Origin of the sequence: Pseudomonas sp. PvP027 (assembly GCF_017833005.1) — a bacterium.
Classification (GTDB): domain Bacteria; phylum Pseudomonadota; class Gammaproteobacteria; order Pseudomonadales; family Pseudomonadaceae; genus Aquipseudomonas; species Aquipseudomonas congelans.
In genome coordinates, this window is sequence record NZ_JAFIBK010000001.1 from 4,211,347 (window position 1) to 4,326,689 (window position 115,343).

93 protein-coding genes, 2 tRNA genes, 1 other RNA gene and 5 pseudogenes (1 of these 101 running past the window's edge) are annotated in these 115,343 nt (G+C 56.1%); 59 read left to right on the plus strand and 42 right to left on the minus strand.

Annotation, left to right across the window (positions count from 1 at the left end):
- Positions 1-98: 98 nt before the first annotated feature.
- Both JOE33_RS18190 and JOE33_RS18195 read left to right on the plus strand, forming a co-directional pair.
- On the plus strand, positions 99-407 hold the full coding sequence (locus JOE33_RS18190) for a DUF6482 family protein (RefSeq protein ID WP_010434484.1): 309 nt from the start codon (positions 99-101) through the stop codon (positions 405-407).
- Positions 408-560: 153 nt separating this feature from the next.
- A complete protein-coding gene (locus JOE33_RS18195) occupies positions 561-1,178 on the plus strand; it encodes an FKBP-type peptidyl-prolyl cis-trans isomerase (protein WP_010434487.1) in 618 nt (205 codons plus the stop codon).
- Between the two features lie 79 nt (positions 1,179-1,257).
- Here the strand turns inward: JOE33_RS18195 and JOE33_RS18200 are convergent, their stop codons facing one another.
- Together JOE33_RS18200 and JOE33_RS18205 are read right to left on the minus strand one after the other, a co-directional pair.
- The gene (locus JOE33_RS18200; protein ID WP_002555214.1) at positions 1,258-1,500 is read right to left on the minus strand and encodes a hypothetical protein; all 243 of its coding nucleotides are present in this window, start codon (positions 1,498-1,500) and stop codon (positions 1,258-1,260) included.
- Between the two features lie 345 nt (positions 1,501-1,845).
- A complete protein-coding gene (locus tag JOE33_RS18205; RefSeq protein ID WP_003396266.1) occupies positions 1,846-3,429 on the minus strand; it encodes a peptide chain release factor 3 in 1,584 nt (527 codons plus the stop codon).
- 344 nt (positions 3,430-3,773) lie between these two features.
- Between JOE33_RS18205 and JOE33_RS18210 the strand changes: the two genes are divergently transcribed.
- The 8 genes from JOE33_RS18210 to JOE33_RS18245 all read left to right on the plus strand — a co-directional run bounded on the left by JOE33_RS18210 (position 3,774) and on the right by JOE33_RS18245 (position 14,157).
- The gene (locus JOE33_RS18210) at positions 3,774-4,487 is read left to right on the plus strand and encodes an ABC transporter permease (protein ID WP_003340453.1); all 714 of its coding nucleotides are present in this window, start codon (positions 3,774-3,776) and stop codon (positions 4,485-4,487) included.
- Between the two features lie 14 nt (positions 4,488-4,501).
- Positions 4,502-5,395 (plus strand): glycine betaine ABC transporter substrate-binding protein, encoded by an 894-nt coding sequence (locus JOE33_RS18215; protein ID WP_010436765.1) that lies wholly within the window; start codon positions 4,502-4,504, stop codon positions 5,393-5,395.
- 13 nt (positions 5,396-5,408) lie between these two features.
- Entirely contained in the window at positions 5,409-6,062 is a 654-nt protein-coding gene (locus tag JOE33_RS18220) for an ABC transporter permease (RefSeq protein WP_010436767.1), read from the plus strand.
- Positions 6,059-7,225 (plus strand): ABC transporter ATP-binding protein, encoded by a 1,167-nt coding sequence (locus tag JOE33_RS18225; RefSeq protein ID WP_010436770.1) that lies wholly within the window; start codon positions 6,059-6,061, stop codon positions 7,223-7,225. Before JOE33_RS18220 ends, JOE33_RS18225 begins: the two co-directional genes overlap by 4 nt.
- A gap of 588 nt (positions 7,226-7,813) precedes the next feature.
- A complete protein-coding gene (locus tag JOE33_RS18230) occupies positions 7,814-8,977 on the plus strand; it encodes a type III PLP-dependent enzyme (protein WP_003368674.1) in 1,164 nt (387 codons plus the stop codon).
- Between the two features lie 276 nt (positions 8,978-9,253).
- Entirely contained in the window at positions 9,254-10,453 is a 1,200-nt protein-coding gene (locus JOE33_RS18235; protein WP_025991104.1) for an alpha-xenorhabdolysin family binary toxin subunit A, read from the plus strand.
- Between the two features lie 35 nt (positions 10,454-10,488).
- Positions 10,489-11,502, plus strand: a complete 1,014-nt coding sequence (locus JOE33_RS18240) for an alpha-xenorhabdolysin family binary toxin subunit B (RefSeq protein ID WP_187624919.1) — start codon at positions 10,489-10,491, stop codon at positions 11,500-11,502.
- 132 nt (positions 11,503-11,634) lie between these two features.
- Complete coding sequence (locus JOE33_RS18245; protein WP_054992787.1) at positions 11,635-14,157, plus strand: sulfite reductase flavoprotein subunit alpha; 2,523 nt, start codon at positions 11,635-11,637, stop codon at positions 14,155-14,157.
- A gap of 107 nt (positions 14,158-14,264) precedes the next feature.
- Here JOE33_RS18245 and JOE33_RS18250 read toward each other — a convergent pair whose 3' ends face one another.
- The 11 genes from JOE33_RS18250 to JOE33_RS18300 all read right to left on the minus strand — a co-directional run bounded on the left by JOE33_RS18250 (position 14,265) and on the right by JOE33_RS18300 (position 29,463).
- Positions 14,265-15,239 (minus strand): peptide ABC transporter ATP-binding protein, encoded by a 975-nt coding sequence (locus tag JOE33_RS18250; protein WP_003313770.1) that lies wholly within the window; start codon positions 15,237-15,239, stop codon positions 14,265-14,267.
- Positions 15,239-16,207: an ABC transporter ATP-binding protein gene (locus tag JOE33_RS18255; RefSeq protein ID WP_010436785.1), complete on the minus strand. Its 969-nt coding sequence runs from the start codon at positions 16,205-16,207 to the stop codon at positions 15,239-15,241. Before JOE33_RS18255 ends, JOE33_RS18250 begins: the two co-directional genes overlap by 1 nt.
- A gap of 10 nt (positions 16,208-16,217) precedes the next feature.
- On the minus strand, positions 16,218-17,129 hold the full coding sequence (locus JOE33_RS18260; RefSeq protein WP_054992778.1) for an ABC transporter permease subunit: 912 nt from the start codon (positions 17,127-17,129) through the stop codon (positions 16,218-16,220).
- Between the two features lie 10 nt (positions 17,130-17,139).
- Entirely contained in the window at positions 17,140-18,150 is a 1,011-nt protein-coding gene (locus JOE33_RS18265) for an ABC transporter permease subunit (protein WP_010436787.1), read from the minus strand.
- A 74-nt stretch (positions 18,151-18,224) separates the two neighbouring features.
- Positions 18,225-19,820, minus strand: a complete 1,596-nt coding sequence (locus JOE33_RS18270) for an ABC transporter substrate-binding protein (protein WP_032615089.1) — start codon at positions 19,818-19,820, stop codon at positions 18,225-18,227.
- 82 nt (positions 19,821-19,902) lie between these two features.
- Complete coding sequence (locus JOE33_RS18275; RefSeq protein ID WP_010436789.1) at positions 19,903-21,318, minus strand: OprD family porin; 1,416 nt, start codon at positions 21,316-21,318, stop codon at positions 19,903-19,905.
- A 155-nt stretch (positions 21,319-21,473) separates the two neighbouring features.
- Positions 21,474-23,066, minus strand: a complete 1,593-nt coding sequence (locus tag JOE33_RS18280; RefSeq protein ID WP_054992776.1) for an ABC transporter substrate-binding protein — start codon at positions 23,064-23,066, stop codon at positions 21,474-21,476.
- 320 nt (positions 23,067-23,386) lie between these two features.
- The gene (locus tag JOE33_RS18285; protein WP_187624920.1) at positions 23,387-25,015 is read right to left on the minus strand and encodes an ABC transporter substrate-binding protein; all 1,629 of its coding nucleotides are present in this window, start codon (positions 25,013-25,015) and stop codon (positions 23,387-23,389) included.
- 257 nt (positions 25,016-25,272) lie between these two features.
- Complete coding sequence (locus JOE33_RS18290; RefSeq protein ID WP_096139227.1) at positions 25,273-26,880, minus strand: ABC transporter substrate-binding protein; 1,608 nt, start codon at positions 26,878-26,880, stop codon at positions 25,273-25,275.
- Between the two features lie 96 nt (positions 26,881-26,976).
- Positions 26,977-28,539: an HET-C-related protein gene (locus JOE33_RS18295; RefSeq protein ID WP_187624921.1), complete on the minus strand. Its 1,563-nt coding sequence runs from the start codon at positions 28,537-28,539 to the stop codon at positions 26,977-26,979.
- 210 nt (positions 28,540-28,749) lie between these two features.
- Entirely contained in the window at positions 28,750-29,463 is a 714-nt protein-coding gene (locus JOE33_RS18300; protein ID WP_032615094.1) for an SIMPL domain-containing protein, read from the minus strand.
- A gap of 192 nt (positions 29,464-29,655) precedes the next feature.
- Here JOE33_RS18300 and JOE33_RS18305 point away from each other — a divergent pair, with 192 nt between their 5' ends.
- The 9 genes and pseudogenes from JOE33_RS18305 to JOE33_RS18345 all read left to right on the plus strand — a co-directional run bounded on the left by JOE33_RS18305 (position 29,656) and on the right by JOE33_RS18345 (position 39,446).
- Complete coding sequence (locus JOE33_RS18305; RefSeq protein ID WP_003419018.1) at positions 29,656-30,915, plus strand: ATP-binding protein; 1,260 nt, start codon at positions 29,656-29,658, stop codon at positions 30,913-30,915.
- A complete protein-coding gene (locus JOE33_RS18310) occupies positions 30,912-31,475 on the plus strand; it encodes a response regulator transcription factor (RefSeq protein WP_003395104.1) in 564 nt (187 codons plus the stop codon). The genes JOE33_RS18305 and JOE33_RS18310 overlap by 4 nt, the downstream gene beginning before the upstream one ends.
- An 89-nt stretch (positions 31,476-31,564) precedes the next feature.
- Entirely contained in the window at positions 31,565-33,283 is a 1,719-nt protein-coding gene (locus JOE33_RS18315; protein WP_187624922.1) for an ABC transporter ATP-binding protein/permease, read from the plus strand.
- A 112-nt stretch (positions 33,284-33,395) separates the two neighbouring features.
- The gene (locus JOE33_RS18320; protein ID WP_003313750.1) at positions 33,396-34,145 is read left to right on the plus strand and encodes a FadR/GntR family transcriptional regulator; all 750 of its coding nucleotides are present in this window, start codon (positions 33,396-33,398) and stop codon (positions 34,143-34,145) included.
- Between the two features lie 411 nt (positions 34,146-34,556).
- Positions 34,557-35,468, plus strand: a complete 912-nt coding sequence (gene kdgD / locus JOE33_RS18325; RefSeq protein WP_004411794.1) for a 5-dehydro-4-deoxyglucarate dehydratase — start codon at positions 34,557-34,559, stop codon at positions 35,466-35,468.
- Positions 35,469-35,633: 165 nt separating this feature from the next.
- Positions 35,634-37,014: pseudogene (locus tag JOE33_RS18330) on the plus strand (MFS transporter).
- 10 nt (positions 37,015-37,024) lie between these two features.
- Complete coding sequence (gene garD / locus JOE33_RS18335; RefSeq protein WP_187624923.1) at positions 37,025-38,578, plus strand: galactarate dehydratase; 1,554 nt, start codon at positions 37,025-37,027, stop codon at positions 38,576-38,578.
- A 243-nt stretch (positions 38,579-38,821) separates the two neighbouring features.
- Positions 38,822-39,061 (plus strand): PLDc N-terminal domain-containing protein, encoded by a 240-nt coding sequence (locus JOE33_RS18340; RefSeq protein ID WP_054992772.1) that lies wholly within the window; start codon positions 38,822-38,824, stop codon positions 39,059-39,061.
- 190 nt (positions 39,062-39,251) lie between these two features.
- Complete coding sequence (locus JOE33_RS18345) at positions 39,252-39,446, plus strand: hypothetical protein (RefSeq protein ID WP_122589260.1); 195 nt, start codon at positions 39,252-39,254, stop codon at positions 39,444-39,446.
- 252 nt (positions 39,447-39,698) lie between these two features.
- Here JOE33_RS18345 and JOE33_RS18350 read toward each other — a convergent pair whose 3' ends face one another.
- From JOE33_RS18350 to JOE33_RS18360, 3 genes are all read right to left on the minus strand, one after another.
- The gene (locus tag JOE33_RS18350) at positions 39,699-39,899 is read right to left on the minus strand and encodes a hypothetical protein (protein ID WP_003313743.1); all 201 of its coding nucleotides are present in this window, start codon (positions 39,897-39,899) and stop codon (positions 39,699-39,701) included.
- A 217-nt stretch (positions 39,900-40,116) separates the two neighbouring features.
- The gene (locus JOE33_RS18355; protein ID WP_122579479.1) at positions 40,117-40,902 is read right to left on the minus strand and encodes a sulfite exporter TauE/SafE family protein; all 786 of its coding nucleotides are present in this window, start codon (positions 40,900-40,902) and stop codon (positions 40,117-40,119) included.
- Between the two features lie 90 nt (positions 40,903-40,992).
- A complete protein-coding gene (locus JOE33_RS18360) occupies positions 40,993-42,816 on the minus strand; it encodes an EAL domain-containing protein (RefSeq protein WP_187624924.1) in 1,824 nt (607 codons plus the stop codon).
- A 363-nt stretch (positions 42,817-43,179) separates the two neighbouring features.
- Between JOE33_RS18360 and JOE33_RS18365 the strand changes: the two genes are divergently transcribed.
- On the plus strand, positions 43,180-43,635 hold the full coding sequence (locus JOE33_RS18365) for a GNAT family N-acetyltransferase (protein ID WP_122589257.1): 456 nt from the start codon (positions 43,180-43,182) through the stop codon (positions 43,633-43,635).
- Positions 43,636-43,648: 13 nt separating this feature from the next.
- Here JOE33_RS18365 and JOE33_RS18370 read toward each other — a convergent pair whose 3' ends face one another.
- From JOE33_RS18370 to JOE33_RS18385, 4 genes and pseudogenes are all read right to left on the minus strand, one after another.
- Positions 43,649-44,158, minus strand: a complete 510-nt coding sequence (locus JOE33_RS18370; protein WP_010436832.1) for a GAF domain-containing protein — start codon at positions 44,156-44,158, stop codon at positions 43,649-43,651.
- A gap of 410 nt (positions 44,159-44,568) precedes the next feature.
- Positions 44,569-46,194, minus strand: a complete 1,626-nt coding sequence (locus tag JOE33_RS18375) for a methyl-accepting chemotaxis protein (protein WP_187624925.1) — start codon at positions 46,192-46,194, stop codon at positions 44,569-44,571.
- Between the two features lie 226 nt (positions 46,195-46,420).
- The gene (locus JOE33_RS18380; protein WP_240009345.1) at positions 46,421-47,380 is read right to left on the minus strand and encodes a proline iminopeptidase-family hydrolase; all 960 of its coding nucleotides are present in this window, start codon (positions 47,378-47,380) and stop codon (positions 46,421-46,423) included.
- Between the two features lie 95 nt (positions 47,381-47,475).
- A pseudogene (locus tag JOE33_RS18385) lies at positions 47,476-47,559 on the minus strand (LuxR family transcriptional regulator); the annotation flags it as partial.
- Positions 47,560-47,567: 8 nt separating this feature from the next.
- Here JOE33_RS18385 and JOE33_RS18390 point away from each other — a divergent pair.
- The 3 genes and pseudogenes from JOE33_RS18390 to JOE33_RS26010 all read left to right on the plus strand — a co-directional run.
- Positions 47,568-47,692 (plus strand): annotated as a pseudogene (locus tag JOE33_RS18390) (ABC transporter substrate-binding protein); the annotation flags it as partial.
- Between the two features lie 165 nt (positions 47,693-47,857).
- The gene (gene nhaA / locus JOE33_RS18395) at positions 47,858-49,036 is read left to right on the plus strand and encodes a Na+/H+ antiporter NhaA (protein ID WP_187624926.1); all 1,179 of its coding nucleotides are present in this window, start codon (positions 47,858-47,860) and stop codon (positions 49,034-49,036) included.
- Between the two features lie 594 nt (positions 49,037-49,630).
- Complete coding sequence (locus JOE33_RS26010; protein ID WP_032615107.1) at positions 49,631-50,935, plus strand: PAS domain-containing protein; 1,305 nt, start codon at positions 49,631-49,633, stop codon at positions 50,933-50,935.
- 75 nt (positions 50,936-51,010) lie between these two features.
- Here the strand turns inward: JOE33_RS26010 and katG are convergent, their stop codons facing one another.
- Positions 51,011-53,281 carry a catalase/peroxidase HPI gene (gene katG, locus JOE33_RS18405; RefSeq protein ID WP_187624927.1) on the minus strand — a complete coding sequence of 757 codons (2,271 nt, stop codon included), beginning with the start codon at positions 53,279-53,281 and terminating at the stop codon, positions 51,011-51,013.
- A gap of 389 nt (positions 53,282-53,670) precedes the next feature.
- On the opposite strand from katG, the gene JOE33_RS18410 reads away from it, so the two are divergent.
- Entirely contained in the window at positions 53,671-54,102 is a 432-nt protein-coding gene (locus tag JOE33_RS18410) for a GNAT family N-acetyltransferase (protein WP_010427696.1), read from the plus strand.
- 15 nt (positions 54,103-54,117) lie between these two features.
- Here JOE33_RS18410 and JOE33_RS18415 read toward each other — a convergent pair whose 3' ends face one another.
- Both JOE33_RS18415 and JOE33_RS18420 read right to left on the minus strand, forming a co-directional pair.
- Positions 54,118-55,203: a GGDEF domain-containing protein gene (locus JOE33_RS18415; protein ID WP_187624928.1), complete on the minus strand. Its 1,086-nt coding sequence runs from the start codon at positions 55,201-55,203 to the stop codon at positions 54,118-54,120.
- Positions 55,204-55,383: 180 nt separating this feature from the next.
- Positions 55,384-55,848, minus strand: a complete 465-nt coding sequence (locus tag JOE33_RS18420) for a GNAT family N-acetyltransferase (protein WP_187624929.1) — start codon at positions 55,846-55,848, stop codon at positions 55,384-55,386.
- Between the two features lie 553 nt (positions 55,849-56,401).
- Here JOE33_RS18420 and JOE33_RS18425 point away from each other — a divergent pair.
- Genes JOE33_RS18425 through JOE33_RS18440 form a run of 4 tightly spaced genes read left to right on the plus strand, consistent with a single transcriptional unit; the run spans position 56,402 to position 59,265 of the window.
- Positions 56,402-56,728 carry a hypothetical protein gene (locus tag JOE33_RS18425; RefSeq protein WP_187624930.1) on the plus strand — a complete coding sequence of 109 codons (327 nt, stop codon included), beginning with the start codon at positions 56,402-56,404 and terminating at the stop codon, positions 56,726-56,728.
- Positions 56,718-57,443 carry a hypothetical protein gene (locus tag JOE33_RS18430; RefSeq protein WP_187624931.1) on the plus strand — a complete coding sequence of 242 codons (726 nt, stop codon included), beginning with the start codon at positions 56,718-56,720 and terminating at the stop codon, positions 57,441-57,443. Before JOE33_RS18425 ends, JOE33_RS18430 begins: the two co-directional genes overlap by 11 nt.
- Entirely contained in the window at positions 57,440-58,564 is a 1,125-nt protein-coding gene (locus tag JOE33_RS18435; protein ID WP_209924106.1) for a hypothetical protein, read from the plus strand. Before JOE33_RS18430 ends, JOE33_RS18435 begins: the two co-directional genes overlap by 4 nt.
- Positions 58,564-59,265 carry a hypothetical protein gene (locus JOE33_RS18440; protein WP_096130956.1) on the plus strand — a complete coding sequence of 234 codons (702 nt, stop codon included), beginning with the start codon at positions 58,564-58,566 and terminating at the stop codon, positions 59,263-59,265. The genes JOE33_RS18435 and JOE33_RS18440 overlap by 1 nt, the downstream gene beginning before the upstream one ends.
- Positions 59,266-59,522: 257 nt before the next feature.
- Here JOE33_RS18440 and JOE33_RS18445 read toward each other — a convergent pair whose 3' ends face one another.
- A complete protein-coding gene (locus tag JOE33_RS18445; RefSeq protein ID WP_187624933.1) occupies positions 59,523-60,206 on the minus strand; it encodes a hypothetical protein in 684 nt (227 codons plus the stop codon).
- 183 nt (positions 60,207-60,389) lie between these two features.
- On the opposite strand from JOE33_RS18445, the gene JOE33_RS18450 reads away from it, so the two are divergent.
- Positions 60,390-60,539, plus strand: coding sequence for a hypothetical protein (locus JOE33_RS18450; protein WP_239987268.1), 150 nt, complete (start codon positions 60,390-60,392; stop codon positions 60,537-60,539).
- Positions 60,540-60,593: 54 nt separating this feature from the next.
- Here JOE33_RS18450 and JOE33_RS25865 read toward each other — a convergent pair whose 3' ends face one another.
- Positions 60,594-60,764, minus strand: coding sequence for a hypothetical protein (locus JOE33_RS25865; protein ID WP_239987269.1), 171 nt, complete (start codon positions 60,762-60,764; stop codon positions 60,594-60,596).
- Positions 60,765-61,416: 652 nt separating this feature from the next.
- Here JOE33_RS25865 and JOE33_RS18460 point away from each other — a divergent pair.
- Positions 61,417-61,596 (plus strand): annotated as a pseudogene (locus JOE33_RS18460) (chemotaxis protein); the annotation flags it as partial.
- Positions 61,596-62,785: pseudogene (locus JOE33_RS26065) on the plus strand (SGNH/GDSL hydrolase family protein). The pseudogenes JOE33_RS18460 and JOE33_RS26065, both read left to right, overlap by 1 nt.
- A 91-nt stretch (positions 62,786-62,876) precedes the next feature.
- Here JOE33_RS26065 and JOE33_RS25880 read toward each other — a convergent pair.
- Positions 62,877-63,380 (minus strand): DUF4145 domain-containing protein, encoded by a 504-nt coding sequence (locus tag JOE33_RS25880; protein WP_141250297.1) that lies wholly within the window; start codon positions 63,378-63,380, stop codon positions 62,877-62,879.
- A 1,292-nt stretch (positions 63,381-64,672) separates the two neighbouring features.
- Between JOE33_RS25880 and JOE33_RS18475 the strand changes: the two genes are divergently transcribed.
- Positions 64,673-65,041 (plus strand): HNH endonuclease signature motif containing protein, encoded by a 369-nt coding sequence (locus JOE33_RS18475; protein WP_209924151.1) that lies wholly within the window; start codon positions 64,673-64,675, stop codon positions 65,039-65,041.
- An 87-nt stretch (positions 65,042-65,128) separates the two neighbouring features.
- On the opposite strand, the gene vsr is transcribed toward JOE33_RS18475, so the two are convergent.
- The 5 genes from vsr to JOE33_RS18500 are packed head-to-tail and all read right to left on the minus strand — an operon-like array spanning position 65,129 to position 76,440.
- Positions 65,129-65,551: a DNA mismatch endonuclease Vsr gene (vsr, locus tag JOE33_RS18480; protein ID WP_209924107.1), complete on the minus strand. Its 423-nt coding sequence runs from the start codon at positions 65,549-65,551 to the stop codon at positions 65,129-65,131.
- A gap of 24 nt (positions 65,552-65,575) precedes the next feature.
- Entirely contained in the window at positions 65,576-71,053 is a 5,478-nt protein-coding gene (locus tag JOE33_RS18485) for an ATP-binding protein (protein WP_209924108.1), read from the minus strand.
- Positions 71,046-72,590 carry a hypothetical protein gene (locus JOE33_RS18490; protein WP_209924109.1) on the minus strand — a complete coding sequence of 515 codons (1,545 nt, stop codon included), beginning with the start codon at positions 72,588-72,590 and terminating at the stop codon, positions 71,046-71,048. The genes JOE33_RS18485 and JOE33_RS18490 overlap by 8 nt, the downstream gene beginning before the upstream one ends.
- Positions 72,587-74,734: a hypothetical protein gene (locus tag JOE33_RS18495; protein WP_209924110.1), complete on the minus strand. Its 2,148-nt coding sequence runs from the start codon at positions 74,732-74,734 to the stop codon at positions 72,587-72,589. Before JOE33_RS18495 ends, JOE33_RS18490 begins: the two co-directional genes overlap by 4 nt.
- A gap of 20 nt (positions 74,735-74,754) precedes the next feature.
- Positions 74,755-76,440 (minus strand): DNA cytosine methyltransferase, encoded by a 1,686-nt coding sequence (locus JOE33_RS18500; protein ID WP_209924111.1) that lies wholly within the window; start codon positions 76,438-76,440, stop codon positions 74,755-74,757.
- 707 nt (positions 76,441-77,147) lie between these two features.
- On the opposite strand from JOE33_RS18500, the gene JOE33_RS18505 reads away from it, so the two are divergent.
- Complete coding sequence (locus JOE33_RS18505) at positions 77,148-77,804, plus strand: inovirus Gp2 family protein (RefSeq protein ID WP_209924112.1); 657 nt, start codon at positions 77,148-77,150, stop codon at positions 77,802-77,804.
- A gap of 101 nt (positions 77,805-77,905) precedes the next feature.
- Here JOE33_RS18505 and JOE33_RS18510 read toward each other — a convergent pair whose 3' ends face one another.
- Positions 77,906-78,955 (minus strand): hypothetical protein, encoded by a 1,050-nt coding sequence (locus JOE33_RS18510; RefSeq protein WP_209924113.1) that lies wholly within the window; start codon positions 78,953-78,955, stop codon positions 77,906-77,908.
- Between the two features lie 175 nt (positions 78,956-79,130).
- On the opposite strand from JOE33_RS18510, the gene JOE33_RS18515 reads away from it, so the two are divergent.
- Positions 79,131-79,478 (plus strand): helix-turn-helix transcriptional regulator, encoded by a 348-nt coding sequence (locus JOE33_RS18515; RefSeq protein ID WP_209924114.1) that lies wholly within the window; start codon positions 79,131-79,133, stop codon positions 79,476-79,478.
- Between the two features lie 392 nt (positions 79,479-79,870).
- Here JOE33_RS18515 and JOE33_RS18520 read toward each other — a convergent pair whose 3' ends face one another.
- Both JOE33_RS18520 and JOE33_RS18525 read right to left on the minus strand, forming a co-directional pair.
- Complete coding sequence (locus tag JOE33_RS18520) at positions 79,871-80,839, minus strand: DUF932 domain-containing protein (protein WP_209924115.1); 969 nt, start codon at positions 80,837-80,839, stop codon at positions 79,871-79,873.
- A gap of 78 nt (positions 80,840-80,917) precedes the next feature.
- The gene (locus tag JOE33_RS18525; RefSeq protein WP_209924116.1) at positions 80,918-81,145 is read right to left on the minus strand and encodes a hypothetical protein; all 228 of its coding nucleotides are present in this window, start codon (positions 81,143-81,145) and stop codon (positions 80,918-80,920) included.
- 896 nt (positions 81,146-82,041) lie between these two features.
- Here JOE33_RS18525 and JOE33_RS18530 point away from each other — a divergent pair.
- Together JOE33_RS18530 and JOE33_RS18535 are read left to right on the plus strand one after the other, a co-directional pair.
- Complete coding sequence (locus tag JOE33_RS18530; protein ID WP_209924117.1) at positions 82,042-82,278, plus strand: AlpA family transcriptional regulator; 237 nt, start codon at positions 82,042-82,044, stop codon at positions 82,276-82,278.
- 24 nt (positions 82,279-82,302) lie between these two features.
- On the plus strand, positions 82,303-83,778 hold the full coding sequence (locus JOE33_RS18535; protein WP_209924118.1) for a YfjI family protein: 1,476 nt from the start codon (positions 82,303-82,305) through the stop codon (positions 83,776-83,778).
- Between the two features lie 56 nt (positions 83,779-83,834).
- On the opposite strand, the gene JOE33_RS18540 is transcribed toward JOE33_RS18535, so the two are convergent.
- The 5 genes from JOE33_RS18540 to smpB all read right to left on the minus strand — a co-directional run bounded on the left by JOE33_RS18540 (position 83,835) and on the right by smpB (position 87,687).
- A complete protein-coding gene (locus JOE33_RS18540; protein ID WP_209924119.1) occupies positions 83,835-84,530 on the minus strand; it encodes a hypothetical protein in 696 nt (231 codons plus the stop codon).
- Between the two features lie 161 nt (positions 84,531-84,691).
- Entirely contained in the window at positions 84,692-85,927 is a 1,236-nt protein-coding gene (locus JOE33_RS18545) for an integrase domain-containing protein (RefSeq protein WP_209924120.1), read from the minus strand.
- 182 nt (positions 85,928-86,109) lie between these two features.
- Positions 86,110-86,501, minus strand: a transfer-messenger RNA (tmRNA) gene (gene ssrA / locus JOE33_RS18550).
- 110 nt (positions 86,502-86,611) lie between these two features.
- On the minus strand, positions 86,612-86,896 hold the full coding sequence (locus tag JOE33_RS18555) for a hypothetical protein (RefSeq protein WP_122694810.1): 285 nt from the start codon (positions 86,894-86,896) through the stop codon (positions 86,612-86,614).
- Positions 86,897-87,204: 308 nt separating this feature from the next.
- The gene (gene smpB / locus JOE33_RS18560) at positions 87,205-87,687 is read right to left on the minus strand and encodes an SsrA-binding protein SmpB (protein WP_096244138.1); all 483 of its coding nucleotides are present in this window, start codon (positions 87,685-87,687) and stop codon (positions 87,205-87,207) included.
- Between the two features lie 113 nt (positions 87,688-87,800).
- On the opposite strand from smpB, the gene JOE33_RS18565 reads away from it, so the two are divergent.
- From JOE33_RS18565 to JOE33_RS18575, 3 genes are read left to right on the plus strand one after another with little or no spacing between them, the layout of a single operon-like run.
- Positions 87,801-89,204: a sodium-dependent transporter gene (locus JOE33_RS18565; RefSeq protein ID WP_187624966.1), complete on the plus strand. Its 1,404-nt coding sequence runs from the start codon at positions 87,801-87,803 to the stop codon at positions 89,202-89,204.
- Between the two features lie 7 nt (positions 89,205-89,211).
- A complete protein-coding gene (locus JOE33_RS18570) occupies positions 89,212-89,646 on the plus strand; it encodes a type II toxin-antitoxin system RatA family toxin (protein WP_003400153.1) in 435 nt (144 codons plus the stop codon).
- Entirely contained in the window at positions 89,639-89,953 is a 315-nt protein-coding gene (locus JOE33_RS18575) for an RnfH family protein (RefSeq protein WP_187624935.1), read from the plus strand. The genes JOE33_RS18570 and JOE33_RS18575 overlap by 8 nt, the downstream gene beginning before the upstream one ends.
- A 73-nt stretch (positions 89,954-90,026) precedes the next feature.
- On the opposite strand, the gene JOE33_RS18580 is transcribed toward JOE33_RS18575, so the two are convergent.
- On the minus strand, positions 90,027-90,548 hold the full coding sequence (locus JOE33_RS18580) for an outer membrane protein assembly factor BamE (RefSeq protein WP_010427727.1): 522 nt from the start codon (positions 90,546-90,548) through the stop codon (positions 90,027-90,029).
- Between the two features lie 98 nt (positions 90,549-90,646).
- Between JOE33_RS18580 and fur the strand changes: the two genes are divergently transcribed.
- Positions 90,647-91,054 (plus strand): ferric iron uptake transcriptional regulator, encoded by a 408-nt coding sequence (fur, locus tag JOE33_RS18585; protein WP_003313643.1) that lies wholly within the window; start codon positions 90,647-90,649, stop codon positions 91,052-91,054.
- Positions 91,055-91,098: 44 nt separating this feature from the next.
- Here the strand turns inward: fur and recN are convergent, their stop codons facing one another.
- Positions 91,099-92,772: a DNA repair protein RecN gene (gene recN / locus JOE33_RS18590; protein ID WP_003431547.1), complete on the minus strand. Its 1,674-nt coding sequence runs from the start codon at positions 92,770-92,772 to the stop codon at positions 91,099-91,101.
- Between the two features lie 270 nt (positions 92,773-93,042).
- Between recN and grpE the strand changes: the two genes are divergently transcribed.
- From grpE to greA, 7 genes are all read left to right on the plus strand, one after another.
- A complete protein-coding gene (gene grpE, locus JOE33_RS18595) occupies positions 93,043-93,606 on the plus strand; it encodes a nucleotide exchange factor GrpE (protein WP_003313642.1) in 564 nt (187 codons plus the stop codon).
- A gap of 111 nt (positions 93,607-93,717) precedes the next feature.
- Positions 93,718-95,634, plus strand: coding sequence for a molecular chaperone DnaK (gene dnaK / locus JOE33_RS18600; RefSeq protein ID WP_096139208.1), 1,917 nt, complete (start codon positions 93,718-93,720; stop codon positions 95,632-95,634).
- Positions 95,635-95,961: 327 nt separating this feature from the next.
- Positions 95,962-97,104, plus strand: a complete 1,143-nt coding sequence (gene dnaJ / locus JOE33_RS18605; RefSeq protein ID WP_003395180.1) for a molecular chaperone DnaJ — start codon at positions 95,962-95,964, stop codon at positions 97,102-97,104.
- Between the two features lie 21 nt (positions 97,105-97,125).
- On the plus strand, positions 97,126-97,929 hold the full coding sequence (gene dapB, locus JOE33_RS18610; protein WP_010427735.1) for a 4-hydroxy-tetrahydrodipicolinate reductase: 804 nt from the start codon (positions 97,126-97,128) through the stop codon (positions 97,927-97,929).
- 215 nt (positions 97,930-98,144) lie between these two features.
- Positions 98,145-99,281, plus strand: coding sequence for a glutamine-hydrolyzing carbamoyl-phosphate synthase small subunit (carA, locus tag JOE33_RS18615; protein ID WP_010427736.1), 1,137 nt, complete (start codon positions 98,145-98,147; stop codon positions 99,279-99,281).
- 136 nt (positions 99,282-99,417) lie between these two features.
- Positions 99,418-102,639, plus strand: coding sequence for a carbamoyl-phosphate synthase large subunit (gene carB, locus JOE33_RS18620; protein ID WP_187624936.1), 3,222 nt, complete (start codon positions 99,418-99,420; stop codon positions 102,637-102,639).
- Positions 102,636-103,112 (plus strand): transcription elongation factor GreA, encoded by a 477-nt coding sequence (gene greA, locus JOE33_RS18625; protein ID WP_010427740.1) that lies wholly within the window; start codon positions 102,636-102,638, stop codon positions 103,110-103,112. Before carB ends, greA begins: the two co-directional genes overlap by 4 nt.
- Before the next feature lie 79 nt (positions 103,113-103,191).
- On the opposite strand, the gene JOE33_RS18630 is transcribed toward greA, so the two are convergent.
- A complete protein-coding gene (locus JOE33_RS18630) occupies positions 103,192-103,503 on the minus strand; it encodes a YhbY family RNA-binding protein (RefSeq protein WP_003340569.1) in 312 nt (103 codons plus the stop codon).
- 103 nt (positions 103,504-103,606) lie between these two features.
- Between JOE33_RS18630 and rlmE the strand changes: the two genes are divergently transcribed.
- The 12 genes from rlmE to rbfA all read left to right on the plus strand — a co-directional run.
- Positions 103,607-104,257: a 23S rRNA (uridine(2552)-2'-O)-methyltransferase RlmE gene (rlmE, locus tag JOE33_RS18635; RefSeq protein ID WP_003313635.1), complete on the plus strand. Its 651-nt coding sequence runs from the start codon at positions 103,607-103,609 to the stop codon at positions 104,255-104,257.
- Between the two features lie 193 nt (positions 104,258-104,450).
- Positions 104,451-106,355, plus strand: a complete 1,905-nt coding sequence (gene ftsH / locus JOE33_RS18640; protein ID WP_003313633.1) for an ATP-dependent zinc metalloprotease FtsH — start codon at positions 104,451-104,453, stop codon at positions 106,353-106,355.
- A gap of 8 nt (positions 106,356-106,363) precedes the next feature.
- The gene (gene folP, locus JOE33_RS18645; protein WP_010427747.1) at positions 106,364-107,215 is read left to right on the plus strand and encodes a dihydropteroate synthase; all 852 of its coding nucleotides are present in this window, start codon (positions 106,364-106,366) and stop codon (positions 107,213-107,215) included.
- Positions 107,216-107,231: 16 nt separating this feature from the next.
- Complete coding sequence (glmM, locus tag JOE33_RS18650) at positions 107,232-108,575, plus strand: phosphoglucosamine mutase (protein ID WP_024683451.1); 1,344 nt, start codon at positions 107,232-107,234, stop codon at positions 108,573-108,575.
- Positions 108,576-108,641: 66 nt separating this feature from the next.
- Complete coding sequence (gene tpiA, locus JOE33_RS18655; protein WP_187624937.1) at positions 108,642-109,397, plus strand: triose-phosphate isomerase; 756 nt, start codon at positions 108,642-108,644, stop codon at positions 109,395-109,397.
- Positions 109,398-109,401: 4 nt separating this feature from the next.
- Complete coding sequence (secG, locus tag JOE33_RS18660; RefSeq protein WP_003313628.1) at positions 109,402-109,782, plus strand: preprotein translocase subunit SecG; 381 nt, start codon at positions 109,402-109,404, stop codon at positions 109,780-109,782.
- A 46-nt stretch (positions 109,783-109,828) separates the two neighbouring features.
- Positions 109,829-109,914, plus strand: a tRNA-Leu gene (locus JOE33_RS18665).
- Positions 109,915-110,009: 95 nt separating this feature from the next.
- A tRNA-Met gene (locus tag JOE33_RS18670) sits at positions 110,010-110,086 on the plus strand.
- 130 nt (positions 110,087-110,216) lie between these two features.
- Positions 110,217-110,675, plus strand: a complete 459-nt coding sequence (gene rimP, locus JOE33_RS18675) for a ribosome maturation factor RimP (RefSeq protein WP_002555126.1) — start codon at positions 110,217-110,219, stop codon at positions 110,673-110,675.
- A gap of 59 nt (positions 110,676-110,734) precedes the next feature.
- Positions 110,735-112,216 carry a transcription termination factor NusA gene (gene nusA / locus JOE33_RS18680; protein WP_003340582.1) on the plus strand — a complete coding sequence of 494 codons (1,482 nt, stop codon included), beginning with the start codon at positions 110,735-110,737 and terminating at the stop codon, positions 112,214-112,216.
- Between the two features lie 27 nt (positions 112,217-112,243).
- Positions 112,244-114,769, plus strand: a complete 2,526-nt coding sequence (infB, locus tag JOE33_RS18685; RefSeq protein WP_010427755.1) for a translation initiation factor IF-2 — start codon at positions 112,244-112,246, stop codon at positions 114,767-114,769.
- Positions 114,770-114,928: 159 nt separating this feature from the next.
- On the plus strand, positions 114,929-115,343 hold the 5' portion of the coding sequence (gene rbfA, locus JOE33_RS18690) for a 30S ribosome-binding factor RbfA (RefSeq protein ID WP_010427757.1). 2 nt of this gene lie beyond the right edge of the window; the window shows 415 of its 417 coding nt (coding positions 1-415); it begins with the start codon at positions 114,929-114,931; only part of the stop codon is in view: it crosses the right edge, with 1 base visible at position 115,343.

Sequence of the window (115,343 nt, forward strand, 5' to 3'; positions counted from 1 at the left end):
GACGAGAGGGGCGGGTGTTATCGTTTCTGGCATGTCGGCGCGGTGTGTTGTAAAACGTCCGTTCCGATGCATCAGGCGTTTGCGCAGGAGGTTCGATCATGAATTATCAGGAATTTACCGACCACGCCCAGGCCGGTCGGGTCGACGAGTTGAACCTGATCTCCATCGAAGGCGGCATCTATCTGCTGGATGTGCGCATGAATGGCACTTCGGTGATGCTCAAGGACCAGGCGGGCAAGACCCTGCACCTTCGCTCTGTAGAGCATGCCCGGGAGTTGCTCAAGGACATACCTGTGGTGCCTTTTTACCTGGTCCATTGCGTGGTCCATGACGAGTTGTGCGGCATGCCGGTCAATGACCGCTCCGAGATGCGCCTGCCGATCTCGTTTCAGTCTTCATGGTCCTGATCGCCAGTCGCGGATTGCTGCTGCGGTAGGGGCTGTAGCGGCAATTGTGCTAGGCTGCTCGGCCTTTTGGTTCGGGGCGCATCAGCGTATAGCGTGATTGCCGTTCAGGTTTTGCGCGATTACCGACTGCGTGCCCCTCTACGGAGCAGTGTCATGTCCGAAGTCAATCTGTCCACCGACGAAACCCGCGTCAGCTACGGCATTGGTCGTCAGTTGGGCGATCAGTTGCGCGACAACCCGCCACCGGGTGTCGATCTGGAAGCCATCGTGGCAGGCCTGCGCGATGCGTTTGGCGGTCAGCCAAGCCGTGTCGGTCAGGAAGAAATGTCCGCCAGCTTCAAGGTCATCCGCGAAATCATGCAGGCTGAAGCAGCCGCCAAGGCTGAGCAGGCTGCGGGCGCTGGCAAGGCCTACCTGGCTGAAAACGCCAAGCGCGAAGGCGTGACCACACTGGCTTCGGGTCTGCAATTCGAAGTCGTGACCGCTGGCACTGGCCCTAAGCCAGGCCGTGAAGATCAGGTACGCGTTCACTACCACGGTACGTTGATCGACGGTAACGTCTTCGACAGCTCCTACGACCGTGGCGAGCCTGCCGAATTTCCGGTCAGCGGCGTGATTGCCGGCTGGACCGAGGCGCTGCAACTGATGAACGCCGGCAGCAAATGGCGTCTGCACGTGCCGAGCGAGCTGGCTTACGGCGCTCAGGGCGTAGGCAGCATCGCACCGCACAGCGTGCTGGTGTTTGATGTCGAACTGCTGGACGTTCTGTAAGCGACCCGGTCGATACAGACGGTCGCTGAGCGAATCTCGCCGGTTCGTTCAGCGACGCAGTTGTGCTGATGCTTCATGCTCAGTGCAACTCACCCATAGGGCGCAACGCCCGCGCGTAGCAGAACAGAAACAGGTTTCTCACCAGTTCCTTGAGCACCAATGGCTCGCTGGAGCTCAAGCTGCACACATCCAGATCGCCCTGATCGCGTAACTCCTCCAGCGCTTCCTCTTCCAGTACGGCACACACTTCCCCCGTCTCGCGATGGAGAATTCTCAGGTAAGGGTGGGGTCTGTCCAGCCATGCATCGATCAAATAGGTCATGTCTCATCTCCTGTGCAGGTCAGATGAGAATAATTCTTATCGGGATAATAGCAAGGCTCTATTGAGATTAATTCTCATTTTGCGCTGAGTGGTTGATCCAGATCAGTGAATGCCAGCCGGGAGTGGACGTAGAGCGTACTTTTGGACACGCCTGTCGTTCCTCACACTCCAGCGTGGGAAAGCCGCTCGTGATACTCCGCAAGTTCGGGGCAGGACGCAGAGCGTCCAGAACGGCATGCCGACGCGGAGCATCGGCACGATAGCTCTGTAACTATCGTTCCTTACGCTCCAGCGTGGGAATGCCTTTCGTGACGCTCTGCGTCATTCAGCTACGCCATCGGCCTGTCAGTGATGCTCGCGGGTGGCGCGGAATTTCACGTCGGGCCAGCGTTCTTCCATCAGCGCCAGGTTCACGCGGGTAGGGGCGAGGTAGGTCAGGTGACCGCCGCCGTCCACGGCCAGGTTTTCCACCGCCTTGTTCTCAAACTCTTCGAGCTTCTTCTTGTCGTCGCAGTCGATCCAGCGGGCTGACCACACAGTGATCGGCTCGTAGGCGCATTCGACCTTGTATTCTTCCTTGAGGCGGCTGGCGACCACATCGAACTGCAGCACACCGACGGCGCCGAGGATGATGTCGTTGCTGCGCTGCGGGAAGAACACCTGCGTGGCGCCTTCTTCGGCCAGCTGTTGCAGGCCCTGACGCAGTTGCTTGGATTTGAGCGGGTCCTTCAGGCGTACGCGACGGAACAGCTCAGGGGCAAAGTGCGGAATACCGGTGAAGCCCAGCGCTTCGCCTTCGGTGAAGGTATCGCCGATCTGGATGGTGCCGTGGTTGTGCAAGCCGATGATGTCGCCGGCGTAGGCTTCTTCCAGTTGCTCGCGCTCCGACGAGAAGAACGTCAGCGCGTCGCCGATCCGCACGTCCTTGCCCAGACGCACATGGCGCATTTTCATGCCCTTGTCGTAACGGCCCGAGCAGATACGCATGAAGGCGATACGGTCGCGATGCTTGGGGTCCATGTTCGCCTGGATCTTGAACACGAAACCGCTGAATTTCTCTTCCGCCGGCTCGACCGTGCGCTCGTTGGCCACGCGTGCCAGCGGCTTGGGTGCCCAGTTCACTACGGCATCGAGTACATGATCGACGCCGAAGTTGCCCAGCGCGGTGCCGAAGAACACCGGAGTCAGCTGACCGTCGATGAACTCCTGCTGGTTGAATTCGTGGCAGGCACCCTGCACCAGCTCCAGCTGCTCGACGAAGCGCTCGTATTCATCACCCAGGTGGGCGCGGGCTTCATCCGAATCGAGCTTTTCGATGATTTTGGTTTCGGTGCGCTCGTGGCCGTGGCCTGCGGTGTAGACAATGATGTAGTCGTCGGCCAGGTGATAGACGCCCTTGAAGTCCCGGTAGCAACCGATCGGCCAGGTGATCGGTGCCGCCTTGATCTTGAGCACCGCTTCGATTTCATCGAGCAGCTCGATCGGGTCGCGGATATCGCGGTCGAGCTTGTTGATGAAGCTGACGATAGGCGTGTCGCGCAGACGGCAGACATCCATCAGCGCGATGGTGCGTGGCTCGACGCCTTTACCGCCGTCGAGGACCATCAAGGCCGAGTCGACCGCCGTCAGGGTGCGGTAGGTGTCTTCGGAGAAGTCTTCGTGGCCCGGGGTGTCGAGCAGGTTGATCATGTGGTCGCGATACGGAAACTGCATCACGGACGTGGTAATGGAGATACCACGCTGTTTCTCCATTTCCATCCAGTCGGAGGTGGCATGGCGGTCGGATTTACGCGACTTGACCGTACCGGCGACGGAAATGGCCTTGCCCATCAGCAGGAGTTTTTCCGTGATGGTGGTTTTACCCGCATCCGGGTGGGAAATAATGGCGAAAGTGCGGCGTTTCGCGACTTCGGCGGCCTGTTGGGTCATGGGAAATCGCCTGGGATGGGATTGAAAAAGGGCGCAGATTATAGCTCAACTCTCGGCAATAACCGAACCGTTCAGACAATAAACGATGGCCAGATAATGTCTCGTGTGGGAACCTTTCAGGTCGTGGAGACGTCCACTCCCCCGTCAAGGCTCGCAACGAAGCCAACGCAAGGGGCTGATTCATCAGCATGTTGGTTTGACGAAGCTGCGCTTATGGCTTGTGTTTTCGCCGAGGTTAAACCCTTACCGGCGACCCACCCGCTGCTCTTCGCGAACGTTATTGCCGGCGTCCCCCCTGGACGTCCAGGTCAACGCGTTCGCCGACTGAAATAAGGAGTCCGCCTGTGGCAAATCGCTATGGCAAGGGGCTATTGGGAGGTGCGGTTGCGATCGCACTCCTGGCCCTGCTGATCCACTGGATCGGCGTTAGTACTATCAAGCAATACCAGGATGACCTGCTGTTTTATCTTCAGGCCCATCTGATTCTGGTTGTGGTTTCAATGTTGGCGGCCCTGGTGGTCGGCATCCCTGCGGGCATTGCCCTCAGCCGACCGAGTATGGTTGGACGCGCCGAACGCTTCATGCAGATATTCAATATTGGCAACACCGTTCCTCCTCTCGCCGTTCTGGCCATTGCCCTCGGGATTCTCGGGATCGGCAGCGGCCCGGCGATCTTCGCGCTGTTTCTCGCCTCGCTGTTGCCGATCGTGCGTAACACCTACGAAGGCCTGAAAAACGTTCAGGGTTCACTCAAGGAAGCTGCCGTCGGTATTGGCATGACTCCGCGCCAAGTACTGTGGCGTGTCGAGTTGCCCAACGCTGTACCGATCATTATCGGTGGCGTGCGGGTCGCGCTGGCGATCAATGTCGGGACCGCGCCGCTGGCGTTTCTCATTGGTGCCAACAGCCTTGGCAGCCTGATTTTTCCGGGCATTGCGTTGAACAACCAGCCGCAACTGGTGCTGGGTGCGGCGTGTACCGCTCTGCTGGCGCTGCTGCTCGATGGTCTGGTGATACTGGCCAGTCGTCTTTGGCTGGAACGCGGACTGGCTCGCTGAGCGAAGGAATTCTCATGAAGAAAATATGCTTGTTTTTAGGCTTTGCCTTGTTGTTTCCGGCATTGGCCCAGGCTGCGGAAAAGCCGCTGTTACGTGTCGGCGCACGGGTGTTCACTGAACAGACCATCCTTGCCGAACTGACTGCGCAATACCTGCGGACCAAGAACTACGACGTGCAAATCACTGGCGGTCTGGGCAGCAACCTGGCGCGCAGCGCACAGGAAACCGGTCAGTTGGATCTGCTGTGGGAATACACCGGCGTGTCGCTGGTGGCCTATAACCACATCGACGAAAAACTCGACAGCGCCCAGACCTATGCGCGGGTCAAGGAAGTCGATGCAAAGAAAGGCCTGGTCTGGCTTTCGCCGTCGAAATTCAACAATACCTATGCGTTGGCGCTGCCGCAGAAAGTGGCTGACAAGTACCCGCAGGTCAACACCATGACCGATCTGGCCAAAGTCTTCAAAGACGAAGCCAACGAGGGGCATCTGGTCGCGCTGGACACCGAGTTTGCCAACCGTTCCGACGGTCTGATCGGCATGGTCAAGCATTACGACATGAATCTGGGGCGTGAAAACACTCGCCAGATGGATTCGGGGTTGGTGTACACCGCGCTGCAGAACGGTCAGGTTTTCGCAGGGCTTGTTTACACCACCGACGGTCGTCTCAATGCTTTCAAACTGAAAGTGCTGGAAGACGACAAGCATTACTTCCCGGACTACACCGCGGCGCCGGTGATCCGTCAGGAATATCTGGATAAGCATCCGGACATCGAAACGCTGCTCAAGCCGCTGGCTGACCTGCTGGACAACCAGACCATGATCGACCTCAACGCTCGCGTCGACGTCGGCCATGAAAGCCCATCCACGGTTGCTGCAGATTTTCTGCGCCAGCACCCATTGAATTAAGGAAGGAGACGATATGAGTTTCTTGAGCGCCTTCTCCCATCTGGACTGGGCACAGGTCCTGCACCTGACCTGGCAGCACATCACGCTGGTTGGCATCGCCGTGACCCTGGCTATCGTGGTCGGTGTGCCGCTGGGCGTATTGATGACGCGTTTCCCGGCATTGGCTGGTCCGCTGCAAGCCAGCGCCACCGTGCTGCTGACCGTACCGTCGATTGCCCTGTTCGGTCTGCTGTTGCCGTTCTACTCCAAGTTCGGCCAGGGCCTTGGCCCGATGCCGGCGATTACGGCGGTATTTCTTTACTCGCTGCTGCCGATCATGCGTAACACCTACCTGGCCCTGACAGGCGTAGAGCCGGGTATCCGCGAAGCCGCCAAAGGCATCGGCATGACTTTCGGCCAGCGCCTGCGCATGGTCGAACTGCCCATCGCAGTGCCTGTGATCCTCGCCGGTGTGCGCACCGCCGTGGTGATGAATATCGGTGTCATGACCATCGCCGCGACCATCGGTGCCGGTGGTCTGGGTGTACTCATTCTTGCTTCCATCAGCCGCAGCGATATGTCGATGCTGATCGTCGGCGCGGTACTGGTCAGTATTCTGGCCATCATCGCCGACCTTCTCCTGCAATGGCTGCAACGCACGCTGACTCCAAAAGGATTACTGAAATGATCGAACTCCAGAACCTCTCCAAGACTTTCCAGAGCAACGGCAAAGAAGTGAAGGCTGTCGATTCGGTCAGCCTCACGGTCAACGAAGGCGAAATCTGCGTCTTCCTCGGCCCGTCGGGCTGCGGCAAGAGCACCACGCTGAAAATGATCAACCGCCTGATCATGCCGACCTCCGGCAAGGTGCTGATCAATGGCGAAGACACCACTGATCTGGACGAAGTGACCCTGCGTCGCAACATCGGCTACGTGATTCAGCAGATCGGTCTGTTCCCGAACATGACCATCGAAGAAAACATCGTGGTCGTGCCCAAGCTGCTCGGCTGGGACAAGCAGCGTTGCCATGATCGTGCTCGCGAACTGATGAGCATGATCAAGCTCGAGCCCAAGCAGTACCTGCATCGCTACCCGCGTGAACTGTCCGGTGGTCAGCAGCAGCGCATCGGCGTGATCCGCGCCCTGGCAGCCGACGCTCCCTTGCTGTTGATGGACGAACCGTTCGGCGCGGTCGACCCGATCAACCGCGAGATGATCCAGAACGAGTTCTTCGAGATGCAGCGCGCGCTGAACAAGACCGTGATCATGGTCAGCCACGACATCGACGAAGCCATCAAGCTGGGCGACAAGATCGCTATCTTCCGTGGCGGTAAATTGCTGCAGATCGATCACCCGGACACCTTGCTCGCGCATCCGGCTGACGACTTCGTCAGCAGCTTCGTGGGCCAGGACAGCACCCTCAAGCGTCTGCTGCTGGTCAAGGCCGAAGATGCGGCCGACAACGCGCCGTCAGTCAGCCCGGAAACCCCGGTGGCCGATGCGCTGGAAGTGATGGACGAAAACGACCGCCGCTACATCGTTGTCACCGACGGCGAGAACAAGGCAATGGGCTATGTGCGCCGTCGTGACCTGCACCGTCAGCAGGGCACGTGCGCGCAGTTCATACGTGAGTTCAATGCCACCGCGGCCTACGACGAGCACTTGCGCATCCTGCTGTCGCGCATGTACGAGTTCAACCGCGCCTGGCTGCCAGTGCTGGATGCCGAGAACGTGTTCCTGGGTGAAGTGACGCAAGAGTCGATTGCGGCTTATCTGAGCTCGGGTCGTTCGCGTGGCATGAAGACCAGTATTGTTTCGCCTGCGGACGTTGCAGCCGAAGCACAGGCATAAGCCTGGAAAGATCAGCCCGGTGCCGCAAAGGCATCGGGCTGATCGTGTTTTATATGCCGTTTCACCACGAACAGATCGCGCATCTGGCACGAATGCCCGGACATCCGCGAGGCCTCCCTTGATAGTCCGTGCAGGCCGCGCTCCAGATAGTCAGTAGCCACCGCTATTTGATCACCGTCTTCAGCCGTTCTTCTGCCGAAGTCCAGGGCTGATCTTCCCGTTTTAAAACTGCCGGATTGCCCGGGCCCTTTCAGTCGCTTATTACCCTGCGGGGAACATCTGCCTGTCATGCAGGTCGGTTAAACAGGTCCTTGGGAAGGCAACTCAAGAGCCCTGTGCAAAAACGCGACATTTTTTGTTGATATCCGGCCCCTCAGGTCCTAAAGTTCGCGCCGAACGTCCATGCTGGAAACGATCCATCCGGCTCAAGTACTGACGACGAGACAGCAAGGCCAGGAAGGCAGCCCTTCAGGGCCTTTTTGCTTTCGGCGACATGCCTTGGGAAGTAGGCGAACCAAAGTGGGGATACGGAGGGCGTTCATTTGTACCCATTGACCAATACCGTTTGCCAATAGGAGTTCCAGCAGCATGCCGATCAATGTCGAAGACTACTACTCAGCCGAAACCTTCAAGAAAATGAAGGCGTTCGCTGACAAGCAAGAAACCCCGTTCGTGGTCATTGATACTGACATCATCAGCAAGGCATATGACGACCTGCGTGCGGGCTTCGAATTCGCCAAGGTCTATTACGCAGTCAAAGCCAACCCGGCTGTTGAAGTCATCAATCTGCTCAAGGAAAAGGGTTCGAGCTTCGACATCGCGTCGATCTACGAGCTGGACAAGGTCTTGAGCTGTGGTGTCGGTCCGGAGCGCATGAGCTACGGCAACACCATCAAGAAATCCAAGGACATTCGTTACTTCTACGAGAAGGGCGTGCGTCTGTTCGCTACCGACTCCGAAGCCGACCTGCGCAACATTGCCAAGGCTGCACCGGGCGCGAAAGTCTATGTGCGTATCCTGACCGAAGGCTCGACCACGGCTGACTGGCCTCTGTCGCGTAAATTCGGCTGCCAGACCGACATGGCTATGGACCTGTTGATTCTTGCCCGCGATCTGGGTCTGGTGCCTTACGGCATCTCGTTCCACGTTGGCTCGCAGCAGCGCGACATCAGCGTCTGGGATGCTGCCATCGCCAAGGTCAAAGTGATCTTCGAGCGTCTGAAAGAAGAAGACGGCATCGTTCTCAAGCTGATCAACATGGGTGGCGGCTTCCCGGCCAACTACATCACCCGCACCAACAGCCTGGAAACCTACGCTGAAGAGATCATCCGCTTCCTGAAGGAAGACTTCGGTGACGACCTGCCGGAAATCATTCTGGAGCCGGGCCGTTCGCTGATCTCCAACGCCGGCATTCTGGTCAGCGAAGTGGTACTGGTCGCCCGCAAGTCGCGTACTGCGGTCGAGCGTTGGGTATACACCGACGTGGGCAAGTTCTCCGGTCTGATCGAAACCATGGACGAAGCCATCAAGTTTCCGATCTGGACCGAGAAGAAGGGTGAAATGGAAGAAGTGGTTATCGCCGGCCCTACCTGCGACAGCGCCGACATCATGTACGAAAACTATAAGTACGGTCTGCCCCTCAACCTGGCCATCGGTGACCGCATGTACTGGTTGTCCACCGGTGCCTATACCACCAGCTACAGCGCAGTAGAATTCAATGGCTTCCCGCCGCTGAAATCGTTCTACCTGTAAATTCCCAGCGTCAGAAAAAAGCCCACGAACGTGGGCTTTTTTTTCGTCCGTAAAAAATAATTATGTAAGCCTTCAGGCGCTGGAAAGTGCCGTAAGTGCAGCGTTTTTTTTGCCGAAGCCTAATACGTTTCAGCCTTCTTTGTTGCTTATTCCTACAGGCAAGGTCCGCGCCGTTAACTTTTTAAAGTTGAAGCCCTCTGTTAATTTTTAGTGGCCTTGAAGCGTCAGTTTATGACTGCCGCAAAAACAGGACCTAAATTAATAAGGAAATTAATCATGGCTACTGCTGTTGAACCGCAATTAACAGATGGTAAGGAACACACCGTCGAAGATGTCAGTCGTGTCAGTAAGGATTTAATGGATGCCCTCACCAGTCAGGCGGCGGATATTGCGCGAGCCCCCGGCCTGCTGATTACCAACGAAGATGTTCGCCGTATCAGGCGCTATGTCAATACGGGCCTGGCACTGCCTACCAAACTGGAAGAAGTCACCCATTTGGTGGGCGGGGTGGACAACGGTATTCCCGGTCTCGAGCCAGAAGCAATCTGCAAACTGTACGTCGATATCCAGGAGCATGCCAGAAGCTGGTCGGCGCTTGAAACCACGATGCAGAAAGTCGGCAGCGACTTGCATGTCTTCTCGGGCAATCTGATTACCATCGCCACTCACATTATAGAGTTCATCAAAGGCCTCGAGTCTTACCAGACTCTGAAAGTGGGGGACTTGACCCCTGCACAGATCGAGCAAATGCCGGCGGTCGAGATAATGGATCAAGACAGCAAGAAGCTGCCCGGGTTATTGGCGCTGGTCGATGACCTCAAGGTATACATCAAGGATCACAGCGCCAGTACCACACGCACCCGAGTCGGAGTCACTGAGTTCAAGCGTCGTCTCAAAGATAATATAGCCCCTGACGTGGCGCTGAAAATAAGGCTGGCCAGTTCGAAAGACGGTGACGAAGAAGTGACCCGGCTTAGCGCTGAAGTCGATCAGCTTAACGAGCGCATCAATCAGAAACTGGCGGAGTATGAAGAGTATTCCGATTACAAGTGGATCGGTTTCTGGTGGGGGCCTCTCGGTGGGGCAATTTCCTATTCCATTTACGGGCCCAAAGCGTCGAGTGCCCTCAGTGAAAAAGATAGCCTGATTGAACAAAAGAGTCAGCTCGAGCAGAAGATAAAGCAATTCAATAAGCTGTTGAGCGACCTGTTGGCGTTCGAAACCAGTCTTCAGGATCTGAAGGCCAGAGTTGATGGTGCCGCCAGTGGCGTCAGCAATATAGAAAGCCTGTGGGTGCTCTTGGAGGAGTTGGTCGACTCCTCCTACGATCGCATTAAAAATACCAATAATGCCGTGTACCTGGTCAGTTTCGTTTCGCGCTTTCAAACACTGATGACCAACTGGACATCGATTCAGGCTCAGGCTTTTGATCTGCTGACCGCTTTCAATAAGGCACTGGATGAACCGGCTGCCTGAGTGCTGACTAACTTATATTTAAAGAGAATACCGTTATGACTGTTCATGTACTTGATACCCCTTTCCAACTGCCTAAACCTGATGTGGACGTTATTATCGCCAGTCGTGAAAAACTGAAGCAGACGTCGGATGCATTGCCTGATGTCTATTTACCCGTCCTGAAAGAGACCTTGCGCAGCCTGGTCAGCGAAGTCGGCAGTGTCGACAAGCAAGCACTGGATACGCTGACGCTTGTTCCGCATATGTTGAACGGCGACGAAATGCTGCCTTTTCTTGAGGCCGTCAAGGAACTCAGGAGCCAGCCTGATGATGCCAAGAGCGTCGCCGCCATCGCAAACTTCAATGAAGAGATCAGCAAACTGCTGGATGCACGGCTGACCTCTCTGACCGATCAGGCCACCGTGCTGGACAAGGCGCTTATCAATCTGGATGCAGTGCAGGTCGATACCGCAAATCATCTGACACCTGCCCTTGACCAGGAAATCAGCACGCTGGAGGCCAGGCTTGCGACTGAACAGGCGCGCCTGGATGAGGTGGTGCAACAGGTCGCTTTGGTCAACGCGTTGATCAAAGACATCGAGAGCCTCAGTTTTTTCGACAAGCTGAAGCCTCTGGTCGCATCGCTGCAAGTTTTGGCAGACATCGACCCCAAAGATCCGTTGATCGGCTCTATCAAGGCGGGTATTACGGGGGTGTCCAACATGCTGAATCTGGCGGACGCTGCCGTTGACTATGACCAACTGATAGGCCTGAGGGAAAAGCAGCAAACGCAGTTGACAGGCCTGCAGGCAACGGTTGACGAGACGCGCACAGCGCTGAAAGTCGAAGTGAGCAAGCGCGACCAGCTCTCGACCCTCGCCTCGATCGAGGTCTGCAAGAAAGACTACGTTCGTGAGCTGGGTAAATTGCTGGAGGCTTTGAAGCATGTTGAGGCCAACAGTCGCCTGCCTGCCACCGAAGTGATCGAAAAGCGTGTCGAGCATTTCAGACTGCACGCTGATGCACTGAATAACTATCTGGTGGATCTGCGCAGCAACTGGCGCAGTTGATACGCCGGCAGCGCCCCGTTTGTCATGACAGGCGGGGTTTCGGTTATGGCAGAAGACACGTTACAGATGGACACGATATGGCCGTCAGTGCATTAATTGCGCCGCGCAATATGAGTGAGAGTAGCGAGCGTGTTGAAGAGAGTCCTGTTTCAGCTGCACTGGTTCTTCGGAATCACGGCAGGTCTGGTGCTTGCCCTGATGGGCATCACCGGAGCCCTGTATTCATTCGAGGACGAAATTCTCGATGCTCTGAATCCGGACGTGCTGCTCGTTGAGGCGCGTGCTGCCACCTTGCCGCCTATCGAACTTGTCCACAGGCTGGAGGCCGCAACCGGCCTGACTGTGGCTATCCTGCGTGTCGAAACCACCGGCAATCGTGCCGCTCAAGTGTTTTTCACGCCCAAGGCGGGTGAGCGTCGGGGCCCCAAACGCAATTTCGATCCCTACACCGGTGAGCTGAAAGGTAATGCGGTGGGGGAGGGATTTTTCGACTTTGTCCTGAAGCTGCACCGTTATCTGGCCATGGGCGAGGCGGGCAAGCAGGTCACTGCGGCCTGTACGCTGATTCTGGTGTTCTTTTGTCTTTCCGGACTGTACCTACGCTGGCCCCGCGCAGCCCTGAACTGGCGAGTCTGGCTGACCGTTGACTGGGCGAAGAAAGGCCGCAGTTTCAACTGGGACCTGCATTCGATCTTCGGCACCTGGTGCCTGTTGTTCTATCTGTTGTTCGCCATCACGGGACTCACCTGGTCGTATGACTGGGTGAGCAACGGCCTGAATAAACTCATCGGGGACTCGCCCCTCGAGGAAGGCATCGCTGCGCCAGCCAAGGCTGCCGGAAGATTGCCGCTGGTGGTGGATTACGTGGCGGTCTGGGACAGTATCCAGAAGACCGCAGGGCCGGACTTGCAGGCTTACAACCTGCGCCTGCCGGCTGTGGGCGGTCAGCCTGCCACCGTGTTTTACCTGCTCAAGGAGTCTCCGCACCCACGGGCACTGAACACTATCACCCTTGATCCGGCCAATGGTCAGGTCAGCTCGGTCTTACGCTATGCCGAACGCAGTTTCGGTGCGCAATTACTCGCCAGCAATTACGCGCTGCATGTCGGCAGCTACTTCGGGCTCGTCGGTCGAATCATCATGACTGGCGCCTCATTGCTGATGCCGCTGTTCTTTATTACTGGCTGGTTGCTGTACCTGGATCGACGTCGCAAGAAGCGTGATATCGAACGTGCACGCGGCAAGGTTCAGGGGGATGACCACAACGATGATGCGTCCTGGCTGGTCTGCTTCGCCAGTCAAAGCGGGTTTGCCGAGCAATTGGCCTGGCAGACCGCTGGCCAGTTGCAGGCGTCAGGATTGTCGGTGCGCGTGAAGCGGTTGGGCGATCTGACCGAAGAAGAGCTGTGCCGAAGCCGCAATGCCGTGTTCGTGGTCAGTACCTTTGGCCAGGGTGAGGCGCCTGACAGTGCCCGACGTTTCGAGCGCAAGCTGCTCGGTCGCTCGCTTTCACTGAGCCAGCTCGATTACGCCGTTCTGGCGCTGGGCGACCGGCAGTACCCGCATTTTTGCGGTTTCGCCCATCGTTTGCATGACTGGTTGACCGAGCAGGGCGGGCGTAGCGTGTTCCCGGCCGTTGAAGTGGACAGCGCCGATCCCGTAGCCCTGCAACACTGGCAGCAGCAATTGGGGCAGTTGACCGGTTGCGTGCCGGCAGCGCACTGGCAGGCACCGGTTTTCGAGAACTGGACGCTGGCTGGGCGCACGCTATTGAACGCTGGCAGCAGTGGTTCGAAGGTTTATCTGCTCGACCTGACCTCGCCAACACCTGCGCATTGGCAGGCGGGGGATCTGGTGGAGGTCATGCCGCGCCACACGCTGAAGGTCATCGAGCCGTTTCTCGCCGGGCTGGGTGTGGATCCTGGCGCATGGGTAAGCGTGGATGGCTTGCAGGAGCCGCTCGCGCAGGCGCTGGAAAGCCGTCAGTTACCGCAGAACCGTTCGCATCTGGTGGGGCTGCATGCGCAAGCGTTGATCGATGCGCTGGTGGCGGTGTCCGTACGCGAATACTCGATTGCCTCGATTGCGCAGGACGGCTGCCTGCAACTCATCGTGCGTCAGGAAGTGCATGCCGACGGCAGCCTGGGTTTAGGCTCGGGATGGCTTACCGAACACTGTGCCGTCGGCGGCGCCGTCAGCCTGCGTTTGCGCCGCAACAGCAGCTTTCATCTGCCTGCCGCGCCGCTGCCATTGATCCTGCTGGGCAATGGCACGGGGCTGGCCGGTTTGCGTAGCCTGCTCAAGGCGCGTATCGCCCAAGGGCAGGTGCGCAACTGGTTGTTGTTCGGCGAACGTAACCGGGCGCATGACTTTCATTGCGGCACTGAATTGCAGGGCTGGCTTCAGGCTGGTCACCTGACGCGCCTGGACCTGGCTTTTTCCCGCGATCAGGCAGAAAAAATCTACGTGCAGGATCGCTTGCGCGAGGCGGCCGATGAGCTGCGTACATGGATCGACGAGGGTGCAGCGATTTATATCTGTGGAAGCTTGCTGGGGATGGCGGCGGGCGTGGATCAGGTGTTGAACGAGGTGCTTGGGGAGACGGCAGTCAGCGAGTTGATCGAGGAAGGGCGTTATCGACGGGATGTGTATTGACTGGCGAAGATCGGACGCGGAGCGTCCAGAACTGCGTGCCCACGCTGGAGCGTGGGCACGATAGTCTGTTAGCTGTTAGCTGTTAGCTGTTAGCTGTTAGCTGTTAGCTACGCCGCTACAAATTGCTCGGCGTAATGGCAAGCCACCTGGCGGTTATCCACCAGGCGCAGCTCTGGCACTTCGGCTGCACAACGCTCGGTCGCATAGGGGCAGCGCTTGTGGAAAGCGCAGCCGCTTGGCGGGTTGAGCGGGTTGGGCAGCTCGCCGACGATCTTGATCTTCGGCTTGAGCGGGTCCGGGTGGATGGTCGGGGTCGCCGACAGCAGCGCCTGGGTATACGGGTGCAGCGGACGGTTGTAGATCTCTTCCTTGGGACCCATTTCCGCAGGCCGGCCCAGGTACATCACCAATACCGTATCGGCGACATGACGTACCACCGACAGGTTGTGAGAGATGAACACGTAGGCGGTGTTGAATTCCTGCTGCAGATCCATGAACAGGTTCAGTACCTGCGCCTGAATCGACACGTCCAGTGCTGAAGTCGGCTCATCTGCTACCAGCACTTTGGGCTGCAGCATCATTGCCCGTGCCAGCGCAATACGCTGACGCTGACCACCGGAAAACATGTGCGGGTAGCGTTGATAGTGCTCAGGGCGCAAACCGACCTGAGCCATCATCGCCTGCACTTTCTCGCGGCGTTCGGCGGCTGACAGGCTGGTGTTGATCAGCAGCGGCTCGCCGAGCTGATCTCCGACCTTCTGCCTTGGGTTGAGTGAGGCATAAGGGCTCTGAAAGACCATCTGCACGTCCTTGCGCAACTGCTTGCGCTCGGCCTTGCTGGCCCCGGCAACTTCCTGACCGGCGATTTTCAGCGAGCCGGATGAAGGCTCTTCGATCAGCGTCAGTGCGCGCGCCAGTGTCGATTTGCCACAGCCGGACTCGCCGACCACAGCCAGGGTCTTGCCGGCTTCCAGTTCGAAGGACACCCCGTTAAGCGCACGCACCAGCGCCGTGCCTTTGAACAGGCCGCGGGAAACTTCGTAGTGACGGGTAAGGTCGCGGGCGGTAAGTACGACGCTCATTACGCCACCTCCTGATTCAAGGGATAGAAGCAGCGCGCCAGGCTGTGCGCCTTGGGATCAAGGGCAGGACGTTCGGTTCGGCAGTTGTCACGCACGTACGGGCAGCGCGGTGACAGCAGGCAACCCTGCGGACGGTCATAGCGGCCCGGGACCATGCCCGGCAGCGTGGCCAGGCGCTCGGCGCCCATGCTGTGCTCGGGAATCGCGGCCAGCAAGGCTTCGCTGTACGGGTGGGCAGGGACATCGAACAGCCCCGGCACCTGGCCGACTTCGACGGCCTGACCGGCGTACATCACACAGACACGCTGGGCGGTTTCGGCCACGACAGCCAGGTCGTGAGTGATCAGCACCAGTGCCATGTCCTGCTCTTTTTGCAGGCTCAGCAGCAATTCCATGATCTGCGCCTGAATGGTCACGTCCAGCGCGGTGGTCGGTTCGTCGGCGATCAGCAGTTTCGGTTCGCCGGCAATCGCCATGGCAATTGCCACACGCTGGCTCATACCGCCGGACAATTGGTGCGGGTAGGCATTCAGGCGCGCAGCGGCGCCAGGGATCTCGACCTTTTCCAGCAGTTCCAGTGCGCGCTGACGTGCGGCCTTGCCCGACATGTTCAGGTGCTGGCGCAACACTTCCTCGATCTGGAAGCCCACGGTATAGCTGGGGTTCAGGGCGGTCATCGGGTCCTGAAAGACCATCGCCAGGTCTTTGCCGATGATGCGTCGACGCTGTCGCGAGTTGAGCTTGAGCAGGTCGTTGCCGTCGAAATTGAGCGCATCGGCGGTGATGATACCGGGGGAGTCGATCAGCCCCATCAGCGCCATCATGGTCACCGATTTACCGGAACCCGATTCGCCGACGATGGCCAGTACTTCACCCTTTTCGACGCTCAGGGACAGGCCGTCCACAACAGGTACGGCCTTGGCGTCGCCGAAGCGGACGTTGAGATTCTTGATTTCAAGAAGTGACATGCGAATCTCCTCAGGCGGCGTTCTTGAGTTTCGGGTCCAGCGCATCGCGCAGACCGTCGCCCATCAGGTTGATTGCCAGCACGCTGAGCAAAATGGTCAGACCGGGCAGGCTCACGACCCACCAGGCACGTTCGATGTAGTCGCGCGCCGAGGCGAGCATGGTGCCCCACTCAGGCGTCGGTGGCTGTACGCCCAGGCCCAGGAAGCCCAGCGCTGCGGCGTCGAGAATCGCCGAAGAGAAGCTCAGCGTGGCCTGAACGATCAGCGGTGCCATGCAGTTGGGCAGCACGGTGATGAACATCAGGCGTGGCAGGGTGGCGCCGGCCAGACGGGCAGCCGTCACGTAGTCGCGGTTCAGCTCGCCCATCACCGCAGCGCGGGTCAGACGCACATAGGAAGGCAGCGACACGATGGCGATGGCGATCACGGTGTTGATCAGGCCAGGGCCGAGAATCGCCACGATGGCCACAGCCAGCAGCAGCGAGGGCAGGGCCAGCATGATGTCCATCAGACGCATGACCGAAGGACCCAGGATGCGCGGGAAGAAGCCTGCCAGCAGGCCCAGCAGAATGCCTGGGATCAGCGACATGACCACCGACGCCAGACCGATCAGCAGCGACAGGCGAGAGCCCTGGATCAGGCGTGACAGCAGGTCGCGCCCCAGTTCGTCGGTGCCGAGGACGAATTGCCATTGACCGCCTTCGAGCCACACCGGAGGCGTCAGCAGGAAGTCGCGGTATTGCTCGCTCGGGTCATGGGGGGCAACCCAGGGCGCGAACAGGGCGCAGAACACGATCAGGGTCATGAACAGCAGGCCGGCAACCGCGCCTTTGTTTTTCGAGAAGGCTTGCCAGAATTCTTTGTACGGGGATGGGTAAAGCAGGCTTTGATCGACTGCTACCGCAGGAGTAGGGGTGCTCATATCGATGATCTCAGCGCTGGTGACGAATGCGTGGGTTGGCAAAGCCGTAGAGGATATCCACCACGAAATTGACCAGGATCACCAGACAGGCGATCAGCAGAATGCCGTTTTGCACGACCGGGTAGTCCCGGGCGCCAATGGCTTCGATCAACCACTTGCCGATACCGGGCCAGGAGAAGATCGTTTCGGTCAGTACCGCACCGGCCAGCAACGTACCGATTTGCAGGCCGAACACAGTCAGTACCGGAATCAGCGCGTTGCGCAGGCCGTGAACGAATACCACACGGGCAGGCGACAGGCCTTTGGCGCGGGCGGTACGCACGTAGTCTTCACGCAGTACTTCGAGCATCGACGAGCGGGTCATCCGGGCGATCACCGCCAGCGGGATGGTACCCAGCACGATTGCCGGCAGAACCATGTGGTGCAGGGCATCGAGAAACGCACCCTGTTCATCACTGAGCAGGGTGTCGATCAGCATGAAGCCGGTGACTGGCGGAATGTCGTACAGCAGGTCGATCCGCCCGGAAACCGGTGTCCAGCCCAGCGTTACCGAGAAGAACATGATGAGGATCAGGCCCCACCAGAAGATCGGCATGGAATAACCGGCGAGGGAAATCCCCATGACCCCATGGTCGAACAGGGACCCTCGCTTGAGTGCGGCGATCACCCCGGCCAGCAGGCCGAGAATACCCGCGAAAATCAGCGCCGCCAGCGACAACTCCAGGGTTGCCGGGAACAGCGAAGTGAATTCGGACCAGACGCTGGTACGCGTACGCAACGATTCACCGAGGTCGCCCTGGGCGAGCTTGCCGATGTAATCGATGTACTGGGCGTAGAGGGGTTTGTTCAGACCCAGACGTTCCATGGCCTGAGCGTGCATTTCCGGATCGACACGGCGCTCACCCATCATGACTTCGACCGGGTCGCCCGGAATCAGACGAATCAGGGCAAAGGTCAATAAGGTGATGCCGAAGAAAGTGGGTATCAGCAACCCCACTCGGCGGGCGATAAAACTAAACATCTTGGTGTGTACCTCATCAGCCGGTTAGGCGTGCTCCGGCGAGTCTCGGGTTATGAGCTCGCCGGATTATTTTTCTACTTCACCTGGGTAGTGGCGAAGTTGTTGGTTGTGAGCGGGCTGATTTGGTAGCCCTCCACATTTTTACGCATGGCCGTGAACATTCTGGTGTGAGCCATGCTGATCCACGGCTGATCCTTGTTGAATATTGCCTGTGCCTGTTCATAGAGCGCAGCGCGTTCCTGCGGGTTCACTGTTTCACGCGCCTGATCGATCAGCTTCTGGAAATCGGCGTTGCACCAGCGGGCGTAGTTCTCGCCGTTTTTCGCCGCTTCACAGCTCAGCATCGGAGTCAGGAAGTTATCAGGGTCGCCATTGTCGCCTGCCCAGCCGGCAGACACCATGTCATGTTCGCCATTCTTGGCTCGTTTGAGCATTTCACCCCATTCCATGACGCGAATATCGATCTTGATGCCGATCTTCGCCAGGTCGGATTGCATCATTTGCGCGCCGAGCATCGGGTTGGGGTTGGTCGGGCCACCACCGTTGCGGGTGAACAGGGTAAACGTGGTGCCTTCCGGCACACCGGCTTCCTTCAGCAGGGCGCGTGCCTTGTCGAGGTCGATCGGCGGGTTCTTCAGGCTGTTGTTGTAACCCAGCAGGGTCGGCGGATACGGGTTGACCGCTACCAGCGCATTGCCCTTGCCGAACACCGCGTTGACATAAGCGTTCTTGTCGAATGTCATGTCAATGGCTTTGCGGACCCGCACGTCGCTCAAATACTTGTGGGTCGTGTTGATCGCGATGTAGCCCGTGGTCATTGCCTCCAGCTCATCGATTTTCAGATTCGGATCTTTCTTGATGCTTGGCACGTCGTCAGGCTTCGGATACAGCGCGATCTGACATTCGTTGGCCTTGAGCTTCTGCAGGCGCACGTTGTTGTCGGTGGCGATGGCCAGAATCAGGGCATCGGCAGGCGGCTTGCCGCGGAAGTAGTCCGGGTTGGCCTTGAAGCGTACCTGCGCATCCTTGGCGTAGCGCTGGAAGATGAAGGGGCCGGTGCCGATTGGCTTGCTGTTGAGGTCGCCGGTCTTGTTGGCTTTCAACAGTTGGTCGGCGTATTCAGCCGGATAGATCGAAGCAAAAGCCATCGCGAGGTCGGCCAGGAATGGCGCTTCGCGGCGGGTCAGGGTGAACTTGACGGTGTAGTCGTCAGTTTTCTCGACGCTTTTCAGCAGCTCTTTGAAGCCCATGCTTTCAAAGTAGGGGAAACCGACGCTCGATTTGTCATGCCACGGGTGCTTCGGGTCCAGCTGGCGCTGAAAACTCCAGAGCACATCATCGGCGTTCATGTCGCGGGTCGGTTTGAAGTAATCGGTGGTGTGGAATTTGACGCCTTTACGCAGGTGGAAGGTGTACGTCAGGCCGTCGTCGCTGATGTCCCAGGAGTCAGCCAGCGCAGGAATCACTTCCGTGGTGCCGGGTTTGAAATCCGCGAGACGGTTGAATACGGTTTCAGCCACGGCATCGGCCGTCACTGCTGTCGTGTATTGCACCATGTCGAAGCCTTCGGGGCTGGCTTCGGTGCAGACCACCAGGGGTTTTGCCGAAACACTGACGGCGACGCTGAGCAGGGCCAGGGCGATCGAGTTGCGTAGCGATAACAGTTTCATTGTGAACCCTCCATAGAGTTGACGCCGATGGTGATGTTCGGACGCAAGGCTGTAGCCTTGCGTCCGAACGGTTTTCAGCGAATCAAAGAATGTTGAATGGAACAGTGGTCACCAGACGGAATTCGTTGATGTTGCCATCAGCCTGATTCTCGCTGGCGCGGTGAGTGGTGTAGGTGGCGCGGATGGCAGTGGCCTTGAGCGGGCCGGACTGCACGGAGTACGACGTACCGATACCGTATTCGTAGTGAGTCTCGCCGTCCATTGCGTTTACGCCGCTCGCTGTACGAACGCCATTGATTGTCTGGACGTCGCCATAGACGTTGCCTTTGTATTTGGTGCCGTCGATGTCCCAGCCACGTGCCTGGTAGATGTTGAATTTCAGGCCCGGCACGCCGTATTCGGCCATGTTCAGAACGTAGGCGATCTGCAGGGACTTCTCGTTCGGGCCGTTGAAGTCCGAGAGCAGGGAGTTGGCCAGGAAGATCGCGTTGGTGTCGTGCGCATAGTCGAAGTACTCATCGCCAGACACTTGCTGATAGGCAAGGCTGACGCTGTGAGCGTTATGAGTACCGGTGAAGGACAGGCTGTAGGTATCGTTGTCGATCGGGCCTTGTTTGCTTTGACCGGAGTCCTTGGTCTTGTAGTAGTTCAGGTTGGTGCTGAGCGCCAGTGCCTTGCTGTCACCCAGTTCGTGGGTGAAACCGAAGTAGTACTGGTGCCAGAAATCTTCCAGATTCGATGCATAGAAGCTGGTGGTCAGGCTGTCGGTCGGCTTGTAGTCGGCACCGAACATGTCCAGACGGTCGGCGGTCTGGCTGCGATCACCGTACTCGGAGCGGAACTTGTCCAGGCTCTGTTCCATACGTGGCGATACACGGTCGAAACTACCGGCTTGAAAGGACAGGTTATTCAGCTCATCGCTCTGTACGGCAACACCCTGGAAGCTGGAGGGCAGTGCGCGGTTGCCGATGAAGGCGATAACCGGGGTGTTCACCGATTGGCGACCCATGGTCAGGACCGTGTTGGAGACCCGCGCCTTGACGTTGCCCAGACCCATCTTGCTCCACTGACCGACTGCATCGCCGTCGCTGTGTGCCAGGGTACGGTTGGAGTTGCCTGCAAAGTCATCGGTGTCACGGTCCAGTGCAATGGCGTTGTACAGCGCCAGTTCGGTGGAGAAACCTACAACGCCCTGGGTATAACCCGAGGTGTAGTTGACGATGGTGCCCTGCTGCCAGTTGATGCGACGCGAGGTCTGCTCGGCAGTGCCGTTGTCGTTGTAGCGGAACACTTCGCCGCGACGCTTGAGTTCATTGGCGTACCAGTTACGGGTCGTGCCGGTCAGGTGTTGATCTTCGATAAAGCCGTTGGCGTCGGCCTGGGCATTCTTTGAACTCAGCTCGGTCGGTACGAACGTCTGGCTTGCCGGTTCAGCCTGAACCAGTGCGCCGAACGATGAGAGAGACAATGCCAATAACGCAGTGCTGGTTGTTTTCACGATGTGCAGCTCCCTTATCACTTTTTTATATGCCAGTTTTTTGAGCCTGGCTTTTGGTGGTGCAGGACTTTGGGTCCTGCGTTGTTATAGGTATCGACGCGCAAGTGCCCGCTCTCGCCGTGACACAAGACGGCGAGGGCGTGCGGAGTTTTCGATCAATCGACGATGCTGACGCCTGAAAAGTTGTTGCGACCGAACGGGCTGACGTGGAAGTCCCTGACCTCGGCGCGCAATGGCTGATTGACGGTCGAGTGGGCAATCGGTGTGATTGGCACCTGCTCCTTGAGGTAGCGCTGCGCCTGCTTGTACAGGTCGGTACGCTCCGCACGGTCAGCGGTTGCAACGGCTGCCTTGACCAGGTGGTCGTATTTTTCGTCGCACCACATCGAATAGTTGTTACCGCCAATCGCGGCGCAGCTGTAAAGCGTGCCCAGCCAGTTGTCCGGGTCACCGTTGTCGCCAGTCCAGCCGATCAGCGAGATATCGTGCTCGCCATTTTTGGTGCGTTTGAGGTATTCGCCCCATTCGTAACTGACGATTTTGACCTTGATGCCGACCTTGGCCCAGTCGGCCTGAAGCATTTCGGCCATCAGCTTGGCGTTGGGGTTGTAAGGTCGCTGAACCGGCATGGCCCAGAGGGTCAGTTCGGTGCCTTCCTTGACGCCCGCAGCGCGCAACAGGGCCTTGGCTTTTTCCGGGTCATAGGGCGCGTCCTTGATGCTGTCGTCATAGGACCACTGGGTCGGTGGCATGGCGTTGACTGCCAGTTGCCCCGCGCCCTGGTAAACCGCGTTGATGATCGCCTTCTTGTTGACGGCCATGTCCAGCGCCTGACGCACTTCCAGCTTGCCCAACGGTTCGTGGCGTACGTTGTAGGAGATATAGCCGAGGTTGAAGCCTGGCTTCTCGATGATCTGCAGGCTTTTGTCTGCCTTGAGGCTGGCGAGGTCTGCCGGACGCGGGTTGACCGAGACCTGGCACTCGTTGGCCTTGAGCTTTTGCATGCGCGCAGAGGCGTCGGTCACGATGGCGAAGATCAACTGGTCGATTTTTACCCGGCTCGGGTCCCAGAACTCCTTGTTGCCCTTGTAGCGAATCTGCGAATCCTTCTGATAGCGCTGAAACACGAAAGGACCTGTACCGATAGGCTGCTGGTTGATGTCGCGCACATCACCCTTGGCCATCAGCTGTTCGGCGTACTCGGCGGAGAGAATGCCGGCGAAGTTCATCGCGATGTTCTGGATAAATGCCGCATCGACCGTATTGAGGGTGAACACGACGGTCAGCGGGTCGGTCTTCTCGACGGACTTGATCTTCTTGTTCAGGCCCATACTGGTGAAGTAGGGGAACTCGGTCGGGTAGGCGACACGGAACGGATGATCGGGCTTGAGCATGCGATTGAAGGTGAACAGCACGTCGTCGGCGTTGAAGTTACGGCTGGGCTTGAAGTTCTTGTTGCTGTGGAACTTCACACCCTCGCGCAGGTGAAACGTGTAGACCAGACCGTCTTCCGAGATGTCCCAGGAAGTCGCCAGTGCTGGAACCACGGTGGTATCGCCTTGCTTGAATTCGGTGAGTCGATTGTAGATCGGCTCGGATGCATCGTTATCAGTAGAGGAGGTGTATTGCGCACCGTCGAAGCCAGCCGGACTCGCTTCGGAGCAGAACACCAGATTGCTTGCCGCCTGGGCAAACGGGGCCAGTGCCAAAAGTCCCAGGCACGACGTCATCGCAAGAGTTTTACGCATGATGATCCCTATCCTCAAAGGATGAGCCGAGGCTCGAATGTCTAACTGGCGCAAAAGCGTCGCCCCACGCAACTTCGAACGACATGCCCGGCGCACCTGGACACGAAGCGGCGGGCTTCCTGCCCGTTGCCGCTGCCCTTCGACGGTAAGTCGTCAGAGGCACGCGGTATATAGGCTCGAAGGCTGCAAAGCTCGTAGGAAATATCTTGGTGATAGTAGAAGAATGCCGTTATCGGCACTTTTTCAACCCATCGCCCGGGGCTCATTTTCAAGTAGAGCGGTTTGCTGCGCCGGGTGAGCGGCGCAGCAGACAGTCGCTTTTACTTGCCGCTCACGCTCACACCGTAAAAGGAGTTCAAGCCAAACGGGCTGATCTTGAAGTCCTGCACGCTGGTGCGCATGGGTTGATAGACCGTCGAGTGCGCAATAGGCGTCATTGGCACGGCGTCTTTCAGGAGGTGTTGCGCCTGCTTGTACAGTTCGGTGCGCTTGGCCTGATCGGACGTTTCCTTGGCCTTGTGGATCAGCGTGTCGAACGGCTTGTCGCACCATTTGGCAAAGTTGTTGCCATTCAGGGCGTCGCAGCCGAACAGGGTGCCGAGCCAGTTGTCCGGGTCACCATTGTCACCGCTCCAGCCAATCAGCATGGCGCCGTTCTCGCCATTCTTGGCGCGCTTGATGTACTCGCCCCATTCGTAGCTGACAATCTTGGCGTTGATACCGATCTTCTTCCAGTCGGCCTGGAGCATCTCGGCCATCAGTTTGGCGTTGGGGTTGTAAGGACGCTGAACCGGCATCGCCCACAGGGTGATTTCGGTGCCTTCCTTGATGCCGGCTTCCTTGAGCAGCGCGCGAGCTTTCTCGGGATCGTACTTGGCGTCCTTGATGGTGGTGTCATAGGACCACTGGGTCGGCGGCATGGCGTTGACCGCCAATTGACCTGCACCCTGGTAAACCGAGTCGATGATCTGCTGCTTGTTGACCGCCATGTCCAGCGCCTGACGCACTTTCAACTGAGCCAGCGGGTTCGGACGGTCTTCGCCCTTGATCTTGTCCATCACGTTGTAAGCGATGTAACCCAGGTTGAAGCCTGCCTGATCAGGCATCTTCAGATTCTTGTCGGCCTTGAGGGGTTCGAGGTCGGCAGGACGCGGGTAAGCGGTGATCTGGCATTCGTTTTTCTTGAGCTTCTGCATGCGCACCGAGGCATCGGTGGTGATGGCGAATATCAGGTTATCGACCTTGACGTCCTCAGGCTTCCAGTAGTCCTTGTTGCCGGTGTAACGAATGTTGGAGTCTTTCTGGTAGCTCTTGAACACGAACGGTCCAGTGCCGATCGGCTGCTGGTTGATCAGTTCCGGCTTGCCTTCCTTGAGCAGCTTGGCGGCGTACTCTGCGGACTGGATGGACGCGAAGCTCATCGCCATGTTCTGGATGAACGCGGCGTCGACCTTGCCCAGAACGAACTTGACGGTGTGGTCGTCGATCTTCTCGATTTTGGTGATGTTGGTGTCCATCGCCATATCAGTAAAGTACGGGAATTCGGTCGGATACGCTTTGCGGTAAGGCATGTCCTTGTCGATCATGCGATTGAACGTGAACAGCACGTCATCGGCATTGAATTCACGGGTCGGCTTGAAGTAGGGCGTGGTGTGGAACTTGACGCCTTCGCGGAGGTGGAAGGTGTACGTCAGGCCATCGTCGGAGATGTCCCATTTGGTTGCCAAACCCGGCACTACGGCGGTGCCGCCGCGCTCAAACTGACTCAGGCGGTTGAAGATGGTCTCTGCCGAGGCGTCGAAGTCAGTACCTGTGGTGTATTGACCTGGATCGAAGCCTGCAGGGCTGCCCTCGGAGCAGAACACCAGATTCGATGCAGCGTTAGCGAAAGGTGCGCTGGCGAGCAAGCTGGCGCCGATCAGAAACGGAATGACCGCGTGTTTGAGCATGGTTGCCTCAGTTGTTGTCATTTTTGATTAGAGGGAACGACCTCATGAGCCGATCCGTCCGATACTTATGCAGGGGCCATACCCAAAGCAAGACAGTGAGGCGAAAGAAGCGACAAAGAGTGGCACGATCGTACAGGAATGTCGCGAAAGTGTAACTTTCTTGAGAGTTGATCGTTTGCGCGACGTTTTTTCGATCGTTTAGCGCACTATTAAGGTGCAACCGGGTGAGAAAAATGCACCCGGTTGGCGCTGTGTTGTTACTTCACTGTTCCCAGACTGACACCATAAAAGGGTGTCAGGCCGAAGGGACTGATCTTGAAGTCCTGCACTTCCTGGCGCATTGGCTGAAACACCTTGGAGTTGGCAATCGGGGTGATCGGCACCTGCTGCTTGAGAATGTGCTGAGCTTGCTGATAGAGCTTGATGCGCTCATCGCGGTTGCTGGTCAGCTTGGCCTTCTGCACCAGCTTGTCGTAAGCCGGGTCACACCATTTGGCGTAGTTGCTGCCTTTGACGGCTGCGCAGCTGTAAAGCACGCCGAGCCAGTTGTCGGGGTCGCCGTTGTCACCGGTCCAGCCGTAGATCATCGCGTCATGTTCGCCAGCCTTGGCGCGCTTGATGTATTCGCCCCATTCATAGCTGACGATGTTGGCCTTGATACCGATCTTCTCCCAGTCGGACTGGATCATCTGCGCCGACATGCGTGCATTGGGGTTCGACGCGCGCTGGACGGTCATGGCCCACAGATCGATTTTGGTACCCGGTGCTACACCTGCTTCCTTGAGCAGTTGTTTGGCTTTGGTCAGGTCGTGCGGGGCGTCCTTGATGGTCGGGTCGAAGCTCCACTGACCAGGGGGCAGGGCATTTTCAGCCAGCTGGCCCGCGCTCTGATAAACCGCCTTGATGATCGCCGGCTTGTCGATGGCCATGTCCAGCGCCTGACGGACCTTGAGCTGGTCCAGCGGCGGATGCGTGACGTTGTAGGCCAGAAAGCCCAGATTGAAGCCTGGCTGGCTGAGGACCTTGAGTTTCGGGTCCTTTTTCATTTCCTCGATGTCTTGCGGACGTGGATAGCCGCTGACCTGGCATTCGTTGGCCTTGAGCTTCTGCAGACGTACGGCGGCATCGCTGCTGATCGAGAAGATCAGGTTGTCGATCTTCACATCCTCCGGCTTCCAGTACTCGGTATTGCCGGCGTAGCGGATCTGCGAATCTTTCTGGTAGCGCTTGAAGACGAACGGGCCAGTGCCGATGGGCTTCTGGTTCAAGTCCTCGGCCTTGCCTTCCTTGAGCAGTTTGTCTGCGTACTCGGCAGACTGGATGGACGCGAAGCTCATCGCCAGGTTCTGCACGAAGGCCGCATCGATGTTGTTCAGGGTGAACCTGACTGTCAGCGGGTCGACTTTCTCGACGCTCTTGATCGTGGTGTTCAGCCCCATGTCGGTGAAGTAGGGCGACTCGGACGGGTACGCCTTGCGGAACGGGTGGTTGGCATCGAGCAGGCGGTTGAACGTGAACAGCACGTCATCGGCGTTGAATGTGCGAGTCGGGGTGAAATAGTTTGTGGTATGGAATTTCACGCCGTCGCGCAGGTGAAAGGTGTAAGTCAGGCCATCCGGCGAAACGTCCCAGCGCGTAGCCAGACCCGGCTCCACTTCCGTACCGCCACGCTTGAACTGGGTCAGGCGGTTGAAAACGGTTTCGGCCGAGGCATCGAAGTCGGTGCCGCTGGTGTACTGGCTTGGGTCGAAACCGGCAGGGCTGGCTTCAGAGCAATACACCAGCGTGCTTGCCGCCTGGGCCAAAGGCGCGCACGCCAGCAGTGCGGTGGTCAGCAGCAGCGGTTTGAAAAGTGTGTGTCCCATGGATCCCTCGCGTGGTACGGCAGTAACCGTGCTTGAAAGTCGACAATCAGGTAGACAACGGATAGTGCCGTACTTGGTCGGGATCGGACAATACGCTTACTTGCCCAGGATGCTGCCCAGCAGGCCAAACACATTGGGGCCGACGCCGCCGGAGAAAACGGACAGCAAGCTCGTGCTGTCCTCACGGAACCTTTGCGCGTCATCGAGCGCAGTTTTCAGTATGTAGCTCTGAGCCTTCTCCAGCGCACTCCTGGCGCCTGCCTCCTTGATCCGATCGGGATTAGCATCGGCCCATTCCCGAACAGTATTGTCCTGCCAGTCACTGTCCATGGGGTGAGTAAAAAATCGTGCGGCGACGGTTGCCGGATGTTCGGCTTGTTCCTTGCCATGCCACTGGCCCAACATTGACTGGCCCACTTGAAGCACCGCCTTTCTGGCAACGAGCCCCGCCAACGCGTGCAGTGGATGTTCTGCGTGATCCTTGGCCAGTTGCGAGTGTGTCGGGTCGGTGGAGCCGCTGGTGTTCGGGTCATCGCCCAGCAGGGTTTGCAAGTCGTCTACGGTGTTGCCGAACCAGGTCGTCATGCTTTGCATGGTAAAACTGAAAGCGTTGTTGATCAGTCTTCCCGGCGTCCCGACGAATTCGGAGAACCGCTCTACCTGTTCAGAAAAAGGCAGCTCGGCCCATTGGTCGCGAGCAGCCAGGAACGCTTCGTACGCCGCAAGCATTTGCGGATCAGGATGTTCACTGAGCACAATCTGCATGATTTCGTCGCGTTCATAGCGCTCCCCCGCCCGGATGGGTTCGAACGGTCGGTCCTTTGTGGAAAACAGAATCTTGCCGAGCGGCTCCGCAAGACTGGCGACGATGTCGCTGCTGCTGAACATGCCGGTGACCAGCGGTAGCTGATGCTTGCAGTCTGCCTTCGAGGTCCAGGGAAACACATTTGTGTAACCGAGCTTGATCAGGCTTAGCTCGATGAAGTTCGAGTGGGCAAAGAAATCCTCGAGTATGTGCAGCGCCGCGCCCATGTTCCTGAGGCCGTCGGTGGACTCGGGACCTGCTTTTTCAGCCATCTCCAGACCGGCAGTCATGATGTCTGCCGAACGCTGGATGTAACGCTTCATCGACGTATCGTAATCGACCTTTAACGCCGGATCGTCAGGTAGCACCCAGTCTTCAAAGTCGGCATCCCGATCTTTCGGATTGGCCGGGTCGGGATTGATGGTCTTGGGGTTATCGATATGTTCACTGGGACGATAAACGCCCAGCCGCTCTGGCGTGACGATAAAAAGCGAGCGATCTATCTTCATCAGATCAGTGAACTCCTTGACGGCCAGCACATCCACGATGCGGGTCAGGGCTTCGCGGGACAGCAGGTCAGGGAAGTTTTTCGGCATGGTCGTGGCACGCACGATCTTCGGATCGAGCAACTGTGAATAGTCCCTCAGCCAGTTACCGTAATAGATCGCCCGGATTTCGTCATGCCTGAAGCCGGCAGATTCGAGAACCGTTTCGATGGAGCCGTGAGTCTGTTTATTCTTTGCTCCGTTGCCGGCTTCAAATCGTTCCGGTTTCGGTAGCGGTTCGCCGTTCGTATTCTCTGCTTGATCAATTGCGGCAGCATGGCGTTGAGACACGCCGTTTGGGGGATTCATCCTTGATTCCTTGAGTGTCAGTGTCGATGTGCTGCAGCCTGGTCATTCTGACTGGAGCACTGCGTGAAATGAGTGCACAAGTTTCACGCGCAGCCCGGCCGCTGACTATCAGGCAACGCACCGGGATATGTAGGAGAAGGCCCGGCCCAAGGAGAGCGGAGGGGAGATGTGCGTGAGAATCGGCGGCAGTCGAAACTGCCGCCTTGGGAATCACGGAATCGCGACTTCGATCACGCCATCCGCCGCGACGCTGACCTGGCTGGTGCCAGCCTCGACATCGGGCGTCGGTGCTGCGTCTTCACGCGAGGACTTGGCCATCATCATGACCGGCGCACGCAGATACGGTTGCGGGTAGCCCGAGGTGTTCAGGTTCAGGTTGACCAGCTTGTAGCCTGTGCCGCCCAGCGCTTCGGTGACCAGTTGTGCGCGAGCCTTGAACGCAGTCACGGCATCCTTGAGCAGGGCGTCTTCGCTGGTCTTGCGCGTCGATGGCGAGATGGAGAAGTCCATGCCGCCCATTTTCAGGTCGGTCAGCAGTTCGCCGGTCAGCTTGGACAGTACGGCAAAGTCCGCACTTTCCAGGCGCAGTTCGGCGCGTTCACGCCAGCCGGTGATCTTCTGGCCTTTATCGTCGTAGACCGGGTAGCTGTTGCGGCTGCCCTGGCGAATCTTCACGTCCTTGACCTGGCGCGCCTGACCCAGTGCCTTGTTCAGAGTCTCGGTGATCTGCGCGGCCAGTTTGGCCGGATCGCTGTCCTGCGCTTCGGTGTACAGCGTGACGAGCATCAGGTCGCGCTGCACCTCCTGATTGACCTCGGCGCGCAATGAAATCTGGTTGTAACGGGCTTCTTCAGCCATGGCGGGCAGGCTGGACAAAGCAGCAGCCAGCGCGATGAGGGTGGCGGCAGGGCGAAGGTTGAACATGAGAGCTCCTTGTTATCAAACGGCCTCCGACAGTTGTCGGGCGGCGCAAAGTGTTCTGACTGTAGCGCTTTGGTCCGGTTCCTGCGATGACCGAGTGCTCTGGCGTGCGGTGCGTTGACGCACTTTTTCAGTTTTGCCTCCCGCTTGGTTATACTCGCTGCGATCCGCCTGGAGCACTCATCAGGAGAGCTCATGCTCGCCCCCGTTCAAATGCTTTCAGCCACACGGCAAAACCTGTGGCGCCTGACATTCATCCGTATTCTGGTGCTGGCCGCGCAGGCTGGCTCGGTCGGTATGGCCTGGCTGTTCGACTTTCTGCCGTTGCCGTGGCTGCAACTGTCGATCACTCTGGGATGCTCGCTGGTGCTGTGCGGGCTGACGGTCATCCGCCTGCGCACCTCGCTGCCGCTCACCGAGCTTGAATATGCGCTGCAGCTGGCGCTGGATCTGCTGATTCACAGTGCGCTGCTGTATTACTCGGGTGGCTCGGCCAACCCGTTCGTTTCCTACTATCTGGTACCGCTGACCATCGCCGCCGCGACACTGCCGTGGCGTTACTCGCTGATTCTGTCCGGCTTTGCGCTGAGCATGTACACCTTGCTGATGGTGCGCTCCTACCCGCTGGAGACCGACTCCATCGCCCGGGAAAACATGCAGATCTACGGCATGTGGCTGAGCTTTGCACTGGCTGCGGCGGTTATCACCTTCTTTGCCGCGAAGATGGCCGAAGAGCTGCGCCGCCAGGAGCAACTGCGTGCCGAGCGTCGCGAAGAAGGCCTGCGTGATCAGCAATTGCTCGCCGTCGCAACCCAGGCCGCAGGGGCAGCCCATGAATTGGGAACTCCGTTGGCAACCATGAGCGTGCTGCTCAAGGAGATGCGCCAGGATCACAGCGACCCTGCCTTGCAGGATGACCTGTCCGTGCTGCAGGAGCAGGTCAAGCAGTGCAAGCAGACCCTGCAGCAACTGGTGCGCGCCGCCGAAGCCAACCGGCGCATGGCCGTCGAATATCAGGCCGCTACCCGCTGGCTGGACGAGTCCCTCAACCGCTGGCATCTGATGCGTCCGGAAGTGAGTTACCGTTTCTATCAATTGGGCAAAGGCGAAGCGCCGATGCTGGCGCCGCCGCCGGACCTGACCCAGGCGCTGCTCAACCTGCTCAACAACGCTGCCGATGCCTGCCCCGATGGCCTTGAGGTCAATCTGGACTGGGACAGTGCGGAAATCTGCATCAGCATTCGCGACCACGGCGCGGGTGTACCGCTGGCGATTGCCGAACAGATCGGCAAACCGTTCTTTACTACCAAGGGCAAAGGTTTCGGCCTGGGTCTGTTCCTGAGCAAGGCCAGCGTTACCCGTGCGGGTGGCTCGGTGAAGCTCTACAGTCATGAAGAAGGCGGTACGCTCACCGAGCTGCGCCTGCCCCGAGATACGCGAGGAGAAGAAGCATGAGTGACGATGATATCCAGGTCGAAGGCGAAGAGCTGCCGCACCTGTTGCTGGTCGATGACGACGCGACGTTCACCCGTGTGATGGCGAGGGCCATGAGCCGTCGTGGTTTTCGCGTGAGCACCGCCGGCTCGGCCGAAGAAGGGCTGGCTCTGGCGCAACAGGACATTCCCGAATACGCCGCGCTGGACCTGAAGATGGACGGTGATTCCGGTCTGGTGCTGCTGCCCAAGCTGCTGGAAATGGACCCGGACATGCGCGTGGTGATTCTCACCGGTTATTCGAGCATTGCCACGGCGGTCGAAGCGATCAAGCGCGGCGCGTGCAACTACCTGTGCAAACCGGCTGACGCGGATGACGTACTGGCGGCCCTGCTGTCCGAGCACGCCAACCTCGACACGCTGGTTCCCGAGAATCCGATGTCGGTGGATCGCTTGCAATGGGAGCATATCCAGCGCGTGCTGACCGAGCACGAGGGCAATATTTCAGCGACTGCGCGAGCGCTGGGGATGCACCGCCGGACCTTGCAGCGCAAGTTGCAGAAGCGCCCCGTGCGGCGTTGATGAAGGTTTTTTCATAGTGATCGTGTAGGCGTTTTTTTGCTTCATTGTGCTCAGGCATCGTACGTTCAAAGAGAGCGAGCCTGAACCACATGAATCGCAATGCTGAATATTCTGCCGTCAACGATACTGTGCAAGGAGCATTTCTATCCCGCGTCTGGAAGCTGATAACGCCATACTGGCGCAGTGAGGAAAAGGCTACTGCCTGGCTGCTGCTGATCTCGGTGATCGCGCTGTCGCTGTTCAGCGTGCAGGTCTCGGTGTTCTTCAACAGCTGGTACCGAGACTTCTACAACGCTCTGCAGAACAAGGATCTGGCTGCGTTCACCCACCTGATCCTGTACTTCAGCGGCATCGCCGCGATCGCCATTCTGGCGGCGGTCTATCGCCTGTACCTGACCCAGTTGCTGACCATCCGCTGGCGGCGCTGGCTGACGGAAAAACACTTCGCGCGCTGGCTCGCCGACAAAAACTATTACCACCTGGAGCAGGGTGGTTACACCGATAACCCTGACCAGCGTCTGTCCGAAGACCTCAACGAGTTCACCACCAGCACCCTCAGCCTGGGGCTGGGTCTGATGAGCGCGGTGGTCAGTCTGGTGTCGTTTTCGGTGATTCTCTGGGGCGTGTCGGGCAGTATCGAGCTGTTCGGCGTGACCATTCCCGGCTACATGTTCTGGGCGGCCATGCTTTATGCGCTGGTGGGCAGCCTGCTGACACACTGGATCGGCAAGCGGCTGATCCCGTTGAGCAACCAGCAGGAGCGATTCGAGGCAGACCTGCGTTTCGCGCTGGTGCGTGTACGCGAAAACGCCGAAAGCATTGCCTTGTCCGAGGGCGAACGCAATGAAAATCAGCGCTTGAGCGCGCGTTTCATGATGATCTGGAATAACTTCCGGGCCTCGATGCAGGTCCAGAAGCGGCTGACGTTTTTCACCTCGGGCTATTCGCAGATTGCGCTGATCTTTCCGTTCATTGTGGCCGCACCACGGTATTTCGCCGGCAAGATCGAGCTGGGCGATCTGATGCAGATCAACTCGGCATTCGGCAACGTGCAGGAGAACTTCAGCTGGTTCATCAGCGCCTATAGCACGCTGGCGTCATGGCGCGCCACCAGCGACCGTCTGCTGAGCTTCCGCCAGGCCATGACTGACAATGAAGGTCGGCAGCCGGCCATCGAAAGAGTTCACGCCAACGACACGCTGGACCTGCGCAATCTGGGCTTGAGCATCGCCGGTGGGCGTCAATTGCTGAACGAGGCCAGTCTGCAGGTCGGCGCGGGAGAGCGGGTGATGCTCAGCGGTCGCTCGGGCAGTGGCAAAAGCTCGTTGCTGAGAGCGCTGGGCGGTCTCTGGCCCGAGGGGGCGGGGCAGATTTGCTTGCCCACCGGCACCGCGCTGTTTCTGCCGCAACGACCTTACCTGCCCATCGGTACATTGCGTGAGGCGATGAGTTATCCACAACCCGCTGAACATTACCCGGCCCAGCGCTTTGCCGAGGTACTGGAGCAGTGCCGGCTGGAGCACCTGATACCACGTCTTGACGAAAGCAATCACTGGCAGCGTTTCCTCTCACCGGGCGAGCAGCAGCGGGTGGCGTTCGCTCGTGCCCTGTTGGTCGCGCCGAACTGGCTGTATGTGGATGAGGCCACCTCGGCCATGGACGAAGATGACGAGACGGCCATGCACCGCGCAGTCATCGACGGGCTGCCGGGCCTGACGCTGATCAGTGTCGGGCACCGCAGCAGTCTTAAACGCTTTCATGACCGGCATGTGCGTGTCGAGGGCGGTAAATTGATCGAGCAACCGTGATCCGCAACGTTTGAGGCCGATGCTATAGGGGACACGGCGCTTTTGAGGGTGTGATCATACAACCGCTGAGCTATGATTAGCCCATGTTTAGCAGTCCAGAGATCGATGTTGGATGGAAAATCAAAGCGCTCTGCCCCGCGCCCGCAGAAAACACCGCAGCCTCGCGCAGGAGCTGGTGACAGAGCTGTCCGAGCGTATTCGCAGCGGTCAGCTCAAGCGCGGCGACAAACTGCCCACCGAATCCGCAATCATGGAAGAGCAGGGCGTCAGCAGGACTGTCGTGCGTGAGGCGATTTCGCGTCTGCAGGCCTCCGGTCTGGTCGAGACCCGTCACGGCATCGGCACCTTCGTGCTCGACACGCCGAGCCCCAGTGGCTTCCGGATTGACCCGGCGACCATCGTTACCCTGCGTGATGTACTGGCGATTCTCGAATTACGCATCAGCCTTGAAGTCGAGTCGGCGGGCCTGGCAGCCCAGCGACGCAGTGATGAACAACTGGCAGCCATGCGTTCGGCGCTGGATGCGCTCAATGAAAGTGCGGCACACGCCACCGATGCCGTGGCGTCGGATTTCCAGTTCCATCTGCAGATTGCCTTGTCGACCGGCAATCGCTACTTCACGGACATCATGACCCACCTGGGCACCAGCATCATTCCGCGCACCCGGCTGAATTCGGCGCGTCTGGCGCATGATGACCAGCAGCACTACATGGATCGGCTGAGCCGCGAGCACGAAGAAATCTTCGACGCCATCGCCCGCCAGGACTCCGATGCGGCACGCGCCGCCATGCGCCTGCACCTCACCAACAGCCGCGAACGCCTGCGTCATGCGCATGAAGAGGCTGAGTCGCAGCGGGCTTGAGGCTTAAAAAGAGGACGCAGAGCGTCCAGAACGGCATGCCCACGCTGGAGCGTGGGCACGATAGGTGTTCTCCCTGAGACCCATTTTTTCACGCTCCTGTGTGGGGCTGCCCTGAGTGATGCGCCTCGTCACATCTACTACGCCTCGCCGCGGAGTCAGTAGCGGACGCGGAGCGTCGCACGATAGTTGAGATCATCGTTCCGCATGCTCCAGCGTGGGAATGCCTGTCGTGACGCTCCGCGTCACAGATCTGTGTGGCAGCGCAGAAGTCAAAACCGGACCCCGTCCTCTCCCTCTGAAAAAACCCGAAAATCCCTGTTGAGTGATTTTATTATCAGTTGTACGATGACTTACGACATCGGCGCTGACCGGTGATCTTCTAACAATTATGTCCTCCAGGGTGTTCGAATAATGAATCCACAAGAACTGAAGTCCATCCTCTCATCCGGTCTGCTGTCTTTCCCGGTTACCGATTTCAATGCCCAGGGCGACTTCCACCGCGCTGGCTACATCAAACGTCTCGAGTGGCTGGCCCCATACGGCGCAAGCGCTCTGTTCGCTGCGGGCGGCACAGGTGAGTTCTTCTCCCTGGCTGCCAGCGAATACTCCGAAATCATCAAGACTGCCGTCGACACCTGCGCCACCAGCGTGCCAATCCTCGCTGGTGTAGGCGGTGCGACTCGTCAGGCCATCGAGTACGCTCAGGAAGCCGAGCGTCTGGGCGCCAAGGGTCTGCTGCTGCTGCCGCACTACCTGACCGAAGCCAGCCAGGACGGCGTTGCCGCCCACGTCGAAGCCGTGTGCAAATCGGTGAAGATCGGTGTGGTGGTCTACAACCGTAACGTCTGCCGCCTGACACCTACCTTGCTCGAGCAACTGGCCGAGCGTTGCCCGAACCTGATCGGTTACAAGGATGGTCTGGGTGATATCGAACTGATGGTTTCGATCCGCCGCCGTCTTGGTGACCGTTTCTCGTACCTGGGCGGCCTGCCGACCGCTGAAGTCTATGCCGCTGCCTACAAGGCGCTGGGCGTACCGGTCTACTCGTCCGCAGTGTTCAACTTCGTACCGAAACTGGCGATGGACTTCTACCACGCCATTGCCCGTGACGATCATCAGGCGGTCGGCAAGTACATCGACGATTTCTTCCTGCCTTACCTGGAAATCCGCAACCGCAAGGCCGGTTATGCCGTGAGCATCGTCAAGGCCGGCGCGAAGATCGCGGGTTATGACGCAGGTCCGGTGCGTGCACCGTTGACCGATCTGACGTCAGACGAGTGCGACATGCTCGCCGCTCTGATGGACAAGCAAGGCAAGCAATAACATCTGTCACGACAAGGCCGCTGAGCAATCAGCGGTTTTTTCGTTGCAGTGCATGACCCTTACAGGTGGCAGATGTCGTCGCCGTGACGCTGCCAAGGGGCCTGTAACGCTACACCCAAAAAACAGCTTTACCCGCGTAAAAAAATAATCAGTGGGAGCTCTACCATGCAAACGTCCAAGCCGACGCACGTCCGCTATTTGATCCTGTTGATGCTGTTTCTGGTCACTACGATCAACTACGCCGACCGCGCCACCATCGCTATCGCTGGTTCCAGCATTCAGAAAGACCTGGGCATCAGTGCCGTCACTCTGGGCTATATCTTCTCCGCATTCGGCTGGGCCTACGTGGCTGGTCAGATTCCCGGTGGCTGGCTGCTCGACCGTTTCGGGTCGAAGAAAGTCTACGCCATGAGCATTTTCACCTGGTCGCTGTTCACCCTGCTGCAAGGCTATGTGGGCGAGTTCGGCATCTCCACGGCCATCGTCGCGCTGTTCATGCTGCGCTTTCTGGTCGGTCTGGCCGAAGCGCCTTCCTTTCCGGGCAACGCGCGCATCGTCGCCGCCTGGTTCCCGACCGCCGAACGCGGTACCGCCTCGGCGATCTTCAACTCGGCACAATATTTCGCCACCGTTCTGTTCGCTCCGCTGATGGGCTGGATTGTCTACACCTACGGCTGGCAGCACGTATTCATCGTGATGGGCGCGTTCGGTATCGTGTTCTCCATGATCTGGATGAAGGTCATCTACGGCCCGCGCAACCACCCGATGATCAACGAGGCCGAGTTCGAGCACATTTCCAGCAATGGCGCACTGGTCGACCTGGATCAGGACAAGGGTAAAGGCACGCAAAAAACAGCCAGCAGCGGCCCCAAGTGGGATTACATCCGCCAGTTGCTGACCAACCGCATGATGCTGGGCATCTACCTCAGCCAATACTGCATCAACGGCATCACCTACTTCTTCCTGACCTGGTTCCCGGTGTACCTGGTTCAGGAGCGCGGCATGACCATCCTCAAAGCGGGCATCATCGCCTCTCTGCCGGCGATCTGCGGCTTTATCGGCGGTGTCTTGGGCGGGATCATTTCCGACTACCTGCTGCGCAAGGGCCATTCGCTGACCTTCGCGCGCAAGGCGCCGATCATCGGCGGCCTGCTGCTGTCGACCTCGATCGTGACCTGCAACTACGTCGACATCGAATGGGTGGTCGTGGGCTTCATGGCCCTGGCATTCTTCGGCAAGGGTGTGGGTGCACTGGGCTGTGATGTCCGACGTATCGCCCAAGCAGATCGCCGGTTTGAGCGGCGGCCTGTTCAACACCTTCGGTAACATTGCATCGATCACCACTCCGATCGTGATTGGCTACATCATCAGCAGCACCGGCTCGTTCAAATGGGCACTGGTGTTCGTGGGCGCCAACGCGCTGCTGGCGGTGATCAGTTACATTTTCATCGTGGGTGAAATCAAGCGTGTGGAATTGAAAGAGCCGCCTGCCAAGGGGCCATTGCTGAACGACCCGGTCAGCGACCTTTCCGAAGCAAAATCCTGAGGAAACCGTGATGAACCTGATTCAACATGCCGATTCGCCGCGCTATATCCGGCTGCATCCCCTGGATAACGTCGTGGTCGTGGTCAATGACCAGGGTGTGCCGGCCGGAACCGAATTCGACAACGGCCTGGTCACTGTCGATAACGTACCGCAGAGCCACAAGGTCAGCACCGTTGACCTGGCCGTTGGCGAGGCCGTGATTCGTTACGGCCACATCATTGGCTACGCACTGCAACCGATACCGCGCGGCAGTTGGGTCAGGGAAGACCAGTTGCGCATGCCTTCCGCGCCTGCGCTCGACAGCCTGCCGATGTCCGATGCCGTGCCTGAAAAGCAGGCGCCGCTCGAGGGGTACACCTTCGAAGGCTATCGCAACGCCGACGGCACCGTGGGCACTCGCAACATCCTCGGTATCACCACTACCGTGCAGTGCGTGACCGGTGTGCTCGACCATGCGGTCAAGCGCATCCGTGACGAGCTGTTGCCAAAGTACCCGAACGTCGATGACGTCGTGGCCCTGACCCACAGCTACGGCTGCGGCGTGGCCATTACCGCCACCGATGCCTACATCCCGATTCGTACGGTGCGCAACCTGGCACGTAACCCGAACCTGGGGGGCGAGGCGCTGGTGATCAGCCTTGGCTGCGAGAAGTTGCAGGCCGGGCAGGTCATGCATGAGGGCGACAGCTCGGTAGACCTGAGCGAGCCCTGGCTGTATCGGCTGCAGGACTCCAGCCACGGTTTCAATGAAATGATCGAACAGATCATGGAGCTGGCCGAAACACGTTTGAAAAAGCTGGATCTGCGGCGTCGCGAAACGGTTCCGGCTTCGGAGTTGATTCTGGGCATGCAATGCGGCGGCAGTGATGCGTTTTCCGGCATTACCGCCAACCCGGCGCTGGGTTACGCATCGGATCTGCTGTTGCGCGCGGGGGCGACGGTGATGTTTTCCGAAGTGACCGAAGTGCGGGATGCAATCTACTTGCTGACCTCCCGCGCACAGGATCAGGACGTCGCACAGGCGCTGGTGCGGGAGATGGACTGGTACGACCGTTATCTGGCTAAAGGCGAGGCTGATCGCAGCGCCAACACCACGCCGGGCAACAAGAAGGGTGGCTTGTCGAACATTGTCGAGAAGTCTCTGGGATCAATCGTCAAATCAGGCAGCAGCGCCATCAATGGCGTGCTCGGCCCGGGTGAGCGGGTCAGTGGCAAGGGTTTGATCTTCTGCGCGACACCGGCCAGTGACTTCGTCTGCGGCACGTTGCAACTGGCTGCCGGTATGAACCTGCATGTGTTCACCACCGGACGCGGTACGCCGTATGGTCTGGCAATGGCGCCTGTGGTGAAGGTCTCGACCCGCACCGAACTGGCTCAGCGCTGGCCTGATCTGATCGATATAGACGCCGGACGCATCGCGACCGGACGCGCGAGCATCGAGGATCTGGGCTGGGAGCTTTTCCACTTCTACCTAGACGTGGCCAGTGGCAAGAAGAAGACCTGGACCGAGCATTACCGGCTGCACAACGACATCACGCTCTTCAACCCGGCACCGATTACCTGACGGATGTGTGACGCGGCGCGTCACGAACGGCATTCCCGCGCTGGAACTTGAGGAGCGATCTGTGTCTGAATACGCCTGTCGTGCCCATGCTCCGCGTGGGCATGCCGTTCTGGACGCTCTGCGTCCGCGCTGAGCACCCGGTCACAATCCGAAATATTCTCTGAACTTTAAGGCCCTTTTTGACCTCTTCTACAGTAGGGCAGCTGGTCTGGCTGCCTTCGTTGATGGTGCAGGAGATTTCAAATGGGTTGGATATCGGAAAATCATTTGTGGTTGTTCGCAGCGCTGACTGCCCTGATCGTGATTTCGGACATCTGGGCAGTACTGCGTATTCGCAAGAGCAAGACACAATCCAGCAATAAGCTGATGTGGATCATTGTCGTTGTTGCCGTGCCAATCGTTGGCGTGCTGGCCTTGCTGATTGCGGGTCCGCGTCATGTGGACACGCCGGCCAAGCCTGAGCAGCAAAGCACCAAGTACTGACCCCGCTTTTCAAAAATACCCCGCCTGCGGGCGTGGGTATTTCTCCCTGTGATCACCCCCCCTCTGTTTTTCAGCGCCTTTGCTCACGAAGGTGCAATGTCGGCTGGCAAAAATAAAAATCTCTGCAATTCTTCTGAAATGGTGAGGTGTTTACATGCTTGCCATTCAGACCTGAACAAGGAGAAAGCGTATGTCGATCATGACCAAGTGGGCGTTACAGGCAGCTGCGTTGTTTGTGCTGGGCTGGATGGCAATGTCGGTAGCGAGCTGGAGCAATGCCGTTGCCAATGGCACCGGCAATGATCGGCTGGCAGAGTTGAACGCTGGTGTATTGAGCAGCCCGGTGCTGGCCGTGTCATCGTCGTCGGCGGAGCACGGCGGGTAATCCTGCCGGATCAGCGGGGAAACATCGGCACTTTTCTGCAGGCAAAAAAATGGCCCACAACGGGGTGGGCCAAATGGGATTCATCAAAGGAGTAGGGCCAATTTACGCAGCCGGACGTGAAGAGGATGTGAAACGGATGTCATGGAAACGAGAAGTAGTTCGATAATTCAAGTGGCGTCATGACGGGGTGAAACAGCGTCGCCCATTGCGTGGCAACGCTGTATGGATTAATTCGCGGGGGAGGGCGTCGGTCTAGCGGGCGGCCGCCTGGACGCTTATTTCCGCGGCTGCGCGGCGTGCCATATGCGGCAGCGAATGAGGCGCGTCGATTCTGGATTTCATGCGGTCGGCAAACTCTCTGGCTTCCTGCCAGCTCCGGCATTTGACCGGATAGTCGTCCAGTATTACAACCCAAGCGTCACCGTATACACCTTCTTCAATTCGGATGAGCATTGTTGGCATCTCCTTTCAGTGAGGGTAAGTCTGTGCCGGGTCATCGGCGCGAAAGCTGACGCACGAAATCCTGCGCCGAAAATCGGTGTCTCGCTACAAAAAATTACAATTCCTGACGAGTGCACACGGCCCGCAAGCAAACCGGCTCGGCGGCTAGCGAGGCTGTGTTCGTGGGCAAGCCTGACTCAGAAATGTGACAGGCTGATGGATCAGCGGATCAGAACGCCAGCTTGAAGCCGATCGTGCCCAGCATGATGGCCAGGAAGGGCCGTAGCAGGTCATCGGAGACGCGGCCAGCCATATGACTGCCCAGGTAGATGCCGGGCAGTGAGCCCATCAGCAGCCAGCCCAGCAACTCCCAGTTCATATTGCCCATGCTCGCATGACCGAGGCCTGCGACCAGTGTGAGAGGGACCGCATGGGCGATCTCGGTACCCACCAGACGCCGGGTCGGCAGCAGTGGATAGAGGATGAACAACGCCACCGTGCCCAGCGCGCCGGCACCGATGGACGTAAGTGCAACCATGGTGCCGAGGATCAGACCGGTGATGACGGTCAGTACCGTCAGGCTGGTGCCGCTGAAAAACGAGTACCCGTCCCCGCGTCGGTGGGCGAAGGCCATCAGTTTTTTCTTGAACAGAACGGCGAGTGCGGTAAGCAGCAGTACAAACCCGAGGGCCTGTTTGATGATCGCGTTAAGCGCTTCGGGGGCGGTGTGCAGGGTGCTCAGAAACCACAGTGTCATGAGCACCGCCGGGACGCTGCCCAGGGTCAGCAGCCCGGTGACTTTCCAGTCGATGTTGTCGTTCTTGCGATGGACCAGAACCCCGCCGGATTTGGTAATCGCCGCGTACAGCAGGTCCGTGCCGACCGCCGTGGCCGGATTGATTCCGAACCACAACAGTATCGGCGTCATCAGCGAGCCGCCGCCGACTCCGGTCATGCCAACGATGAATCCGACTACCAGCCCTGCAACTACGAAACCCAGACCACCCGCTTCCATATTCAACCTTTTCAAGCAAACGCATAGGCAAAAAGTGGCGGGCAGCATAACGGCTTGTGTTGTAAACGGTTATGAAGATGTGTTCTAAGGTTATAACTGTTTGTCGCGGACGAGTGCGGCCTCTGCGGCTTCGGCAGCACTCTGCAGGCGTTGGTTCGGGCCTATCCAGTTCAGCAGAGCCTCGGCCTCCATGGGTTTGGCGATCAGGTAGCCCTGGCCTTCATCGCAACCCCACTGCTTGACCAGACGACGAATCTCATCGGTTTCGATGCCCTCGGCAACGACCCAGTAACCGAGTTTCTTGGCCAGACCGATCAATGCCTTGACCAGACGCTGATCGGTTTTGTCGGACGCCAGATTGCGGATCAGCGACTGGTCGAGCTTGACCGTCGTCGCAGGCAACTGTCGCAGGTAGTTCCAGTTGCTGTAGCCCGTGCCGAAGTCATCGATTGCCACATCCATGCCCATCTGGCGCATGCGCTCCAGTTGGTGGCGTACTTCTGCCGGGTTGTGCATCAAAGCGCCTTCAGTGAACTCCAGCTCAAAGCGGGTAGGGTCGATCTTGTGCTTGCCCAGCAGGCGGATCATCCGGTCAGTGAACGCCGGGCCGGTGAGGTCTTCGGGCGTCACGTTGATCGCAATGCGGAAATCGAATCCCTGTTGCTGCCAACGAGCAGCCTGTTCGATGGCACGGGTCAGCACCCAGAGACTCAGCGGGCGCATCAGCGCTGTCTTCTCGGCCAGCGGCACGAATTCGGCAGGCCCGATGGCGCCGAGCGTCGGGTGATTCCAGCGCAGCAAGGCCTCTACTGACGTACACAGACCGGAGTCAAGATCGATGCGCGGCTGGTAGACCAGCCGCAGTTGATCATGAGCGTGCACTGCACCGGTCAACGAACTGAGCAGCTTGAAGGCTCGCTGCTGTGCGGCGTCGAAGTGCGGTTCATACATCGCCCAGCCAAGATCGCGGTCGCGGGCATCGTCGGCTGCGCTGATCACCATACGCATCCAGTCCTGTTCTTCGACCGGATTGCGATTCAGGGTCACGACCCCGAGACCAACCTGCATCTGCACTGGAATGCCCCGGCATTCAACGGGCGTCTCGAAGTCTTTGAGGATGGTACGAAACAGGTGTTCAGGGGTGCGTTCCCCTGCCAACAGAAAGCCGAAGCGCGTAGGGCTGACCTTGTACAGGGAACAGGTCGGTGGCAGCAGGCACTCCAGGCGGTTCTTGATCGCCGTCACCAGATCCTGGGAGAAGCTGTAACCCAGAGCCTTGACGATGTCGTTGAGGAACGCCGAGGTAATCATGTCCACCGCGACCAACTGATAATCGACACTGGATGCCACTGCCTGACTGATGTCTTCCTGCAGGCGTGAGCGGTTGTACAAGCCGGTGGGCTGATCAATGAAGCAACTGAGCCTGAGGCCGATAATGCGTTTCATGACCAGCGACGCAAAGCGCTTGAGCATATCCGTCTGGTATTCGTTCATCGGCTCGCGCGGCTTGGTGTCGATCACGCACAGGCTGCCCAGGGCAATGCCGTCATCAGTGATCAGTGGAGCGCCTGCGTAGTAGCGGATGTCAGGGTGGCCGGTCACCAGGCTGTTGTTCACGAAGCGCTCGTCGAGCGTCGCATCGGGAATCTCGAACAGCGTGTCGGAAAGGATGGTGTAGGCGCAGAAGGACACGTTACGGGGTGTTTCACGGGCATTCAGGCCCACCTTGGCACGAAACCACTGGCGGTGCTCGTCGACGATTGAGATCAAGGCAATCGGCGTCTCGAAAAATGCAGCGGTCATCGCGACGATTTCATCGAATACGTCATCGGACGTATCTTCAAGCACGCACAGCTCCCGGATGCGCAACAGACGTTGCGTTTCATTCAGAGGAATGGGGGCACTGGCGTTCATGACGATTCTCAATGGATGTTCGATGATGCCTATATGACATCACGAAACTCACTTTAACAGACGAAAAGATTCCGACCACAGCGGCGAGATACCGATTAATCGGCCGCATATCGGGTTTTTTGAACGCTTTCGTTGCTCAACCCACGGACGGCGAGGGGTTGACCGTTTGTTTGCGGCCTGTTTCGAGCACTACCATTCGTCGACTTGCCGAAAAAAAGTGAATCGAGTGTCGTCATGCAGACTCTTCGGCTACATTTTTTGCGTGCGAAGCGAGCACATTCTTCATGGTTTGAGTTGGTGTGCTGCTTACCGGCCTTTGCTGAAAACGAGCTTAACCATCGCAGGATAACCACGAGGCACACTATGAGCATTGAGGTGCGACCCGCCCGCCTGGCCGACGCAGATGCCATCAGCCGAGTGGTATTGGCGGCGTTGCGAATCAGCAACGCCAGGGATTATCCCGCCAGCGTGATCGAGCGCGTGCAGTCGAGTTTCAGCCCGGCTGCGATCGAGCAGCTCATGCGGCAGCGGCGGGTATTTGTGGCGTCAGAGGGCAATAGGGTGGTGGGCACTGCGAGTCTGGAGGGGGAGGTCGTGCGCTCGGTATTTGTCTACCCTGACAGGCATCGGCAGGGGATCGGGCGTTTGTTGATGGCCGAGCTGGAGGTTGTCGCACGCAAGGCAGGCGCGGTGCGGATGGTTGTACCGTCATCCTTGACTGCGCAGGGGTTTTACTTGGCGCTGGGCTTCAGCCTGGTGCGAGAGCATCTGGAGGGAGAGGAGCGCACATTGATCATGGAGAGGGAACTGCGCGTCTGAGGCGTTCCATGCCTTAAGCGGTGACTTCCTGTATCTCCTGCATTTCCTGCAGTTGGTAGTGCGCGTACAGCGTGCTGGCGATCAGCGTGCAAAACACCTTCAGGGTATCGAGGGTATTGGCGTCATCGAGTGGCGCAGGCTTGGTATCCAGGCCGCACAGGGTGCCGAAGAACTCTCCGTTGGGAAAAATGATCGGCAATGAGAAGTAGCTCTGGAAGCCGTACATTTTAGTAATGGGATGCTCTGCGTAGACGGGGTCGGTCGCGACTTCGTTGATTACGATAGGCTGGCGGTGCAGACGCAACTCATTGCAGAACGTGGTCTCCAGCTTGAGCTGATGACCGGCTTCCAGCCCGAACTGAATTTCGTCGTAAACAGCGCATGCGGTCCAGCTGGCCTCGGTGACTTTGGCAATGGCTGCAAATCTCAGCCCAGTCAGCCGGGTTACCAGCCTTAACAGACTGGAAGTCGCCTCGATTTCACTGATGACTGCCAGCTCTGCGGAAGTCAGGTTGTTGTTCAAAATTTGTCACCCTGGTCATAAAAAGCACTGATGCGGCCTTGGCAGTACGCCGGGCGCTGCCGATCCCGTGCAGGAAGTGATCGTGTCATACCTGATCGTGGCTTACATGAAATATTTTGTTGTTCGCTGCCAACTATCGAATGAGTTTAATTCCCCTGTCAACGTTGCTGGCTTTTTCAAATAGTCCGGGCTCGTCAATGGGTCTTTACGGATCCGGTTTCAACTAGTGAAGGCAATACGTCTGAAAGGCTGTCAGCAGAGACGCGCGGCCTTCAGGTTTTGAAAGGAAGTGGCTGTAGGGGGAGGGACCGTTATCGTTTTTGTGTCGAACGTTACTGACTCTATAAAAAGAAGGGCAGCAGACGAATCTGCTGCCCTTCTGTCATGCCCGGTCGGCGTAGCTGCCTGGATTACGTCTTGAAGCGCAGCACCAGATCATTCAGGTTGACCGCCAGCTGCGAGAGTTCAGTACTGGCGATCAGCGTCTGCCGGGTGCCTTCACTGCTCTGCACGGCCAGGTCACGAATGCTGACCAGGCTTCTGTCGACATCACGCGCTACATGCGCCTGTTGTTCGGAGGCAGCCGCGATCTGCAAGTTACGGTTATTGATCTCGAGTACCGAGTCGTTGATCTGGCGCAGCGACTCCCCGGCGTCTTCTGCGGTCTTGCGCGTGTTGTGAACTTCCTCAGTGCTCTTCTGCATTGACTCGACGGTGGCAGAGGAGCCGGCCTGAATCGCTGAGATCATCTGTTCGACTTCTTGCGTGGACGTCTGTGTGCGATGCGCCAGAGCCCGTACTTCATCGGCTACCACAGCGAAGCCGCGACCCTGTTCGCCGGCACGCGCGGCTTCGATGGCTGCATTGAGTGCCAGCAGGTTGGTCTGTTCGGCAATGCCGCGAATCACGCCCAGCACTTTGCTGATGTCCTGAGCCTGACCGGCCAGCGCAGTCACTTGCGCGGAGGAGCCCTCGACCAGGCCTGTCAGGTTCTGCATGGCCGTCAGGGTTTCGTTGACGCGCTGGTTACCCAGGTCGGCTGAAAGGCTCGACTGTTGGGCGGCCTGCGAGGTCGAGGTAGCATTACGAGCGACCTCTTCTACGGCAGCACTCATTTCGTTTACCGCGGTAGCGGCCTGCTCGATTTCGCTGTTCTGCTGCTGCAATGTGCGGTCGGCACTTTCGGTGATCGACGTCATCTCGACGGCGGCAGTGCTCAGTTGCGCGGAAGCGCCGGAAATTTCGTGAATGGTGGTACGCAGGTTGCCCGACATGGTGTTGAGGGCCGTCATCAAGCGTGATGCTTCATCGCTGCCGCTAACGCTCAATTGCCGGGTCAGGTCACCGGCGGCGATGTCTTCCGCCAGTTTCAGCGAGACGCTGATCGGGTCGACAATGCTGCGTGTCAGGGCAATCGCGAGTACCACGGTAAGCAGGAACGCTGCGATAAGCACAATCATCAACACGTTGACGCTGTGGTCGTAGACTGTAGTGGCATCTTTCCCGGAGACGACCGCCTCTTCAGCATTGTGCCCACGTAGCACAGTGAGTTTTTCCTGATAGGCAGCGGCTTTTTGGGCCTGCTCTCCGTTGGCGAGGGAGACCGCTCTGTCGTGATCAGCGCTGTCCAGTGCGACGACCTGTTTCAAGCCATCAATGTAGACGCCCATCTTGTTATTGGCTTCTTCGAATTGCGCCCGGTCGGCTTCGCCCGACAGCAGGTGTTTTTGATAGAAGTCGCTGTTGGCACGCAGCGCCTCGATCGCTTCCCGAACCTTGGCTTCTGCGGTGGCGTGTACGGTCGGATCGTTGCTGGCAAGCATCCTGATGCTTTCCAGACGGGCGTGAAGCAGGGCGATCTGAATGTCGTCGACGACCTGAATGCTGGGCAGTGAGTTTTCTTCTATGTTCTGCTCGGCTACGCGCAGGTGGCCGATCTGTACGTAGGAGAAGGCCCCCAGACCGATCAACAACAAGGTAATGACGCCAAAACACAGGGAGGCCCTGCGTGAAATGCTTAACGATCTGAGGTTCATGGTTGCCTCCAGCGGCAAAACAGGCGGAAGGCAAATACGTTCCTCCCAATGACTGTTTTTCTGCTGAAAACGAGAGAGCTTTAACAAAATGGTCATGAAGGTTATTTCATAATAGCCTCGTGCCATTATTTGCTGTAAGGCAGCCGTATGACCTGAAAAAGTTCCAATAAATTGTGAATGATATTAACCGTTAGTCGGGTGAATGTTATTAAAGTATTCGCTCTAATTACGTGATGCCCAAGATGCGGAGCCATGTCTTATCGTTAAGTTGCGGACGTTTTAAACGTGCGCCCACCGTGTCCATAAAACCTGCGATGCACCCCATGCACGCCATTCGTTCTTCTACATGTGGCATGTGACTGGACTCTTCGAAGACAGACCAAATGATGTTGGGGACGTGATCCACATAGGGCTTCACGACGAGCGGTGTGGCTTCGTCATACTTCCCTGAAATCAGCAAGGTCGGAACGTTGATGAGCTTCAGGCGATCAATGATGGTCCAGTTCTTCAGCGTACCGATGACGTGAAACCCGGTAGAGCCATTCATGGCGTGGTACACAGTCGGATCGGCGTCAATCGCGTCGAAGGTACGTTTCACCTCATAGGGCCAGGGTGTGATGCGGCAGACATGACGGTCATAGAATACCCGCGAGGCTTTCAGGTATTCCGGATCTTTCAATGTTTTCGCCTCTTCGTGCTTGAGCAACACAGCCTGCACATCAAGGGGCAGATCCTCGCGCAGCCGGTTGGCCTCGCTTACCCAAGTGAGCATGTCTGCGGGGGAGTTGGCGATGATCAGTGCTTTCAGTCCTTTGGGCTGACGCACGGCATGCTCCGAAGCCAGCATGCCGCCCCACGACTGGCCCAGCAAGGCGTAGTTGTTTTTGATGCCCAGATGCTCAAGCAGGTTAGCCAGCTCACTCAGGAACAGTTTGACCGTCCAGAAGCCGCGACCCTTGTGGGGCAGTCGAGTCGACTGCCCGTTACCCAACTGGTCGTAATGGATAACGGCCCGGCCGGTGCTGGCGATGTCCTTGAACGAATCGACGTAATCGTGCGTACAGCCGGGGCCGCCGTGCAGGATGACCAATGGTGTGCCGGGACCGTGCAGGTCGCCGGTGATGCGATACCACGTCTGATAGTCGCCAAAGGGTGCAAAACCTTCCTTGATCGTCATATCTGCCATGTCGCCGGTCCCTGCTGGATAGTTTGGGGGCACCATAGCGCGACGTCTTGCGTCTCATAACTATGGAAAGTGATAGGTTTTGGCCAATAATCCGGTCAGTGGTCGAGTAAGCGGTAGTGAACGTAACGCACCACCGCCTGCACACGGTTTTTGGCCTCCAGCGTCTGCATGGCTGCTGATCAACCACGAGGCGGACGTCAACTGGACCGACTTCTACTACAGCCCCTACATCGGCGTGTCGCGCAAGGACATCGAGCACTTAGGGATGAACCCGCTGGGCCGATTAGGCTCGAAGAAGCGGTCAGGAAGTGACATGAACCAGGCGCTTGCCTGAACGCCAGGCGCTCTTCAGCGTTCTTTTCCGGCGCGCAGTCGGCCGGGAAACGCTAATTTGTATCCTCAGGTTTATCGGGACTTTGACAGGTTCTGCGGATGGTAAAATTGCGGCCTTTTTGCGCTGTACCCTGCGGAGCTGTCATGCATAAACCCACCCCCCGTACCGAATCCCCGAACGCGCTGGCGTTCATCACGCGTTTCTTCGCTGCCGAATCCGCTGGCGGGCTGGTGTTGATGGCAGCTGCTCTGGCGGCCTTGATCGTAGCCAACTCACCGCTTGCCGACAGCTACTTCGCAGCGCTGCACGCAGTGTTCGCCGGGTTGTCGGTTTCGCACTGGATCAATGACGGTCTGATGGCGATCTTCTTCATGCTCGTCGGCCTGGAGATCAAGCGCGAAGTGCTCGCCGGTCAGCTCGCGTCCTGGAGCCAGAGGGCCTTGCCGGGCTTTGCGGCGCTGGGCGGCATGGTGGTTCCGGCGCTGATCTACGTGGTGTTCAACTGGGGACGGCCAGATACTATCGGCGGCTGGGCCATTCCGGCAGCGACCGACATCGCATTCGCCCTGGGTGTGCTGTCACTGCTGGGCAAGCGCGTGCCCCTGTCGCTGAAGATTTTTCTGTCTGCACTGGCGATTCTCGATGATCTTGGCGCGGTGCTGATCATCGCGCTGTTCTACACCAGCGATCTTTCCATTCCCATGCTGCTGGCAGCCCTGGGCTCCATCGCCGTGCTCGTTGCGCTGAATCGTCTGGGCGTCAAGAAGCTGCTGCCTTACCTGGTTGTAGGTGCGCTGCTGTGGTTCTTCATGCTCCAGTCCGGCATCCACGCCACCCTGGCGGGCGTCGCGCTGGCGCTTTGCATTCCGCTGGGCAAGCCCGATGAAGAGGCTCGCTCGCCACTGCTGCATCTGGAAGAAAAACTGCACCCGTGGGTGGCTTTTGCCGTCGTACCGATCTTTGGTTTTGCCAACGCTGGCGTGTCACTGTCGGGCATCACCGCCGACAACCTCGTGGACCCGGTCCCGCTCGGTGTTGCGCTGGGGCTGCTGGTCGGCAAGCAGGTCGGCATCTTCGCCATGGCCGCGCTGGCAATTCGCGCAGGCCTGGCCCGATTGCCGGAGGGCAGCAACTGGGGCCAGCTTTATGGCGTCGCAGCCCTGTGTGGTATCGGCTTCACCATGAGCCTGTTCATTGGCGCACTGGCCTTCCCGGGCGCGCCGGAACTCGTCGATGAGGTCAAGGTAGGCGTGCTGATCGGTTCGGTGCTGTCGGCTGTGTTGGGTGTGATTGTGTTGCGCAGGTTTGGGCAGCAGGGCTGAACTGCTCTTATTTGCGTTCCCTCGCCTTGCGTAGTCCTTGAAAACACTGTCGCCCCCACGCGGAGCATTGGCACGATAGTTACAGGATGATCGTTCCTCACGCTCCAGCGTGGGAATGCCGTTCTGGACGCTCTGCGTCCGATCCTGAAGTGCGGCGCAGCGCAGATTTGTGACGCAGAGCGTCACGACATGCGTGCCAACGCGGGGCATTGGCACGATAGTTACAGGATTATCGTTCCTCACGCTCCAGCGTGGGAATGCCGTTCTGGACGCTCTGCGTCCGATCCTGAATGTGCGGCGCGGCGCAGATTTGTGACGCAGAGCGTCACGACATGCATGCCAACGCGGAGCATTGGCACGATAGTAGTCGGAATGTCCCGGTGAATGGCGGGTTCATCTGGAGAAGTCAGGTTGCGGTTGGGTTGCTGAATTGATTGAAGGGGCGCAAACCGATCAGCAGGCCGTGAAGTTGATTCTGCAACGAGTGACCATTATCTGATCGCAATCTGGCATTACAGAAAACAAGTGTGATGTCGATAAAGACGGGACGCGCCAGGGACTCGGCCAACTTGTCCTATTTTGAGAGCCCACAGCATGTTTCACCTGTTCAGCCCCCGTCGTGACAAAAAGGCCCTTCAGCAACTTATCTCATCGCTCAAGAGCGGCACTGAGCCCTCGGTAAGGGGATGTGCCGAAAAAAACGCGGTACTTGAGTGCTGGAGCTCCTTGAGCACGCAGCGTCGTCTTGACGAGCAACGTATTGCCGCTCTTGAGCAAGAGCTGGAAACCGCCCGCCACCTGCTGGGTGAAGCTTCTGCCTCGGCCGCGGCCTATGAAACCCGCTTTGATCTGGTCAACCGTGCGTCGAGCGAGGGCCTCTGGGATATGGAGGTCGTCGCGGGCGATCCGGTCAACCCGAACAACAGATTCTGGTGGTCGCAGCAATTTCGCACACTGCTCGGTTTCAACGACGAGCGCGATTTCCCCAACGTATTGGCAAGCTGGGCAGACCGTCTTCATCCCCAGGATAAACAAGCCTCGCTGGACGCATTTGCCAAACACCTGAATGACCGTTCCGGCAACACGCCATATCGGATCAAGAATCGCCTGGCGATGAAGGACGGCACTTATCGCTGGTTCTATGCCCAGGGCGAAACGTTAAGAGACGCACGCGGAACGCCGCTGCGTGTCGCGGGCTCTCTTCGGGATATTCATGATGAGCTTGAGCGTGACCTTGAACACGATGTGATCATTACCCGATTCGAACTGGCCCGGGAGATGCTCTCCGACGGTCTTTGGGACATGGAGGTCATTGCCGGCGACCCGGTCAATGCGCGCAATCCTTTCTGGTGGTCTCCACAGTTCAGGCGTCTGCTGGGTTTTGAAACGGTGGAAGAGTTTCCCGATGTACTGGATAGTTGGGCGTCACGGCTGCACCCTGAAGACAAGGAACGAAGCCTGACGGCGTTCGGGGCGCATTTGAATGACCGGACCGGCAAGACTCCGTTCGATATCGAATACCGCCTGAAGATGAAAACCGGGGAGTACCGCTGGTTCCGTGCGCGCGGCCAGACTCGCCGCAATCCTGAAGGTGTTCCGCTGAGGGTGGTCGGTGCGCTGGTGGATGTGCATTTGAAACATGAGCAGGATGCTCTTCGCGACACCGAAGCACAGCATCAGAAAAACCTGGAAGAGAATATCACTCAACTGACCCAGATAGTCGGCACTATCCAGAGCATTGCCAGCCAGACCAACCTTCTGGCGCTCAATGCGGCAATCGAAGCTGCGCGCGCCGGTGAGGCAGGGCGCGGCTTCGCGGTGGTGGCGGATGAAGTTCGCAAGCTGGCGACCAGAACGACCGAAGCGACGGAGCAGGCTGCAAGCATGATGAGCCGTTGATAAAACCGGCATTCGCTTATTGATAGCAGCAAAAAAAACGCCTCCGCAAGGGAGGCGTTTTTTCAACTCAGCACATCAGGCCAGGTCGAAGCGGTCCAGGTTCATCACCTTGGTCCAGACTGCCACGAAGTCTTTGACGAACTTCTCGTGTGCATCCGAGCTGCCATACACCTCGGCAATCGCACGCAGTTGAGCATGCGAGCCGAAGACCAGATCGACACGGGTGCCAGTCCATTTCACTGCGCCCGTCTTGCGGTCACGGGCCTCGAATGTATCAGTGCCTCCCGCAGTCGCTTTCCACTCCACGCCCATGTCCAGCAGGTTCTTGAAGAAGTCGTTGGTCAGAGTGCCCGGCTGATCAGTAAAGACGCCATGCTTGCTCTGTCCGACGTTGATGTTCAAGACCCGCAGGCCGCCCAGCAGTACAGTCATCTCCGGTGCAGTCAGGGTCAGCAGTTGCGCCTTGTCGACTAGCAACGATTCTGCCGAGACCTTGTAATGCCCCTTCTGATAGTTGCGGAACCCATCGGCGATCGGCTCGAGGAAGCTGAACGACTCAACATCGGTCTGCTCTTGAGACGCATCGGCGCGGCCCGGTGCGAACGGGACGGTGACGTGCTGGCCTGCATTTTTCGCCGCCTGCTCGACACCTGCGTTACCGGCCAGAACGATCAGATCGGCGATTGAAACCTTCTTGCCGTTCGATTGACCTGCGTTGAATTCGCTCTGAATGCCCTCGAGGGTCTTCAGCACGCCCGCCAACTGCGCAGGCTGATTGACCGCCCAATCCTTCTGCGGAGCCAGACGCAGACGGCCGCCGTTGGCACCACCGCGCTTGTCCGAGCCACGGAAGGTAGAAGCTGCGGCCCAGGCCGTCGACACCAGCTGCGAGACCGAAAGGCCCGAAGCGAGAATCTTGGTCTTGAGCGCGGCCACATCCTTATCATCCACCAACGCATGATCGACGCTTGGAATCGGGTCTTGCCACAGCAGCTCTTCGGTCGGTGTTTCGGGGCCGAGGTAGCGGGCAAGCGGGCCCATATCACGGTGAGTCAGCTTGAACCAGGCACGGGCGAACGCGTCGGCCAGTTGCTCGGGGTTGTTGAGGAAGCGACGCGAGATCTGCTCGTAAGCCGGATCGAAGCGCAGTGCCAGGTCAGAGGTCAGCATGCTCGGTGCGTGACGTTTGGATGGATCGTGAGCATCCGGGATCTTGCCGGCGCCAGCGCCGTCCTTCGGCGTCCACTGATGCGCGCCTGCCGGGCTCTTGGTCAGTTCCCATTCGAAGCCAAAGAGGTTTTCGAGGTACTCGTTGCTCCATTTGGTCGGCGTCGAAGTCCAGGTCACTTCCAGGCCGCTGGTAATGGTGTCGCCACCCTTGCCGCTGCCGAATTTGTTTCTCCAGCCAAGACCCTGTTCTTCAAGGCCAGCTGCTTCAGGCTCCGGACCAACGTTGTCGGCAGGGCCGGCACCGTGGGTCTTGCCGAAGGCGTGACCACCGGCGATCAGCGCCACGGTCTCTTCGTCATTCATCGCCATGCGACCGAAGGTTTCACGGATATCCCTTGCCGAAGCAACCGGATCCGGCACACCTTCAGGGCCTTCTGGGTTCACGTAGATCAAGCCCATCTGCACGGCGGCAAGCGGGTTTTCCAGATTGCGTTCGCCGTTCGCCGTGCGGCTTTCTTCGTTGGCGTGATTTTCCGGCTCGGCCACCAGCGTGCCGTCGCCCGGTTGCTGCATTTTCTTCTGCACGCCGTAGCGTTCTTCACCGCCCAGCCAGGTGGTCTCGGAACCCCAGTACACGTCCTCTTCCGGTTCCCAGACATCCGCGCGACCACCGGAGAAACCGAAGGTCTTGAAGCCCATGGACTCCAGCGCGACGTTACCGGTCAGCACGATCAGGTCAGCCCAGGAGATCTTGCGGCCGTACTTCTGCTTGATCGGCCAGATCAGGCGGCGCGCCTTGTCCAGGCTGACGTTGTCAGGCCAACTGTTGAGCGGCGCAAAACGTTGCTGACCGGCACCTGCACCGCCACGACCGTCGCCTGTGCGGTAGGTACCGGCGCTGTGCCAGGCCATACGAATGAACAGCGGGCCATAGTGGCCGAAGTCTGCCGGCCACCAGTCCTGAGACTGGGTCATGACGTTGCGCAGGTCCTGTTTGACCGCTTCGATGTCAAGGCTCTTGAATTCCTTGGCATAGTCGAAACTCTCGCCCATCGGGTCGGAGAGCGAGGAATGCTGATGCAGGATCTTCAGATTCAGCTGCTTGGGCCACCAGTCACGGTTGGTGGTGCCGCCGCCGGCAGCGTGGTTGAAGGGGCATTTCGATTCAGTTGACATGCTTGATACACCTTTTTGTCATTTGCATCCGGCCATCCAGTCCACTCGTGGGACCTCAGACAGTGATGACGGAACTCAACAGCACTGGGTTCATGCCGGCCGTTCGGTCAACGATCAGGCCAGCTCTACAGATACGCAGCACAGCGATCATCAGATTGCTGCGAGCCGAGCCCACAACGTGCGTCGCAAACTTGAGCTCATTCTTATCTCCTTATCAGGGTGAAACCGCACGACTTTCGCCGATGCTTAAGCAGATTAGCCTTCTTCGCGAAGATTTCTAATAGAAAGAACATTACGGGGCGATAGGCAGACTCTGGCAGCGCTGTCATCAAGGCATCAAGCGGCTCTGCTAACCTGTGCAGCCCATGAGACTTCAGACCGCTCAACCAATGATCACGATTCGCAGCATGACCCTGGACGACTACGACGCGGTCATCGAACTGATGCGCAGCACACCGGGCATTTCCCTGCGCGACGCCGATTCACGCGAAGCCACCGCACGCTACCTCGAACGCAACCCCGGCATGAGCTTTGTCGCCGAGGCGGACGGCGCCTTGTGCGGCTGTGTGATGTGCGGGCATGACGGACGCCGCGGTTATCTGCAGCATTTGATTGTGCTGCCCGAGTATCGCCGGCGCGGTATCGCCCATAAGTTGGTCGAACGCTGCCTCGAGTGCCTAGACGCGCTGGGTATATACAAGTGTCATCTGGACGTAATGAAGAGCAATGGAGCGGCCGGGCGTTATTGGCAGGGGCAGGGTTGGACGCTGCGGGAGGATATCGATCGGTATTCGAAGGTGCGGCGGGACGGGAATGTTTGAAGGGCGAGAGGTGCGCTACGCATGCGTAGGCGCGTCAACTGATTGCGCCGCTTGATTCTGCGTCATTGTGCTGGCAGCGCTCGATGAAACTATCCGGCCTTCAAAGGCGATACATTTTCTGCCATTGCGCTTGGCGTGATACAGGTTCTCATCGGCCTCTTTCAACAGATCGTTGACAGTTTCAACCCGCGACAAACTCGCAACGCCGCCACTGAATGAATAGGGGACTTGAGCCGCTTCATCCTTTTGCGCGAGCCTCAACAACTCTTCCAGTGCGCGTACAGCGTCTGTGGCGTTCGCCGCCGACAAGATCACGCCAAACTCTTCCCCACCCAAACGCCCAAAGGCGATCAGCCCCTTTGTGCCTTTTAGGAGTGTCGCAAACCCAACAAGGACATTGTCGCCCACGTCGTGACCATGGGTGTCGTTGATACTTTTAAAGTGATCCAGATCAATCATGGCAAACCACAACGACGATTTTTCAGCGCACGCCAGCGCAGTATTCAGACTGGCAACCAGTGCGCGGCGATTGGGCGCATGCGTCAGGGTGTCGGTTTCGGACAGTTCCTGATAACGGTCCCTGGCTGTCATGGTCTGCATGACCAGGCTCAGGAAGGTTGCATTGAGGCAGCCGCCCAGCAAGGTCGAGCTGATCAGGAACACATAAAACAAAGGTGCATGGTTGACGCCAACGGCCGTCAGGTCCATTTCCCACATGATCAGCCAGATCAGGGCTGCCGCGGCGATGTAATCAATAAACTTGACGAAGAATACGCTCATTCCCGTGATGAGCAGGGAGGTGACAACCAGCCCCCACATCGACGCTTCCACGCCCATGCGTTCGATCTGTTCCTTGAACAGAAAGGTCAGCGATGCCATGTAAATGATGCCGAACAGACGCCACGCCAGCATGCTCCTGCTATTGGACGTGACAATGATCGACAGCGCCGCCCCCGCCAGCGCGCAGCAGATGAATATATCCAGTGATCGATCAATGGACGGATTCAGGCACCAGCTGATAACCCAACTGAAAAGACCAATCAATTGAGACAGCTTCAAGGGGACGAAAATAGAGTTTTTCAGGTTTCTTCTTTGCGGCATGTGCAGCTTCCGTACTTATGCCAGCCGAACCGTTGTCGACGGCACACGCCTTGATCGAGAGGGGTGATGATATATGGCCACTATACTTCATTGCCAGATAGGGGGGGATGGCCGTCGGTCTTGCTGGGGGTGGGGTGTGCAGGCCTGGCTGGGTGAAGGGCAGGGCAGCGCTGGTCCGATCTACAGTTGCTTGCGCATGGGTACGCATGCCAAACGGAGCCCTGAGGGAGAGATGTAGAGAGTATGGGCGCTTCCGGTGAAGCCACAATGTTGATAGAACCTCTGTGCATTCAATGTGGCTTCGAGATGGATTTCGGCGAGTCCTGCCTCTCGTGCCAAATGCTCAAGATGAGCGACCATCCTTTTACCTATTCCCTGGCCCATGAATGAGGGCAATACGAATATCGCCTCCAGCTCTCCGCTCTCGAGATTGATCACCCCTGTTGCCACAGGAATTCCATCGACGCAGGCCAGGTAATAATCGTTTTCCACCCAGGATCTGTATTTATCCGTGAGCGGAACGCAGGTCCAGGCCACCACTTGGTCGTTTGTATAAACGGAGCTGCATTGGTTCTGAATTGCCTGAAAGCGAATATCGAACGCCGCCTCGGCATCGCATCGTTTAGCTCGACGGATCTGTAGCATTTTTATTCTCCTGAAATGAGGCCATGGTGAACGGAGAATAAAAAATCCCCGTCCATTCCTGGCGGGGCTTGAGTCAATGCACTTGGTAGCTACGCGCGCATCATCTTATGGCCCGCACGAGGGGGGGCATTGAGGTGTGCATGATGTTTGGTCGGTGGGGGTTGGTCATTGATTTATAGTCTGGGGGATTGGGGTGGGTGTCAATGGGGGGCTAAAAAGCTGGACGTGCTGTCTGGAATGCTTGGAGGGTAACGGTTCTGCTTGGGGCTAGTGCTCACTGAATTTCAGGTCAAAAGAAGACGCCTATGGGCGTTTTGGATGTCGGGAGGATTTGAACCCGCATCCGGAGCCCTATTTTCGTAGCGCGTGACGTCCACCTTGCTATTTTGCTGTCATTTCCTGCCAATCTACCGGGTGAGCATGCGAGATCGTGCTTGAGACACTGCAAGCATTAGTCTAATGTCGATTAGCTAGCATGACGAGGTAGGCAGGAGGCCAGCCAAAAACGCCGAAACGTCCTTCTAGCTCACTTTGCAGATGTTAAGGAGCTGGTATGTCAGGCGGAGAATTATCAAACATTGGCAGAATGGCGGAAAAAATCTCAGGCGAAATATTTTCTTTTTTTAAATGGAAAGTGGTAGGGCCAACTAATCTCAATTATAAATGTGAGAAGAAAGATCTCCATGCTAAGTCAAAGGAAGGAGAGCACCACCACCCCACAGATGTCGTTTTTAAGTATTTCGATCCTTATGCGAATAAAGAAATTTACATGCATACCGATCTTAAAAGTTATGCTAAAGGCTCGATTGGCCCGGCTGAAATAAAAAAAAGCTCTTGTCTCATTGGCTCGTTCAATAGAGTGCGCTTATGTGAGCCCTGAGTGGCGTGACCGTTATGTAGCAATAAAAAATGAGCGCCGAGCAGTTAAAGGATTGCTTTTCGTTTTTAATCACGACGACCAGTACGATCGTGACTTTTATAATCACTTCCAAGATCTACGCTTTGAGACTATGCATGTAAGGGAAGGTCAGCAACTGCATATTGCAGAGCCAGCATTGATAAATCATATGGCAACTCTCCGTCAGGATATCAACTCTCTAATCGCTGCGGACACATTTCCTAAATATAAATATACATTCCTTTATCCTGATATGGTTTTGCATAAAGCTGCGGGGGATTACTGGTCAAGGCCAGCGACTATGGAGCTTATTGCGTCTCCCTATATGATAATTCACCATGCCGCTGTTCATGCAGAGTCTGGTGAGGGTGTTTGGTCACAGACTTATAGAGAGGGCTATGTAATATATTATCGGCGAGCGGGTGAGTCAGAGTACGAATTTATGTATTTATTTGATGCGCTGTCTAGGTTTCAGCTTCTTAATAGCGACAAAGACATTAAAATTCGTATTCGGGTGATTTGTCGAAACTCTAGTCCCAATCTCCGGAGTAACTATATGAGTGCTATCGCAAGCTACGTGCGGGAGTGGAACGAGGACGCGCATCGTCGTGCTATTTTGGAAAGCATAGAACTTGAGATTGTTACAATGGCTGTGCATAATTATAAGGCCGAACAGATAGGGTGGGATCGAACATGAAGATTGGTAGCCTTTATTACGCGTCCGATAAAGCAATGTTCGATGCGTTAAATCAACGTAAGGTAACCATAGCGCATTTGCGTGAGTTGTTTCTTTCAAGAGGGATAATAATCTCGCCAGAAACAGATAAGGCAGCGCTAGCCAGTCAGTTCAGCAGCTTCTTTCATGATTATCACGACTACCAAAAGCTATCGCGTTTGATCGGGGCTCATAGTGTCCGAGAGCGGACTACCAATATAAATATCACAAGCACGGTATCTGTTGATGACATGATGAAAGCCTTGGAATCAACCAAGGAGCTCTTCGAGGCCGAAGATCATGATGTTATTGATGTTTCTTCTGAAAATGGTGTCATTACCTGTACGGTTCACTATCAAAAGACTGATTATGGACAATCAGAGTTTAGGCAGGTAGTTCAGAAGCAGGCTGTCATAACGCTAGAGCCTTTTCGCAAAGGATGGAAAGTGACAGGCCCTATGAACGATAAGTTTAAGAGCCTTAACGCGCAGCTGCAAAGCCAAATTGAGATTATGACTGATTCCCAAGTAAAGGTCTCGGAAGTTTCATTAGCTGCGTATCCGGATCCTGTCCTCCGCACGCGCTTTTTTAGAGAGTTGATTGAAAGGTTACCTAAATTCAAACAAGTCGACGTGATTGATTTAGCCACATTCAATCCTAAGCTCAATGAAGTGGACTTGTTAGTTGACGAACTTCAAAGCGATGGTGATGACCATCAGGATGACGTAGAGGAAGGGCCCCCGGCTGTAGCAAGTCGCCCTACCACCCATATCACGAAAGCTCAACTAAGCGGTCAAGGTGTTTTAGAGTCTGATCAACTACTAGCGCTTGAAGCTGAAGGGTTTTATATCTGTAAGATTTTGTGGCATGCAACTGATAATAATCAGATAGACTCCGATATATATGTAATTGAGGCTCAGTTTGGAAACAAGGTCGCATGCTCTGATTTTTCTTATATTCTTAAAGGAGTAAAGCACTACCAAGCATCTGGGGTTTTTGGCGGAAGGGTCAAAGCCTCACCTGTGGAGGAGGAGCGGATTAAAAAACTGATCGTTCGGGCGGCTGAAGATACAATTAAAGTTCTCACTGCGGGGAAGCCCTAATGCGTAATATCAGACTTCGAGCTTTCTCGCTTCGCATTGATGCGGAGCTAAACAAGGTCGTCTCTATGCTGAACTCCGCCTCTTTTAGTATTGAATATGGCTCCGGGGTCGAATCGATTGGTGATGAGTTGGGGATTCAAGTTTTTAAATATCATCAACAAAATGAAGTTATCGATAATATAATTGATGTCTATGGTGACTCTCAGCAGAACTTCTATCTTCAATATATAAGTTTCAAGTTTTATTTGGTTGGTCAATCGGGAGGCGCTTATCAAGTGTTCATTGAGTCTCCGCCCAAGGGGCTTAGGCAGTTTATATCCACGTTACGTCGGGCCTTCTCAATGGCATTTTCATTTGATGCTGTGAAGTTGAATGTTTATGATTGGTATAAAAGGTTTCAATCTTTTCCCGGGATCACCAGGGTTCGCATTTTGAAAGCACAATCTTCAGTCATAAATATTAATACGGAATCGTCTTTCAGAATTGCGGTTGAGTCTTCGGCAGATGCAATTGCACAAATGGAAAATATAGTTGCAGACAGACGGCTTTCCCTAGACAGGTTGAAGTTGTCATTCTTTTTTAAAAATAATGAGAGGATCATTGAACTTTCAAGCTCATTTAGCTTGGCTTTGGCTGGATGGGGCGCGGTTGATTCATTGAGTTTCATTATGTCTGTTACGTCTTTCGAGTTAACCGGGTGATCGTCGAAATATTACTGGCGAACGCAGTCTCAGCCTTCGCCCAAGCTTCCTCATTACTTAATGGCATCCATCTGCCATACCCCCCGTACAAACATCGTCCAGTCTGTTCGTCCCATCTGCTTCGAGACCAACATCGGGTGTCCGCCAGCCGATAGCGTCATGGATGCATAGGTGTACCGGGTCTGGTATGAGTGTCGGTACCGAACCGCGCCTCTTCCCGTATTACGGGACCTTTAGCCCGGAAGCCGGTATGTTCGTTAGTTGCTGTCACCGTCCCAGACGCGAGGTGCCAATCCTTTAGGTAAAACAAGGTAGACGCTATCGATCACTAGGTATCCGCTTCCGGCTCCGACAACCTTCCATTTGTATTGGCCACTGGTTCCAGATGTTTCAGGCTCACCAAGGGCTCTGGTGAGAGCTGATCTTAAAAAGTCCTTTCCTAGTGACTTACTGTAGTCCAGAAAATAGCTAACCATGACGATTATCTTTGTTTTCGGGTCGTAACTATACCTAACTTCTCTAAATATCGAGTTTTCCAGGCTAATCGTGAATTGGGGCTGATCTGGATTGCGCGTTGAATCGGATATGCTATCTTTTTTGTAGGCGCTTTGAAGTGTGTCAATACTTTGCCCCAACTTAACGCTGTTCAGAGTTGCGGGATATATTTCTCCCTTAATGAACAGGTTTGAATGCTCAATAGCTGCAAGTTTTTGTCGAGCTCTATCCAGCTCTTCCTTGGTGCTGTTCAGGTCAAGTAATGCCGTTTTTTGCGATTCTAGTTGAGAATTAAGCTTCTCGGCCTTTTGATTGGACTCGAAAACTTTTAAAGGTGTTATGAACTGCTCGTGCAGAACATGAGTCACCGTTGCTGTAGTAGTCACTGCTCCAAAAAGTATGCCGGCGAACCAGACAAGGGCACTTTTCTCGATGGTGTCAGCCATGGCGCTCTCCCTTAGCCAATCTTCTGTGGGCAAATTTTTTGGGATACATCGGAAAACGCGGTTTCCGCTCTACTGCCCGACGAATCCTCAGATGACGGCAGCCAGCGCCCATATATGCGCGCGATCATCGTCTAGTCAGTATGCCCCATCTGCTTTGCTAACCGGCATGAGGAGGCGGGCAACGTGATCATCAAGTACTACACATCTCGCGATATTTCCCTGATTGTCGTGGGAAAGAAAATGGGGTTCGGGGAAGAAAAAACCAGACAGCTATGGAAGGCCGGAAATGCTTGGATTGATGGTGCTTTGGAGGTCAGGCGAGAAGCGGCCTAATGTTTGAGAGCAAGGGATAAGCGGCAGACCGAATTTTCAATCTACCGCATACCGTCATTCGTCAGCTTCCGGTTTAAAACCTTGCAGCCTGTGACGCGCTTTAGGAATCGGCTTAGCATTAACCCAGGCATTCAGCGTTTCCAGCGTCCAGCGGGGAGAATCGTTGAGGTAGGTGTCTGGCGCGGGAAAAGACGGCTCACCCAAAAGTCCTTCCCAGTCGTTCATGCCCGAATATGATCTAGGCGTCATCCGGGCGACCGCCCCATTTGAGCTGACTCCGATAGCGCGGCCCAGTGGGTTTCCAGCAACTCCTCGCCACCGATCAAGGGTGCTTCGGGAAACCCCGAGTTTTTCACAGACCTGCTTTATGGAATAAAGCGTGGTGTTGGATAAGTCTATCGCCATTTCATGAACTCCGAGGTGGTTTTGTGCGTTTTCGTGCCTGATTATGTTTTATGGTGCGATTTGGTGCGATTTGGAGTTTGAAGGTGCGCCTCGATGTAGTCAAGCCTTGTGAAGACTCTTTTATGAATTGGTTTGACAGGATCGGGCAGAATCTATGGATTTCACATTGATTTGCGGCCTTTCCGCGAGCAAAGCCCGTCTATGAGATGGGCTTTTTGCTTTCCGATACTTGTTTTCCTTGTCTTATCATTGCGGTTCAGCAATTTTTTGTCACAGCGAGGAATAAGTATGTCGAAATATCATGTGGTCGAGGGCGGCAGTGCTCGCGATCCTAGAACACGCTATTTTTCAAGGTCTTCAGTGGCATAAGCACTGTCGGCCCGACGTTCACATCAAAGGCTGATGCTTACGCCTATATCAAATCGCTCGAAGAGCGGGAGCTCGCTGAGCAGCGAGATGAGGGCGGTAGGTTATCGGCACCGTCCGCAGGCTGAACGAACTGCTCGACTTGGAACACCAAGCCCGCAAAGAGGCCGAGGCCCGAGCCGACCAGTTCGCCAAAGAGCATAATGAGCTGGCCGCCGCTGTTGGCCGTATGGAAGGGAAGATTGAAGCCCTGACCGGCCAGGTTGCCCAGCTTACTGACAACCTATACGGCGTGGCCTGGGCCTGCTCGGCGATAGCTTCTCTGGCAACTGCCACACCATCGCGGCGACGGCGTTCGGTACCGAGGCCTATGGCTACGCAGCTTGGATCGCGGCGCGCACCGGCCTTTTTCCCAGCTACGTAGACAACCAAGGCAAGCTCGGCGACCACACCGGGCAGTTTCTGGCCAGGCTACCGGCCTGCATTGCGTCGTCGACCGCGGACTTGTGGCTGCTGCTGTCGCGCACGAACGATAGCACCACGGCAGGTATGAGCCTGGCGGACACGAAAGCCAACGTGATGAAGATCGTCACCGCGTTCCTGAATACGCCCGGCAAGTACCTGATCGTCGGCACCGGTACGCCTCGGTTCGGGAGTAGGGCGCTGACCGGTCAAGCGCTGGCCGATGCGATCGCCTACAAGGATTGGGTACTGAGCTACGTCAGCCAGTTCGTGTCGGTCGAATATTTGGGACGGCTTTACCGGGGCCATGACGGTTGAGGGCCTGCACCCCAACATCCTGGGTGCCGACTTCATCAGTTCGCGAGTGGTGCCGATCATCACCGCCAACTTCGAATTTCCCGGCATCCCGCTGCCCACGGACGCTGGCGATATCTACTCGGCCATTCGCCCGTTCGGCTGCCTCAACGCAAACCTTTTGCTGGCGGGTACTGGCGGCACGCTCCCGGCCGGAGTAAACGCCGTGGCCTGGTCTGTGCTGGCGGACGGCTACAAGGGCGTAGGCTCTGGCATGACCGGTATCACAACGCAGTGGTATGAGGAGCCTGCCGCCTATAGTGAGGCGCAGTGCATCGAGCTGCGTGGCAACATGGCGGCGGCGGGCGGCTACATATACATCAACCCACTGCGAACGTGGTACAGACCAACCTGGCGGCCGGCGACGTTATCGAAATGGTGTCGGCGGTAGAGATGGTGGGTTCGTCGCACGGCATTCTGGCTTGGGAGGCTGAGTTGACCATCACCAAGACGGTTAGATGTGCATCGTCCACGTTCTACTATCGTTTGATGGACAAGTACCAAAAGCCGTTCACCATGGCGGCCAGCTTTTCCGGGGCGTTGGAAACAGCGCGGCACGATTGACCTGAGTGAAACCGTGATTACCTCACGCATGGGCCTGTACGTGGCCGCAGGACTCGACGGTGAGCGCCGCGCAGTTTGGGATTCGCAAGGTTTAATTTACAATCACGCCGCGGCCCAAGCCTCTATCCCGCCACACTGTCAACGCCACAATGCTGGGCGCAAGTGCGATGCAGCTCTATCTACGGATCATTTACTGTTCGGCTGTCGCTTCGGAGTCGCCTTCTTCAACTCGTCTGCAGACGTAGCCAACGCATGCCTGTGTAGTAAGTGCTCTACTATATCCATCACATGCGAGACATTCGACATAGATGGTGAATGAGCTCGATGTGCAGCAGCGTGGCCTGCTTCAAGCGCTGCAGACAACACATCCTTATCCTTGATGCTCAAATGCCCGTCGTCCACCATTGCCTGCAATTTCTTATCAAACCCACCCAGATCGCCAACGGTATAATTCATATAAATATCGATGAGGGTCCTGGCTCCCATAAGTGCGAGCCTACGGCTATCAGCGTGAAGCGCCGTGTAGACCTCTCGCATTAAAGACCACCACTCAGGCGGTAGCTGCCACATCCACGTGGGAGATCTTCTTGCCACGCGGGGAGGGTAATATTCAGGCGGGCCAGCATCGAAATGCGAGTGCCAATTATCAGCCCTCAGCAGGACGCTGTCGCATCCGCGGCACTGCATCATACGGTACGTCGTGCCCCATTCCTCAATGCCGCGTTCATCTTCGGAATCGTCGCTGGTCTTTCTCAGCGCCACCTCGGTATGACTAGTCGTTCTCGAGCAGCTGTTGCAATGGGCTTTTAGAATCACGGGAGAAGTTGGCACTGCATTCCTCGGCAGTCAGATTGATGCTGTCATTGAGCTGGCATTACTGAGCCAAAACAGCCCCAAAAGACACAAAAAAAGCACTTGCGACGAACGCGAAGTGCTTTATTTGTAACGCTTGTTTGGTGGGCCGGGGTAATCTGAACTAATTGCTTAAGCTGCTGATTTTTAAGGGATTTAAGTTTCGTCTTTTTTTCTTGGAATACTCTTTGGAATACTGAGTCCGTTGCAATGCTTACGCCGCGGCGCCGCTTCCAAAGCTCGGAGTCATGCACCCTAGCTACTACCCGGCTGCAAAAAAAGCCCAGTCCGAGGTTCTGCCTCCCAAAGCGTCTGGCACTAAGTAGAAACGCGCCTGATCAAACTAGGGTAAAAAACCGGCCAACGCCGTTTTTTCGTGTCTGGGACCTAGGAATCGGATTCAGCCACGCTCGGCCGCGGTGCATTCGAGGCCAGCAAAATCTCCCCAGTCCTGCATCAAGGTACGCCGTTTGTCTAACTGTTCTGGATATCGCAGAAGCTTTTAGATCTGCAGGGAGATGTTGATTATTGCATGATGGCGTATTGATGTTTTCTCTTTAATTCGACTCTGCCTTCGCATATATTGATACAACTTGTTGGGTGATTCTGGAGTGAAAATGTCCCCCTTTGTCATTGGTCAAGAGTATGAGAGATCCCGTCTCCTTGAATTCATAGGTAGCAGACAAGCGCAGTCAGGTGTTCTTTGGGGGCGGGAGGAGCCAGGATGTCTTATTTGTACATCAGGAGGCCGAGGCGGTAAAAAAGCTGGTTATTCGGATGAGCGACTCTCTGACGGTACTTGGTGGTATTTTGGCCAAGGCCGCACCGGTGATCAATCTCTGAGTAATGCCGCGAACTCTAAGCTCTCTTCTGGGAAATTTTCAGTTCTACTCTTCACTACAAGAGAACCAACTGCGAGAGAGGTGGCGGATCGAGGCACCTATGGGAAATTATTTTCCTACTGTGGGCAGTTTAATGTCTCAGGCTTTGACCAGTTCGTGCCGAGTAATGGTAATCGTCAGGGGGATAAACTATGGCGTTTTCGCCTCCTGCCTATCGGTGACGAGAGGTACAATTATTACAGTGAGCAAAGTGATCTGGATATAGAGTCATCCAGTGACTTGCGAGAGATGCAGTATCGACTAACGTCTTTAGTCTCCAGTAAATCCGAGCCTCGGATAAGCTTGACGGAGTATAGGTCTAGGAGTGCTGCAGTTCACCTCTACGCATCGCTTAGATCAAATGGGCAATGCGAAGCGTGTGGGTCCTTAGCCCCATTCACTCGTCCCGATGGACGGAGCTTTCTTGAAGTGCACCATCTCACTCGGCTTGCCGATGATGGCCCAGATTTGCCCTCAAATGTCGCTGCACTTTGTCCTAATTGTCATCGTCGTGTCCACTATTCTGTTGATCGGAAGGAGTTCGGTAGAAAACTCCAAGATGCGATTGCGTTAAAAGAAAATATCATTGCCGGGTGGGAAAAATTAATTAATAAGTAGTCTTCAACATTTTTTCAAAAAAAGATGCTGTCAGGGGTTTTTGTCGGACGGATAACGGTCGTTCATTTAATTTAGATAGATGTTTTCCTATTTCTTCCGTATTAAATCCGCAAGTCGCTTTCCGGTGATATTTGCTTTTTTTGTAGAATTCACCTCGCACTCCCAAACGATGAATACTTTCCATCCTGATGCCTCTAGAACCGATGTCATCCGAATATCCCGAGCGACATTCTTCTCGAATTTTTCCACCCAGAATGCTGTGTTGCTTTTCGGTGTTGTGGCAATGCTGCAGTTGGAATGTCGGTGCCAGAAGCATCCGTGAACGAAAACCACTGACTTATACCGTGGAAATACAAGGTCAGGCTTGCCGGGCAAGCCTGTCCCATTCAGACGGTAGCGCAGACCTAGACTATGCAATATTTTGCGCAGTGCTATTTCTGGGCGAGTGTTGCTCCCCTTGATTCGGGCCATCCTCTCTGATCTCTCTTTAGGAGAGAGGAAGTCGGTCATATCCGACCTCCAGGCCGAGAGCTGCTAAGCCGGGCTGTCATCTCCCTCCTTAATCAGTTCGTAGAAAGGAAGCCCACGGATGACCTCTCCTGAAACATCAAAAGACTTATAGAGGCAGTGATGATTAGGAAGGGTCTTCACACGCTCAGATAGTTCCGAAAGATCTGATGTGAAACCAAGGACACCCAATTCGGCGGGCGTGATGTTTGGAACCTTGTGAATGAACCAGGACAGCAAAGGCTCCCTGTAATCGGTCGCACCGACTTTAAAATGTCTAAGGAATTGAGATGCGAGGATGACGCCAGTTCCGAATTCCCGACCCTGTAGCAATAACTTGCGTAGAACGTCAAACTCGTAGCGCATGATATTGTCGGCTTCGTCCACCAATAGGTAGGAATCGATCGCCCTGAGCTGCGGGTCCGCGCCTGTAAATGCTCGCTTGGGTACTTTGAGCATGTTCTCGTAAAACATGTTTAGTAAGATGGCAACGAGCATATTCTTGCTCCGGTCATCTTGTCCCATGGAACTCAGGGATATCACCACGACACCATCGAAGAACTCGTCGAAAGGTTTTGTCTCTCCCTTGGTCTTTGCAAACACCTCCATGTCCACCAGATCGTCAATGATCGCCATCGGCGTATCCGACTTCCCGCCCAGTATTTCTCGGTACTCTGCATGGATATCGTAGATCGTAGGCTGGCGGTCCTGAGCATTAGCTGCCTCGTAGGCGTTACGGACGGCTGCTTTGAGTTTGTCCCGCTGCACTGGGCCTATACCCGAGTACACCTTGTCGAGGACATCTGCGAAAAAACGGAACCGATCCAACCAAGGTGCTGAAGATTCCCCCATTCCGGTGGTATCGAAGAGGTTCAGGGGCAGGTGATGGGGTTTCACTACCTTTGCCCCGGTGGCTTCTACGAAATCCGGGCTACTAAAGTCGCTCTTATAGTCGAAGATTAAGAAGCGTGGCTTGATCCCACGGTTCGCATCAGTGGCTCGGGATATCTGCAGGATAAGCGACTTGAGAAATTGAGTCTTACCTGTGCCGAGGTCACCTGCCACACCAATGTTCAATTGGTTGAGTCGAGTATCGGATATGTTCAGGGTTAGTTGTCTTGGCTCGAAACCATCGACTGTTTTGCCTACTGAAAGAATTATCCCACTACCTATCTGGTCTGGAGTCAAGGAAGACGCGATTTCTCCATTCGATTTACTGGAGGGTGGCTCTTCGTCGATTAAGTTCGCTGCCGTTGATTCTTCGTTTGGAGCTCCCAAAGGCGCCGCCAACTGTTCATTTTCAGCGGGAGAGCTATCAGGAAGGAGTAGGCTGTCAAGGTGAGGAGGTAAAAGCCCCCAATCTCCAACCTTGGCACGTACAGCGTCGTAGAACGACTGTGGATCATTGCCGACTACGATTCGACCCGCATCCTTTTTTGAAATGATAATCGTCTCGTCGAAATTATCGCCATCACGATCGTACTGGACACTCTGAGTTGAATCGTCCACGACTATAAGCCGTCCTCTCAAATCCAGACTAGGTCTGGACCCCGGATCGAGAATCGCAGCAGCGATACGCTCATGGTAGCCAGCCCAACGTATGGCCTGTCCCTCCACTGCCTGATGTTGACTGTAGACTCGTAAGCCAAAGCCGATCATCGAAAGTAATAGGTGCTGGTAGGCGAGGCTCCATGCCAAAGATGTGCTGGCGCGTTCTTCGATGGCTTGTAAAAGGGTTGAGAGTGCTCTTGCCTGTGAAAGAGCGTCCACGGAATCGTTGGCTCCGAACACGCTGCCTTGGCGGCACTTGACCTCTATTGGGGTGAGATGTAGATGAACTTTGTCTCTATGGATTCGCACGCCAACCACAAGCAGATCGGGTCGTGACATGGAAGTGTCTTTGCGTTCTTTGCCGAGAGATCGGGCAAGGTCTGCAAGGTAACCCCTGAACGGATCGACGGGAACGATTATTGCGATAGTGGATTCGTCTGACGATCCCGAGAGCACTGGCAATAGGCTGTTCTGGTTTCCTTCTATGCGGAACTGATCCTGAAGGAGTCGGACCGCCAGAAAGAGGCCAAGGTCACCTGTGGCTCCTGTGTCGTCCCCAGAGAGACCCCTGACAGTGGGAATCCCTCTTCTGGCGACTTCTAAAAGTATTTGCTCAACCTTGTCGTCGTCTAAGTTTTCGCACCCTGGAAGAGGCTTCAAGACTTGGCGCAAAGCATCTCGATCGGCTTGCTTGACCTGTGATAGGAGGTAATAGCCACTAGTATCACCTGCGCGATGAGAATAGGAGGGGAGATCGTAGTCCCAAAGATAGGTACCTTTTATCCAGCCGCCCAAGAAACAAGCGGGATCAATTGCGGAAGATGAAACCGCAACGTAGCCGGCGCTGTTTTCTTTAAGCATGTCGGAGACTGCATGAACACTGGGTGAGAACTGCAGACCTACTTTGCCGTCCCTCATCCGCTCTACCATGATCATGCATGCTGAAACCTTGTCAGCGAATGATTCGCCGGATCGAGGCATTTGCATGCCTTGACGTGATTCGCTCAGGAATGAACCTAGAAGCTGACGTCTTACTCTATGCCTGATCAAGCCGCCAACTCCCATTGGCGAAAGCATGCCGACTTCTTTTGACTCGGGTTCTGCCGAGTCTAGTTGGGCAATGATGCCTAGATCAGGCTTAGCTCCAACTGGTTGCTTGTCATACCAACGGACGTGGTTGTAAGTATCTTCAGAAAGATTGGCGATCGTAGCCTGATCAGGCCTTCCAGAAAGTCGGGTATCGAATACCTCTAGAATCTTCGCGCCGACACTTTGTCTTGGGGTGTCCGAATCTCCGTTGCCGAACCGCTTGGTGCACCAGTTGGCCAAACCTTCATTGCAAGCATCAGTGGTGCCACCAGCACTTGACACTACCAGACTAATAATGGGCTTCGCGGCCAGAAGATTCGTGACGTCGTCGAGGGCACGAGAAACTTGTGCGGGGCTGAACCCGCTTGAGATGCCACCGACGGTCAATCCGAATGTGTTGTCGAACGGCGGAAGGCGGGTCCGGGCGGGTAACTGACCCAGACGAGAGCCATTCCACAGGACTGACCAGTAGTCGGAGCTGCACTCTACGGACAGGAAGTCGATTCGTTCTACGCCACTTGGCGACTGCAATGCGATTGTCAGTAGATCAGGGACACTATCCGGATCAAATATGCTCGCAGCTGGGCATGGATAAGAGGAATCGCCCTCTACCTCGTCCCGCAGCACTTTTTGCGCAAGACAATGCCATGCTAGGCGTAGGGGGTGCATAGGAGAAAGGATAATGGCGTCTGGGATTCTGCTCAGCGTGCGTCCGTCTGATTCCAAGGAGCAGACCGCAACAGTATCTATCCAACAGGCGATGTCCGGATCTGCTTCGAGCCAGAACATGTATGCTTCAAGGAATGCTTCGGCGAGTATGCGGAATTCCGTACGATCCGATAGCCAGGCTCCGAGCGGGGCAGACTCAAGTAGCCCTGAGTGATCCTCGCCTCGTATGTATTTTGCTATCTCCCTGCGAGCTTCCACAAAGCCCTTGGGCGGTTGAAAGCTTTCGACTTCTGGGCGCGGGTCATGCAGGAAGCGGCCTTGTGAGAGGACGGGGCCATGAGGAGCGTCCCAGTCGGGGGGGGCCCATTTTGATACGTAGTCGTCGGCAATAACTAGTGGTCTGAACGACTTGGCTATGTTCTGCTCTTCAAGTATCCATGATTGTAAACTTGAAGATCGGGCGTTCCGGTCAAGCTGGACCACAGCCTTAGTGTCAAATTTTTCAAGATGTCGGCGATTTAGTTTAATTAACCGCTCGAATTCGCTCCGACAACCCTCTTCCTTTGCATCATCGCAAGAAAGGTAAACTCTACAAACTTGAGGAGTTGCAACGTTTGCAAGGTTGAAGGAAATATCTAACTGATATTTTCCTTCGGCTACCACCTCCACCAAATACTCATTCTCCCCAACCAGCCGGGCTTCGATGGATTGTTGCTGCTCCTCTAGCTCTGTTGCATCGTCAGGCATACCTTCAATGTTGCGAATTGTTGCATCGGGCGATAAGTGCAACCGTAGTTCATACCGCCCAGAGCCTGGTAGTGATAGGGATGTCTCCCAGTTCATTGCTGCAGAGTTCTTGCTTGGTTTTTTCGGGGGTGAGAGTTTCGTTGCTAGCCTACAAGTTACAAGTATCCCGGGCTTCCAGCTTACTAAAGAGATTACGCGAATGCTTGCGGGCTTGCAGTTGGCAGCAGTGACTTTGTAAGTTAGGGGGGTCCTGTGGGAAGGCGGGGCTAAATCTGTATGTTCTGTCGCTCCGTCTGGTGCTGCTTGCAGTGGTGTTGGAGCCTTTCCAAAGAAGCCACCAGTCAGCATAAATTCGTCTGGCTGACTGCCATCGTTCGTTGAAATGACTAGTTCCACTCGGTCTCGAACTACTGCCGGTAAACCCTTAATCGCAGGCGTAACACTATTAGTGCATCGCATGCTGATCTCTCCGATGACTTCATCGAGTTCTTCAGCGAGCAAATCTGTCCACTGCTCTACAGTTAGCAGGCTCCACCATGACGGAGAAGGCAGAAGTTCTAGCGCCTTTCCAGGAAGATAGAAAGCCTCGGTAGCGCGGTCAAAGGCCGTAGGGACGTCGCAGCTTGCTTGGAGGTGTGCAAGAAGTTCTCGCAGGGCTTGGGCAATGTCGGCAGGGGCGCTTTGTGCTAGGCGTTCAATGCCTGTCTTAAAGCCATCCGCAAGTTCATCGGCAATTTTTCTTAATACGGAAAGTTGGCCCTTTGACGAGACGCCACCATCCTTCATCGGTGGGAGACCGCATGCTAGAGCAAGCCCGTTGCCAGGCGACATGCCCTGATTGCAGGTCTCTATTGAAAATACACGAGATAACATGCGCCATGAGGCACCATGGTTTGCTTGTTCCGGATCCACCTCGTCGATCGAGTCTGCAGCTGCGCGTATAAGCTGTTTGGCATCGTCTCTGTACGAGTCCTCAATGCGAGCGAAGACTAACGCCTCATTAATCGCTTGTTGAACAAAACCGTCTTGCGACCATTTTTCGACATCTGCGCTCATGCCGAACACATCGCTCGACGACTCAATCGACAAGTTGTTGTGCTGGCCAGCGGGGACTAGCGCTACAAAGCTGGAGTTGTTTGGGTCATTACGCACATCCAGTAAGTGGTCGTTGTCACACTTGCCGGACTGCCCTATTTGAAGTTTGTGGCCTTTGATATGGTCAGATGGGCACTGGAGGAGTACTGGCAACGTGACTAAGCTACCGTCTATCCCAGACGTAACTTGGATCCCTCCGTCGCGAACGAGCTCCTCGTAGACTCGCTCGAGAATTTCGAGTGGAGGACCACGGAAGATCAGCCTGTATTCAAATTTTTTCCCATTAAGCCCCTGCGTGGCGCCTAAAGCTTTTTCCCGGACAATTGACGCAAGCCAGTGTGCAAGTTTATTCATTTTCACTTCCCTGAAGAGCTTGGCTTGTATGGAACGGCGGCAATAGCAGCATGCCGCTTTCGGCATCTGGGCTATCCAGCACGAGACCGAGCATCCTAAGCTGGTGCCCCAGGTCATTTCTGGCTATATCGTGCTTATCTACGGTAACGCCATAGGCTGCGAGCTGTTGTCCTAGTCTTTGGATTGAGCGTGGGCCGCCCATGCCTGCGAGAGCGCAGTGGACTAAAGCAAGGACGGCCACCGGGCCAAGAGACACGATCCATGGGCTGGATGGGCTACTGCCCTTTTGCTTGAGGATATATCCTTGGTCATATCCCCTAAGCAATGGAACTGCTGTTCGACGTTGCCCTAGGCCATGCCGCGCGAACTCCATCAGGTTGGCGCCTATGCCTTTTTTGCACAGCCTTGCTCTGGTCTCTTGTTCGCGTATATCAGCAATTGTCTCCAGAGTTCCCGCACGGATGAGTGCCGCCCTATGCGCCTCTGTATGACGGCATAGTTCTAACATGTCATTGCTTGATGAGAGCTGACCTTTATACGGCGCTCCAACTTGATCTAGCGACCAGAGAAGGGCATTGATACCAAGGCGAGCATTCAGATAACTTGATACTTGATCTTTGAGGCCTAGAAGGGCTTTTCCCCCATATGCCATATATTGGGCAGACTCCGGAAACACTGCGCTCCGAGCTTCCAACTCGTTAGATGGTATCGTGCCATCGTTGAGCGCAGCGGATAGGCATCCCCAGATTCTGGTATGTACGTCGCACAGCCATGTTGCGTGGGAGACAGCAGCTAGGCGAAGCACAGCCTCAAGCAAACTGGTCCATTGCCTGCGTGTCATGGCATCTTTCGCCTGCATAAGTGAATGCAGATCTTTGGTGAATCTTCGAGCGGGTAGGAAGGTAATTCCTAGGAAGTCAGAAGACTCTAACGTTGCCATGTCCTCATCAGGGATTGGAGCTAGCGTCCAGACGCTCGGACCTTGGTTCCACGAAGATGTCTCCTGCTCAAGCCACCGTGCAAATACGTCGTCCGTTTCGGTAACGCTCAAAGCTGCAAAGAGGTTTTTCCAAAGTTGTTGCGCCGACTCCTGATCCTTGGATCCTAGGCAAACCATTCTGCGTATGAGCTTTCCAGCATTCCAAGGGTTCCCCCGCAACCGAGCTGCTCCAGAGAAGAGTCCTGTTCCTGGCACGATGGGAGTGACTTGCAAAAATCGGTTGGTGGATTGATTTGGGAGTTTCGGGCTCTCCAAAATTCCGTGAAGTACTGTATTCCAAGTCTCAACACCTACGATCGCACCGGTAGGAGGCTGCTGGCTCTTTTCTCGGAGTTTCTGGATACGTTTGTCCAGGCCGCGTCCGGCCTGCGGTACGCTCCCCTCACTTGCGGATGAAAAACCTATCGCCCGATAGAGCGACGCTAGAAGTACTTCCGAGTTCGCATATTCCGGAGCAGGCGTCATCGCGAGGATTGACGTCTGATAAATGGGATGGGAACTCCTCCAGGGAGTTTGCTTGAAGTCCGCGAGACTCATCTTCCATCCTCCATGCCCGCAACGAAGCCATTCCATGATCGGCCAACCACCGTTCCATCTGTTCCTATTCGTATCTGTGCATCTTCAAGTAGGTCGTGGTCACGGACAATTAAGCCGGAAAGCCGAGCTTTAGTAGTATCAAGCAGAGCTACGACTGTACGGGGAAGAGAGGCAGGAGATAGGCCTCTTTCTAGCTCTTTCACGGCTTTAAATAAGTCATAAGTCAGTGGAATTGGTTGTGCTGATTTCCCATTACCAACCCCTAAATAGCAAATTGGTGCTCGAGGTCGTCCTGATGTGTTTTGGGGTAGCATTTTGACCTGACGCTGTGGCACAACTAATGTCGCCTGGCGTTGCCTTGGCGGTAGAGGCTGTCCGAAAGTAGTGGTTAGAGATACCTCGAATTCTTTTCCTGTGTTCAGCAGATCCTTCACTTGCTTTACGACTTCAAAGAGATGCTGGTGTTTGTCGTCATCTTCAACAACCTGTTGGAATGCCTGCAAAATCTGAAAGTCTGCAACTATCGCTGTTCGAGTACATATGCTGCGGCGAACAAGTCGACAAGAAAAGTCGCGGAGGATATGTTGAATTCGACTTGCCGCTAGGGGCTTCCTGCGGCGGATATTTGGCAAGGAAAGCATGGTGTCCGCATTAGAAAGTCGCTTGAGTAGCTCAAGTTCGTTTTGCGATAGCACCTGATACTTACGGATAAACTCTATGCCACCAGCAAGGGAGCGACTGAAGCGCATGTCGAGGTCGCCAAGGCCAATTGTGCTGCGGTTACTTACTGCAACTTCGCTGTCGGGGCTTGCAAACGCCGGGTCTAGGGAGTCGACAAGCCCTTCCAGCAAGGGGGCAATGGTTGCTGGGAGATAATGAGTCTTGCGCTCTGCAAAGAAATGAGCGAGGCCAACAAGCGTTCGCACTTCCTCAACCTCTAGTTCCTTCCCGAGTCCTAGTTCCTTAATGTCACGGCGGAGAGAGGTAGCGACACTTTTATCCCATCGGTGGAATAGCGCGTGTTGGTAACTTGATGTCGCCAGATGAAAAATAGCTGAGAGCGTCTGTCTCGTAGGTCTTTTGGTCCCTGCTGCCTTCTGGTCAAGTTCGACGAGGCTGGCTGCCCATTGGCATGGCGTTGACTGGTGCGTATGACTTGCTGGGTCGTGGACTACAGGGTGGTGCCCGGCCAGTAGATAAGAAGTCAGAGAGAAAAGGTCGCGGAAGCTCCAGCGCTTACCGCTGGCTAATTCATACCAGCGCAATATCTTTAGTAACGCTGTTCGGTGTTCGTCTCGGGCTAAGATTGCTTGGCTGGTACAGAAGGGACATTTTTCGCCCGCTGGACATGCTCCCTTTGCGGGCCACATTTCGGATGCAGTGGCCTGACCGATGAGGATTTCCGCAGGCGCCGAAGTCTCTTCGTCAGGCTTGACTAGTAGAGACTCCGCATCCATTGGCCAGACTGCAATCGATGGGAAACCTTTGAGTGGCCAGCATGAGGGAGCATCGTAAGCCAGGCTCACAGCCCTCGTTACAGCTTCGAGGATGGCTCGCGGCTTTTCCAAATCATTGTCGATAGCATGGATCAGCGCATCATCGAGGACACCCCGGTTAACGCAGCATAGATAAGCGTGGGATGGTGGTCCATCCTGTAGCCTATCGAGCTCCTCGATGAGGAGTGCTGATGCAGCGCTCCCTTCATGACCTGCTGTTGAAGTGGCGTCCTGAACTATACCCAAGCTCAAGCCACTGTCGAACCTTGAAAGACTTCCAGCATCGACACTTACTATCCGTGGGACCTTGAAGCCAGCGGACGGATGGAACGCCTTTGACAGCTCTTCGATGAGCCTTCCCCCACAGCCTAAGCTCGCGTCTAGCCAGTGGATAGTGGATTCGATCGCTTCCGTTTTTCCATTACCTGGTCCGCCAACCAGAAGGATAATCCTCGGGATGCTCGTGCTGTCGGCGGGAAGCTTTTCGGCCCAGGCTTGGAGTCGGGCCAGAAGGCTAGTCCTTAATAATAATTTGTTAGGCTGGCCGCTTTCGTTGTCTAAAAGCCGTTTCACTCCACCCGAGTGATGGCCGGCCCAGTCGACAAGGGCAGCGGGGTAGCGCGCCCCTTCCATTTGGGTGATATCCATTCCCCTCGACTCCTATGTTTTCAAGCTATGGCTAAGATTTCTTGTTCTGCTTCATTGACTGTTTGTTGACTAGCTGCGGCCTTGGCTTCTGCTAGCACTGATCTGATGGCAAGACCAATGGCCCTTGCTAGGTAAGGAGGAACGGCGTTTCCCACTTGCGTGTAGCGCGGGCATTCTTTAGTTCGTCGGCTGCCACCCGTAGTGAATTTACCCCGGAATTTGAACCAGTCGGGAAATGACTGCAGTCGCGCAGACTCTCGGACGGTTAGTATTCTGGGTTCGCTGTAGTGGAGCACATCGTCCGGCAACGTTGTGATTGTCGGTGCGGGATTTTGCGCTCGCATTAGGCAAATACGGTGCTTCTTGAGACCATACTTTTCCCTTTGCGCCAAGCTCATTAAGCCGCCCTTAGTGCACTCGGGGTCTTGAATGATTTTCATGAATCGTTCACTGATCTCGGGCTTGTGTTTCGCTAAGCGCACACTGTCCATGGAACCATCCATCCCATCTTGCATGAGGGATTGGTAAGGTGTTCGAGGCCCCTTATATGCAAGCTCTTGAAAGCCTGAGCGAGAGGAGGGATCGGTGCATGGCTTGGTCCCTGCGTGCTTAATTTCCAGATCAGAGATGGCCTCCGAAGCGCTGACTGTTTCTGGAAGGCCAAGCTCACGTAGTTGGTTCAGCCTAGCCTCTTCTAGTAACTCGAAAGCTCTAGTGGCGCCGCCACGAAGATGACAAGCAAGATCCTTGCGGATTCCTATAACGATTAGGCGTGGGCGCTTCTGGGGAACTCCAAAGAGTGAAGAGTCCAATATTCGGCCAAGGACTTGATAGCCAGCGCTATCCAGGCTTTCGACAAGCTTGTCATAGTAGGACTGGGGCTTAACTTGTATACCAAGGTCTTTCCAAGATTTAGCACTGTGCGCGACCTTCATGCCTGGAACGTTTTCCAGAACAATTGCCTCTGGCTGAATGGCCTTGACCATTTCCACGTACTTCTCAAACAGTTGGTTTCTCGGGTCGGACTCAAGTCGTTTCCCTGAGAAGCTAAATCCTTGGCAGGGAGGGCCTCCCGCAAGCACATGCACTTGGCCTTTGAGCTTCAACAGATCAAGTGGATGCTGCTCAAGGATGTCATCGATACCCCAGGCTTTTCTTTCCAGCCAAGAGGGCCATTCGAACTGGCGTACGGGCACATCACGCCCTTCCAGCAGATTTGCCGACAGAGTAGAGAAGGCCATTGTGTCCCGCTCGACGGCAAAAACGCCATTGAGGCCTGCGAGCGATAGGCCAAGAGACAAGCCTCCACAGCCCGCAAAAAGATCTGCAAACATCAAAGGTTGCCCGTTGGCGGGTACCGGGGGGGAGGTTTTGATATTTTTCATGGGCTCCTGCCCGGATATGGTCGTTTTCAGGGAAGGAAGCGTCTCGCGAAGCACTTGGCTATCACCCATAGAGGCAGCCAGATGGAAGTCTTTTCTCGTCACCGATGTGTGAGGCTTACCCGGTAAGCTGGCTCGAGGCAGCTCGATGGGATTCGCGGGGGCAATAGTGATGGATAATTCATTGTCCCGCAAGCTAACACAATGCCTGGCGTTGCCTGACAGCGAGCTTGACTTGTGATTGCATGTGTCGCCTATGTGGTTGAATTTATTGATTAATATTTCATCGTCCAGGCCTGTAGCCTCACTTGATGGTGTCCGCATGATTTAGCTCCTTAGCCTGATTGAACCCCGAATCATCTCGCCTCAGGAAATCCTGTGCTGGCCTTGGAAAGCGAGTGCCAGCAGGGGGTACTGAAGAGCCAGGAATGAGGTCCAGGAGTTTCGGATAGCATGATTTGGTTACTGTAATTATGTACAGTATTGGACTTCTGGCGATTTCTACAAGTCACTTCCGTCGACTGGTGTAGAACCCGCAAATTAAAACGGTCCGCTGGGCAGCAACTGCCAAGTCGTGCTCTGGGGGGCGGTAGGGGGGATCTAGGAGAAAGGGCTTAACTTTTCGGTAGGGTGGAAGAAATTTAGGTAGACAGGTGACAGGTGCTTCAGTCCCTTGTCCACCGTCTCGTGCGAATTTTGTGATACGTTTTGGTGGAATTATTAGGAAATAAAAAATTCCAAGTTGATGTTTTTTTGTCGGAGCGAAGTTTTATCTTATTATGCGCTCGGTGTGGAGTAATTGCACATGGCTCTGATTGCTTTAAAGTAGGTTTCTCTTCGGTATTAGTAGTATGTTTATATAGTAAATATTGCCTGATTTAAGGATTTGTTGTTGTGCTTGAGTGTGTAGTTGAAAGTTATTGGTATATAGGTAATAGGAGGCTAGCTGCTCAGTTCTATAGGGGGTAGAGCAGGTCCGTAGTTTAGCACTAGAAGTGCAATAGGTATGACCTAATCATGGGAGTGCTCACATGCTTCGCCATCCAGATAATACAAATCTCATTCTCCACAATGATAGTGATTTTCAAGGTTGGATTATACAGAAAGATAAAGGCCCGTTCATAAAGCAGTATTTACATCGTCTTCTAGAGACGGTGCGGTGCGCGTTAAATGAGTATAGTAGAGTGTTTGCATTCAGAGTCGATCTGCGATTTCCTACGGGAACTCAAAGTCCTGATGTTGTTTATACCAATGAGGTGGTTGGGGATTTTATTGAGTCATTCAGGGCTAAGATTGAGCACAACCGTAACAAGGCTCGGCAACGGAATAAACATGCGCACCCCAGCAGGGTGCGTTATGTTTGGGCAAGAGAGGCGGGGCAACACGGCAAGCCCCACTATCATCTAGTGATCCTACTTAATCGGGATGCGTTCAATGCGCTTGGCTATTACGTTTCTGGCAGAAATAATATATTCAGTCGTCTGCAGCATGCTTGGGCTAACGCCCTCGGGGTGGCACTAGAGGAAGCTGTGGGACTGGTACATATTCCTGTCAACGCGCGGTATGAGCTGGATCGCGATAAACCCGAAAAACAGGCTGATTTCTTCTATCGGGCGAGCTATCTTTGTAAATCTGCCACTAAGGTCTTTGGCGATGGCAGTCACGGGTTTGGGGCAAGCAGAATTTGAGTCAGTAGTGCAAAAAATAATATTGTATAAAATGCTTCCCGGTTGGCCAAAGGGTTGACCTTGGCATTCATTCCAAGGTCAGCTGGTTAGAGTTTTTGAATTTACATTAGAGCGGCTTTGTCTCGCATTTCTGAGTAACTCTTGGGGGTGTTGCCATAGATGTCACGAAGACTTTCTCCTAAGTCACTATGCTTCGATGTTTTAACTTGGCCGTCACTATACGTGCCTTCAAGACCAGACCATATCACGTCGATTTGGTCACCCTTTACTATCCATTGAAAAACCTCCGCTACAGACACAACTGCGGCGGCGTTATCGAACTGCTTAAGCCGGGAGACTTGGTTTGCGTCCAGCTCTGCAAGCTGTGACTCAACTGAACTCTGCAATTTTTCATACGCATCACGTGCTTTGATCGCCCGTTGCTGAGCATAGGTAGCGGACTCTCCTCTGCGAGATTGTTGGACTCCATTTAAGCGGGCGCGTTCTTGCTCAATGGCAGTGAGCACTTTGTCTTGATTAACTTGCATCGCCTGGCGCAGTTCATTCTCAGCTTGTTTGTACGCTGCAAGTCTTTCAGGTGAGGCGTTCTGCGCGCCGTTGGCGTTGATCCATAGATCTTGATCAAAGTATCGACGACTAAGATCTATCAGTTCTGGTCCTATGGGCAGACTGTATCTGTTTCTCAGTTGAAGGGCTTGCTTGAGCGAGGCATCACTGAGAATCACATTCAACTCGTTTAGCTGGACAAGTAACTCGCTTTCTGGGGCTGCATTGTTGGCGGGGGTAGGGCTGATAGCAGCCTGTTCGGCAGACTCCAACTCTAACCGAGCAGGCTCCAGAGGCACTTGAGCAACCCGCCGCTCCGTATCAAAAATACTGAGCAGGTGTTCTCTCTGCCGTTTCTTTTCCATGTCGTAATAGGAGGAAATATCAGTCAGGTGGCATTTGTATTGGACAATCTCCCTGCCACGGTCGTCCTTAATGACATCCCAGTCGACACTACTGCAGATGTCTCGGTTACCGAAGGCCTCTGCGACAGTGTACTTCTCGTTCACCTTCATTCTAGCGTTCTTCACGGTATTGAGGGCGTCGTTGCACCCGGTAAGCGCAACAGGCAGCAATGCCATGAGTATTATTTTTTGCAGACTCATAGTTTCTCCAAATAGTGGATGGAAATAGTGGTAGGCGATTAGCGCGAATTGCGGCTTGTGGCGTGTTTCGTATTCTGGCGATTGGAAATCAACCTTTCGAGTTGATTTTCAACCTTTTGAGTTCTTCATGTCAATGAGGCGATGCCCAACCATCTAGGTTGAGATGGGAGGTGCTGTGATAGGTACAGATCAGAAGTTGTTGGCGGGTGCGGTAGGTCGTGCGATTGCTAAGCAGCGCACTCGCAGTGGCTTGACCCAGGAAGAGGTAGCCGAACGTTTGGGCATCGGGAACGAGGCCGTTTCACGCGTCGAGCGAGGTGTGGTCGTGCCCAATATTGAGCGGTTAGTGGAGTTCGCTAGCATCTTTGGTTGTGAAGCTGCGGATCTTTTGACCGAAGCTAGCTCACGCCCGGATGATCAGGCGACCCGGATCAGTAGGTTGTTGATGCAGCTAGATCACGAGGATCGCCTGATGGTGCTGGAACTGGTTGAGCGTTTGGCTGAACGCCTGAAGCAGAGCTGATGGCCGTAGGACTGACTGTTTCAGCGCAGACGCTATGATTGAACAGCGCGCCGCAGCGCAGGCAGAGACGGTCGTAGTGGCGGAATTGATAATTAGCAAAGGCAGCCAAGGTGCTGCAACCAGCGATGGCCGTCGAGGCGCCATTACCAATCAGCTTTAGGAGCTAAAGCGCACTACTCTCATGCCGCTCTTCGGGCTTCACGTCGGGCACTGTTGTGCCAGACGCGCTCATGCCACGTATAACACTCTCAATGGTCCCGACGAGCATGACGGCGGTGTTGGCATTCTCCTTGGGCAGAACAGGCAGTGATTCGCAAATCAAGCAGCGAGTAGTCATGTGTTAGCTTCCCAGAATTGGATGAGGTAATTGATTGATCTGATGGATGATCACTTCAGGCCACCAGCTGCAGTGCACAGTTGAGTGCTCGCTGCTTGATTGCTGCGCCTTGACCGAACCAAGCGGTGTCCATGCGATACTCGTTGCTGCGCGCCCGGCGTTCGTGATCGATATACTCGGTAACCGCATTGAGTAAGCCCCAGGCGGTGCCTTTTGCGGCTTCCAATTCCGCGCCTCGTCCCTGGCCTTGATACATATTCAGCACCTTGTTTAAGGCGCGTTCATTTGAGAGGCCGCTGTGCTCGGGCTTACCGGTGTGCACTTCACATAACACTCTGCGCAAGTAGTCCTTGGTCTCATGGTCTTTCAGCGGGCGTGCGGCGAGTGTCCGCATGCGGTACATGAAGTCGTCCCACTGCGACACGCTGATTCCTAATTGTTGTTGCACCGTGCGAGGATCAAAACGTGTGCTGTGCGGCACCTTGATGGCCTGGTTGGAGCCGTTGATGGCAATCGTCAGGGTGTTGTTGCAGACCACGCGAATGGTAGTAGGGGTCGCCGTGGTGGCGAGTGTGCCGTCGCAGGAGGTCGCGAGAAGCAAATAACCATTGACCACATCATTGCCTTTGAGCGCGGTCGATTGCCCGGTACGTGCAAGCGCCCAGAGCTTGCGACCCCCTTTCAGTACGCCGGCTGTTTCCAGCTCGTAGCCTGAGCGTTCGGTAAGATCCCGGTAGAACTCAAGCACTTCACGGGGCTGTACGACTTGATAGCGCTGAGAGACCACGGACAGTGGCGCTTTGGTGTCAGAGCGGAATAATACCTTCTGTTCTGCGAACGAATGAATGGTGCCGAGGTTGCCCACGCTATCGGCCTTGTAGTGAACCGGGCTTTCTTGAATCTCCCAGCTCATGCCCGCTTCTCGCTGCCAAACCTCCAGCGGTTGTTTTTCAGTGAGGCGACTGCCCAGGCCATGCCAGGGAGTGGCGCCGACATAAGCCATTTGTTCGACAAGATGAGCCATGGTGTAACTCCTAAAGTAATTGCTCTGTGATTGTTTATAGACTGAATTTGTAGTGACATTGCGTGCATTGGTAGTTATTCAGTATTCGATCGTCAATTTTTTCTCCAATAGCTGCGCCTGCCATACCGCCGGCTCCAGCGCCAACCAGTCCTCCGAGAATGGCTCCGGCAATACTTCCCAGAGTAATGCCCAGTGGGCCTGCGGCAATTCCCAGAGCTGCACCAAACTCTGCACCTTTAATGGCACCAGCGACTCCACTGGTTCCCCCACCGATGACGCCAATAGTTCCGCCAGTTTTCTTGCCAAGATCTTTTTTTGACACGTGCGTGGAGTGACAGCTTGGGCAATTGATCAACATAGTTAAGTCCGATAGTAACGTTAATTAAAAGTTAGCAAAGGCATAGCGCTGGTTATTCAAGTGAATGATCTAGGTCTGAAAACTGTTTGTTTAAAGCTCCGGTAACGATCTGGTCGTTTAGATCAGGCAGCGGGGTAACAGCGTTTTGGTGATGGCTGTCGGAGGGGGAGCCTATAGGGCTAGTGGCAAGCCGGTTTCATCGGATGGCGCTGTGGTCCAAGGCAAGGACATACTGCTATCCCCGCTACCAGTAGCGGGGATAGCAACCTGTATCTACTGGTAGATGTGATCTTCTTGGTAGTTTTTGCGATGCCGTTTTAAGGTGAAGCGCTGAAAGCCCCGTAATATTGCTCGCTCATTGATTTCGACGGTATCGAGGGTTTGCCAGACCTGACACACGTGGCCTCGAACGTTACCCCAGCGACTTCCAGCTGGCCGAAAGCAGCCGGTATGAGTCAGCGCTAAATTCCTGGCTCTGAGCGCACGCGTGTTGATCGAACTATGCGCCGGCTTCGGATGATGGAAGCCGAGTGAGGTCACTCACGGGAGGGGGCGGACGCCGACTTTCTCCCGTGCCGCCTCCTGGCCATCACCACAAAGCGTTGGTGTAACGCGACGCATAAGTGGTGCCCGGTCCCTACTGCTACTCCTGCTACCAGTAGCAGGAGTAGCAGCTCAATATAGCAGTGATTTTCGCAGATTGTGATTTTGTAAAAAAGGCTGCAAGCCAATAAATCCAAGGCTTGTAGCGTGTTTCATGACGTCTTGAAACATTACTTTAAGCACCTGGCGTACAAAAAGTGGTGATCCCGATAAATTGGCGTCGAGCTTTGGAGGCCAGCATATGAATCAGGAAAATAGCAGTACACCAGCCGTTAGAATCCTGCGGCTAAAACAGGTTTTGGACCGGGTGGGCTTGAGTCGCTCGACTATCTACGATCGGCTGAATGAAAAGTCACCTCGATATGATCATTCTTTTCCTCGTCCTGTCAGCCTCGGTGGAGCGGCTGTCGGGTGGCTGGAGGCGGATGTATCTGATTGGATTCAATCAAAGCTGGATAATAAAAACTGCCAGCATTAAAAATAGATAAGTTGAGGATTGTAGATGAACGGTTTTCTAAATATGTCTGCGGTAAATGATGCGTTTCCGAGCCTGATTGGTTTGCCGCTAATTAATGCGGCGGTGGATGAGGTGCGCGACAATGTAAAGGCACCCATACCGTTAATATTTTCTGCTGCACTCACCGCCATGTCTGTGGGGCTGCAGGGGTTGTTTGATGTGCGAAAACCAATAGGTGGCAGCGTTCCCTGCTCGTTAATGATCTTGACTATAGCTAATTCAGGGGAACGTAAATCTACAGTTGAAAACATTTTTCTTTCTGGCGTGCGGCGTTTTCAAAGTCGGATGGCTGAGCAGTATGATGAAGAGCTTCTAGCCTGGAAAATGCAATTGAAAATATGGGAGGTTAAAAGTAAAGCTATTCAGGGCATTATAGCTAAGCGTGCTGCTAAAGGGGTGGATACAGTTAGCGAAGAAGCGCGTATGAATGAGCATTTCATGTTGGCTCCTAAAAAACCCAGAAGATTTAAAATGCTCTATGAGGATGCGACTTCGCAAGCGCTATTCCGAGGAATGTATCAAGATCTTCCAAGTGCAGGTCTTATTTCTGGCGAAGGCTTGGGTGTTCTGAATGGGCCTGCTCTGAATGACTTGCCTAAACAAAACTCCCTGTGGAGCGGTGATGCGATTGTAGTAGATAGGGCAACAGTAGAAAGCTTCCAACTTGATGATGCGCGTTTGACTGTTTCGGTAATGGTGCAGGAAAGTGGCTTTAATAGCTACATGCGCGCACGTGGTGAAGCATCACGTGGTTCCGGTCTCTGGGCTCGGTTTTTAGTCTGTAAACCGACTTCTACTCAAGGCAGTCGTCAGGTTGAGAGTACTACTTTAAGCACGGAGCGTTCGGAGCGATTTTCTGATCGCCTCGTCGAATTTGTCGAACGGAACGTCGACCTGCTGAACAAAGTTAAGCCCCAGAGAGTAGTCATTGAGTTTTCACCCGAAGCTGCCCAGAGATGGATTGATCTAAGCAATGAAATTGAAAATCAGATCAGCCCCGTCGGACGTTTAAAGTCTGCGAGTGATCACGCTTCCAAACTTGCTGACAATATTGCTCGCTTGGCCGCGTTGCTCCATTGTTTTGAAAGATTTGAAGGAGGGATTTCACTATCGACACTAAATGTAGCTATCTGCTTGGGGAATTGGTATTCGAGGGAGTTTTTGAAACTATTTGACGAGGCAGGAGAGAAGGAGATTGATGTCGATGAACTTGCTGACTGGCTAGGTAAGCAGTGCGCCTACGGTAGCTTAGTTTTAAGAAAAAATACTGTCCGGCAATATGGCCCAAGTCGACTGAGAAATAAAAAACGACTAGACGATGCATTAGAGCTGCTTCAGATTAGAGGGGCTATTCAAATGTTTCCTGGGCAGGGTGGGGTTTTGATAAATACCCGGCCCTTTGGGAGTCTGGGGGTTCTGGGATATGCAAAGCAGGGTCGCAGGAGTGGGTTGGGTTTTTGACGGCTAGAACATATTTTGTAGTTTTACTAAATCGGCACTTTTCAATTGTGATGCAGTTATAGCTGTCGTTTGTTAGCATTTTTACGGTAGGACTTTAGAACGTTTACATCGTCATGAATGCTGGTAGTGATGATCGACTGTACAGATTTCAAGTCCGCTTTCTTGATATCTAATTCAGTATGTAGAAAGGTTTGTAGTAGCGGTGCCAATAACTGTGACGCGTGGTGCACTCCGGTCCATCCATGGCGGGGCTTATTTGTACTGAGAAGTTCAATTATTTTTTGATTGATTCGAGGCGCCACGGATGCTTTGGCGAGACCCGCCTTTCTGGCTTTTTCTACAGCTGTTGTCTTTCTGTGGTGAGAATAACCTGCCGCTCTTCCCGCGTAATATGCAGCCTTCGAAAGCGCTGACATGGTTTTTACAATATTGCCGTTCGCTTGCTCAATTAAGGTCATGGCAGCATAGTAGCAGGCTTGTTTGTGGGCGTTGTGAGTTTGTTCTTCCCATGAACCTTGATCAGTAACTATAAGTGCGTTAATAGACGCCAGGTCATCTCTAGTCGTGGTGAGTTCATCAATTTCTCTGCATAACAGGGTTAGCTTTGATTTTATTTTATTTCCTGGGCTTAGTACGTCCTCGATCTCTTGTATTTTATTTACAAGGTCGGCTATGGTTTGCTCAATGGTTACATTTTCGAATTCTATTAATGCGCTCACGGGAGCGGGGGTCCACCCATCATCGAATATCATACTTTTCTCCTATTTACTACTAAATTAGAGATGTTTGGGTCTGACCTTTATTAGCCAGTGCCTTTGGGGCAGTGTAACGAAACGTGCCCCATTAACCACCCTCATTCATCAAGGAGGACCATGCGTGAATGCGTTGCTCACTTTTCCTGTGAGGAAATATTTCAATCCCTTCTATCTATGATCGCGGACATTGAGAGGCTTCCTGTAGACGCTTCCTCGATGTGCTCACTCCACCACTTCATCATCGGGCGTCGGCGCTCTATGTAATCGGCCCGATTATAAGCGCTGCGCACCTCGTCCTTATCAACGTGAGCAAGCGCTACCTCGACTAGTTCAGGATCCCAGCCATGCTCGTTAAGGATGGTGCTGGCCATCGATCGCATCCCATGGCTCACCAAGCGGCCTTCAAACCCCATTCGCTTCAATGCCATGTTGGCAGTTTGGCTATTGCAATGCGTACGGGGGTTGCGGTCTGCAGGAAAGACGAACTCACGGTGTCCGCTGAGCGGCTTTATGGCTTCTAGGAGGCTCAAAGCCTGTTCGGTAAGGGGGATGATGTGCGTGCGACGCTTTTTCATTCGCTCAGGAGGTATGGTCCAGATCTGTTTTTCGAGATCGATGTCTGCCCAGCGCGCAGTGGCCGCCTCAGCTGGGCGAGTCATAGTGTGAAGCTGCCACTCGATCAAGCAGCGTGTTGTCCTTTTTATGCTGGCATTGGCCACCGTGACCATCAGCTCTTTCAGTTCATCGGGCGCGAGTGCCGCCATGTTTTTCTTTTTCGGCTTCTTGAAGACCGACCGAATCCCGCTAAGCGGATTTGAGTGAATCAAGCCGGAGTTGACTCCGTAGGTCATGATCTCGTTAAGACGCTGACTTAATCGCTTCACTGTCTCGAGACTTCCCTTGGTCTCGAGCGGTCGAAGCAATTTTATGACGGCCGGAGCCGTAATGGCAGAGATCGGTATTGCACCCAAGTCGGGAAAAACATGCAGTGTTAGGGAGCGCCAGATGTCTTCAGCATACGCAGTGGTAACAGAGTCTTTCTTGAGCTCGAACCATGCTGTGGCCACATTTTTGAAAGTGTGTTCGGTCGTCGCTCTTAAAGTTTGCCTATCCGCGTCACGCTTTTCTTTCGGATCCAATCCTTGTGCCACTTGCTCCCTGGCTTCTACCGTCCGCTTCCGAGCTAGAGCCAGGCTCACCTCTGGAAAGGTACCAAGCCCCATGTTGATCCGTTTCTTTGTTACAGGGTGGATGTAGTTGAAATTCCATAGCTTTGAGCCGTTGGACCTCACCCTCATCTGAAGGCCGTCGCCATCAGTGAGGATGTAATCTTTTTCCTTTGGTTTCGCTGCTTTGACTTTGATGTCTGAAAGCCGCGTGGCTTGGGCACCCATGGTGACCTCCGATGCTGCGTGTATTCCAAAAAATACCAGTCGTGGGCTTGGAATACCACGTGGAATACACGAATTGTAGGATGAGCTCAGATACCATCGGACCGCTTCGGACCTTAAACCCCTGTATTTACTGGATTTTAGGCACAAAAAAAGACGTCCTTGGACGTCTTTAGATGTAAAAGTGGTGGAGCCGGGGGGATTTGAACCCCCGTCCGCCAGTACTCCGCTGTCGGTACTACATGCTTAGCCGTGTCTATTAAGTTAACCCTCAGCGACCCGACGGGCAGGGTGCTTTGGGCGAGTTGTGTAAGTTTTAGTCGCTTCGTCCACAACGTACTAGGCGACGATCCTGTTCTATATGACAATCATTTCGGGTTTACAGGCATCCCCTGATGATTGCTGGAGCCGAAGCTACCAGAAGGAAGGCTAGCACCGCTTACGCGGCGAGAGCGTATTCCCCGTAGGTTTCGTCATTGGCAACTATAGAAAGTTGCAACAGTGGATTTACGAGTTCTGTTACCAACTCGGCATGCACCTAAAGTTTCATCACCGGCGTCGAATCCAAATCGGCCCCGAGACTGCTTTCGCAATCGCTGGGGCGTAGTGTACGCCAATTGGCGTGGCACGTCGACCCGTCTGCTGCAATCGTGCAGGCCAGCCAGGGTGACTGGCCTGCTCGAAGGTTTACTTGGTGCCTTCGCTGCCCGAACCGGTGTTTTTCAGGGCAGTGATGGTCTTGGTGGTGATCTCCACGCATTTTTTCTCGTCGTTCTGCGCCTGGGCCGTTTTGGCGTTCTTCACAGTGGTTTCGAGCATCGCTTTGTTTTCAGGGCTCAGGTTGGTGCTGGACGAAGTGTTAGCGTTTTCGATGGTCTTGATGTTCGCTGCGCACAGATCATCGGCGGCAAAAACCGGCGAAGCCAACAGGGCGGCGCTGAGGAACAATCCAGTGAGGGCGGTACGCTTCATGTGTCTCTCCTTGTAACCTGTGGACTCGGTATGGCCGGTGTTTGAGGCCGTCGCCCGAGGGGTTTGAAAGCCCGTTTAACACTTGGGCCTAAAGGATTGACTGTGGTGTAACGCAGGCGTTCTATTTTATTTTAGGAATACTGCGAAATAGCCACATTGCGCATTCAAGCACCAAAATGAGGCGATCTTCGCTTGGAGGTATCGAACAGGTTGAAGCGGGGCGTGGAGCGAGGTTTGGAGGGTAAAGGGGGAAATGTGAAGTGCCAAATGTCCGGGGCAGGACATTTGGCACACGCCAGCGCCAGGAGTTAGTCGTCCTTACCCTTGGAGCGCACGGCACGCTGCAGCTCACGGTCCGAATCGCGTTCGCGTTCGGTGTGGCGCTTGTCGTATTCCTTCTTGCCTTTACCCAGCGCAATTTCGCACTTGACCAGGTGCTCCTTCCAGTAAACGGAAAGGGCGACACAGGCATAGCCTTTCTGCTGAACCGAGCTGATGAGCTTTTCGAGCTCGCGCTTGTTCAGCAGCAGTTTGCGGGTGCGTGTCGGGTCAGCGATGACGTGTGTGCTGGCAGTCTTGAGAGGCGTGATGTGGCAACCCATCAGCCAGGCCTCGCCATCCTTGAGCAGCACATAACTGTCGACCAGCTGTACCTTGGTGGCACGCAGGCTTTTTACTTCCCAGCCAGACAGGACCAGACCGGCCTCGAACTTGTGTTCGATGAAGTAATCGTGACGCGCTTTCTTATTTTGCGCGATGGTCCCTGTAGGGTGTTTCTTGAGCTTAGCCATAGGGGGCGCATTATAGGCAGTTGCATCAATGTCGGCTACGGGAAAGCGCGTGCTTGAGCACAAAGGTTGAATCCCGGACAATGCGCGATCTTTTTTGGCTGGGCGTTTCGATAATGTCGACGGACAAGGTTTCGGTCCACGGTAGCTGGGCAAGTCGCTGGGTGTTCATCCTGGCTGCTACCGGCTCTGCTGTGGGGCTGGGCAGTATCTGGAAATTTCCGTACATGGTCGGTGCCTATGGCGGCGGTGCGTTTGTGCTGGTTTTTCTGGCATGCATCGCGCTGATCGGTATTCCGGTCATGATCGCCGAGACGCTGATTGGCCGTCGTTCCCGGCTCAGTCCTGCGAATGCGCTCAAGACGCTGGCGCAGGAGGCGGGGCATTCGCCGCGCTGGTCCTGGGGCGCGTTCGCCGGGATGATCACGGCGCTGCTGATCCTCTCCTTTTATAGTGTGGTGGGCGGCTGGTCGCTGGATTACATCATCGATATGGGACGCGGCGACTTTCAGGGTGTATCGCCGGATCAGGTCGGTACGTATTTCGGAGCAGTGATTGCCGACCCGTGGCGTCTGATTCTGTGGCACACCATTTTCATGCTGCTGTCGGCGGTGGTGATCGGCAAGGGTGTCGAGGCCGGGCTGGAGAAGAGCCTGCGCATCATGATGCCGATGCTGTTCCTGCTGATGCTCGCGCTGTTGGGCTATAGCCTGACCACCGGGCACTTCATGGAAGGCGTGCATTTCATGTTCGACTTCAATCCCGAGAAGGTACTGGATGGCTTGCTGCCCGCGATGGGCCATGCGTTCTTTTCCCTGAGCGTCGGTGTCGGCTCGATCATGGTCTACGGCGCGTACATGACCAAAGGCGCGTCGATCAGCAGCACCGTCGTCGGCATCGCGTTGCTCGATACCTTCGTTTCGCTGTTGGCCGGCCTTGCGCTGTTCCCGATCGTGTTCGCTGCAGGCCTGAACCCCAGCGAGGGGCCGGGCCTGATGTTCGTCACGCTGCCTTATGCGTTCGGCAACGTCGCATTCGGCCAATTGATGGGCATCGTGTTCTTCGTGCTGGTGGCCGTTGCGGCCTGGAGTTCGGCGATTTCGTTGCTGGAGCCGATGGTTGCTTATCTGGTCGAGCGCACCCGTATTCGCCGCGCGTGGGTGACGTTCTGGCTGGCCTTTACCTGCTGGTTTGTGGGCCTGGGCACGGTGTTCTCGTTCAATATCTGGCAAAAAGCCAAGTTTTTCGTGAACGATGGAGGCGCATTCCATCTCTATCAATGGGGCGCATCGACTGGCCTGGACTTCTTCGGAGTCATTGATTTCTTCACTTCGCGGATCATGTTGCCGCTGGGTGGGTTGTGTTTTGTAGTATTCGCTGGTTGGGTGATGGGCCGTGAGACGGTGCGCGACGAATTGTCGATTCGCAGTCCGCTGCTCTTCAACCTGACGTATTTTTTGATGCGCTACGTGGCGCCGCTCGGCATTCTTGTGGTGTTTGCCGCTCAGCTCTGGAAATGACGCTCACATGACTACGCATATACAACGCTCTGCTTTACTGCCTTACCCGGCCGGGTTCCTTTATGACCTGGTCAATGATGTGGCTCGTTATCCCGAGTTCCTGCCGTGGTGTTCATCCGCTACCGTGGTTGAAGCCAGTGAGGCGCAAATGCGTGCCAGCCTTGAGATCGCCAAGGGCGGTCTTAGCCAGAAGTTCATGACGCGCAACACGCTGGTTCCCGGCGAGTCGATCGTGATGGACCTGGTCGAAGGGCCGTTCGAACAGTTTCATGGTGTATGGACGTTCAAGCCGCTGGGCGAGAAAGCCTGCAAGATCAGCCTGGATCTGTCCTTCGATTATGCCGGCACCATCGTTCGCGCCACGCTGGGGCCTTTGTTCAATCAGGCGGCCAACACGCTGGTGGACGCATTCTGCCAGCGAGCGAAAGAGCTGCATGGCTGACGCATCGATTCAGATAGAGGTGGTCTACGCCTCTGTGCAGCGTCAGGTATTGAAGACGATCGATGTCCCGTTAGGCTCTTCGGTACGTCAGGCGCTGGCGCTTAGCGCTATGGACAAGGAATTTCCCGAGCTGGATCTGAGTCACTGTGCCGTCGGTATCTTTGGCAAGGTGGTAGCGGATCCTGCTGCGCGGGTGCTGGAGGCGGGTGAGCGGATAGAGATCTATCGTCCGCTGGTGGCCGATCCCATGGAGATCAGGCGTCTACGTGCCGCCAAGGCGCGTGAGAAAAGAACGCCTCTCGGCTGAATCGGGCTGAACGCGGGCTGAATGAAAGACACAAAAAAGCCCGGCATGCCGGGCTTTTTTTGGGCGCTTTGGACTACCGGGAGTTGGTGTCCAGCGGCTCCTGGGTCGGGACCGGTACGGTCTCGACGCTGTCCACGTCCTTCTGGATTGTATCCAGCAACGAACCTGGCTTGGCCGGTTCTTCAGGCTGCTGCACTGGCTGGTTCTCTGCCGGGACAGTGGTGTCGCTGCCCTTGCCGAGAATAGCTTCATCGCGGCTGACGCCGGGCATGAAGTCGCCAGACAGGCTCACGAGCTGGTCATTGCCGTTGAATATAAGGCTGACACGCTCCTGCTGGCGTTCACCGCCACCTGGCTGCAGGCTGTACAGGTAATCCCACCGATCGGCGTGGAAAGTGTCGGTCAGCAGGGGGTTGCCCATGATAAACCGTACTTGCCGCCGGGTCATTCCGGGGCGTAACTGGTCTATCATGTCCTGCGTGACGACATTACCCTGCTGGATGTCGATTTTGTAAACCCCGGGGAATGAACAACCGGCGAGTGCGAGCAGTCCCACGAAGGTGAAACTGGTTAGCAAGAGCTTGGTGTTTTGCATCGGTGGGCGACTTCCACTATCTTGGCTGGGACAACGTAAACTCCGATCATACCTGCATTAAGAGAAGCTGCGAAGCAGCGTCTGCGAGAAAGCTGACCATGGTTGAAAATAACGAACTACGTAAAGTAGGACTCAAGGTAACCTTACCGCGGGTCAAAATACTGCAAATGCTCGATTCTGCAGAGCAACGCCACATGAGTGCCGAGGATGTCTACAAGGCTCTTATGGAGGCCAGCGAGGACGTCGGTCTGGCCACGGTTTACCGTGTTCTGACTCAGTTCGAGTCCGCTGGACTGGTGGTGCGCCACAATTTCGACGGCGGTCATGCTGTGTTCGAGCTGGCTGATGGCGGCCACCACGACCACATGGTCAACGTGGAATCGGGTGAGGTGATCGAATTCTTCGACGAAGAAATCGAGAAGCTTCAGAAAGCCATCGTCGAAAGACACGGCTTTGACCTGGTGGACCACAATCTGGTGCTCTACGTCCGCAACAAGAAGGCGTAATCAGCAGCAGGGGCGACTGCGGTCGCCTTTGTGCTTTCTATGGCTCAGCTTTTAGCCGTAACGACCATCTTCTTGGCGTGTGCCAGAGATTCCTTGGTCAGGTCGATGCCGCCCAGCATGCGGGCGACTTCTTCTATACGTTCAGTCTTGCTGAGCTTGGACACGGCTGTGCGCGTGGCGTCGTTGTCCCGCACCTTGTGCACGAACAGGTGCTGATGACCCTGCGCTGCGACCTGCGGCAGGTGAGTGACGGTCATGACCTGACCGCGCTCGCCCAGGCGACGCAGCAGCTGTCCCACGATCTCGGCGGTCGGTCCGCCAATCCCCACATCCACTTCATCGAATACCAGCGTCGGCACCCGCGAAGTTTGTGCGGTGATGACCTGAATCGCCAGGCTGATGCGCGACAGCTCGCCACCCGACGCGACTTTCGCCAGCGCTTTCAGCGGTTGGCCGGGGTTGGCGCTGACCAGTAGCTCTACCTGCTCCAGGCCGTGAGGCGAGGGTTCTACGCTGGCGTTGGCTTTGAGGTCGATCTGGAAACGGCCGCCGGGCATGCCCAGACGATGAATTTCCTGTTCTACAGCGCTGGCCAGTTTCGTCGCCGAATTGTGGCGCAGGTCGCTCAGCTCACGGGCTTTATCTTGATAGTGCCGGGCGAATGCCTGCACTTCATGCTCAAGCCGTTCGATGGATTCGTCGTTGGCATTCAGCGTTTCTATTTCATCCAGCAGCTTTTGTTGCAGCGTCGCCACTTCGCCTGGCTGGATGCGGTGCTTGCGCGCCAGTGTGTAAATGGCGTCGAGACGTTCTTCAAGCTGTTGCAGTCTGGCCGGATCGGCATCGAAGTGATCCAGAAAGCGGTTCAGTTCGCCTACCGCTTCTTCTACCTGTATCTGCGCGCTGGACAGCAGCCCTGTGGCCTCGCTCAGGGCGGACGGCGAATGGTCGACGCTGCCAAGACGATGCAGGCTGGCGGTCAGGGCATTGAGCACGTTGCCGGAATCGCTTTCGCTGCACTGCTCGACCACTTGTCGGCAAATGCTCAGCAGGCTTTCGGCGTTGGTCAGGTCCTTGTGTTCCTGTTCGAGCTGTTCAAGCTCGTTTTCACCCAGGCTCAGGCTTTCCAGTTCTTCGAGCTGATAGCTCAGCAGCTGATGCCGTGCGCGTTGCTCGTCACCCGAGTTGGAGAGGCGCTCGAGCTCCTGCCGCGTCTGCCGCCAGCGTTGTGCGGCGAGATGGACCTGACGGGCCAGATCGGTCGCACCTGCGTATTCGTCGAGCAGGCGCCGATGCGTATCGGTCTTGAGCAGCGACTGGTGTTCATGCTGGCTATGAATATCAATGAGCAGTTCGCCCAGCGCTTTCAGGTCGCCCTGAGGGCAGGGTGAGCCATTGATATAGGCGCGTGACCGACCTTCGGCCGTGATGACCCGGCGCAGGATGCAGGGGCCGTCGTTGTCCAGGTCGCGCTCTTTGAGCCAGGTCTGTGCCTCGGGAATGTCGCCCAGGTCGAACGTGGCCAGGATGTCGGCCTTGTCGGCGCCTGGTCGGACCACGCCGCTGTCGGCACGGTCGCCCAGGGTCAGGCCGAGGGCGTCGAGCATGATGGACTTGCCAGCGCCGGTTTCGCCGGTGATGACGCTCATCCCTCGATCCAGTTCAAGGTCAAGGTGTTCGACAATGGCGTAGTTGTGTACGGAAAGGTGCACCAGCATTGAGCGGCTCCCGGGCTGTTTGTCTGGTTATTTATACAGTGTTTTATTTGTGGCTGACAATGCCCTTGCTTAGCTCGATTTGATCGGTCTGCAGTGGTTTTTAGTCCCTCTTGTGTCAATTCGCCATTTTCTGTCGCGCCTGAATCCGGATTATTTGTCAGGGAATGCGTATCTCGATCGCACGAAACCCTTGAAGCCGGAAAATCCGATCCCATATAGGTGGGCAGAAGCGCGAATCGGGATCGCGGACGTTTTTAGAGGAGAAGATGTATGGCTGACGAACAGAATCTGGATGCGCAGGCTCAGGATCAGGCTGCCGAGGCGGGCGCGGGTGACGAACTCACAACCCGCGTGCAGGTGCTCGAAGAGCAACTGGCTGCTGCGCAGGACCAATCCCTTCGCGTGGCTGCGGATCTGCAGAATGTCCGCCGCCGTGCCGAACAGGATGTTGAAAAGGCGCACAAGTTTGCGCTGGAAAAATTTGCCGGTGATCTGTTGCCGATCATCGACAGTCTGGAGCGAGGCCTTGATCTGTCCAGTCCGGACGATGAAAGCATTCGCCCGATGCGTGAAGGCATCGAGCTGACCTTGAAGATGTTCCAGGACACCCTCAAGCGTTATCAGCTGGAGGCCATCGATCCGCACGGCCAACCGTTCAGTGCCGACCAGCACCAGGCGATGGCCATGCAGGAAAGTGCCGACGTTGAGCCCAACACGGTGCTCAAGGTATTTCAGAAGGGTTATCAGCTTAATGGTCGTCTGTTGCGCCCGGCCATGGTCGTGGTCAGCAAGGCACCATCGCCTGCAACGCCGTCAATCAACGAGCAGGCTTGAAATCAGCTGTAAGGCCCCCATTTAAAGGTCAAGCGTTTAAGAGCTACCGCACGGTGTCAACGCACTGGCGGCAACCAAATCCAAGTTTTGCAAGTTTCGGGAGAGTCAAAGATGGGCAGAATTATCGGTATCGACCTGGGGACTACCAACTCCTGCGTCTCCATTCTGGAAAACGGTAACGTCAAGGTTATCGAGAACGCCGAAGGTACTCGTACTACGCCTTCGATCATCGCTTATGCAAATGATGGCGAGATCCTGGTCGGTCAGTCCGCCAAGCGTCAGGCGGTCACCAACCCGCACAACACTCTGTACGCGGTAAAGCGTCTGATCGGTCGCAAGTTCGAAGAGGATGTCGTTCAGAAAGACATCCAGATGGTCCCTTACAAGATCGTCAAGGCTGACAACGGTGATGCCTGGGTTGAAGTGAATGGCCAGAAAATGGCGCCTCCTCAGATTTCCGCTGAAATCCTGAAGAAAATGAAAAAGACCGCCGAAGACTACCTCGGTGAAGCGGTTACCGAAGCGGTCATCACCGTTCCGGCCTACTTCAACGACAGTCAGCGTCAGGCAACCAAGGACGCTGGCCGTATCGCCGGTCTGGACGTCAAGCGCATCATCAACGAACCAACCGCAGCCGCGCTGGCTTACGGTATGGACAAGGCCAAAGGCGACCACACTGTCATCGTTTATGACCTGGGTGGCGGTACCTTCGACGTTTCGGTTATCGAGATCGCTGAAGTCGATGGCGAGCACCAGTTCGAAGTGTTGGCAACCAACGGCGACACGTTCCTGGGTGGTGAAGACTTCGACATTCGTCTGATCGACTACTTCGTCGACGAATTCAAGAAAGAAAGCGGCATGAACCTCAAGGGTGACCCGCTGGCCATGCAGCGCCTGAAAGAAGCTGCCGAAAAAGCCAAGATCGAGCTGTCTTCCAGCACCCAGACCGAAGTCAACCTGCCGTACATCACTGCAGATGCAACCGGTCCTAAGCACCTGGTCGTGAAGATTTCCCGCTCCAAGCTGGAATCGCTGGTTGAAGATCTGGTGCAGCGCACCATCGAGCCTTGCCGCATGGCGTTGAAAGACGCGGGTATCGATATCAGCAAGATCAACGACGTGATTCTGGTCGGTGGTCAGACGCGTATGCCGCTGGTGCAGAAGCTGGTGACCGAGTTCTTCGGCAAAGAAGCCCGTAAAGACGTCAACCCTGACGAAGCCGTTGCCATGGGTGCTGCCATTCAGGGCGCAGTATTGGCCGGTGATGTCAAAGACGTTCTGCTGCTGGACGTCAGCCCGCTGACTCTGGGTATCGAAACCATGGGCGGCGTGATGACTGCGCTGATCGAGAAAAACACCACGATTCCTACCAAGAAATCCCAAGTGTTCTCGACTGCCGACGACAACCAGAATGCGGTAACCATCCACGTCCTGCAGGGTGAGCGTAAGCAAGCCGGTCAGAACAAGTCCCTGGGCAAGTTCGACCTGGCCGAGATTCCACCTGCTCCACGTGGCGTGCCACAGATCGAAGTGACCTTCGACATCGACGCAAACGGCATCCTGCACGTTGGCGCGAAAGACAAGGCCACCGGCAAGCAGCAGTCCATCGTGATCAAGGCCAACTCCGGCCTGTCCGAGGAAGAAATTCAGCAGATGGTTCGCGATGCTGAAGTCAATTCCGAAGAAGATCGCAAGTTCGAAGAGCTGGCCTCTGCCCGTAACCAGGGTGATGCGCTGGTCCACTCGACTCGCAAGATGATCGCTGACGCGGGTGACAAGGTCACTGCTGAAGAGAAGACTGCGGTAGAGGCTGCACTGGTTGCTCTGGAAGCCGCTATCAAAGGCGACGACAAGGCTGCCATTGAAGCCAAGGTCGAAGAGCTGTCCAAGGTTTCCGCGCCAATCGCTCAGAAGATGTACGCCGAGCAGGCTGAAAACCCGGACGCTGCGGCCAAGCCAGCTGAAGAAACTGCCAAGGCTGACGATGTTGTCGACGCCGAGTTTGAAGAAGTAAAAGACCACAAGTAAGCGCAGGCTCACTTGAAAGCCGGTTGACCTCTTTCGAGCGCTGACTGGTAGGATGTCGCCGCGCGGGAGCTTGCTCCCGCGTTGGCGTGTCTGGAACAAGCAAAAATTTCGGCGTGTGGAGTTGCTCCGCACGCCACGTGGCAAGATCGCGACGCTCCTGCGTGGCGAATCATTCTGCCGCTTTCTCGGCCGGATGCATCTGGCTGCTGAACGAAGACCAGGATCGTTGAATCGACGTGAGTTGGGTCCGGGCCTGTATGGGGCTCAACGAGTTTGGCGTGGCTCAGGAGAGCTTTCGCCGAACGTCCTCAAGAGTGCGGAAGAATTATGGCAAAGCGTGATTATTACGAAGTGTTGGGAGTGGAGCGAGGCTCCAGCGAGGCGGACCTGAAGAAGGCTTATCGCCGTCTGGCGATGAAGCATCACCCTGACCGCAACCCTGATGACAAAGCATCGGAAGAGCTGTTCAAAGAGGCCAACGAAGCCTACGAAGTGCTTTCCGACGCCAGCAAGCGCGCGGCCTACGATCAGTATGGCCATGCCGGTGTCGACCCGAGCATGGGTGGCGGCGGTGGTTTTGGTGGCGGTGCCGGTGGCGCCAACTTCTCCGATATCTTCGGCGATGTGTTCAGCGACTTCTTTGGCGGCGGCCGTGCCGGTGGTGGCGGTGGTCGTGGCGGCGCTCAGCGTGGCAGCGACCTGCGCTATACGCTGGAGCTGAATCTGGAGGAGGCGGTTCGCGGTACTAACGTGAATATCCGCGTTCCGACGCTGGTCAACTGCAAGCCGTGCGACGGCAGTGGTGCCAAGAAAGGTTCTTCGCCTGTCACATGCCCTACGTGCGGTGGCATTGGTCAGGTGCGCATGCAGCAGGGTTTCTTCTCTGTGCAGCAAACCTGTCCGCGCTGCCACGGCCACGGCAAGATCATTTCCGACCCATGTGATTCCTGTCATGGCGAAGGTCGCGTCGAAGAGTCCAAGACGCTTTCCGTCAAAGTGCCACCAGGTGTCGATACCGGTGACCGCATTCGTCTGTCTGGCGAAGGCGAGGCGGGTACCCAGGGTGGCCCGACCGGCGACCTGTATGTCGTGATCAATGTGCGCGAACACGCGATTTTCCAGCGTGACGGCAAGCACCTGTTCTGCGAGGTGCCTATCAGCTTTACCGATGCAGCGCTGGGCGGCGAGCTTGAAGTGCCGACGCTCGATGGTCGCGTCAAACTGAAAATCCCCGAAGGTACCCAGACCGGCAAGCAGTTCCGCCTGCGTGGCAAGGGTGTCGCTCCGGTGCGTGGCGGTGGTGCCGGTGACTTGATGTGCCGTGTTGCAGTCGAAACCCCGGTCAACCTGAGCAAGCGCCAGCGCGAGCTGCTTGAAGAGTTCCGCACCTCGCTTGAAAACGACGAGTCCCACTCTCCGAAAGCCAGTGGCTGGTTTGAGGGTGTGAAGCGTTTCTTCGGCGATCTGTAAGGCTATCAACGGGAGCAGGGCATGCGACGTATTGCTGTAGTAGGCGCCGCCGGGCGCATGGGCAAGACCTTGATCGAGGCGGTTCAGCAGGCGCCGGGCGCCGGCTTGACTGCCGCAGTCGACCGTCCTGACAGCACGCTGGTGGGCGCTGATGCGGGCGAGCTGGCTGCGCTGGGCCGTATCGGTGTGCCGCTGTCGGGTGATCTGGCAAAGGTGGCGGACGAGTTCGACGTTCTGATCGACTTTACCCATCCTTCGGTGACGCTGAAAAACCTCGCGTTCTGTCGCAAGGCAGGCAAGGCGATGATTATCGGTACCACCGGCTTCAGCGCGGAAGAGAAGCAGCGTCTGGAAGAAGCAGGCAAAGACATTCCCATCGTGTTTGCTGCCAATTTCAGCGTCGGCGTGAATCTGTGTCTGAAGCTGCTCGACACCGCTGCGCGCGTTTTGGGTGATGAGGTAGACATCGAAATCACCGAGGCGCACCACCGGCACAAAGTTGATGCGCCGTCCGGCACCGCCTTGCGTATGGGGGAAGTGGTTGCCAATGCGCTGGGTCGCGATCTGGAAAAAGTCGCGGTCTACGGTCGTGAAGGTCAGACCGGTGCGCGTGATCGTCAGACCATCGGGTTTGCGACCATTCGTGCCGGCGACGTGGTGGGTGATCACACCGTGCTGTTCGCCGCGGACGGTGAGCGGGTCGAAATCACGCACAAGGCGTCCAGTCGCATGACCTTCGCCAAGGGTGCAGTCCGGGCCGCAATGTGGCTCGAAGGCAAGGCGCCAGGGCTTTACGACATGCAGGATGTGTTGGGTCTGCATTGATTCATGCAGGACCATTCGTGGTCCTGTCGCATTTCCCCGCATTTCAGGCTCATTGGTGGTAGACCAAAAAGGGCCTTTTCTGTAAGCTACAGCTTTAGTGTGTCCACTAAAAGCGCGCAGATGATTCCATAAGAAAGCGGGGTGACGTAACTACGTCATTCCGCTTTTTTGCAGCCTGCGATCGCCCTTTCAGGTTTTATTTACGGGAGGTCTTCTTGACTAAGCCAGCCATACTCGCCCTTGCTGATGGCAGCATTTTTCGCGGCGAAGCCATTGGAGCCGACGGTCAGACCGTTGGTGAGGTGGTGTTCAACACCGCAATGACAGGCTATCAGGAAATTCTTACCGATCCTTCCTACGCCCAGCAGATCGTTACCCTGACTTACCCGCATATCGGCAACACCGGCACCACCCCTGAAGACGCAGAGTCGGATCGCGTCTGGTCCGCCGGTCTGGTCATTCGCGACCTGCCTTTGGTAGCCAGCAACTGGCGTAACAAGCTGTCCCTCGGTGATTACCTGAAAGCCAACAACGTCGTTGCCATTGCTGGCATCGACACACGTCGCCTGACCCGCATCCTGCGTGAGAAAGGCGCCCAGAACGGTTGCATCCTGGCTGGCGATAACATCACCGAAGAGGCGGCCATCGCCGCTGCCCGCAGCTTCCCGGGCCTCAAGGGCATGGACCTGGCCAAGGAAGTCTGCACCAAGGACACGTACGAGTGGCGTTCCAGCGTCTGGGATCTGAAAACCGACAGCCATCCTGAAATCGCCGCCTCCGAGCTGCCTTATCACGTGGTCGCCTACGATTACGGCGTCAAGGTCAACATCCTGCGCATGCTGGTCGAGCGCGGTTGCCGCGTGACCGTGGTGCCGGCGCAAACGCCTGCCAGTGAAGTGCTCGCCTACAAGCCGGACGGCGTTTTCCTGTCCAACGGCCCAGGTGATCCGGAGCCGTGCGATTACGCCATCAAGGCGATCAGGGAAGTGCTGGAAACCGACATTCCGGTGTTCGGCATCTGCCTCGGCCACCAGTTGCTGGCGCTGGCCGCGGGTGCCAAGACCGTGAAGATGGGCCACGGCCACCACGGTGCCAACCACCCGGTCCAGGATCTGGACACCGGTGTGGTCATGATCACCAGCCAGAACCACGGTTTTGCGGTGGATGAGGCAACCCTGCCGAGCAACGTTCGCGCCATTCACAAGTCGCTGTTCGACGGCACCCTGCAGGGTATCGAACTGACCGACAAGAGCGCATTCAGCTTCCAGGGTCACCCTGAAGCGAGCCCGGGCCCGAACGACGTCGCGCCTTTGTTCGATCGCTTTATCGAAGCCATGGCCAAGCGCCGCTGACCGGTTGCCTTGAGACTGTAATACGCAGGTGCCCAGGGCGGCCCCGGACTCAGTGTCCGGTCGCTGCCGCCCAGGCCACCTCAGACAAATGTTCAAGACGGCTTGCCGACTGACCTGCGGATTTGAGTGACAACCCATGCCAAAACGTACAGATATTAAAAGCATCCTGATTCTCGGCGCCGGCCCCATCGTGATCGGCCAGGCCTGTGAATTCGACTACTCCGGCGCCCAGGCCTGCAAGGCTCTGCGTGAGGAGGGTTACCGCGTCATCCTGGTGAACTCCAACCCGGCCACCATCATGACCGACCCGGCCATGGCCGACGCCACCTACATCGAGCCGATCAAGTGGCAGACCGTTGCCAAGATCATCGAAAAGGAACGTCCGGACGCACTGCTGCCAACCATGGGTGGCCAGACGGCTTTGAACTGCGCACTGGATCTGGAGCGCGAAGGCGTTCTGGAGAAGTTCGGTGTCGAAATGATCGGCGCCAACGCTGACACCATCGACAAGGCTGAAGACCGTTCGCGCTTCGACAAGGCGATGAAGTCCATCGGCCTGGCGTGCCCGCGCTCCGGCATCGCGCACAGCATGGAAGAAGCCAACGCGGTTCTTGAAAAGCTCGGCTTCCCTTGCATCATCCGTCCGTCGTTCACCATGGGTGGCACCGGCGGCGGTATCGCTTACAACCGTGAAGAGTTCGAAGAAATCTGCGTCCGTGGTCTGGACCTGTCGCCAACCAAGGAACTGCTGATCGACGAATCGCTGATCGGCTGGAAAGAGTACGAGATGGAAGTGGTCCGCGACAAAAAGGACAACTGCATCATCGTCTGCTCGATCGAGAACTTCGATCCGATGGGTGTGCACACCGGTGACTCGATCACCGTGGCGCCGGCACAGACCCTCACCGACAAGGAATACCAGATCCTGCGTAATGCCTCGCTGGCAGTGCTGCGCGAGATCGGCGTTGAAACCGGTGGCTCCAACGTTCAGTTCGGCATCTGCCCGAACACCGGCCGCATGGTCGTGATCGAAATGAACCCGCGTGTATCGCGCTCTTCGGCGCTGGCCTCCAAGGCGACCGGCTTCCCGATCGCTCGCGTTGCCGCCAAGCTGGCAGTGGGCTACACCCTCGACGAGCTGTCGAACGAAATCACTGGCGGCAAGACCCCGGCATCGTTCGAGCCGTCGATCGACTACGTCGTCACCAAGCTGCCGCGCTTTGCCTTCGAGAAATTCGCCAAGGCCGATGCGCGTCTGACCACTCAGATGAAGTCGGTCGGTGAAGTCATGGCCATCGGCCGTACCTTCCAGGAATCCCTGCAGAAAGCCCTGCGCGGCCTGGAAGTCGGTGTCTGCGGTCTTGATCCGAAGCTGGACTTGAGCCACCCGGAAAGCATGAGCACGCTCAAGCGCGAGCTGACCGTGCCGGGCGCCGAGCGTATCTGGTATGTCGCCGACGCCTTCCGCGCCGGCATGACGGTCGAAGAAATCTTCGCCATGAACATGATCGACCCATGGTTCCTGGTGCAGATCGAAGACCTGATCAAGGACGAAGAGAAGATCAAGACTCTGGGTCTGTCGTCGATCGACCGCGACCTGATGTTCCGTCTCAAGCGCAAGGGTTTCTCCGACGCGCGTCTGGCCAAGCTGCTGGGCGTTACCGAGAAGAACCTGCGGACGCATCGTCACAAGCTGGAAGTGTTCCCGGTCTACAAGCGCGTCGACACCTGCGCAGCCGAGTTCGCAACCGACACCGCGTACCTGTACTCGACCTACGAGGAAGAGTGCGAAGCCAACCCGTCTACGCGTGACAAGATCATGATCCTGGGTGGTGGCCCGAACCGCATCGGTCAGGGTATCGAGTTCGACTACTGCTGCGTACACGCCGCGCTGGCACTGCGTGAAGACGGTTACGAGACCATCATGGTCAACTGCAACCCGGAAACCGTCTCCACTGACTACGACACCTCGGACCGTCTGTACTTCGAGCCGGTCACCCTGGAAGACGTGCTGGAAATCGTCCGTGTCGAGAAGCCGAAAGGCGTGATCGTCCAGTACGGTGGCCAGACGCCTCTGAAGCTGGCGCGCGCTCTTGAAGCTGCCGGTGTGCCGATCATCGGCACCAGCCCTGATGCCATCGACCGTGCCGAAGACCGCGAGCGCTTCCAGCACATGGTCGAGCGTCTGAACCTGCGTCAGCCGCCAAACGCCACTGTGCGCAGCGAAGACGAAGCGATTCGTGCCGCAGCGAAGATCGGTTATCCACTGGTGGTGCGTCCGTCCTATGTGCTGGGTGGCCGTGCGATGGAAATCGTTTATCAGGAAGACGAACTCAAGCGTTACCTGCGCGAAGCGGTTCAGGTGTCCAACGACAGCCCTGTGCTGCTGGACCACTTCCTGAACTGCGCAATCGAGATGGACGTCGATGCGGTCTGCGACGGTACCGACGTGGTGATCGGCGCGATCATGCAGCACATCGAACAGGCGGGCGTTCACTCCGGTGACTCCGCGTGCTCGCTGCCGCCTTATTCGTTGCCGGCTCACATACAGGACGAGATGCGCGAGCAGGTCAAGAAGATGGCGCTGGAGCTGGGCGTTGTCGGCCTGATGAACGTGCAGCTGGCGCTTCAGGGCGAAGATATCTACGTCATTGAGGTCAACCCGCGCGCATCGCGTACCGTGCCATTCGTTTCCAAGTGCATCGGTGTTTCCCTGGCGATGATCGCTGCCCGCGTGATGGCAGGTAAAACCCTGAAAGAGCTGAACTTCACCAAGGAAATCATTCCGAACTTCTACAGCGTCAAAGAGGCAGTGTTCCCGTTTGCCAAATTCCCTGGCGTTGACCCGATTCTCGGCCCGGAAATGAAATCGACCGGTGAAGTGATGGGCGTGGGCGACACCTTCGGCGAAGCCTTTGCCAAGGCCCAGATGGGCGCGAGCGAAGTGCTGCCGACTGGCGGTACCGCGTTCATCAGCGTGCGTGACGATGACAAGCCTCTGGTTGAAGCGGTCGCTCGTGACCTGATCAATCTCGGTTTCGAGATCGTTGCCACCGCAGGCACTGCCAAGCTGATCGAAGCGGCAGGCCTGAAAGTGCGTCGCGTCAACAAGGTGACCGAAGGCCGTCCGCATGTGGTCGACATGATCAAGAATGACGAAGTCACCCTGATCATCAACACTACCGAAGGTCGCCAGTCGATCGCGGATTCCTACTCCATCCGTCGCAACGCCTTGCAGCACAAGATTTACTGCACCACTACCATTGCAGCAGGCGAAGCGATCTGTGAAGCGCTCAAATTCGGTCCAGAGAAGACCGTACGCCGCTTGCAGGATCTCCATGCAGGACTGAAGGCATGATCAAATACCCAATGACCGTTCAGGGCGCTCGCGCCCTGGAAGAAGAGCTGACCCACCTGACCAAGGTGGTCCGTCCCAAGTTGAGCCAGGACATCGGTACTGCGCGCGAACTGGGCGACCTCAAGGAAAACGCCGAATACCACGCTGCCCGCGAGCAGCAGGGGATGGTCGAGGCGCGTATTCGTGATATCGAAGGCCGCATGCAGAACGCTGTGGTCATCGACGTCACGACTATTCCGCACACCGGCAAGGTTATCTTCGGCACGACAGTCGAAATCGCCAACGTCGAGACTGACGAAAGCGTGGTCTATCAGATCGTGGGTGAAGACGAAGCGGACATCAAGAAAGGCAAGATTTCAGTGGGTTCGCCCATCGCCCGTGCCTTGATTGCCAAGGAAGAGGGTGATGTCGTTGTCGTGAAAACGCCTAGCGGCGTTATCGAGTACGAAATCATCGAAGTGCGTCATATCTGATGCTGGCGCCCGTGTTTACGGGCGCTTTCAGCGGCAAAAAAGAGTCAGGGCACGCTTTTGGCGGCCCTGACTTCTGTTTTTATCCGTGCGCGCGGTGGACGTTGGACAGTTGCTTGTTTACCTTTGGGTTCTTGCGATAGATCAACGCCATTTTGCCGATGACCTGGACCAGGTCGGCAGAACCGGCCTTGCACAGTTCTGCGATGGCACCGAGACGGCTTTCGCGGTCGAGGATGTTGAGCTTGATCTTGATCAGCTCATGATCGCTCAGTGCGCGTTCAAGCTCTGCAAGTACACCTTCAGTCAAACCATTGTCAGCCACGATCAATACCGGTTTCAGATGGTGGCCAATGGATTTGTATTGTTTCTTCTGCTCTGGAGTGAGCGGCATAATCTGACCTCTGCGTCTGATCTTTTAAAAGCGGCGGCCAGTTTACCCGAGCGAGTCCGGGACCGCCCAGTTAATCACGACTCGTTTATTTTTGAGGTGCCCCGTGGCCCGTTCCAAGACAAGCCATAACTGGCTCAAAGAACACTTCGACGACAAGTACGTCAAAATGGCGCAGAAGGACGGTTACCGTTCGCGTGCCAGCTACAAGCTGCTCGAGATCCAGGAAAAGGACAAACTCATCCGTCCGGGCATGACCGTTATCGACCTCGGCGCAGCGCCGGGAGGCTGGTCACAGGTGACCAGTCGTCTGATCGGCGGTCAAGGTCGTCTGATCGCTTCCGACATCCTTGAAATGGACAGCATCCCCGATGTGACCTTCATTCAGGGGGATTTCACCGAGGATGCGATTCTTGAGCAGATCCTCGAGGCAGTCGGTAATACGCAGGTAGACCTTGTGATTTCCGATATGGCCCCCAATATGAGTGGATTGAGCGCTGTAGATATGCCGCGTGCAATGTTTCTCTGCGAATTGGCGCTCGATCTCGCTGGTCGGGTACTGCGTCCCGGTGGCGATTTTCTGATCAAGGTCTTCCAGGGTGAAGGCTTCGATGTCTACCACAAGGATATTCGCAAGCTGTTCGACAAGGTGCAGATGCGCAAGCCGTCGTCGTCCCGCGACAGATCACGTGAGCAGTACCTGCTGGCTCGCGGCTTTCGCGGCATTGATGGCGCGGCCAGCATCGAACGTTTTTGACAAGGCGCGATAGCTTTTTTCAAATGGCGTTACCGATGCAGCATGACTGAACATTATGTTGTCAAAGTTTCACAAAGGGTTACAGACGGTGTCTGCCGTATCTGTAGGTTCTGTAGTAAGTTAGGTCGGTGAATATCATGCGAGGCACGCTTGCTGCGTGGAGCTTGCTTCAGAGGGTAGCTAATTGAACGATATGGCAAAGAATTTGATCCTGTGGTTGATCATCGCGGCTGTCCTTGTGACGGTGATGAACAACTTCTCCAGCCCTAACGAGCCGCAGAACCTCAACTATTCCGAGTTCATCCAGCAGGTCAAGGATGGCAAGGTCGAGAAGGTTTCTGTAGACGGCTACGTCATTACGGGCAAGCGCAGCGATGGCGACACCTTCAAGACCATCCGCCCGAACATTCCGGACAATGGCCTGATCGGTGATCTGGTCAGCAACAACGTCGTGATCGAAGGCAAGCAGCCTGAGCAGCAGAGCATCTGGACCCAGTTGCTGGTGGCCAGCTTCCCGATACTGGTAATCATCGCGGTGTTCATGTTCTTCATGCGCCAGATGCAGGGCGGGGCGGGCGGCAAGGGCGGCCCGATGAGCTTCGGCAAGAGCAAGGCGCGTCTGTTGTCAGAAGATCAGGTCAAGACGACCCTGGCTGACGTTGCCGGTTGCGACGAAGCCAAGGAAGAAGTCGGCGAGCTGGTCGAATTCCTCCGCGATCCGGGCAAGTTTCAGCGCCTGGGCGGTCGGATCCCGCGCGGTGTGCTGATGGTCGGCCCTCCGGGTACCGGTAAGACGCTGATCGCCAAGGCGATTGCCGGCGAGGCTAAGGTTCCGTTCTTCACGATTTCCGGTTCCGACTTTGTCGAAATGTTCGTGGGTGTCGGTGCAAGCCGCGTTCGCGACATGTTCGAGCAAGCCAAGAAGCACGCACCGTGCATCATCTTCATCGACGAAATCGACGCGGTCGGCCGCCATCGTGGTGCCGGCATGGGCGGTGGTCATGATGAGCGTGAACAGACTCTCAACCAGTTGCTGGTCGAGATGGACGGTTTTGAAATGAATGACGGCATCATCGTCATTGCCGCAACCAACCGCCCTGACGTACTGGATCCGGCTCTGCTGCGTCCAGGTCGTTTCGACCGCCAGGTGGTTGTAGGTCTGCCGGACATTCGTGGCCGCGAGCAGATCCTCAAGGTTCACATGCGCAAGGTTCCAATGGGCGAAGACGTCAACCCGGGTGTTATCGCTCGCGGTACGCCGGGCTTCTCCGGTGCGGATCTGGCCAACCTGGTCAACGAAGCGTCGCTGTTCGCTGCTCGCTCCGGCAAGCGCGTTGTAGAGATGAAAGAGTTCGAGCTGGCCAAGGACAAGATCATGATGGGCGCCGAGCGCAAATCGATGGTCATGTCCGATAAGGAAAAGCGCAACACGGCTTACCACGAAGCGGGTCACGCTATCGTCGGGCGTCTGGTGCCAGAGCATGATCCGGTCTACAAGGTCTCCATCATCCCGCGCGGTCGTGCGCTGGGTGTGACGATGTTCCTGCCGGAAGAAGACCGTTACAGCCTGTCCAAGCGTGCGTTGATCAGCCAGATCTGCTCGCTGTACGGTGGTCGTATCGCGGAAGAGATGACCCTCGGCTTCGATGGCGTCACGACCGGTGCCTCCAATGACATCATGCGTGCCAGCCAGATTGCCCGGAACATGGTCACCAAATGGGGGCTGTCTGAAAAGCTCGGCCCGCTGATGTACTCGGAAGACGAAGATGCAGGTTACCTGGGTCGCGGCGGCAGCCAGAATTCCAGTGTTTCCGGCGATACTGCCAAGCTCATCGACTCCGAAGTGCGCAGTATCATTGACCACTGCTACGGCACCGCCAAGCAGCTGTTGACGGACAATCGCGACAAGCTGGAAGCGATGGCCGACGCGCTGATGAAGTACGAAACCATTGATGCCGACCAGATTGACGACATCATGACCGGTCGTACTCCGCGTGAGCCGCGTGACTGGGGTGGTGGTTCGGGTACCAACGGTACTCCGATAACCCCTGACCCTCGTCCGGAAACGCCGATTGGCGGCCCTGCTGCCGAGCACTAAGGCCTGACATGACATCTGCGCTGTATCCAACCCGGTTGCCTTGCGGCAACCGGGTTCTTGATTTGGCCCATACGCACGTGATGGGTATCCTCAACGCAACCCCAGACTCATTTTCCGACGGCGGCCGCTACGGCCAGCTCGATGCTGCGCTGCGTCATGCCGAGGCGATGGTGCAGGCAGGCGCGACGCTTATCGATGTCGGTGGCGAGTCGACCCGTCCGGGTGCCCGTCCTGTCTCTGCGTCGGAAGAGGTCGAGCGTGTGGCGCCGGTGGTCGAGGTCATCGCGCGCGAGCTGGATGTGATCATCTCCGTGGATACCTCCACGCCTGAGGTCATGCTGGCGACCGCTGGGCTGGGTGCCGGGCTCATCAATGACGTTCGTTCGCTGCAGCGCCCTGGCGCGCTTGAGGCGGCCGCAAGCACGGGGTTGCCGGTATGTCTCATGCACATGCTCGGCGAGCCTGGAACCATGCAGGATGACCCGCACTACGATGATCTGGTGGGCGAGGTCTGTGCCTTCCTGGCTGAGCGTATGAAGCAGTGCGTCGCTGCGGGAATCGGTCAGCAGCAGATCATCCTTGATCCGGGCTTTGGCTTTGCCAAGACACTGGAGCACAATCTGAGCCTGTTCAAGCATATGGAAGCGCTGCATGCGCTGGGTCGGCCTTTGCTGGTGGGTGTTTCGCGCAAGAGCATGATTGGCGCTGTGCTGGGCCGTACCGTTGACCAGCGTCTGTCCGGCGGGCTCGCCCTGGCGGCTTTGGCAATGGCCAAAGGGGCAAGAATTCTACGTGTGCATGATGTCGCCGAAACGGCTGACGTGGTGCGCATGATCGCAGCTGTCGAATCAGCTGAATAACAACAGTGGGGCATTCATGACTACCAGAAAATATTTCGGAACCGACGGCATTCGTGGTCGCGTAGGGCAATTTCCGATCACGCCCGAGTTCATGCTGAAACTGGGTTGGGCGGCCGGCATGGCTTTCCGCAAGATGGGCGCCTGCCGGATACTTGTCGGCAAGGACACGCGCATTTCCGGCTACATGTTCGAGTCAGCCCTCGAGGCCGGCCTCTCCGCTGCGGGTGCCGATGTTCTCTTGCTGGGCCCGATGCCAACGCCGGCCATTGCCTACCTGACACGTACCTTCCATGCCGAGGCGGGCATCGTCATCAGTGCCTCGCATAACCCGCACTACGACAACGGCATCAAGTTTTTCTCCGGTCAGGGCACCAAACTGCCCGACGAGATCGAAATGATGATCGAAGAGCTGCTCGACGCACCGATGACCGTGGCCGAGTCCGAGAACCTCGGCAAGGTCTCGCGGATCAACGACGCTGCCGGACGTTACATCGAATTCTGCAAAAGCAGCGTGCCTACCAGCACCGACTTCGCTGGCCTCAAGGTCGTCATCGACTGCGCCCACGGTGCGACCTACAAGGTAGCGCCCAACGTATTCCGTGAGCTGGGCGCGCAGGTGGTGGTGCTTTCCGCGCAGCCTGACGGGCTCAACATCAACAAGAACTGCGGTTCCACGCACATGGAAGCCCTGCAGGCAGCGGTGCTCGCAGAGCATGCCGACATGGGCATCGGTTTCGACGGTGACGGCGACCGCGTGTTGATGGTCGATCACACCGGGACCATCGTTGATGGCGACGAATTGCTCTACATCATTGCCCGTGACCTGCACGAGCGGGGTCGCCTGCAGGGCGGTGTCGTCGGCACACTGATGAGCAACCTGGGGCTTGAACTGGCCCTGGCCGAGCAGGGGATTCCCTTTGTTCGGGCCAATGTCGGTGACCGCTATGTGATCGCCGAACTGCTTGAGCGCAACTGGCAGATTGGCGGCGAAAACTCCGGTCATATCGTCTGTTTCCAGCACGCCACCACCGGCGACGCCATTATCGCCTCACTGCAGGTCATATTGGCTCTGCGTCGCAGCGGTGTAAGCCTGGCCGAAGCGCGTCTGAAATTGCGCAAATGCCCGCAGATCCTGATCAACGTGCGCTTCGCGGGTTCGGGCGTCGACCCGGTTTCGCATCCGTCGGTACAGGAGGCCTGCGCACGCGTCACCGAGCAGATGGCCGGGCGCGGCAGGGTGCTGCTGCGCAAATCGGGTACCGAGCCGTTGGTGCGCGTAATGGTCGAAGGCGAGGACGAAACGCAGGTCAGGGCGTACGCCGAAGAACTCGCAAAACTGGTTACTGAAGTTTGCGCCTGATTTCGGCTTGCCAGTGTCGGAACTGTTGGGTAACATCTGCGCCCACTTTGACCCACGAGGTGTAGCATGCGTCGCCCAATGGTAGCTGGTAACTGGAAAATGCACGGTACCCGCGCCAGCGTCGCTGAGCTGATCGAGGGTTTGTGCTCGCAGTCGTTGCCAGGAAGCGTCGACATCGCCGTAATGCCTGCCAGTCTGTTCACCTTTCAGGTGATCGACGGGCTCAAGGCGACGTCGATCATCGTCGGTGCGCAGGATGCAGCCATTCAGGCTGAGCAGGGCGCGCTGACGGGTGAAGTCGCATCGAGTCAGCTGGCTGATGCAGGTTGCAAGCTGGTACTTGTCGGGCACTCCGAGCGTCGTCAGTTGATTGGCGAACAGGATGATGTTCTGAACAAGAAGTTTGCGGCGATTCAGGCGAAAGGTCTGACACCTGTGCTTTGCATCGGTGAAGCGCTGGAAGAGCGCAAGGCGGGGCAAACGCTTGAAGTGGTAGGGCGTCAGCTGGACAGTGTCATCGCCGAGTTTGGCGTCAATGCACTGGTCAACGCTGTCATTGCCTACGAGCCGGTCTGGGCTATTGGCACCGGATTGACAGCTTCGCCTCAGGAAGCCCAGGAAGTGCACGCAGCAATCCGTGCGCAACTGGCAAAAGAGAATGCCGAAGTCGCACAAGGCGTGCGACTTCTCTATGGCGGCAGCGTGAAGGCGGCCAATGCGGTCGAGCTCTTCAGCATGCCGGATATCGATGGGGGGCTCATTGGTGGAGCTTCCCTGAATGCAGATGAGTTCGGTGCGATCTGTCGCGCCGCGGGAAACTGAAAAAATGCTGGAAACAGTCGTAATCGTTTTTCACCTGTTGGGCGCTTTGGGCGTTGTCGCTCTGGTATTGCTGCAGCAGGGTAAAGGTGCCGACGCAGGTGCGTCGTTCGGAGCAGGTGCATCAAATACTGTCTTCGGAGGTCAAGGAACCTCTACCTTTCTCAGTAAGTTTACTGCTATACTTGCGGCATGTTTTTTCATAACCAGCTTGGGGTTAGGTTACTTTGCTAAAGAGAAAGCTCAACAGCTGACTCAAGTAGGTTTGCCAGACCCAGCAGTGCTGGAAGTGAAGCAAAAGCCGGCAGCAGATGATGTACCGGTTCTCGAAGGGCAAAAGCCAGCCGCTGTTCCAGCTGACGTACCTCAAGCCCCAGAGAAGAAGTAATACAGAATTCGGCGATGTTCGTGAGGTCGCCAAAAAGAGTTGTAATGCCGAGGTGGTGGAATTGGTAGACACGCAACCTTGAGGTGGTTGTGCCCATAGGGTGTAGGGGTTCGAGTCCCCTTCTCGGTACCAATTAACAGGAGAGCCCGCACTAGCGGGCTTTCTTGTAGGTGGATGTTGGATTGACCCAGCAATGGATCGGTCGTATACTTCCGCCCCAGCTTTGTCGCGGGGTGGAGCAGTTTGGTAGCTCGTCGGGCTCATAACCCGAAGGTCGTTGGTTCAAATCCAGCCCCCGCAACCAGTTTTAGCGGAGCCCCTTTTAAGGGGCTTTTTGTTAGCTGGACAGTACATGACGTCGATGTTCAGCGGCGTTTTCAGGGATGGGCTTTTGCCCATTTTTTTATTTCTAAAGCATGCACGAGGGGGTTCAGGTGTCGAGCAAGCTAGAACAGTTGCAGGACTTGTTGGCCCCAGTGGTCGTGGCCCTTGGCTACCAATGCTGGGGAATCGATTTCAGTTCCCAGGGCAAGCATTCGGTGCTGCGCATTTATATCGACAAGGAAGGGGGCGTTCTGGTCGACGACTGTGCAATCGTCAGTCGCCAGATCAGCGGTGTATTGGACGTAGAAGATCCAATCAGCACCGAGTACACCCTCGAAGTATCTTCTCCTGGCATGGAGCGCCCGCTGTTCACTATTGAGCAGTTTGCTTCGTACGCCGGGGAACAAGTGAAAATAAAGCTGCGTTCACCTTTCGAAGGTCGACGCAACTTTCAAGGCCTTCTCCGCGGGGTGGAGGAGCAGGATGTCGTGGTGCAGGTTGAAGACCATGAGTTCCTGTTGCCGATCGACATGATCGACAAGGCCAACATTATTCCCACGTTTGACTGAGACGTGCCGGTTACTGCGGATCCCGCGGATCCAATGGCTTGCGAAAGGCGAGGCGTACGATGAGCAAAGAAGTACTGCTGGTTGTTGAGTCGGTGTCCAATGAAAAGGGCGTTCCGGCAAGTGTCATTTTTGAAGCACTGGAGCTGGCTCTTGCCACTGCTACCAAGAAACGTTTTGAAGATGAAGTAGAACTGCGTGTAGAGATCAATCGCCAGACAGGCAACTACGAGACTTTCCGTCGCTGGACAGTTGTCGAAGACGAAGATCTGGACGATCCTGCTTACGAGTTGGCTGTGGATCAGGCCCAGGCGAAAAAGCCGGGTGCTGTTGCCGGCGACCTGATCGAAGAAAAAATCGATTCCATCGAATTCGGTCGTATCGCTGCGCAGACCGCCAAGCAAGTCATTGTGCAGAAAGTTCGCGAAGCCGAGCGTGCTCAGGTAGTCGATGCCTACCGCGAGCGTCTGGGTGAAATCATTTCTGGTACTGTTAAAAAGGTTACACGTGACAATGTCATCGTTGACCTGGGTAACAATGCCGAAGCCTTGCTGGCTCGTGAAGACATCATTTCCCGGGAAACTTTCCGGGTCGGTGTTCGCGTCCGTGCTCTGCTGAAGGAAATTCGCACCGAAAACCGTGGCCCTCAGCTGATCCTGTCGCGTACTGCGCCAGAGATGCTGATCGAGCTTTTCCGCATTGAAGTGCCGGAAATTGCCGAAGGTCTCATCGAGGTGATGGCTGCCTCCCGTGACCCGGGTTCTCGTGCGAAAATCGCTGTTCGCTCCAAGGATAAACGAATCGATCCGCAAGGTGCCTGTATCGGCATGCGCGGTTCGCGAGTTCAGGCTGTTTCCGGCGAGCTGGGTGGCGAGCGTGTGGATATCGTTCTTTGGGACGATAACCCGGCGCAGTTCGTGATCAATGCAATGTCCCCTGCAGAAGTAGCGGCAATCATCGTAGATGAAGACGCGCATGCAATGGATATCGCAGTGGGAGCGGACAACCTGGCCCAGGCTATTGGTCGTGGCGGTCAGAACGTGCGTCTGGCAAGTCAGTTGACTGGCTGGACCCTGAACGTAATGACCGAATCGGACATCCAGGCCAAGCAGCAAGCTGAAACCGGTGACATCCTGCGCAACTTCATCGAAGAACTCGAAGTCGATGAAGAATTGGCACAGGTGCTGGTTGATGAAGGCTTCACCAGCCTGGAAGAGATTGCCTACGTACCGTTGGAAGAAATGCTCAACATCGACGGCTTTGACGAAGACATCGTCAACGAGCTTCGCGCTCGTGCCAAGGATCGTTTGTTGACTAAAGCCATCGCTACAGAGGAAAAGCTGGCAGACGCCCATCCGGCCGAAGACCTGCTCTCGCTTGAGGGTATGGACAAGGATTTGGCGATGGAACTGGCGGTGCGCGGCGTAATTACCCGCGAAGACCTGGCCGAGCAGTCTATAGATGACCTGCTCGACATCGACGGCATTGACGATGATCGTGCCGGCAAGTTGATCATGGCCGCCCGAGCCCACTGGTTCGAGTAATTGGGCGCGGCCTGAGGAGAGAAGTGCATGACGCAAGTCACGGTGAAAGAACTGGCCAAAGTGGTCGACACACCGGTAGAGCGCCTGTTACAGCAGATGCGTGAGGCAGGTCTGCCGCACACCGCCGCCGAGCAAGTTGTGACCGATAACGAAAAACAAGCCTTGTTGACGCACCTGAAAAGCGGTCACAAGGCCAAGGTGGAAGAGCCTCGCAAGATTACCTTGCAGCGCAAGACCACCAGCACCCTGCGCGTTGCTGGCAGCAAAAGCATCAGCGTTGAAGTGCGCAAGAAGAAAGTCTTTGTGCAGCGTAGCCCGGAAGAGATCGAAGCCGAGCGCAAGCGCGAGATGGATGAACGCCGTGCGGTAGAAAACGCCGCTCGTCAAAAGGCTGAAGAAGAAGCCAAGCGTCGCGCTGAAGAAGATGCGCGCAATCAGCCTGCTGCAAGTCAGCCAGCTTCGGCTCCGGCCGAGCCTGTTGCTGCCGCCGAGCCTGTGCGTGAAGCATCGCCAGCCGCTGCTCCGGCACCGGCCAGCGCAGCGCCTTCTGCCGATGCTCGCAAGCGTGACGAACAGCGTCGCCCTGACAAGCCTCGTGCTGACGATCGCAACGCCCGTGGCGGCGACGGGGAGCGTAAAAACGCTCCGCATCGCGCTTCGGTCAAGGAGAAGGCTCCGGCCCCTCGCGTTGCTCCTCGCACTACCGACGAAGAAAGCGACAGCTTCCGTCGCGGTGGTCGTGGCAAGGGCAAGCTGAAGAAGCGTAACGCTCATGGTTTCCAGAGCCCTACCGGCCCGGTTATCCGCGACGTTGCCATTGGCGAGACCATCACTGTCGGCGAATTGTCGGCACAGATGTCGGTCAAGGCTGCTGAAGTCATCAAGTTCATGTTCAAGATGGGCACCCCGGTGACCATCAACCAGGTACTGGATCAGGAAACTGCCCAGTTGATCGCCGAAGAGCTGGGCCACAAGGTCACGCTGGTCAGCGACAACGCCCTGGAAGATTCCCTCGCCGAATCGCTGAAGTTCGAAGGTGAGTCGTTCTCCCGTGCACCGGTTGTGACCGTAATGGGCCACGTCGACCACGGTAAGACCTCGCTGCTCGACTACATCCGTCGTGCCAAGGTTGCAGCTGGCGAAGCCGGCGGCATCACCCAGCACATCGGTGCCTACCACGTTGAAACCGAACGCGGCATGGTCACGTTCCTCGACACCCCTGGTCACGCCGCGTTTACCGCCATGCGTGCTCGTGGTGCCAAGGCAACGGATATCGTGATTCTGGTTGTTGCGGCTGATGACGGCGTGATGCCTCAGACCATCGAAGCTGTTCAGCATGCTGTTGCGGCTGGCGTTCCGTTGGTGGTTGCGGTGAACAAGATCGACAAGCCTGGTGCTGACCTCGATCGTATCCGCAGCGAGCTGTCGGTCCATGGCGTGACGTCCGAAGAGTGGGGCGGTGATACGCCTTTCGTTTCGGTCTCCGCGAAGATGGGTACTGGCGTCGACGAATTGCTGGAAGCTGTTCTGCTGCAGGCCGAAGTCCTGGAACTCAAGGCAACCCCGTCGGCCCCTGGTCGTGGTGTTGTTGTCGAGTCCCGTCTGGACAAGGGCCGTGGTCCGGTCGCTACTGTTCTGGTTCAGGACGGTACGCTGCGTCAGGGCGACATGGTACTGGTCGGTTCGAACTTCGGCCGCATCCGCGCCATGCTCGACGAGAACGGCAAGCCGGTCAAAGAAGCAGGTCCTTCCATCCCTGTCGAGATCCTCGGCCTGGACGGTACACCGGACGCTGGCGACGAGATGAGCGTGCTGTCGGACGAGAAGAAAGCCCGTGAAGTGGCTCTGTTCCGTCAAGGCAAGTTCCGCGAAGTCAAACTGGCCCGTGCTCACGCTGGCAAGCTGGAAAACATCTTCGAGAACATGGGTCAGGCAGAGAAGAAGACGCTCAACATCGTCCTCAAATCTGACGTACGCGGTTCCCTCGAAGCGTTGAACGGCGCCTTGAACGGTTTGGGTAACGACGAAGTGCAAGTGCGCGTGGTCGGTGGCGGTGTCGGTGGTATCACCGAGAGCGACGCCAACCTGGCACTGGCCTCCAACGCTGTACTGTTCGGCTTCAACGTGCGTGCCGATGCCGGCGCGCGCAAGATCGTCGAGCAGGAAGGTCTGGATATGCGTTACTACAACGTGATCTACGACATCATCGAAGACGTCAAGAAGGCCCTTACCGGCATGCTTGGCAGCGACGTCCGGGAGAATATCCTGGGTATCGCCGAAGTCCGCGATGTGTTCCGTTCGCCGAAATTCGGCGCGATCGCAGGGTGTATGGTTCTGGAAGGCACTGTCTACCGTAACCGTCCGATTCGTGTTCTGCGCGAAGACATCGTTATCTTTGAAGGCGAGCTGGAATCCCTGCGCCGCTTCAAGGACGACGCTGCCGAAGTACGTGCAGGCATGGAATGCGGTATCGGCGTCAAGAGCTACAACGACGTCAAGGTTGGTGACAAGATCGAAGTCTTCGAGAAGGTCCAAGTGGCTCGCAGCCTCTAAATCGCGAGCTTCAGGAGTCATGGTGGGAGCCTCGCATGCAAATGCTCTGCTTTCCCCATGGGCTCTAAACGCAACGCCCGGTCTGGCAATTGTCAGGCCGGGCGTTTGCCGCTTTCAGACTGTCAGGGTTTGGTCCCGGATCAGTAACAGGTAACAAGCATGGCAAAAGAATACAGCCGTACCCAACGTATCGGCGATCAGATGCAGCGCGAACTGGCGCAGCTGATCCGTCGCGAAATCAAGGACCCACGCGTGGGTCTGGTCACCATCACCGCCGTAGACGTCAGCCGTGACGTGGGTCATGCGAAGATTTTCATGACCGTCATGGGCCAGGACAGCGCGGAAGAAATCGCGCAGACCATCAAGGTGCTCAACTCTGCCGCAGGTTTCCTGCGTATGCAGCTGGCCCGCGAGATGAAGCTGCGCAGCGTGCCTCAACTGCATTTCCACTATGACGAAAGCGTCGTGCGTGGCGCGCATCTTTCGGCACTGATCGAGCGTGCCGTGGCAGAAGACGGTCAGCATCAGGAAGGCCCTGCATCGCCGGATGCAAAGCCTGAAAGTACCGAGGAAT

What these genes read in the sequence shown, in the direction of transcription:
- JOE33_RS18190 (WP_010434484.1), top strand. Translation starts at nt 99, where the DNA reads ATGAATTATCAGGAATTTACCGACCACGCCCAGGCCGGTCGGGTCGAC.
- JOE33_RS18195 (WP_010434487.1), top strand. Translation starts at nt 561, where the DNA reads ATGTCCGAAGTCAATCTGTCCACCGACGAAACCCGCGTCAGCTACGGC.
- JOE33_RS18200 (WP_002555214.1), bottom strand. Translation starts at nt 1,500, where the DNA reads ATGACCTATTTGATCGATGCATGGCTGGACAGACCCCACCCTTACCTG.
- JOE33_RS18205 (WP_003396266.1), bottom strand. Translation starts at nt 3,429, where the DNA reads ATGACCCAACAGGCCGCCGAAGTCGCGAAACGCCGCACTTTCGCCATT.
- JOE33_RS18215 (WP_010436765.1), top strand. Translation starts at nt 4,502, where the DNA reads ATGAAGAAAATATGCTTGTTTTTAGGCTTTGCCTTGTTGTTTCCGGCA.
- JOE33_RS18220 (WP_010436767.1), top strand. Translation starts at nt 5,409, where the DNA reads ATGAGTTTCTTGAGCGCCTTCTCCCATCTGGACTGGGCACAGGTCCTG.
- JOE33_RS18225 (WP_010436770.1), top strand. Translation starts at nt 6,059, where the DNA reads ATGATCGAACTCCAGAACCTCTCCAAGACTTTCCAGAGCAACGGCAAA.
- JOE33_RS18230 (WP_003368674.1), top strand. Translation starts at nt 7,814, where the DNA reads ATGCCGATCAATGTCGAAGACTACTACTCAGCCGAAACCTTCAAGAAA.
- JOE33_RS18235 (WP_025991104.1), top strand. Translation starts at nt 9,254, where the DNA reads ATGGCTACTGCTGTTGAACCGCAATTAACAGATGGTAAGGAACACACC.
- JOE33_RS18240 (WP_187624919.1), top strand. Translation starts at nt 10,489, where the DNA reads ATGACTGTTCATGTACTTGATACCCCTTTCCAACTGCCTAAACCTGAT.
- JOE33_RS18250 (WP_003313770.1), bottom strand. Translation starts at nt 15,239, where the DNA reads ATGAGCGTCGTACTTACCGCCCGCGACCTTACCCGTCACTACGAAGTT.
- JOE33_RS18255 (WP_010436785.1), bottom strand. Translation starts at nt 16,207, where the DNA reads ATGTCACTTCTTGAAATCAAGAATCTCAACGTCCGCTTCGGCGACGCC.
- JOE33_RS18260 (WP_054992778.1), bottom strand. Translation starts at nt 17,129, where the DNA reads ATGAGCACCCCTACTCCTGCGGTAGCAGTCGATCAAAGCCTGCTTTAC.
- JOE33_RS18265 (WP_010436787.1), bottom strand. Translation starts at nt 18,150, where the DNA reads ATGTTTAGTTTTATCGCCCGCCGAGTGGGGTTGCTGATACCCACTTTC.
- JOE33_RS18270 (WP_032615089.1), bottom strand. Translation starts at nt 19,820, where the DNA reads ATGAAACTGTTATCGCTACGCAACTCGATCGCCCTGGCCCTGCTCAGC.
- JOE33_RS18280 (WP_054992776.1), bottom strand. Translation starts at nt 23,066, where the DNA reads ATGCGTAAAACTCTTGCGATGACGTCGTGCCTGGGACTTTTGGCACTG.
- JOE33_RS18285 (WP_187624920.1), bottom strand. Translation starts at nt 25,015, where the DNA reads ATGCTCAAACACGCGGTCATTCCGTTTCTGATCGGCGCCAGCTTGCTC.
- JOE33_RS18290 (WP_096139227.1), bottom strand. Translation starts at nt 26,880, where the DNA reads ATGGGACACACACTTTTCAAACCGCTGCTGCTGACCACCGCACTGCTG.
- JOE33_RS18295 (WP_187624921.1), bottom strand. Translation starts at nt 28,539, where the DNA reads ATGAATCCCCCAAACGGCGTGTCTCAACGCCATGCTGCCGCAATTGAT.
- JOE33_RS18300 (WP_032615094.1), bottom strand. Translation starts at nt 29,463, where the DNA reads ATGTTCAACCTTCGCCCTGCCGCCACCCTCATCGCGCTGGCTGCTGCT.
- JOE33_RS18305 (WP_003419018.1), top strand. Translation starts at nt 29,656, where the DNA reads ATGCTCGCCCCCGTTCAAATGCTTTCAGCCACACGGCAAAACCTGTGG.
- JOE33_RS18310 (WP_003395104.1), top strand. Translation starts at nt 30,912, where the DNA reads ATGAGTGACGATGATATCCAGGTCGAAGGCGAAGAGCTGCCGCACCTG.
- JOE33_RS18315 (WP_187624922.1), top strand. Translation starts at nt 31,565, where the DNA reads ATGAATCGCAATGCTGAATATTCTGCCGTCAACGATACTGTGCAAGGA.
- JOE33_RS18320 (WP_003313750.1), top strand. Translation starts at nt 33,396, where the DNA reads ATGGAAAATCAAAGCGCTCTGCCCCGCGCCCGCAGAAAACACCGCAGC.
- kdgD (WP_004411794.1), top strand. Translation starts at nt 34,557, where the DNA reads ATGAATCCACAAGAACTGAAGTCCATCCTCTCATCCGGTCTGCTGTCT.
- garD (WP_187624923.1), top strand. Translation starts at nt 37,025, where the DNA reads ATGAACCTGATTCAACATGCCGATTCGCCGCGCTATATCCGGCTGCAT.
- JOE33_RS18340 (WP_054992772.1), top strand. Translation starts at nt 38,822, where the DNA reads ATGGGTTGGATATCGGAAAATCATTTGTGGTTGTTCGCAGCGCTGACT.
- JOE33_RS18345 (WP_122589260.1), top strand. Translation starts at nt 39,252, where the DNA reads ATGTCGATCATGACCAAGTGGGCGTTACAGGCAGCTGCGTTGTTTGTG.
- JOE33_RS18350 (WP_003313743.1), bottom strand. Translation starts at nt 39,899, where the DNA reads ATGCTCATCCGAATTGAAGAAGGTGTATACGGTGACGCTTGGGTTGTA.
- JOE33_RS18355 (WP_122579479.1), bottom strand. Translation starts at nt 40,902, where the DNA reads ATGGAAGCGGGTGGTCTGGGTTTCGTAGTTGCAGGGCTGGTAGTCGGA.
- JOE33_RS18360 (WP_187624924.1), bottom strand. Translation starts at nt 42,816, where the DNA reads ATGAACGCCAGTGCCCCCATTCCTCTGAATGAAACGCAACGTCTGTTG.
- JOE33_RS18365 (WP_122589257.1), top strand. Translation starts at nt 43,180, where the DNA reads ATGAGCATTGAGGTGCGACCCGCCCGCCTGGCCGACGCAGATGCCATC.
- JOE33_RS18375 (WP_187624925.1), bottom strand. Translation starts at nt 46,194, where the DNA reads ATGAACCTCAGATCGTTAAGCATTTCACGCAGGGCCTCCCTGTGTTTT.
- JOE33_RS18380 (WP_240009345.1), bottom strand. Translation starts at nt 47,380, where the DNA reads ATGGCAGATATGACGATCAAGGAAGGTTTTGCACCCTTTGGCGACTAT.
- nhaA (WP_187624926.1), top strand. Translation starts at nt 47,858, where the DNA reads ATGCATAAACCCACCCCCCGTACCGAATCCCCGAACGCGCTGGCGTTC.
- JOE33_RS26010 (WP_032615107.1), top strand. Translation starts at nt 49,631, where the DNA reads ATGTTTCACCTGTTCAGCCCCCGTCGTGACAAAAAGGCCCTTCAGCAA.
- katG (WP_187624927.1), bottom strand. Translation starts at nt 53,281, where the DNA reads ATGTCAACTGAATCGAAATGCCCCTTCAACCACGCTGCCGGCGGCGGC.
- JOE33_RS18410 (WP_010427696.1), top strand. Translation starts at nt 53,671, where the DNA reads ATGATCACGATTCGCAGCATGACCCTGGACGACTACGACGCGGTCATC.
- JOE33_RS18415 (WP_187624928.1), bottom strand. Translation starts at nt 55,203, where the DNA reads ATGCCGCAAAGAAGAAACCTGAAAAACTCTATTTTCGTCCCCTTGAAG.
- JOE33_RS18420 (WP_187624929.1), bottom strand. Translation starts at nt 55,848, where the DNA reads ATGCTACAGATCCGTCGAGCTAAACGATGCGATGCCGAGGCGGCGTTC.
- JOE33_RS18425 (WP_187624930.1), top strand. Translation starts at nt 56,402, where the DNA reads ATGTCAGGCGGAGAATTATCAAACATTGGCAGAATGGCGGAAAAAATC.
- JOE33_RS18435 (WP_209924106.1), top strand. Translation starts at nt 57,440, where the DNA reads ATGAAGATTGGTAGCCTTTATTACGCGTCCGATAAAGCAATGTTCGAT.
- JOE33_RS18440 (WP_096130956.1), top strand. Translation starts at nt 58,564, where the DNA reads ATGCGTAATATCAGACTTCGAGCTTTCTCGCTTCGCATTGATGCGGAG.
- JOE33_RS18445 (WP_187624933.1), bottom strand. Translation starts at nt 60,206, where the DNA reads ATGGCTGACACCATCGAGAAAAGTGCCCTTGTCTGGTTCGCCGGCATA.
- JOE33_RS25865 (WP_239987269.1), bottom strand. Translation starts at nt 60,764, where the DNA reads ATGAACGACTGGGAAGGACTTTTGGGTGAGCCGTCTTTTCCCGCGCCA.
- JOE33_RS25880 (WP_141250297.1), bottom strand. Translation starts at nt 63,380, where the DNA reads ATGATGCAGTGCCGCGGATGCGACAGCGTCCTGCTGAGGGCTGATAAT.
- JOE33_RS18475 (WP_209924151.1), top strand. Translation starts at nt 64,673, where the DNA reads ATGCAGTATCGACTAACGTCTTTAGTCTCCAGTAAATCCGAGCCTCGG.
- vsr (WP_209924107.1), bottom strand. Translation starts at nt 65,551, where the DNA reads ATGACCGACTTCCTCTCTCCTAAAGAGAGATCAGAGAGGATGGCCCGA.
- JOE33_RS18485 (WP_209924108.1), bottom strand. Translation starts at nt 71,053, where the DNA reads ATGAATAAACTTGCACACTGGCTTGCGTCAATTGTCCGGGAAAAAGCT.
- JOE33_RS18490 (WP_209924109.1), bottom strand. Translation starts at nt 72,590, where the DNA reads ATGAGTCTCGCGGACTTCAAGCAAACTCCCTGGAGGAGTTCCCATCCC.
- JOE33_RS18495 (WP_209924110.1), bottom strand. Translation starts at nt 74,734, where the DNA reads ATGGATATCACCCAAATGGAAGGGGCGCGCTACCCCGCTGCCCTTGTC.
- JOE33_RS18500 (WP_209924111.1), bottom strand. Translation starts at nt 76,440, where the DNA reads ATGCGGACACCATCAAGTGAGGCTACAGGCCTGGACGATGAAATATTA.
- JOE33_RS18505 (WP_209924112.1), top strand. Translation starts at nt 77,148, where the DNA reads ATGCTTCGCCATCCAGATAATACAAATCTCATTCTCCACAATGATAGT.
- JOE33_RS18510 (WP_209924113.1), bottom strand. Translation starts at nt 78,955, where the DNA reads ATGAGTCTGCAAAAAATAATACTCATGGCATTGCTGCCTGTTGCGCTT.
- JOE33_RS18520 (WP_209924115.1), bottom strand. Translation starts at nt 80,839, where the DNA reads ATGGCTCATCTTGTCGAACAAATGGCTTATGTCGGCGCCACTCCCTGG.
- JOE33_RS18530 (WP_209924117.1), top strand. Translation starts at nt 82,042, where the DNA reads ATGAATCAGGAAAATAGCAGTACACCAGCCGTTAGAATCCTGCGGCTA.
- JOE33_RS18535 (WP_209924118.1), top strand. Translation starts at nt 82,303, where the DNA reads ATGAACGGTTTTCTAAATATGTCTGCGGTAAATGATGCGTTTCCGAGC.
- JOE33_RS18540 (WP_209924119.1), bottom strand. Translation starts at nt 84,530, where the DNA reads ATGATATTCGATGATGGGTGGACCCCCGCTCCCGTGAGCGCATTAATA.
- JOE33_RS18545 (WP_209924120.1), bottom strand. Translation starts at nt 85,927, where the DNA reads ATGGGTGCCCAAGCCACGCGGCTTTCAGACATCAAAGTCAAAGCAGCG.
- JOE33_RS18555 (WP_122694810.1), bottom strand. Translation starts at nt 86,896, where the DNA reads ATGAAGCGTACCGCCCTCACTGGATTGTTCCTCAGCGCCGCCCTGTTG.
- smpB (WP_096244138.1), bottom strand. Translation starts at nt 87,687, where the DNA reads ATGGCTAAGCTCAAGAAACACCCTACAGGGACCATCGCGCAAAATAAG.
- JOE33_RS18565 (WP_187624966.1), top strand. Translation starts at nt 87,801, where the DNA reads ATGTCGACGGACAAGGTTTCGGTCCACGGTAGCTGGGCAAGTCGCTGG.
- JOE33_RS18570 (WP_003400153.1), top strand. Translation starts at nt 89,212, where the DNA reads ATGACTACGCATATACAACGCTCTGCTTTACTGCCTTACCCGGCCGGG.
- JOE33_RS18575 (WP_187624935.1), top strand. Translation starts at nt 89,639, where the DNA reads ATGGCTGACGCATCGATTCAGATAGAGGTGGTCTACGCCTCTGTGCAG.
- JOE33_RS18580 (WP_010427727.1), bottom strand. Translation starts at nt 90,548, where the DNA reads ATGCAAAACACCAAGCTCTTGCTAACCAGTTTCACCTTCGTGGGACTG.
- fur (WP_003313643.1), top strand. Translation starts at nt 90,647, where the DNA reads ATGGTTGAAAATAACGAACTACGTAAAGTAGGACTCAAGGTAACCTTA.
- recN (WP_003431547.1), bottom strand. Translation starts at nt 92,772, where the DNA reads ATGCTGGTGCACCTTTCCGTACACAACTACGCCATTGTCGAACACCTT.
- grpE (WP_003313642.1), top strand. Translation starts at nt 93,043, where the DNA reads ATGGCTGACGAACAGAATCTGGATGCGCAGGCTCAGGATCAGGCTGCC.
- dnaK (WP_096139208.1), top strand. Translation starts at nt 93,718, where the DNA reads ATGGGCAGAATTATCGGTATCGACCTGGGGACTACCAACTCCTGCGTC.
- dnaJ (WP_003395180.1), top strand. Translation starts at nt 95,962, where the DNA reads ATGGCAAAGCGTGATTATTACGAAGTGTTGGGAGTGGAGCGAGGCTCC.
- dapB (WP_010427735.1), top strand. Translation starts at nt 97,126, where the DNA reads ATGCGACGTATTGCTGTAGTAGGCGCCGCCGGGCGCATGGGCAAGACC.
- carB (WP_187624936.1), top strand. Translation starts at nt 99,418, where the DNA reads ATGCCAAAACGTACAGATATTAAAAGCATCCTGATTCTCGGCGCCGGC.
- greA (WP_010427740.1), top strand. Translation starts at nt 102,636, where the DNA reads ATGATCAAATACCCAATGACCGTTCAGGGCGCTCGCGCCCTGGAAGAA.
- JOE33_RS18630 (WP_003340569.1), bottom strand. Translation starts at nt 103,503, where the DNA reads ATGCCGCTCACTCCAGAGCAGAAGAAACAATACAAATCCATTGGCCAC.
- ftsH (WP_003313633.1), top strand. Translation starts at nt 104,451, where the DNA reads ATGGCAAAGAATTTGATCCTGTGGTTGATCATCGCGGCTGTCCTTGTG.
- folP (WP_010427747.1), top strand. Translation starts at nt 106,364, where the DNA reads ATGACATCTGCGCTGTATCCAACCCGGTTGCCTTGCGGCAACCGGGTT.
- glmM (WP_024683451.1), top strand. Translation starts at nt 107,232, where the DNA reads ATGACTACCAGAAAATATTTCGGAACCGACGGCATTCGTGGTCGCGTA.
- tpiA (WP_187624937.1), top strand. Translation starts at nt 108,642, where the DNA reads ATGCGTCGCCCAATGGTAGCTGGTAACTGGAAAATGCACGGTACCCGC.
- secG (WP_003313628.1), top strand. Translation starts at nt 109,402, where the DNA reads ATGCTGGAAACAGTCGTAATCGTTTTTCACCTGTTGGGCGCTTTGGGC.
- nusA (WP_003340582.1), top strand. Translation starts at nt 110,735, where the DNA reads ATGAGCAAAGAAGTACTGCTGGTTGTTGAGTCGGTGTCCAATGAAAAG.
- infB (WP_010427755.1), top strand. Translation starts at nt 112,244, where the DNA reads ATGACGCAAGTCACGGTGAAAGAACTGGCCAAAGTGGTCGACACACCG.